79 protein-coding genes and 5 pseudogenes (2 of these 84 cut by a window edge) are annotated in these 115,343 nt (G+C 65.4%); 43 read left to right on the forward strand and 41 right to left on the reverse strand.

Annotated elements, in window-relative coordinates:
- Both H7K34_RS26840 and H7K34_RS00255 read right to left on the reverse strand, forming a co-directional pair.
- Positions 1 to 750 (reverse strand): annotated as a pseudogene (locus H7K34_RS26840) (PE family protein) (it extends 1,571 nt beyond the left edge of the window).
- A 431-nt stretch (positions 751 to 1,181) separates the two neighbouring features.
- Positions 1,182 to 1,715, reverse strand: coding sequence for a cysteine hydrolase family protein (locus H7K34_RS00255; RefSeq protein WP_264058570.1), 534 nt, complete (start codon positions 1,713 to 1,715; stop codon positions 1,182 to 1,184).
- A gap of 58 nt (positions 1,716 to 1,773) precedes the next feature.
- Between H7K34_RS00255 and H7K34_RS00260 the strand changes: the two genes are divergently transcribed.
- Entirely contained in the window at positions 1,774 to 3,816 is a 2,043-nt protein-coding gene (locus tag H7K34_RS00260; RefSeq protein WP_264058572.1) for an NAD(+) synthase, read from the forward strand.
- Positions 3,817 to 3,862: 46 nt separating this feature from the next.
- Here H7K34_RS00260 and H7K34_RS00265 read toward each other — a convergent pair whose 3' ends face one another.
- A complete protein-coding gene (locus H7K34_RS00265; RefSeq protein WP_264058574.1) occupies positions 3,863 to 4,270 on the reverse strand; it encodes a hypothetical protein in 408 nt (135 codons plus the stop codon).
- A gap of 273 nt (positions 4,271 to 4,543) precedes the next feature.
- Here H7K34_RS00265 and H7K34_RS00270 point away from each other — a divergent pair, with 273 nt between their 5' ends.
- Complete coding sequence (locus tag H7K34_RS00270) at positions 4,544 to 5,362, forward strand: isocitrate lyase/PEP mutase family protein (protein WP_264058575.1); 819 nt, start codon at positions 4,544 to 4,546, stop codon at positions 5,360 to 5,362.
- Positions 5,363 to 5,473: 111 nt separating this feature from the next.
- On the opposite strand, the gene H7K34_RS00275 is transcribed toward H7K34_RS00270, so the two are convergent.
- A complete protein-coding gene (locus tag H7K34_RS00275; protein ID WP_264058577.1) occupies positions 5,474 to 6,082 on the reverse strand; it encodes a methyltransferase family protein in 609 nt (202 codons plus the stop codon).
- Positions 6,079 to 6,957 (reverse strand): ribokinase, encoded by an 879-nt coding sequence (locus tag H7K34_RS00280; protein ID WP_264058578.1) that lies wholly within the window; start codon positions 6,955 to 6,957, stop codon positions 6,079 to 6,081. The genes H7K34_RS00275 and H7K34_RS00280 overlap by 4 nt, the downstream gene beginning before the upstream one ends.
- Before the next feature lie 132 nt (positions 6,958 to 7,089).
- On the opposite strand from H7K34_RS00280, the pseudogene H7K34_RS00285 reads away from it, so the two are divergent.
- From H7K34_RS00285 to H7K34_RS00330, 10 genes and pseudogenes are all read left to right on the forward strand, one after another.
- Positions 7,090 to 9,286, forward strand: a pseudogene (locus H7K34_RS00285) (adenylate/guanylate cyclase domain-containing protein).
- Positions 9,286 to 10,695: a mechanosensitive ion channel domain-containing protein gene (locus tag H7K34_RS00290; RefSeq protein ID WP_264058579.1), complete on the forward strand. Its 1,410-nt coding sequence runs from the start codon at positions 9,286 to 9,288 to the stop codon at positions 10,693 to 10,695. Before H7K34_RS00285 ends, H7K34_RS00290 begins: the two are co-directional and overlap by 1 nt.
- A 58-nt stretch (positions 10,696 to 10,753) precedes the next feature.
- On the forward strand, positions 10,754 to 12,001 hold the full coding sequence (locus H7K34_RS00295) for a glutamate-5-semialdehyde dehydrogenase (RefSeq protein WP_108925484.1): 1,248 nt from the start codon (positions 10,754 to 10,756) through the stop codon (positions 11,999 to 12,001).
- Positions 12,002 to 12,037: 36 nt separating this feature from the next.
- The gene (locus H7K34_RS00300) at positions 12,038 to 12,913 is read left to right on the forward strand and encodes an AAA family ATPase (RefSeq protein ID WP_108925482.1); all 876 of its coding nucleotides are present in this window, start codon (positions 12,038 to 12,040) and stop codon (positions 12,911 to 12,913) included.
- Positions 12,914 to 12,930: 17 nt separating this feature from the next.
- Positions 12,931 to 14,379, forward strand: a complete 1,449-nt coding sequence (locus H7K34_RS00305) for a vWA domain-containing protein (protein WP_264058582.1) — start codon at positions 12,931 to 12,933, stop codon at positions 14,377 to 14,379.
- 79 nt (positions 14,380 to 14,458) lie between these two features.
- Positions 14,459 to 15,139 carry a nicotinate-nucleotide adenylyltransferase gene (gene nadD, locus H7K34_RS00310; protein WP_264058584.1) on the forward strand — a complete coding sequence of 227 codons (681 nt, stop codon included), beginning with the start codon at positions 14,459 to 14,461 and terminating at the stop codon, positions 15,137 to 15,139.
- Positions 15,136 to 15,525 carry a ribosome silencing factor gene (gene rsfS, locus H7K34_RS00315; protein WP_264058586.1) on the forward strand — a complete coding sequence of 130 codons (390 nt, stop codon included), beginning with the start codon at positions 15,136 to 15,138 and terminating at the stop codon, positions 15,523 to 15,525. Before nadD ends, rsfS begins: the two co-directional genes overlap by 4 nt.
- On the forward strand, positions 15,522 to 16,196 hold the full coding sequence (gene gpgP / locus H7K34_RS00320; RefSeq protein WP_264058592.1) for a glucosyl-3-phosphoglycerate phosphatase: 675 nt from the start codon (positions 15,522 to 15,524) through the stop codon (positions 16,194 to 16,196). Before rsfS ends, gpgP begins: the two co-directional genes overlap by 4 nt.
- The gene (gene octT, locus H7K34_RS00325) at positions 16,186 to 16,923 is read left to right on the forward strand and encodes a diglucosylglycerate octanoyltransferase (protein WP_264058594.1); all 738 of its coding nucleotides are present in this window, start codon (positions 16,186 to 16,188) and stop codon (positions 16,921 to 16,923) included. Before gpgP ends, octT begins: the two co-directional genes overlap by 11 nt.
- A gap of 4 nt (positions 16,924 to 16,927) precedes the next feature.
- Entirely contained in the window at positions 16,928 to 17,764 is an 837-nt protein-coding gene (locus H7K34_RS00330; protein WP_264058595.1) for a DegV family protein, read from the forward strand.
- Here H7K34_RS00330 and H7K34_RS00335 read toward each other — a convergent pair.
- From H7K34_RS00335 to H7K34_RS00365, 7 genes are all read right to left on the reverse strand, one after another.
- Positions 17,747 to 20,683 carry an MMPL/RND family transporter gene (locus H7K34_RS00335; protein ID WP_264058600.1) on the reverse strand — a complete coding sequence of 979 codons (2,937 nt, stop codon included), beginning with the start codon at positions 20,681 to 20,683 and terminating at the stop codon, positions 17,747 to 17,749. The genes H7K34_RS00330 and H7K34_RS00335 overlap by 18 nt on opposite strands.
- The gene (locus H7K34_RS00340; protein ID WP_372510646.1) at positions 20,680 to 21,174 is read right to left on the reverse strand and encodes an MmpS family transport accessory protein; all 495 of its coding nucleotides are present in this window, start codon (positions 21,172 to 21,174) and stop codon (positions 20,680 to 20,682) included. The genes H7K34_RS00335 and H7K34_RS00340 overlap by 4 nt, the downstream gene beginning before the upstream one ends.
- A gap of 133 nt (positions 21,175 to 21,307) precedes the next feature.
- Complete coding sequence (locus H7K34_RS00345; protein WP_264058601.1) at positions 21,308 to 22,366, reverse strand: NAD(P)H-dependent amine dehydrogenase family protein; 1,059 nt, start codon at positions 22,364 to 22,366, stop codon at positions 21,308 to 21,310.
- A 66-nt stretch (positions 22,367 to 22,432) separates the two neighbouring features.
- Entirely contained in the window at positions 22,433 to 24,172 is a 1,740-nt protein-coding gene (locus H7K34_RS00350; RefSeq protein ID WP_264058603.1) for an AMP-binding protein, read from the reverse strand.
- An 11-nt stretch (positions 24,173 to 24,183) separates the two neighbouring features.
- Positions 24,184 to 25,299 carry an acyltransferase PE gene (gene pe, locus H7K34_RS00355; RefSeq protein ID WP_108925459.1) on the reverse strand — a complete coding sequence of 372 codons (1,116 nt, stop codon included), beginning with the start codon at positions 25,297 to 25,299 and terminating at the stop codon, positions 24,184 to 24,186.
- A 57-nt stretch (positions 25,300 to 25,356) separates the two neighbouring features.
- Positions 25,357 to 28,356, reverse strand: a complete 3,000-nt coding sequence (locus H7K34_RS00360; protein ID WP_264058611.1) for an MMPL/RND family transporter — start codon at positions 28,354 to 28,356, stop codon at positions 25,357 to 25,359.
- Positions 28,357 to 28,443: 87 nt separating this feature from the next.
- Positions 28,444 to 29,865 (reverse strand): condensation domain-containing protein, encoded by a 1,422-nt coding sequence (locus tag H7K34_RS00365; protein ID WP_264058775.1) that lies wholly within the window; start codon positions 29,863 to 29,865, stop codon positions 28,444 to 28,446.
- Positions 29,866 to 30,171: 306 nt separating this feature from the next.
- On the opposite strand from H7K34_RS00365, the gene H7K34_RS00370 reads away from it, so the two are divergent.
- Entirely contained in the window at positions 30,172 to 41,232 is an 11,061-nt protein-coding gene (locus H7K34_RS00370) for a type I polyketide synthase (protein ID WP_264058613.1), read from the forward strand.
- Positions 41,233 to 41,315: 83 nt separating this feature from the next.
- Here the strand turns inward: H7K34_RS00370 and H7K34_RS00375 are convergent, their stop codons facing one another.
- Positions 41,316 to 42,422, reverse strand: coding sequence for an acyl-CoA dehydrogenase family protein (locus H7K34_RS00375; protein WP_264058618.1), 1,107 nt, complete (start codon positions 42,420 to 42,422; stop codon positions 41,316 to 41,318).
- Between the two features lie 7 nt (positions 42,423 to 42,429).
- Positions 42,430 to 43,590 carry an acyl-CoA dehydrogenase family protein gene (locus H7K34_RS00380; RefSeq protein WP_108925449.1) on the reverse strand — a complete coding sequence of 387 codons (1,161 nt, stop codon included), beginning with the start codon at positions 43,588 to 43,590 and terminating at the stop codon, positions 42,430 to 42,432.
- A gap of 197 nt (positions 43,591 to 43,787) precedes the next feature.
- Here H7K34_RS00380 and H7K34_RS00385 point away from each other — a divergent pair, with 197 nt between their 5' ends.
- Genes H7K34_RS00385 through holA form a run of 3 tightly spaced genes read left to right on the forward strand, consistent with a single transcriptional unit; the run spans position 43,788 to position 47,207 of the window.
- Positions 43,788 to 44,660 carry a ComEA family DNA-binding protein gene (locus H7K34_RS00385; protein ID WP_108925448.1) on the forward strand — a complete coding sequence of 291 codons (873 nt, stop codon included), beginning with the start codon at positions 43,788 to 43,790 and terminating at the stop codon, positions 44,658 to 44,660.
- A 46-nt stretch (positions 44,661 to 44,706) separates the two neighbouring features.
- Complete coding sequence (locus tag H7K34_RS00390) at positions 44,707 to 46,242, forward strand: ComEC/Rec2 family competence protein (protein ID WP_264058777.1); 1,536 nt, start codon at positions 44,707 to 44,709, stop codon at positions 46,240 to 46,242.
- Positions 46,239 to 47,207, forward strand: coding sequence for a DNA polymerase III subunit delta (gene holA / locus H7K34_RS00395; protein ID WP_264058622.1), 969 nt, complete (start codon positions 46,239 to 46,241; stop codon positions 47,205 to 47,207). Before H7K34_RS00390 ends, holA begins: the two co-directional genes overlap by 4 nt.
- Positions 47,208 to 47,219: 12 nt before the next feature.
- On the opposite strand, the gene rpsT is transcribed toward holA, so the two are convergent.
- On the reverse strand, positions 47,220 to 47,480 hold the full coding sequence (rpsT, locus tag H7K34_RS00400; protein ID WP_025736070.1) for a 30S ribosomal protein S20: 261 nt from the start codon (positions 47,478 to 47,480) through the stop codon (positions 47,220 to 47,222).
- 148 nt (positions 47,481 to 47,628) lie between these two features.
- Between rpsT and H7K34_RS00405 the strand changes: the two genes are divergently transcribed.
- From H7K34_RS00405 to H7K34_RS00415, 3 genes are read left to right on the forward strand one after another with little or no spacing between them, the layout of a single operon-like run.
- A complete protein-coding gene (locus H7K34_RS00405) occupies positions 47,629 to 49,347 on the forward strand; it encodes a circularly permuted type 2 ATP-grasp protein (protein WP_372510653.1) in 1,719 nt (572 codons plus the stop codon).
- Positions 49,347 to 50,324, forward strand: coding sequence for an alpha-E domain-containing protein (locus tag H7K34_RS00410; protein WP_108925442.1), 978 nt, complete (start codon positions 49,347 to 49,349; stop codon positions 50,322 to 50,324). The genes H7K34_RS00405 and H7K34_RS00410 overlap by 1 nt, the downstream gene beginning before the upstream one ends.
- Entirely contained in the window at positions 50,324 to 51,163 is an 840-nt protein-coding gene (locus H7K34_RS00415; RefSeq protein ID WP_264058626.1) for a transglutaminase family protein, read from the forward strand. The genes H7K34_RS00410 and H7K34_RS00415 overlap by 1 nt, the downstream gene beginning before the upstream one ends.
- A gap of 24 nt (positions 51,164 to 51,187) precedes the next feature.
- Here H7K34_RS00415 and H7K34_RS00420 read toward each other — a convergent pair whose 3' ends face one another.
- Positions 51,188 to 52,030 (reverse strand): ribonuclease Z, encoded by an 843-nt coding sequence (locus H7K34_RS00420; protein WP_108925438.1) that lies wholly within the window; start codon positions 52,028 to 52,030, stop codon positions 51,188 to 51,190.
- A gap of 199 nt (positions 52,031 to 52,229) precedes the next feature.
- Here H7K34_RS00420 and H7K34_RS00425 point away from each other — a divergent pair, with 199 nt between their 5' ends.
- Positions 52,230 to 52,658, forward strand: coding sequence for a CBS domain-containing protein (locus tag H7K34_RS00425; RefSeq protein WP_108925436.1), 429 nt, complete (start codon positions 52,230 to 52,232; stop codon positions 52,656 to 52,658).
- Between the two features lie 31 nt (positions 52,659 to 52,689).
- Here the strand turns inward: H7K34_RS00425 and H7K34_RS00430 are convergent, their stop codons facing one another.
- Positions 52,690 to 53,292 (reverse strand): type II toxin-antitoxin system PemK/MazF family toxin, encoded by a 603-nt coding sequence (locus H7K34_RS00430; protein ID WP_264058629.1) that lies wholly within the window; start codon positions 53,290 to 53,292, stop codon positions 52,690 to 52,692.
- A gap of 63 nt (positions 53,293 to 53,355) precedes the next feature.
- On the opposite strand from H7K34_RS00430, the gene lepA reads away from it, so the two are divergent.
- Positions 53,356 to 55,266, forward strand: a complete 1,911-nt coding sequence (gene lepA / locus H7K34_RS00435) for a translation elongation factor 4 (RefSeq protein ID WP_108925431.1) — start codon at positions 53,356 to 53,358, stop codon at positions 55,264 to 55,266.
- A 280-nt stretch (positions 55,267 to 55,546) separates the two neighbouring features.
- Positions 55,547 to 56,011: a sensor domain-containing protein gene (locus H7K34_RS00440; RefSeq protein ID WP_264058644.1), complete on the forward strand. Its 465-nt coding sequence runs from the start codon at positions 55,547 to 55,549 to the stop codon at positions 56,009 to 56,011.
- Positions 56,012 to 56,123: 112 nt separating this feature from the next.
- Here the strand turns inward: H7K34_RS00440 and H7K34_RS00445 are convergent, their stop codons facing one another.
- Positions 56,124 to 58,163, reverse strand: coding sequence for a glycoside hydrolase family 15 protein (locus tag H7K34_RS00445; protein ID WP_264058647.1), 2,040 nt, complete (start codon positions 58,161 to 58,163; stop codon positions 56,124 to 56,126).
- Positions 58,164 to 58,231: 68 nt separating this feature from the next.
- On the reverse strand, positions 58,232 to 59,506 hold the full coding sequence (locus H7K34_RS00450; protein WP_372510647.1) for an FAD-dependent oxidoreductase: 1,275 nt from the start codon (positions 59,504 to 59,506) through the stop codon (positions 58,232 to 58,234).
- Positions 59,507 to 59,534: 28 nt separating this feature from the next.
- Between H7K34_RS00450 and H7K34_RS00455 the strand changes: the two genes are divergently transcribed.
- From H7K34_RS00455 to H7K34_RS00475, 5 genes are all read left to right on the forward strand, one after another.
- Positions 59,535 to 59,738, forward strand: a complete 204-nt coding sequence (locus H7K34_RS00455) for a hypothetical protein (RefSeq protein WP_372510648.1) — start codon at positions 59,535 to 59,537, stop codon at positions 59,736 to 59,738.
- Between the two features lie 322 nt (positions 59,739 to 60,060).
- On the forward strand, positions 60,061 to 61,098 hold the full coding sequence (locus tag H7K34_RS00460; protein ID WP_264058650.1) for a sulfate ABC transporter substrate-binding protein: 1,038 nt from the start codon (positions 60,061 to 60,063) through the stop codon (positions 61,096 to 61,098).
- The gene (gene cysT, locus H7K34_RS00465) at positions 61,095 to 61,964 is read left to right on the forward strand and encodes a sulfate ABC transporter permease subunit CysT (protein ID WP_264058652.1); all 870 of its coding nucleotides are present in this window, start codon (positions 61,095 to 61,097) and stop codon (positions 61,962 to 61,964) included. The genes H7K34_RS00460 and cysT overlap by 4 nt, the downstream gene beginning before the upstream one ends.
- The gene (cysW, locus tag H7K34_RS00470) at positions 61,961 to 62,779 is read left to right on the forward strand and encodes a sulfate ABC transporter permease subunit CysW (protein ID WP_264058653.1); all 819 of its coding nucleotides are present in this window, start codon (positions 61,961 to 61,963) and stop codon (positions 62,777 to 62,779) included. The genes cysT and cysW overlap by 4 nt, the downstream gene beginning before the upstream one ends.
- Before the next feature lie 15 nt (positions 62,780 to 62,794).
- Entirely contained in the window at positions 62,795 to 63,856 is a 1,062-nt protein-coding gene (locus H7K34_RS00475) for a sulfate/molybdate ABC transporter ATP-binding protein (protein ID WP_108925420.1), read from the forward strand.
- A gap of 7 nt (positions 63,857 to 63,863) precedes the next feature.
- Here the strand turns inward: H7K34_RS00475 and H7K34_RS00480 are convergent, their stop codons facing one another.
- From H7K34_RS00480 to H7K34_RS26845, 5 genes are all read right to left on the reverse strand, one after another.
- Positions 63,864 to 64,193, reverse strand: a complete 330-nt coding sequence (locus H7K34_RS00480; protein ID WP_264058660.1) for a hypothetical protein — start codon at positions 64,191 to 64,193, stop codon at positions 63,864 to 63,866.
- A gap of 57 nt (positions 64,194 to 64,250) precedes the next feature.
- Positions 64,251 to 64,982, reverse strand: coding sequence for a sirohydrochlorin chelatase (locus H7K34_RS00485; protein ID WP_372510649.1), 732 nt, complete (start codon positions 64,980 to 64,982; stop codon positions 64,251 to 64,253).
- Entirely contained in the window at positions 64,961 to 65,707 is a 747-nt protein-coding gene (locus H7K34_RS00490; RefSeq protein WP_264058668.1) for a phosphoadenylyl-sulfate reductase, read from the reverse strand. Before H7K34_RS00490 ends, H7K34_RS00485 begins: the two co-directional genes overlap by 22 nt.
- Positions 65,704 to 67,374: a nitrite/sulfite reductase gene (locus H7K34_RS00495; RefSeq protein WP_264058670.1), complete on the reverse strand. Its 1,671-nt coding sequence runs from the start codon at positions 67,372 to 67,374 to the stop codon at positions 65,704 to 65,706. Before H7K34_RS00495 ends, H7K34_RS00490 begins: the two co-directional genes overlap by 4 nt.
- A gap of 113 nt (positions 67,375 to 67,487) precedes the next feature.
- Positions 67,488 to 67,580, reverse strand: a complete 93-nt coding sequence (locus tag H7K34_RS26845) for an Ms4527A family Cys-rich leader peptide (RefSeq protein WP_372510650.1) — start codon at positions 67,578 to 67,580, stop codon at positions 67,488 to 67,490.
- Positions 67,581 to 67,884: 304 nt separating this feature from the next.
- On the opposite strand from H7K34_RS26845, the gene hemW reads away from it, so the two are divergent.
- Positions 67,885 to 69,057: a radical SAM family heme chaperone HemW gene (hemW, locus tag H7K34_RS00500; protein ID WP_264058672.1), complete on the forward strand. Its 1,173-nt coding sequence runs from the start codon at positions 67,885 to 67,887 to the stop codon at positions 69,055 to 69,057.
- 4 nt (positions 69,058 to 69,061) lie between these two features.
- Here hemW and H7K34_RS00505 read toward each other — a convergent pair whose 3' ends face one another.
- Together H7K34_RS00505 and H7K34_RS00510 are read right to left on the reverse strand one after the other, a co-directional pair.
- Positions 69,062 to 70,303 (reverse strand): sodium-dependent bicarbonate transport family permease, encoded by a 1,242-nt coding sequence (locus H7K34_RS00505; RefSeq protein ID WP_264058675.1) that lies wholly within the window; start codon positions 70,301 to 70,303, stop codon positions 69,062 to 69,064.
- Positions 70,304 to 70,570: 267 nt separating this feature from the next.
- Complete coding sequence (locus H7K34_RS00510) at positions 70,571 to 70,792, reverse strand: hypothetical protein (RefSeq protein WP_264058678.1); 222 nt, start codon at positions 70,790 to 70,792, stop codon at positions 70,571 to 70,573.
- Between the two features lie 528 nt (positions 70,793 to 71,320).
- Between H7K34_RS00510 and H7K34_RS00515 the strand changes: the two genes are divergently transcribed.
- On the forward strand, positions 71,321 to 72,673 hold the full coding sequence (locus tag H7K34_RS00515; protein WP_264058679.1) for a salicylate synthase: 1,353 nt from the start codon (positions 71,321 to 71,323) through the stop codon (positions 72,671 to 72,673).
- A gap of 67 nt (positions 72,674 to 72,740) precedes the next feature.
- Here H7K34_RS00515 and H7K34_RS00520 read toward each other — a convergent pair.
- From H7K34_RS00520 to H7K34_RS00555, 8 genes and pseudogenes are all read right to left on the reverse strand, one after another.
- Positions 72,741 to 73,634 (reverse strand): annotated as a pseudogene (locus H7K34_RS00520) (MerR family transcriptional regulator); the annotation flags it as partial.
- A gap of 7 nt (positions 73,635 to 73,641) precedes the next feature.
- Positions 73,642 to 75,144, reverse strand: a complete 1,503-nt coding sequence (locus tag H7K34_RS00525; protein WP_264058783.1) for a flavin-containing monooxygenase — start codon at positions 75,142 to 75,144, stop codon at positions 73,642 to 73,644.
- The gene (locus tag H7K34_RS00530; protein ID WP_264058681.1) at positions 75,141 to 76,061 is read right to left on the reverse strand and encodes a ferritin-like domain-containing protein; all 921 of its coding nucleotides are present in this window, start codon (positions 76,059 to 76,061) and stop codon (positions 75,141 to 75,143) included. Before H7K34_RS00530 ends, H7K34_RS00525 begins: the two co-directional genes overlap by 4 nt.
- Positions 76,062 to 76,086: 25 nt before the next feature.
- Positions 76,087 to 76,947 (reverse strand): annotated as a pseudogene (locus tag H7K34_RS00535) (SDR family NAD(P)-dependent oxidoreductase).
- Positions 76,948 to 76,949: 2 nt separating this feature from the next.
- Entirely contained in the window at positions 76,950 to 77,963 is a 1,014-nt protein-coding gene (locus tag H7K34_RS00540) for an alpha/beta hydrolase (protein ID WP_264058683.1), read from the reverse strand.
- 94 nt (positions 77,964 to 78,057) lie between these two features.
- Positions 78,058 to 78,573 carry an SCO family protein gene (locus H7K34_RS00545; protein WP_264058685.1) on the reverse strand — a complete coding sequence of 172 codons (516 nt, stop codon included), beginning with the start codon at positions 78,571 to 78,573 and terminating at the stop codon, positions 78,058 to 78,060.
- Complete coding sequence (locus H7K34_RS00550; RefSeq protein ID WP_264058687.1) at positions 78,566 to 80,086, reverse strand: linalool dehydratase/isomerase domain-containing protein; 1,521 nt, start codon at positions 80,084 to 80,086, stop codon at positions 78,566 to 78,568. The genes H7K34_RS00545 and H7K34_RS00550 overlap by 8 nt, the downstream gene beginning before the upstream one ends.
- Positions 80,087 to 80,158: 72 nt before the next feature.
- On the reverse strand, positions 80,159 to 80,611 hold the full coding sequence (locus H7K34_RS00555) for a nitroreductase family deazaflavin-dependent oxidoreductase (protein ID WP_264058689.1): 453 nt from the start codon (positions 80,609 to 80,611) through the stop codon (positions 80,159 to 80,161).
- Positions 80,612 to 80,809: 198 nt separating this feature from the next.
- Here H7K34_RS00555 and H7K34_RS00560 point away from each other — a divergent pair, with 198 nt between their 5' ends.
- On the forward strand, positions 80,810 to 81,940 hold the full coding sequence (locus tag H7K34_RS00560) for an NADH:flavin oxidoreductase (RefSeq protein WP_264058691.1): 1,131 nt from the start codon (positions 80,810 to 80,812) through the stop codon (positions 81,938 to 81,940).
- 6 nt (positions 81,941 to 81,946) lie between these two features.
- On the opposite strand, the gene H7K34_RS00565 is transcribed toward H7K34_RS00560, so the two are convergent.
- The 3 genes from H7K34_RS00565 to H7K34_RS00575 form a co-directional block, all read right to left on the reverse strand.
- Positions 81,947 to 84,721: an MMPL/RND family transporter gene (locus H7K34_RS00565; protein ID WP_264058693.1), complete on the reverse strand. Its 2,775-nt coding sequence runs from the start codon at positions 84,719 to 84,721 to the stop codon at positions 81,947 to 81,949.
- 47 nt (positions 84,722 to 84,768) lie between these two features.
- Positions 84,769 to 85,212 (reverse strand): MmpS family protein, encoded by a 444-nt coding sequence (locus H7K34_RS00570; RefSeq protein WP_264058701.1) that lies wholly within the window; start codon positions 85,210 to 85,212, stop codon positions 84,769 to 84,771.
- A gap of 306 nt (positions 85,213 to 85,518) precedes the next feature.
- Positions 85,519 to 85,944, reverse strand: a complete 426-nt coding sequence (locus H7K34_RS00575; protein ID WP_264058706.1) for a hypothetical protein — start codon at positions 85,942 to 85,944, stop codon at positions 85,519 to 85,521.
- Between the two features lie 207 nt (positions 85,945 to 86,151).
- Here H7K34_RS00575 and H7K34_RS00580 point away from each other — a divergent pair, with 207 nt between their 5' ends.
- Entirely contained in the window at positions 86,152 to 87,600 is a 1,449-nt protein-coding gene (locus H7K34_RS00580) for an FAD-binding oxidoreductase (protein ID WP_264058709.1), read from the forward strand.
- Between the two features lie 75 nt (positions 87,601 to 87,675).
- On the opposite strand, the gene H7K34_RS00585 is transcribed toward H7K34_RS00580, so the two are convergent.
- Positions 87,676 to 89,310 carry a (2,3-dihydroxybenzoyl)adenylate synthase gene (locus tag H7K34_RS00585; protein WP_264058711.1) on the reverse strand — a complete coding sequence of 545 codons (1,635 nt, stop codon included), beginning with the start codon at positions 89,308 to 89,310 and terminating at the stop codon, positions 87,676 to 87,678.
- A gap of 97 nt (positions 89,311 to 89,407) precedes the next feature.
- On the opposite strand from H7K34_RS00585, the gene H7K34_RS00590 reads away from it, so the two are divergent.
- The 10 genes and pseudogenes from H7K34_RS00590 (at position 89,408) to H7K34_RS00635 (ending at position 111,862) form a co-directional block, all read left to right on the forward strand.
- A complete protein-coding gene (locus tag H7K34_RS00590) occupies positions 89,408 to 92,953 on the forward strand; it encodes a non-ribosomal peptide synthetase (RefSeq protein WP_264058713.1) in 3,546 nt (1,181 codons plus the stop codon).
- 20 nt (positions 92,954 to 92,973) lie between these two features.
- The gene (locus H7K34_RS00595) at positions 92,974 to 93,714 is read left to right on the forward strand and encodes a thioesterase II family protein (RefSeq protein ID WP_264058715.1); all 741 of its coding nucleotides are present in this window, start codon (positions 92,974 to 92,976) and stop codon (positions 93,712 to 93,714) included.
- Complete coding sequence (locus H7K34_RS00600; RefSeq protein WP_264058717.1) at positions 93,707 to 95,026, forward strand: beta-ketoacyl [acyl carrier protein] synthase domain-containing protein; 1,320 nt, start codon at positions 93,707 to 93,709, stop codon at positions 95,024 to 95,026. Before H7K34_RS00595 ends, H7K34_RS00600 begins: the two co-directional genes overlap by 8 nt.
- Positions 95,026 to 98,088, forward strand: a complete 3,063-nt coding sequence (gene mbtD / locus H7K34_RS00605) for a mycobactin polyketide synthase MbtD (protein ID WP_264058718.1) — start codon at positions 95,026 to 95,028, stop codon at positions 98,086 to 98,088. The genes H7K34_RS00600 and mbtD overlap by 1 nt, the downstream gene beginning before the upstream one ends.
- 1 nt (position 98,089) lies before the next feature.
- Positions 98,090 to 104,677 carry a non-ribosomal peptide synthetase gene (locus tag H7K34_RS00610; RefSeq protein ID WP_264058720.1) on the forward strand — a complete coding sequence of 2,196 codons (6,588 nt, stop codon included), beginning with the start codon at positions 98,090 to 98,092 and terminating at the stop codon, positions 104,675 to 104,677.
- A complete protein-coding gene (locus tag H7K34_RS00615) occupies positions 104,674 to 109,104 on the forward strand; it encodes an amino acid adenylation domain-containing protein (protein ID WP_264058722.1) in 4,431 nt (1,476 codons plus the stop codon). The genes H7K34_RS00610 and H7K34_RS00615 overlap by 4 nt, the downstream gene beginning before the upstream one ends.
- Positions 109,101 to 110,403, forward strand: a pseudogene (gene mbtG, locus H7K34_RS00620) (NADPH-dependent L-lysine N(6)-monooxygenase MbtG). The gene H7K34_RS00615 and the pseudogene mbtG overlap by 4 nt, the downstream one beginning before the upstream one ends.
- Entirely contained in the window at positions 110,378 to 110,605 is a 228-nt protein-coding gene (locus H7K34_RS00625; RefSeq protein ID WP_264058725.1) for an MbtH family protein, read from the forward strand. Before mbtG ends, H7K34_RS00625 begins: the two are co-directional and overlap by 26 nt.
- 159 nt (positions 110,606 to 110,764) lie before the next feature.
- Positions 110,765 to 111,289 (forward strand): hypothetical protein, encoded by a 525-nt coding sequence (locus H7K34_RS00630; protein WP_264058726.1) that lies wholly within the window; start codon positions 110,765 to 110,767, stop codon positions 111,287 to 111,289.
- Positions 111,290 to 111,358: 69 nt separating this feature from the next.
- Entirely contained in the window at positions 111,359 to 111,862 is a 504-nt protein-coding gene (locus H7K34_RS00635; RefSeq protein WP_264058785.1) for a hypothetical protein, read from the forward strand.
- On the opposite strand, the gene H7K34_RS00640 is transcribed toward H7K34_RS00635, so the two are convergent.
- The 3 genes from H7K34_RS00640 to H7K34_RS00650 form a co-directional block, all read right to left on the reverse strand.
- Positions 111,859 to 112,737: a sigma-70 family RNA polymerase sigma factor gene (locus tag H7K34_RS00640; RefSeq protein WP_264058728.1), complete on the reverse strand. Its 879-nt coding sequence runs from the start codon at positions 112,735 to 112,737 to the stop codon at positions 111,859 to 111,861. The genes H7K34_RS00635 and H7K34_RS00640 overlap by 4 nt on opposite strands.
- The gene (locus tag H7K34_RS00645) at positions 112,734 to 113,336 is read right to left on the reverse strand and encodes a carboxymuconolactone decarboxylase family protein (protein ID WP_264058730.1); all 603 of its coding nucleotides are present in this window, start codon (positions 113,334 to 113,336) and stop codon (positions 112,734 to 112,736) included. The genes H7K34_RS00640 and H7K34_RS00645 overlap by 4 nt, the downstream gene beginning before the upstream one ends.
- Positions 113,337 to 113,418: 82 nt before the next feature.
- Positions 113,419 to 113,760: a type II toxin-antitoxin system VapB family antitoxin gene (locus tag H7K34_RS00650; protein ID WP_108925364.1), complete on the reverse strand. Its 342-nt coding sequence runs from the start codon at positions 113,758 to 113,760 to the stop codon at positions 113,419 to 113,421.
- A gap of 154 nt (positions 113,761 to 113,914) precedes the next feature.
- Between H7K34_RS00650 and hrcA the strand changes: the two genes are divergently transcribed.
- Entirely contained in the window at positions 113,915 to 114,946 is a 1,032-nt protein-coding gene (gene hrcA, locus H7K34_RS00655) for a heat-inducible transcriptional repressor HrcA (protein WP_264058734.1), read from the forward strand.
- A 68-nt stretch (positions 114,947 to 115,014) separates the two neighbouring features.
- A protein-coding gene (gene dnaJ / locus H7K34_RS00660) for a molecular chaperone DnaJ (RefSeq protein ID WP_264058735.1) crosses the window boundary here: on the forward strand, positions 115,015 to 115,343 show its start. 817 nt of this gene lie beyond the right edge of the window; only the first 329 of its 1,146 coding nucleotides appear in the window; it begins with the start codon at positions 115,015 to 115,017; its stop codon lies beyond the right edge, outside the window.

The raw sequence follows: 115,343 nt of genomic DNA on the forward strand, positions 1-115,343 counted from the left end.
ATCGCCATTGACGCCCCACACACCGGCATTACCACCAGCCCCACCAGCCCCGCCGGCGCCGCCAGCAGACCCGGGAGTCGCAATCCCCGACACTCCACTGCCGGCTACCCCTGCGGCCGCCGCGCTGCCGGCGCCGCCAGCACCCCCGACACCCCCGGTACCGAAGACCGCCGCCCCGCCGGCCCCGCCGGCCCCGCCAGCACCGGCAATCGTCGTCGCGGTACCCGCAACCCCGGCCCCGCCAACGCCACCAGCGCCGCCAGCACCGAACCACCCCGCTTCCCCGCCAGCACCACCGGCTTGACCCGGTCCACCCGGGGCGCCCTTGCCGCCGTTACCCCACAGAATCCCGGCATCCCCGCCACGACCCCCCGGTGTCGTGGCATCCGCGCCGTCACCGAACCACGGACGCTCCGACGACGACTGGGGCCCCACACTGAAGTCGCTGGCCAATCCCTCTAATTCCGCATTAGCCGCTTCGGCATCGGTATACGCCAGCGCCGAGGACTGCATCGATTCCGCCCACCGCTGCTGCTGGGCCCTGGCCAGTGCATGCAGCTCCTGATACGCCTGACCATGGGCGTTGAACCGCTCCGCGAGCAGCGCCGACACGCCATCGCTGCCGGCACCTACTACCCCCGTGGTCGCTACTGCCGCACTGGCACCCGCAGTGCCAAACCCCGACTCGACCCGAGCCAAATCCTGTGCCGCTCCCAACACCAATTCCGGATCCACCGACACAAACGACACAAGCCCAACCCTTCTTGTATAGAACACCGTCACTACCGGCGATTAACGAGACCGTAACAGGGGAAGGGCGCGTAGTTCCTTAGAAAACTAGAAGAATTTCCAGGAGTTTCAAACGTCTTTAGCTCGCGGCCCGCGCAGGGCTCCTCGTTGCCGCGAAGCCGGTGTAATTGGCCTTTTCCAGGATGAGGGCGGATGGTGGTTGGCGCCTCGGTGTGCCAGGACTCAGAAAATTATCGAGTTGTTGAAAGACATGAGTCAGCAACCCGATCGGGGTGGCTATTACGTCGATACGTCCACGTCGGCCAGGACGCGGGTAGTCTCGCTCACGAGATGATTAGGCGCCATCAATGCATCTGGGTTGCCCCGGGTTGCGCAAGCCTACCTTTGACGAATTCCTCTGGTGCACGGAAAGATTCGTGCGCAGACCTTCCTTAATCGAGGCAGTCTGCCGCTGTGGTCAGCTTGGCTGACATATTCTGTTCCATCATCTTGCACGCCGCCGCGCCCAGTTCTTCGTCGATGTGGGCGACGGCATCGGTCGGAACCACGACCTGCAGATGGCGCACGTAGGCGTCGAGCGCGCTGTAGAGGATGCACTGCTCGGTGACGGTCAGGATCAACCGTTCGGTGCTGAGCCGATTGAGTAGGTACTCCAGCGGGGTCGAATAGAACGCGCTGTGACGGACTTTGGTCAGCAGTCGGCTGCCCTTGACCGGCACGATCGGCTCCACAAGGTCGGGATGCGCGCCGTGGCATGCGGATTCGACCAGGTCGGTGAACTGTGCCGTGAAGTCGCCGTAGTTGTCGTTCACATAAATCAGGTCTACGTTGTCGCATTCACGCGCGCGGCGGACCAGATCGGACAGCGGACCGAGGATTTTGCCGACATTGGGTACCAGTACTTCAGCATCGTCATGCCGGTAGCTGTTCATCATGTCGACGACCAAGACTGCGGTATCACTCATGCCGAAGTGATACCCGGCGCATGCTCATGAACACATAACAGGCGACAATGGAAGGGCGATGGACTTTTACAACAGCTACAGCCAGGGTTTTGTCCGAGTCGCCGCGTGCACGCACCACACGACGCTCGGCGATCCGGCGGCCAATGCTGCGTCGGTGTTGCGGTTGGCCGGCGAGTGCCACGACGAGGGTGTCGCGCTGGCCGTCTTCCCTGAGTTGACGCTGTCCGGCTACTCGATCGAGGACATCGTTCTGCAAGACCTATTGCTCGACGACGTCGAAACGGCGCTGCTGGATGTTGTCGCCGCATCCGCCGACCTGCTGCCCGTCTTGGTGGTCGGCGCCCCGCTGCGTTACCGGCAGCGGATCTACAACACCGCCGTCGTCATCCACCGCGGCGTGGTGCTCGGGGTGGCGCCTAAGTCGTATCTGCCCACTTATCGGGAGTTCTACGAGCACCGCCAGATCGCGCCCGGCGACGACGAACACGGCATCATCCGCATCGGCGACATCGAGGCGCCTTTCGGCCCCGATCTGCTCTTCGAAGCGGCTGACCTTCCCGATTTCGTGCTGCACGTCGAAATCTGCGAGGACATGTTCGTGCCGATTCCGCCCAGCGCGGAAGCGGCGTTGGCCGGTGCGACGGTGCTGGCCAACATGTCCGGCAGCCCGATCACGATCGGGCGCGCCGAGGATCGCCGGCTGCTGGCGCGCTCCGCGTCGTCGCGATGCCTGGCCGCCTACATCTACGCCGCCGCGGGGGAGGGCGAGTCGACCACCGACTTGGCCTGGGACGGCCAGACCATGATCTTCGAAAACGGCGTGCTGCTGGCCGAATCCGAGCGTTTCCCCAAGGGAGAGCGACGTTCGGTCGCCGACGTCGACACCGGGCTGCTGCGCTCGGAGCGGCTGCGGATGGGTACGTTCGACGACAACCGGCGCCATCACCGGCCATTGACGGACTCGTTCCGGCGCATCGAGTTTCAACTCGACCCGCCCGCCGGTGACATCGGATTACGACGCGAGGTCGAGCGCTTCCCGTTCGTGCCGGCCGATCCGCAACGGCTGGAACAAGACTGCTACGAGGCTTACAACATCCAGGTCTCGGGGCTCGAGCAGCGGCTGCGTGCGCTGAACTTCCCGAAGGTCGTCATCGGGGTATCCGGCGGACTGGACTCGACGCACGCGCTGATTGTCGCCGCACACGCAATGGACCGCGAAAACCGGCCGCGCAGCGACATTCTAGCGTTCACACTCCCGGGCTTCGCCACGGGGGAACGCACCAAACGCAACGCGATCGAGCTATGCCGGGCGCTCGGCGTGACCTTCCACGAGATCGACATCCGCGACACCGCGACGCTGATGCTCAAGGAGATGGATCACCCGTTCTCCCGCGGCGAGAAGCTCTACGACGTCACCTTCGAAAACGTCCAGGCCGGCCTGCGCACCGACTACCTATTCCGGCTGGCCAATCAGCGCGGCGGGATCGTGCTGGGCACCGGCGATCTCTCCGAGCTGGGCTTGGGTTGGTCGACCTACGGAGTCGGCGACCAGATGTCGCACTACAACGTCAACGCCGGGGTGCCCAAGACGCTGATCCAGCACCTGATCCGCTGGGTCATCTCGTCGGGGCAGTTCGAGTCCGACGTCGACGCGGTGCTGCAGTCGGTGCTCGACACCGAGATCACTCCCGAGCTGATCCCGACCGGTGAGGAAGAAGAGCTGCAGAGCAGCGAGGCGAAGGTCGGACCGTATGCGCTGCAAGATTTTTCGCTGTTTTACGTGCTCCGCTACGGGTACCGCCCATCGAAGATCGCCTTCCTCGCCCGGCACGCATGGAGTGATCCCGAGCAGGGCAACTGGCCGGCCGGATTCCCCGACGACAAGCGACCGTCCTATCAGCTCAAGGAGATCCGGCACTGGCTGCAGATCTTCGTGCAGCGGTTCTACTCGTTCAGTCAGTTCAAACGTTCGGCATTGCCCAACGGCCCCAAGGTTTCCCACGGCGGCGCACTGTCGCCCCGCGGAGACTGGCGCGCCCCGTCGGACATGTCCGCGCGCATCTGGCTCGACGAGATCGAGCGCGAGGTGCCCGAAGACTAGCTCGAAGCCCGCCCGGAATTACCGAGCGGGCTCGAGCATTGGCGGCTTATGTCCGCGCGCGGCGCCAGCCCTGGTACTGCAGCTCCGCGAAGAGCAGCGTGTAGATGCCGGAGCCCAGGGTAAGGACCACGCCGGTGGCGGTCAACGGGAAGACATCGGCGAGCACCAGAACGACGGCGGCCACGGTGTAGAGCAGGTTGCCGAGCACGACGGCCATGCCGGCGCGGCGCACCGACGGGAGAGCCGCCAGCCCGAATACGAGGACGCCGTAACTGATCAAGAACGCGGCCATGCCGTACTCGAACGCCTTCGTGGTTCCGGATACGTTGGCCAGGTAGCCGGCCAGCGGAATTCCGGCCAGGCCGACTAGGCCGCTGATAATGGCGTCGGCGCGCATCGCGAGGCGTAGAAATCCGTCGCGAGTACCTGTGCGGTCAAGAGTGGTGGCGGACATAACGTTCCTTTCTGGTGGCGTTACCGATACCGTCGACGTTGCTTAAAAGGCACTGCCAGATCGACGCCTTGCGCTGCCAACTACTGCCAACCGCAGGTCAGACCGCTCTTTACTGATCGGCCGATAACTCGACTTCGCGCAGCTGGCGCAGGGCGCCGGCGAGTTCAGCGAGCGTTGGTGTGCCGAGTGCAAGTCGTCCGGTTGTCTTTCCCGAAGAAAACCGGGAAGTGATGCGAAAGCTGGTGCTGCGGTGCGTATGAAAAGGAGACCCTCATGACGCAAACCGAACACTACGAACAGTTCTTGGCGCTGCACCAACAGCCGGACGCGTTTGTGATGCCCAACGTGTGGGATGGGTTGTCGGCGCTGATCTTCAAGAGCGCCGGATTCGCCGCGTTGGCGACTTCGTCGGCGGCGCTGGCCGCATCGCTGGGCCGCCGCGACGGGCGCCACACCGTGAGCGCCCCAGAGCATCTGGCGCACGCGAGGTTGCTCATCGAAGTCAGCGGATTGCCGGTGAACGGCGACCTCGAGGACGGTTACGGCGAGACCCCCGAGGAGGTGGCCGCAACGGTGCGCGCCGCAATCGACACGGGATTGGCGGGGCTCGGGGTGGAGGACACGTCCGGCGACCCCGCCCAGCCGATACGGGGCTTCGACGAAGCCGTCGCACGCGTGCGCGCCGCCGCGCAGGCGGCCCGCGGTCGCATCGTGCTCACCGGGCGGACCGACAATTTCATCCAGGGCCGCAACGACCTTGACGACACGATTCGCCGGCTCACCGCATTCGCCGAGGTGGGCGCCGATGTCCTTTACGCCCCGTACCCACCGGATATGGCCGCAGTCGAAGCGATCGTAAAAGCGGTCGCCCCGAAGCCGGTCAACATTGTGGTAGGTACCAAATCGGAGCGGCCCACGGTGGCACAGCTGTCGGCGGCCGGGGTCAAGCGCATCAGCACCGGTTCGGCGTTGTACAACCACGCCGCCGCGGCGCTGCAAGCCGCGGCGACGGCCCTGAGCAAGGGCGATCTGGCGACCTCTACTACGGGGACGCCGTTGCCGGAGGTGCAGGCACTGCTTCCGAGTCCCTAGCGCTTGTGGGTGCCGGTCAGTGCGCCGCGGATCAGCACATGCCCGGCCATCGCGGCCAGCAGCGCCTTGGCTCGACACCGCGATCGCCCACGACGTGCGCTCAGACCCGCGCTAACGAATCAATCCGATGCCCGGGACGAAGCGGCCGACGGTCGCCGCATAGGCCCGATACGCATCGCCATGAGTTCGCGTCAAGTGCGGCTCCTCGACAAAGCGGACCTGCAGTTCGATCGTCACGACAAGCAGGATAAAGCCCGCGCAGGCAACGAGATTCGGTGTTACCAGTGCTATCCCGAAGCCGAACGTGAACATGGCGGTGTAGATGGGGTTGCGCACCCGCCCGAAAACGCCGGTGTGCACCAGCGCGGTGGTCTCCCGTTGGTCGACCCCGATCCGCCAGGAATCGCCCATCTCGAGTTGGGCGTATACCGTTGCCACAATGCCCAGCAGCGCGATCACGACCCCGGCGAGCTGGATCCAGGCGGCGCCCAACGCGTGCAACGGCGCAATAACGTGGCACAGCTGCAGGATTGGAGCGCTCACCGACACCATCAGTGCGACAGCAAAGCCGGCACCGGCGGTCCATTCGGTAATTCCACCGCGGATCCGGCGATAGCCGGTGGATCCGGTGCGCCGATACTGCAGCCAACTGCGCCAACCGAATCCGAACGCCCCGAAAGCCGCAAACAGCACCAGGGCAATGACAGCGGCGCTCTTCATATCGGCCCCGGCAGTGCCGCGTCGATCGCTTCAGCGTCCGGTGCGCAGTCACCGGCACCGGCTACCAGTGTCGAAAGTGCGGCCGCGGTGCAGGCGCGCTGGAGGGCGGCCAGTCGCTGCGCCCGCGAACCCGGCTCGCGTGGCCAGTGCGCTGCCAGCACCCCAGCGAAGACGTCACCGGCGCCGGTGGTGTCCACCGCGCTGACCGTTGGCGCAGGTATCCAGAGCTCGTCGTCGGGACTGACATAGCGGGCGCCGCGGGCGCCGAGTGTGGTCACCAAATGGTTTGGCCGCCAGGGCAATTCCTCGGCTTCTACTTCATTGGCGACTACTACGTCCGCGAGCTCCGCCAGTTCGGCCAGCGCGCTGCGTTCCTGGCCGCATGGTGACACGTTGACAATGACGACCGCTCCGGATGCTTTGGCTTCGCGTGCCGCGACCACCGCGGTGCAGATGGGAATCTCCAACTGAGTCAACAACACATCGCAGCCGGCGACGACTGCGCGGGTGGCCGCAGCGGTCAGGGTCAGCCGGCCGTTGGCGCCCGGCGCCACCACGATGGTGTTGTCGGCCCCGGCATCGACCACGATGATCGCCGTACCGCTAGGGCCGGCCACGGCAACGGTCGCGTCCAGCCCAACGCCGTTGGCCGACAGATGCGCCCGCAACGGTTCGGCTGCGGCGTCGTCGCCGACCGCACCGACGAATTGCACGTGCGCCCCCGCACGTGCCGCGGCGACGGCTTGGTTGCCGCCCTTGCCGCCGGGTGCGTAGCTCAACGAGGAAGCCAACACCGTCTCGCCCGGGCGTGGCAGGGCGCCGACGTCGCAGGTGATGTCCATGTTGACGCTGCCAACGACGCAGACCTGAGTCATCTCGGCAACGTTAGTCCGATCAGGCCCGCGTTTTGGGGGTCAGTCGCATGGCGCAAACGCCAATTTTGTGATGTCCGCGCGCTAGTCTGCTGCGTTAGCGACGTTGGATCCTCTCACGGAAAGGGCAAGCGATTGACGTCGAGCAAGCAGACCGACGCCGAATCCGCCCCGGCAGACGAGGCAACGACGCTGGGCGTTGAGGAGCAGAAGCAGAAGCGCCGCCGCCGCCGGGTCTTCCGGATCGGCATCCAGTCCAAGCTGTTGATGACGCTGTTGATCTGCAGCATCCTGTCGGTGGCTGTGGTTGGTCTGATCGGAGCCCTGTCCGGTCGCACCGCCCTGCGTCAAGTGGAGGCCGAGCGGCTGACCGAGTTGCGGGAGTCGCAGAAGCGGCAGTTGCTGGCACTTTTCAAGGAAGTGACGAACTCGCTGATCGTCTATAGCGGCGGGTTCAGCATCGTCGACGCCGAGCGGGCGTTCACCGGGGGCTTCGACCAATTGGGCAACGCGCCGATCACGCCTGCCCAGGAGCAGGCGCTGGTCAACTACTACGACAACGACATGATCAAGCCGATCACGCGAATCACCGGCGAAACCATTGCTCTCAATGCAGTTCTGCCGGCTTCTCCTGCGCAGAAGTACCTTCAGGCGTACTACACCGCGGCGCCGCGGCCGGCCGACTCGATGCCCCCCGCGGACGCCGGCGACGGCAGCGCCTGGTCGGCAGCCAACGCCCGCTTCGACTTCTACATGCGTGGCATCGTGACCCGCTTCGAATATCGGGATGCGCTGTTGCTGGATACCCGGGGCAACGTCGTCTACTCCGTGCAAAAAGGGCCGGACCTCGGCACCAATATCCTCACCGGCCCATATCGCGAAACCAATCTGCGTGAGGCTTACCAAAAAGCGCTGCGCTCCAACGACCTGGACTTCGTCTGGATCACCGACTTCCAGCCCTATCAGCCCACCACCGATGTACCCACCGCGTGGGTGGTATCGCCGGTCGGCATGAACGGCAAGGCGGAGGGCGTTATGGCGCTGCCACTGCCGATCTCGAAGATAAACAGGATCATGACCGCCAACAAACAGTGGGAAGCCGCCGGAATGGGGCCGTCCACCGAGTCGTATCTTGTGGGTCCCGACGGTTTGATGCGTTCTGATTCCCGGCTTTTCCTGCAAGACCCGCAGCAATACCGGCGCGAAGCGATCGCCGCCGGCACCCCGCCCGACGTCGTGGAGCGCGCGCTCCGGCTGGGTACCACGACGCTGGTGCAGCCGGCGCCGACCGCGGGTTCTCGCGATGCGCAGCGCGGCCAATCGGGAACGCTCACCGCGACTGATTACACGGGCAGTAGCGAAATGGAAGCCTACACACCGCTGAATGTGCCGGACTCCGATCTGCATTGGTCGCTTCTGGTGACATCGCGACGACTCCGATGCTTTTGCGCGGCTGGGCAAATTCAGCCAAACCCTGGTGGTCGGTGTCGCGACGATGATCTTCGTGGTGTGTGTGGCGTCGATGCTGCTTGCTCAGGTGATGTTGCGGCCGGTCCGCCGGCTGCAGGCCGGTACGCAGAAGATCAGTTCCGGCGACTACCAATTCAGCATCCCGGTGCAATCCCGCGACGAAATCGGTGATCTCACACAGGCTTTCAACGAGATGAGCCGCAATCTGGCGATCAAGGACGAGCTGCTTACCGAGCAACGCAAAGAAAACGACCGCCTGTTGCTGGCCCTGATGCCGGAATCGGTGGTGCAACGGTATCGCGAGGGCCAGGAGACCATCTCGCAAAAACATCAGGACGTTGCCATCATTTTCGCCGATATCGTTGGCCTGGACGAGATTTCCATCGACCTCCCCGGCGATGAACTGGTGGGAATCGTCGACGAGCTCTTCCGGCAGTTCGACGCGGCGGCCGAGGCTCTGGGCGTCGAACGGATTCGCACCTTCCACAACGGCTATCTGGCCAGCTGCGGGGTCGTGACGCCGCGGCTGGACAGCATTTACCGCAGCATTGAATTCGCTCTGGAAATGCGCCAGATCATCGACCGATTCAACAGCCAAACCTCACACGAGCTACGGCTTCGGGTCGGCGTCAACACCGGAAACGTGGTCAGCGGACTGGTGGGCCGATCAAGCCTCGTCTACGACATGTGGGGCGGCGCCGTCAGTATGGCATTCCAAATGCACAGTGGTGCACCGCAACCCGGCATCTATGTCACCTCGAGTGTGTACGAGGCGCTGCGGGACGTCCGGCAGTTCACGCCGGCCGGCTCGATTTCCGTCGGCGGTAAAGATCAGGCGATCTACCGGCTGTCGGAGCGCTGATGAACGCATTCCACTCGTCGTGGTTCTATTGGGCAATTGGTGTCGCGCTGGGTTTTCCGGTCGTGCTGATCCTGCTCACCGAGCTGCACCACGCGCTCGTGCGCCGGGGCAATCGTCTGGCCCGTCAAGTTAGCCTGTTACGCAACCTATTGCTGCCGCTGGGCGCGTTGTTGCTGCTGATGGTGAACGCCGCGCAGGTCCCGGCCGGAGACGGCCTGGTGCGTATCTTGTCGACGCTGTTCGGTTTCCTGGTGCTGGTGCTGGTGCTGCTGCTGTCCGGGCTCAACGCCACCGTCTTCGAAGGCGCGCCCCAAGACAGCTGGCGCAAACGGCTGCCCACAATCTTCCTCGACGTCGCCCGATTCGCGCTGATCGGCGTCGGCCTGGCCGTCATCTTGTCCGTGATCTGGGGTGTCCGGGTCGGTGGCGTATTCACCGCGCTGGGCGTGACGTCGGTCGTCCTCGGATTGATGCTGCAGAACTCCGTCGGCCAGATCGTGTCGGGCCTGTTCATGTTGTTCGAGCAGCCCTTCCGCATCGACGACTGGCTCGATGCGTCCAACGAGCGCGGACGAGTTGTCGAGGTGAACTGGCGGGCCGTACATATCCAGACCGGCAGCGGAATTCGGATCATGCCCAACTCGATGCTGGCCAGTACGTCCTTCACGAATCTGAGCCGCCCGCCCGGCACCCACAAGCTGACGATGAAGACCACTTTCTCGCTCGCCGATCCGCCCGATCGAGTCTGCGCGATGCTGACACGAGTGGCCCAGGAGCTGCCCCAACTCAAGGTCGGCAGCGCCCCCCGTTCAGTGTCCGTCGGCGGCGGCGAATACGCCACGAGCATCGGGCTGAGCTCGCCCGCCGACGATGGCGGCGCGCGATCGACGTTTCTGCGCTGGATCTGGTACGCCGCCCGGCGCGCAGAGCTGCACCTCGACGACGCCGACGACGACTACTCGACACGGCAACGGGTGGAGGACGCACTGCGGTCCGTGGTGGCGCCGGCGCTGCGGCTCAGCGTGGCCGATCAGCAGTCGCTGCAATCTTCGGCCCGAATCGTCCTTTACGGTGCCGGCGAAATTGTCGAGTACGCCGGTGAAGTGCCCGCAGGGATGACGTTCCTGGTCGCCGGACGGGTGCGGATGATGGCCACGGCAGAGGACGGTTCGGTGGTGCCGATCAGCACCCTGGAGGAGGGCTCGTTCTTGGGCCTGACCGCACTGACCCGGCAACCGAACCTGGCCAGCGCGTACGCGATCGATGAGGTCACCGCGTTGGAGGTCGATCGCGAACATCTCGAGCATCTCGTGATGCGTGAACCGTTGCTATTACAGGACTTTGGTCACATCCTCGACGAGCGGCAGAGCAAAGTGCGGCAGGCGGAGCGTGGCGAGCGGGTCGGGTGAGGCCGACCGCCAACCAGGCCGCCTTACTCGGCCGGCTCAAGCCCGATACGCTGGGTCAATGAGTCTGCAAGCACCATCGCGTCCTGACTTGCGTCAGGAGGTCCACAACGCCGCCCGGCGCGCCCGCGCCGCGTCCCGCGCGCTGGCATTGCTGCCGACGGTTGCCAAGGACCAGGCGCTGCAGTCCGCGGCCGAGGCCATCACGGCCAACACCCGCCAGATCCTGGCGGCCAACGCCGAAGACCTGAAGGCGGCACGCGACGCCGGGACACCGAACGCGATGCTTGACCGGTTGGCGCTGGACCCCAACCGCGTGGACGGAATCGCCGCTGGTCTGAGCCAGGTTGCGGGGTTGCCCGACCCGGTCGGCGAGGTGCTGCGTGGTTACACCCTGCCCAACGGGCTGCAACTGCGTCAGCAGCGGGTTCCGCTCGGCGTGGTCGGCATGATCTACGAGGGTCGGCCCAATGTCACCGTTGACGCGTTCGGGTTGGCGCTGAAGTCCGGCAATGCCGTGCTGTTGCGCGGCAGTTCCTCGGCGGCGCGCTCCAACCAGGCGCTGGTCGAGGCGTTGCGCTCCTCGCTGGTCAGCGAGGACTTGCCGGCCGACGCGGTGCAGCTGCTGTCGTCCGACGACCGGTCCACGGTCACGCACCTGATCCAGGCGCGCGGGCTGGTCGACGTGGTGATCCCGCGCGGGGGCGCGAGCCTGATCGACGCGGTGGTCCGCGACGCGCAGGTGCCCACCATCGAGACCGGTGTCGGCAACTGTCACGTCTACGTGGACGCGGGCGCAGACCTGGATGTGGCAGAACGGATTCTGCTGAACTCCAAGACCCGGCGGCCCAGTGTGTGCAACGCCGCCGAGACGCTGTTGGTGGACTCCGCGATTGCCGCAAGCGCGGTGCCCCGGCTGGTCGCGGCGCTGCAAGACGCCGGTGTGACGGTGCATCTCGACCCGGACGAGGACAACCTGCGCCGCGAATACCTGTCGATGGACATCGCGGTGGCGGTGGTCGACGGCGTTGACGCCGCGATCGCGCACATCAACGAATACGGCACCGGACACACCGAGGCCATTGTGACCAGCAATGTAGCTGCAGCACAACGATTTTCGGATGGAGTCGATGCGGCCGCGGTGATGATCAACGCGTCGACCGGGTTTACCGACGGCGAGCAATTCGGCTTCGGCGCCGAGATCGGCATCTCGACCCAGAAGCTGCATGCCCGCGGTCCGATGGGCTTACCGGAACTGACCTCGACTAAATGGATCGCGTGGGGAGACGGCCACGTTCGTCCGGCCTGACCCGGTCCACCGAAAGTGCTTTAGGAGAACTTGATTGTGAGCGTGCCCGCCCGGCCCACCCCGCTGTTCGCGGACATCAACGACGTTTCGCGACGGTTGGCCGAGACCGGCTATCTGCCCGACACCGCCACCGCGACGGCAGTATTCCTGGCTGACCGGCTGGGCAAGCCGCTGCTGGTGGAGGGGCCCGCCGGGGTAGGCAAGACCGAGTTGGCCCGCGCCGTCGCGCAGGCCACCGGCGCGGGTTTGGTTCGGCTGCAGTGCTACGAGGGTGTCGACGAGGCTCGCGCGCTCTACGAGTGGAACCACGCCAAGCAGATTCTGCGCATCCAGGCCGGCTCGGGGGACTGGGATCAGACCAAAGACGACGTGTTCAGCGAGGAGTTCCTGCTGCAGCGTCCGCTGCTGACCGCGATCCGGCGCACCGAGCCGACGGTGCTGCTGATCGACGAGACCGACAAGGCCGACATCGAAATCGAGGGCCTGCTGCTCGAAGTGCTCTCCGATTTCGCGGTGACCGTCCCCGAACTGGGCACCATCACCGCCTCGCGGACGCCGCTGGTGGTGCTGACCTCGAACGCCACCCGCGAGCTGTCCGAGGCGCTCAAGCGTCGCTGCCTGTTCCTGCACATCGATTTCCCAACAGCAGATCTCGAACGGCGCATCCTGTTGTCCCGTGTCCCCGAACTGCCCGCGCATCTCGCCGAGGAGCTGGTTCGCATCATCGGGGTGCTGCGCGGGATGCAGCTGAAGAAGGTGCCGTCCATCGCCGAGACGATCGACTGGGGCCGGACGTTGCTGGCGCTGGGGCTAGACACCATTGACGACGCGGTCGTTGCCCAGACGCTCGGTGTGGTCCTCAAACACCAATCCGATCAGCAACGCGCGGCCGGGGAACTCCGGCTGAACTAAGGAAGAGGCTGACCAAAATGGCCACTCGCCGGATCCGCCCCACCAGGCCACTCGCCCCGCACGGGTTGCCGGGCCATTTGGTGGGATTCGTGGAAGCGCTTCGCGGAAGCGGGATTTCGGTGGGCCCGTCGGAGACGGTGGACGCCGGCCGGGTGATGGCCGCCCTGGGCTTGAGTGATCGTGCGGTGTTGCGCGAAGGTCTCGCGTGTGCGGTGCTGCGTCAGCCCGACCACCGCGAGACCTACGACGCGATGTTCGACTTGTGGTTCCCCGCGGCGATGGGTGCGCGTGCGGTCGTCACCGAAGATGATGGGGACCCGCGGCCCGACAGCGATGCCTTGCCCGCCGACGACGTCGACGCGATGCGGCAGATGCTGCTCGACCTGCTCTCCCAGAACGAAGACCTGGCCGACATGGACGAACGGCTCGTCGCGATGATCGCGCGGATCGTGGAGGCCTACGGCAAATACAATTCCAGCCGGGGCCCGTCATTCTCGTCGTATCAGGCGCTCAAGGCGATGGCACTGGACGAGCTGGAGGGCAAGCTGCTCGCGGGCCTGCTCGCCCCCTATGGCGACGAGCCGAGTCCTACTCAAGAGCAGATCGCCAAAGCGCTGGCCGCGCAGCGGATTACCCAACTGCGCAACTTGGTCGACGCCGAGACCAAGCGGCGCACCGCTGAGCAGCTCGGCCGCGATCATGTCCAGATGTACGGCATCCCACAGCTTTCCGAGAACGTCGAGTTTCTGCGGGCCTCCGGTGACCAGCTGCGCCAGATGCAGCGAGCCGTTGCGCCACTGGCCCGGACCTTGGCGACTCGGCTCGCGGCCCGACGGCGCCGCAGCCGCGCCGGGACGATCGATCTGCGTAAGACGCTGCGTAAGTCCATGTCCACCGGCGGAGTGCCGATCGACGTGGTGCTGGCCAAACCCCGTCCCGCGCGCCCGGAACTGGTCGTGCTGTGCGACGTGTCGGGCTCGGTCGCCGGGTTCAGCCACTTCACTCTGCTGCTGGTGCACGCGCTGCGCCAACAGTTCTCCCGCGTGCGGGTGTTCGCCTTCATCGACACCACCGACGAAGTGACCCACATGTTCTCCCCGGATTGCGATCTGGCCGTCGCGATCCAGCGGATCACCCGCGAAGCCGGCGTGTACAGCCGTGACGGCCACTCCGACTACGGCAATGCGTTCGTCTCGTTCGTCCAGGCCAATCCGAATGTGCTGTCGCCGCGCAGCTCGTTGCTGGTGCTCGGGGACGGACGCACCAACTACCGCGACCCGGCCCTCGACGTCCTGTCCGACATGGTCACCGCCGCCCGGCACGCGCACTGGCTCAACCCCGAGCCCAGGCACCTGTGGGGCAGCGGCGACTCGGCCGTGCCGCGCTACGAAGACGTGATCACCATGCACGAATGCCGATCGGCCAAGCAGCTTGCGACGGTGATCGACCAACTGCTGCCGGTGTGACCCGGGCTCCGGCTCGGCCGCGGTCTGTCCGATCAGCGCGGCGACGGGCAGCCTAAGCGGCCCGGTAAGCTGGCACATCGTGCAAAAGCGGGCTCGCAGACTGGGAGTAATGGGTGGGACATTCGATCCCATCCATTACGGGCACCTGGTTGCCGCCAGCGAGGTCGCCGACCTGTTCGACCTCGACGAAGTGGTGTTCGTGCCCAGCGGTCAGCCGTGGCAGAAGTCCCGCGATGTGTCCGCCGCCGAGGACCGGTATCTAATGACGGTGATCGCGACAGCCTCCAATCCCCGGTTCTCGGTCAGCCGGGTGGACATCGACCGCGGGGGTCCGACCTACACCAAGGACACCTTGTCCGACCTGCACGCCCTCAACCCGGATACCGAGCTGTTCTTCATCACCGGCGCCGACGCCCTGTCGTCCATCCTGTCCTGGCAGGGCTGGGAGGGGGTCTTCGAATTGGCACGTTTCATCGGTGTCAGCCGGCCCGGCTACGAGCTGCGTCACGAACACATCACCGAGGTGCTCGGTGACCTGGCCACGGATGCGCTGACCCTGGTCGAGATTCCGGCGCTGGCGATCTCGTCGACCGACTGCCGTCAGCGTGCCGCCCAGCGGCGTCCACTGTGGTACCTGATGCCCGACGGCGTCGTGCAATACGTCTCCAAGCGCCGCCTGTACCGCGGACCGGTCGAGGGAGAGGCGAACGCGACGCTCGGCCCGACGCAGTCCAGCATGCCGGCAGGGAACAACACATGAGCGCCACCCAGGAAGCCGTCGACATGGCGACGATTGCGGCACACGCGGCGGCCGCGAAGCTCGCCAACGACGTCGTCGTGATCGACGTCTCCGGGCAATTGGTCATCACCGACTGCTTCGTCATCGGCTCCGCGTCAAACGAGCGGCAAGTCAACGCGATCGTCGACGAGGTCGAGGAGAAAATGCAGAAGGCCGGCTACAAACCCGCGCGCCGGGAGGGTGCTCGGGAAGGGCGCTGGACGCTGCTGGATTATCGCGACATCGTCGTGCACATTCAGCATCAAGACGATCGTAACTTCTACGCGCTTGACCGTTTGTGGGGCGACTGCCCCGTGGTACCGGTGGACTTGGCGGCCGGTCCCGAAGACTTGGCGAGCGAGCAATGACCATCCGTCGCCTGGTGATGCTGCGGCACGGGCAAACCGATTTCAATGCCGGCAGCCGGATGCAGGGGCAACTGGACTCCGCGCTTACTGAACTGGGCCGTGCGCAGGCCGGCGCCGCCGCCGAGGTGCTGGGCAAGTTGCAGCCGTTGCTGATCGTGTCGTCGGATCTGCATCGCGCCTACGACACCGCGATCAAGCTGGGCGAGCGGACCGGGCTGCAGGTGCGGGCGGACACGCGGCTACGCGAGACACACCTGGGCGACTGGCAGGGCTTGACCCACAGCGAGGTCGACGCGCAGGCCCCGGGCGCCCGCAGCACCTGGCGCGACGACGCCACCTGGGCCCCGCACGGCGGGGAAAGCAGGCTCGACGTCGCCGACCGCAGTCTTCCGCTGGTCGCCGAGCTGGTGGCCGGCGAGCCGGAATGGGGTGACGCGGACGAGCCGGATCGGCCGGTGGTGCTGGTCGCCCATGGCGGGCTGATCGCCGCGTTATCGGCTGCGCTGCTGAAGCTTCCGGTCGCGAACTGGCCGATCCTGGGCGGCATGGGCAATGCCAGCTGGGTGCAGCTGTCTGGCCACTCGCAGGACTCTGTCGCCGATTTCGACGGCATCCGCTGGCGTTTGGATGTGTGGAACGCTTCGGCCCAGGTATCCAACGATGTCCTCTGACGTACGACCCACGCTGCTGGTCTTCGCGGACTCGCTGGCCTATTACGGCCCGACTGGGGGATTGCCTGCCGACGACCCCCGTATCTGGCCCAATATCGTTGCTTCCCAGCTAGATTGGAATCTAGAACTGATCGGCCGTATCGGCTGGACCTGTCGCGACGTGTGGTGGGCGGCAACGCAGGATCCGCGGGCCTGGGCGGCACTGCCGCGGGCCGGCGCGGTGATCTTCGCGACCGGCGGGATGGACTCCCTGCCCTCGGTGTTGCCGACGGCGGTGCGCGAGTTGATCCGCTATGTTCGCCCGCCGTGGCTGCGGCGCTGGGTCCGTGACGGCTACGGCTGGGTGCAGCCCCGGCTCTCGCCGGTGGCGCGGGCCGCGCTGCCGGCGCACTTGAGCGCCGACTATCTCGAGCAGACCCGTGGCGCAATCGATTTCAACCGGCCGGGCATTCCGATCGTGGCGTCGCTGCCGTCGGTACATATCGCCGACACCTACGGCAAAGCCCACCACGGTCGTGCCGGGACCGTGACGGCGATCACGGAATGGGCGCAGCAGCATGACATTCCCCTGGTGGATCTCAAAGCTGCTGTGGCGGAACAGGTTATGAGTGGACGCGGCAATCCTGACGGCATCCACTGGAACTTCGAAGCCCACCAGGCGGTCGCGGAGCTGATGCTCAAGGCGCTGGCTGAAGCCGGGGTATCGAACGAGAAGTCGCGCGGCTAAAGCTATGACCGTCGTGGTGGTAACCGATGGCTCGTCGCGCCTCCCGGCCGATCTGCTCGAAAAATGGGCAATACGCGTTGTCCCGCTGCACGTCTTGCTCGATGGCGGCGATCTGCGCGACGGTGTGGACGAGATCCCCGACGACGTCTACCAGCACCACGCCACGACCGCGGCGGCCACCCCGGCCGAGCTCGACGCCGCCTACCGCCAGGCGTTGAACGATTCCGGCGGGGATGGGGTTGTGGCAGTGCACATTTCGTCGGCGCTGTCGGGTACCTGTGGTGCGGGTGAACGGGTCGCGAGTGAAATCGGTTCGTCGGTGCGGGTTATCGACTCGCGGTCGGCGGCGATGGGCACCGGCTTTGTCGCGCTGGCCGCGGCTCAGACCGCGGCCACGGGCGGCGACCTGGACGACGTCGTGACCGCCGCGAACTCGGCGGTAAGCCGCAGTCACGCGTTTATCGTGGTGCACGGTTTGGACAATCTGCGGCGCAGCGGCCGGATCGGCGGCGCCAAGGCATGGTTGGGAACTGCACTGTCCCTCAAGCCGTTGCTGCGCATCGACGACGGCAAACTCGTTCTGGCCCAACGGGTACGGACCGCCAGCAAGGCGACCGCGACGATGCTCGACCGAGTCTGCGAAATTGTCGGCGACGGCTCGGCGGCCGTGGCGGTGCATCACGTCGTGAACCGGGATGGCGCGGACGAGGTGGCGGCCGCGTTGGCCCGGCGGCTCCCGGCCTGCGCGCCGGCGATCGTCACCCCGCTGGGGCCGGTGCTGGGCGTGCACGTCGGCCCCGGAGCGGTCGCCGTCTGTCTGGATTTAGCTCCTCGCGGGTGACCCGGCCGGCGCCGGCCGGGCGGGCGGCAGACCGTAGTCACCGCGCGGATGCACGACCTGTGGCCACCAGAACCACCGTCCGAGCAGCGTGGCGATCGACGGCATCAACAGCGTGCGCACAATCAGCGTGTCCAGCAGCAGACCGATACAGACCGTAGACCCGAACTGGCCCAACACCCGCAATTCACTGCCCAGCATCGACGCCATCGTGAAGGCGAACACCAGACCCGCGGCGGTCACCACCCCACCCGTGCCGGCCATCGACCGAATGATTCCGGTCTTCAGCCCGCGATGAATCTCTTCCCTGAACCGGGAGACCAGCAGCAGGTTGTAGTCAGAACCCACTGCCAACAGGATGATCACGGACAGCGCCATCACGATCCAGTGAATCTTGATGCCGAACAAGTCCTGCCAAATCAGCACGGACAGACCGAAAGACGCGGCAATGGAGCTGGCCGCTGTGCCGACAATGACCAACGCGGCCACCACACTTCGGGTGAGCAGCAGCATGATCATGAAGATCAGCGTCAGCGCAGAGACCACCGCGATCATCAGGTCGAATTTGGCACCGTCGTGCATGTCCTTGAACGTCGCGGCGGTTCCGCCCAGATACACCCTGGCGTCGGACAGCGAGGATTGCTTCAGGCCCTCCTGGGCGGCGGTCCGCTCGGCATCGACTCGTGAAATGCCTTCCGGTGTCATCGGATCGCCCTGATGGGTGATGAAGTACCGCGCTGACTTACCGTCCGGCGACAAGAACATTCGAAGACCCGTCTGGAAATCGGGGTTGTCGAATGCCTCCGGCGGCAGATAGAAGAAGTCGTCATTCTTGGACTGATCGAAGCTTTGCCCCATCACGATGGCGGTGTTGCTCATCGCCTCCATCTGGTTGATCATCGCCTTGAACGTCTGGTAGAGCGTCAGCGTGATACCCCTGGTGGTCTTCAGCGTGGTGATCAGCGTGGGAAACAGCGCGTTCAGGTCGTGGGTGGCCTGGGCGGTGTGCTTGATATCGGCCGCCAGGTAGTGGAACTGCTCGGCGAGTTGGTCGAAGCCGTCCAACGTGTCGAATAGAGATCGCAGCCCGAAACACAGGGGGATGTCGAAACAGTGCTTCTCCCAATAGAAGTAGGTGCGGACCGGTCGGAAGGTGTCGTCGAAGTCGGCGATGTGGTTGCGCAAGCTATCGGTGATTTCCGAGGTCACCGCCGTGGTATTTGCGCTGTCGTCGGCGGCGTGGGCCAGGTCCAGTGACACCTCGTACTGGCGCTGCGTGGTGTCGATTTGGGTCTGCAAGTCGTCAGCCATCTTGAGGATGTCGTTCATGCGCTCCTTGAGGAAGCCCATGTTCTGCATCGTCGTTTGGCTTTGGATGCTGTTCTGGAACGGTATCGAGCTGTGCTGAATCGGAATGCCCAGCGGCCTGGTGATGTCCTGGACCATGGCGATGCCGAGCGTGCGCATCTCGTTTTTGGCCACCCGGTCCAACACGAGCATGTCGGCCGTGTTGCGCATGTCATGGTCGGACTCGACCATCAACATGTCGGGGTTCATCCGAGCCTCGGAGAAATGCCGATTCGCGGCCTCTTGCCCTTGGTTCGATGGGGCTGACAACGGCAGGTAATGCCGGTCGTTGTAGCTCGTTTTGTAGCTCGGCAGCGCGACCATGCCGACCAGTACGACGGCGGCACTGACGGCGAGAATTGGTGCGGGCCAACGTACTACCGCGGTTCCGACCCGGCGCCAGAGCCGCCCTTGCTTAGCGGCGCTCTTGGTCTCGAAGAGGTGGAAGCGACTGCCGATGAAGATAACTGCGGGGCCCAGCGTGAGTCCGGCCGCGACGACGACCAGCATGCCGATCGCCACCGGTGCGCCCATGGTGTTGAACCAGGGCAGCCGCGAAAAACTCAGGCAGTAGGTTGCCCCGGCAATCGTCAGGCCCGACCCCAGGACAACGGGGGCAACTCCCTTAAATGTGGTGTAGTACGCGGTTTCTCGGTCCTCGCCGGCCCGCAAGGCCTCTTGATAGCGGCCGACGAGAAAGATGCCGTAGTCCGTTCCGGCGGCGATCGCCAGCATGGTGAGGATGTTGGCGGCGAATGTCGTGAGCCCGAATGCGTTGTGATACGCCAGAACCGCGACGACTCCCCGCGAGCATGCCAACGCGACAAAGGTCATGAAAAGCTGGACCAGGGTGGTGACGATGGACCGGTAGACCAGCAGCAACATGATCGCGATGGCACCCAGGGTGAACAGCGTGATGGTGGCCAGGCTGGCGTTGCCGATGAGGTGCATGTCATCGGAAAGCGCTGCGGGACCGGTGACGTAGGCCTTCACGCCGGGTGGCGCCTTGTTTTCGTCGATCACCTTGCGAACAGCGTCCACCGACTCGTTCGCCAGCGTGGTGCCTTGGTTGCCGGCGAGATTCACCTGCACATAGGCGCCCTTGGCGTCGGCGCTCTGCGCGCCCGCCGCCGTCAGCCGGTCGCCCCAGAAGTCCTGGATGTGCTGGATGTGCTTGGGATCTTGGCGCAGTTGCCGAATCAGCTTGTCGTAGTACTGGTGTGCATCGGCACCGAGAGGTTGTTGGCCCTCCAACACGATCATCACGGTGCTGTTGGAATCGAATTCGTGGAAGTTCTGGCCCAGACGCATCATCGCCTTCATCGATGGCGCGTCCAGAGGTGTCATCGGTGCCGAGTGCGCCTCGCCGACGACTTCCAGGGTGGGAACGATGACGTTCACCAGGACCGTGACAGCTACCCAGGCCAGGATGATCGGCACCGCGAAGATGCGGATGGTGTGCGGGAGGTACGGGCGGTGGCCGCGTTCCGGCTTACCGGAACTCTGGGTGCCGATCGGCCCGGTGTCAGCGGCGTCGTCGACACCCAGGTGGCTCTTGCTGTTGAGATCGCTCATGCGGACTTCACCAGGCAGAAGGTCTGGGCGTTGTGGCCATCGGAGTTCTGCTGATCGCGGACGACCCCGTCGACGGTGATCTTGCAGCCGATTCGGTTGCCATCACTTTGCGCCATGATGTTGGCACTCACCGACGGCAGCGTGGTCGAGATGGTGGCCGTCCACGGTAGCGAGGCGTTGTTGATCTGGTGTGTGTTGGCATTTTCGTCCCAGTAGTTGATGTTCGCGGTAGCACCCGGCGGTCCGGATATTTCGTAAACGACGACCTTGGGGTTGAACTGCACGATCTCGATCCCCTTGCCGGCATTCGCGTTGAGGTCCTCCGAGCCGAATACCTTGTGCAACCGCGATACGACCAACGCCGAGACTGCCAGTACCACAATCAGCAGCAGGGGTATCCACGCCCGTTTGAGCGCCTGGGATATGGCGTCCGAGTTCGGTGAACCACTCACCTTGACCGCCTTCCGCTCACCGCTGCGGGGGCCTGCCATCCTGCCTGGGAAAGCTCACCACCGTGTCGACAACCTTAATTGTCGGCGGAACCTTTGCTCGGCTAAGTACTCTAAACCTTAGAGGACGGAAACGTTCCTCCGGGGTGCTCGGGTCGTGGCCAACGCCATATGGCTAGCGCGCCAGGCGGCCGGTGACCGGGGGCAAGTCGGCAAGGGTGACAATCCCGGGTATGGCGGCCACCACTCCGGGGACCGCGTTGGTGACCGGCATCGCGGTGTAGATCATGCCGAGTCCCATGAACCCGGGTTCCGTCCAATCCTTCGGTGGCAGGCAATGCAGGACGGTCCGCATGTTGGGCATTCCGAAGACCTGAATGACGTGGCCATGCTCGAGGGGCTTGGGTGGGACGACGTGGTTACCCATGGTCCAGTTGAATCCGACGCTGACGACGTTGCGGTCGCCTTCCCAGCCGCGGTGGAAGCCGTACACGCCGCCAACGGTGCCCGCGGGGATCTTCATAAAGCCCAGATCGGAGTCGCCGGTGGCCGCGGTGAACGTGACGTCGAAGGTCATCTTGTCCAGCTTGGCGCCGATCGCGTCGGCCATCATCGCCGCGGACTCGGCGAAGACTTCGCTTTCCCGCCGCACATTGTCCGCGAGTCCCGGTGTGTCCGGGTCTTGCGAGAACCCCATCGCCGTCTGGGTTTCCGCGGATTCGTAGGTCGAGCAATCCACCGACTCGGTGATCCGGATCTCGTCGACGCGCTCGCAGGAGGCGGACAGCACCATGCCGACCATGTTCGTCATGCCGGGATGCGCGCCACTGCCGAAGATCGTCGAATTGCCTCTCTGGCAGGCGTCCTCGATGCGTTTGCGGTCCTGCGGCGTTTGTTTGCCGCCGGTGATCCAGGCCGCGCTGGTGCACACGTTGACGCCTGACTCCAGCAGCCGCACCAATTCGTCGATGTTGGGCCACAACGGGTTATAGCAACAGGCGTCGGCGCCCAGCGCGACTAGTACGTCGATGTCGTTGGTGGCCTGCACGCCGGTCGGCTCGGGCCAGCCGGAAAGCTCTGCGGCATCGAGCCCGACCTTGTCCGCCCCGTGTGCGTAGACCCCCACCAGCTCCATGTCGGGTCTGCCGATGATCGCGTGCAGCGACCGCCGCCCGATGTTCCCGGTTGTCCACTGGATAACGCGTAGCGGACGATCTGTGCTGGCTGTGCTCATCGTGGCTCCTTTGCCGGTGCAATTGGAACCATTATGCGAAGGGCGCTATTCGTGCGTGTGCGAGGCCTAGGCGTCCAACCGGACGAATTGGTGCTGCCGGTACTGCTCGACACAGGCGGCGCGTCGAATCTTGCCGCTCGTGGTGGTCGGTATCGACCCGGGAGCTACCAGAACGAGATCCCCGACATTCAGGCCGTGCGCATTGGAGATCGCGGAGGTGACGTCGCTCTTGACCTTAGCCAGCCAGCGCCTTGCCTCCTCGTCGGAATCGCCGCGCGTCTTGAGCTCGATGATGGTGACCAGCTGCTCGGTACCGTTCGCCGCAACCGAAATGGCCGCGACCCGGCCACGCGCGATCTCTTGGACCGTCGCCTCGATGTCCTCGGGATAGTAATTGCGCCCGCGAATGATCAGCACATCCTTGATGCGGCCGACGATGAACAACTCACCGGAGTGGATGAAACCGAGGTCGCCGGTGCGCAACCACGGCCCGTCAGGCGTGCCGGGCGACGGGTCGACAAGTGTTGCGCCGAAGCATCGCTGCTCGGATGGCGGTTTGCGCCAATAGCCGTCGGCGACATTCTCGCCATGCACCCAGATTTCACCGATCGAGTTCGGTGGGCATTCGCGATTCGTCTCACTGTCGACGATCCGCAGCGTGGGGGATTGCGGCACTTGGTATTTGACCAGTGCCGTGCCTTTCCCGGTTGCGCAAGGCTCGACGCGGCCTGCGCCGAGCGCTTCGGCATCGAAGTGGCCCGCCGGCGACGATTCACTCCAGGTGCCGGTCGCCACGAAGACCGTGGCCTCCGCCATGCCGTAGGACGGGCGCATCATGCGGTCCCGAAAATTGAAGTGCGCAAACCGATCCACGAAGCGATTCAAGGTGGCCGGCTCGACACGTTCGGCGCCGCTGATGATTCCCAGCACACCGCCGAGGTCAAGTCCGGCCAAGTCTTTGTCGGTGGTCTTGCGGGCGGCCAAGTCAAAGGCGAAGTTGGGTGCGGACGACCATGTGTGGGGATTTTCCGCCAGCGCACGCACCCACCTGGCCGGCCGCGCCAAGAACCCGACCGGACTGGTCAGCGCGGCACGATGGCCACTTAAGATTGGGGCGCAGACTCCCAGCACCAAACCCATGTCGTGGTAAAAGGGCAACCATGACACGATCGTGGCTTCGGACGGGATGTTGGTTCCCGAGTTCGCGAAGAAGCTGCGCATCAGTTGCTCGAAATTCACTTCGAGATTTCGGTGCGAGAGCATCACGCCGGTCGGCGTTCGGGTCGAGCCTGAGCTGTATTGCAAATACGCGATGTTGGGTAAATCACCCGTCGGAACGCTTGTTTGGCGATCGACGTCCAGATTCATCGAATCGATTTCGATGATCTTTGGAACATCGTTCATGCGGGCTTGATCGACATACTCGGCGACATCCTGGGCGACCGCGGACGTAGTGAGAACAACCGACGGCGACGTATCGGCGAGGACCGCACCCACCCGCTCATTGTTCGAGCCGGGATGCGGCAGCGGAAGCGGAACGGCGATGAGGCCAGCTTGCATGGATCCCAGGAACGCCGCAATGTAGTCAAGGCCTTGCGGCGCGAGGATTGCCGCCCTGTCGCCGACTGACCCGTGCGGGCCGAGTTCGGTTGCCGCATTGAGTGTTCGGCGGGATATCTGCGACCAGGTGAGGCTCTCGGAGACGCCGTCGGCGTCGTCCTCGTAATTGGTAAATGTGTACGCGACGTCGTGCGGTCGCAGGCTGGCGCGCCCGTGCAGTATGGAGAGAATCGATGACGAAGACATATGCGTGCGGTCTAGCCGGTGCCATGGGACAACACGGACGTGGCACCGCTGAGGATTTGTGAAAGCGGGTCGGCGCCGCCGCCGAACGTCGCCTGGTTGGCCGGCGCGGTGACTTCCGCTGGGTCGAAGCCGTGCACCGGGTCCACCTGAATGGGAGCGGTCGACGGGTCGTCGTTTCGCGCGTAGCCCGCGTTCACCCGGGGAATCAGGATTGCGTCCAGCTTATTCAGCGTGTCTTCGTCAATCCCGACGTATTTCAGCGGCATGACCAGCGGAAGGTGCTGCTCCGGGACCATGATCGTGGTGTCTTTCGCGCCCCGGGAGTTGATGGTCGTCCTGATGTTCTGTGGCGGCACCATGCTCGGGTTCGTGAAGGCCACCGCGGTGTGACCCGTGGCCAGACCTAGGAGCGTGTTGGCGAGGGCGAACATGTTGTCCGGTCGGTCGGGGAAGTCCGCGATCGAGTCGTACGCGGCCACGAATCTGTTTGTGTCGTACTGGCTCTCGTACGGCGGTGGCATGGTGTAGTCGAGTGCCGGAACCACGCTGCCGACCGGGAACATGGCGGTCAGGAAGCTCTGCCCAAAGGCGTGACGCCCAATCGGGTCGCCGAATGTGGCGAAGTTCAGCTTGTCTGGCGGGGGAGCGGTCGGGTCATTCGCCAGCCGAGCCTGCTCGCCATCGACCACGAACCCGCCCTCAGACAGACCGATCGCCGTACCGGGTCGACCGGCGCGGATCGCGGCATCGAGGTTGTTGACTCCCTCGTCGACCGACTCACCCACGCTGGGGCCGTCCAGGCCCAGGCCCGGGAAGAGTTCATCGAATCGGCCGATGCCCGGGAAGAGTCGTTCCAGCACGTGGCCCTGAACCTGACCCGCCGGGTAGCGAACGATTTCCCGCTTCTGGCCGGGGAACCATTGGGCGCCCTCCTGGCGGATGTATTCGTCGTAGGGGATGCCCAGAACGTGAGCGCCCCCGAGAGCGAATGCGGTCTGGTCACCCGGTGCTCCCGGAGTCGGCGGCCCGCCGATGGGTGTGTCGTCGGCCGAGGCGGTTCCAACCCCGAAACATGCTGTGGCGCTGACGGTTACCAGTGCCGTGACTCTCGCGAATAGCTTCTTCATTCCTAATCCTGCCCGCTCGGATTCGCCTCGTAGTCTCACATACGTCATGGGTGCGCGCTAATTGGGTTGCGGCTCGGCGCGTCGGACCGGTGCGGGCCGCACGCTCATTCGGGACGGCCACCAGTTTGCCCGTCCGACCAGCGCGGCGATCGCGGGAACCGTGATGGTGCGCACCAAGAAGGTGTCCAGCAAAATTCCCACGCCGATCACGAAACCGCCCTGGACCACGGTGCCGATGCTGGAGAACAAGAGACCGCACATCGATGCAGCGAAGATCAGACCTGCCGCGGTGATCACGCCGCCTGTCGAACCCAGGGTGCGAATGATGCTGTAGCGCATGCTGTGGGGAGACTCCTCACGCATTCGCGAGACGAGCAGCATGTTGTAGTCGGCTCCCACCGCGACCAACACCACGAATGCCAGCGGGGGCACGCTCCAATGCAACTGCTGGCTCAGCATGTACTGAAATACCAGTACGCCAATACCCACCGCTGACAAATACGAAATGACTACAGAGGCAACCAGATACAGCGGCGCCACAATCGCACGCAGCAACGCGATCAAGGTCACCAGCACGACGAGCAGGGTTACCGCGATGATGAACCGGATGTCGTGTTGGTAGTAGTCGCGGGTGTCCTTGAGGCCAACGGTGTATCCCGCCATGGAGATCGAGGCGTCGGATAGCGCGGTATTCGGTTGCGCTCCCCGCGCCGCCGCACTGATCGCGTTGACCTGGTCCATCGCTTCGGTGCTGAACGGATTCAGTTTGGTCTGAACCAAATACCGCACCGAGTGGCCGTCTGGCGAAATGAATACCTTGGCTGCCTTTTGGAACTCCTCTAGATGCAGCAGCTGGGGCGGGATATTGAACCCGGCCATCGCCGGTTGTGCCGCGTCACGTTTGAGCGACAACAGAAATGCCGCTGACTCACTGAGCCCGGCGCCGAGCTGTTTGACCTGGTCGACGAGTTGAGCCACGGCATCGGCAACTTGTCGGCTTCCACCGGCGAGTCGGTTTGCGCCATCTTGCATGCTGTTCAAATTCGCCTGCAGGCCGCCGGGTTTGTCCATCCCCATTGAGTGCAGCACCTTGGTGAGCTTCCCCAAGGCAGCACGCAGGCGGTCCGTCGACGCTTTGAGCGCCTTTTTGTCCGGGTAGTCCTGCAGTTGGTGGGCCAACTCGTTGATCGCGTCGAGGTCTGCTTGATCGCGTGAACCGACCAGCTGCTCGAATGTCCCGCGGGTGGAGCTGCACGACGCATCGGCATCGCATATCGGGTTACCCTGTAGCGCCATCAGCACCGGGCCTATCCAGGCGAAGATGTTCTTGGCCGCTGAGAAGTTCCAGCCCATGGCATTGCTGAGCGCGTTGACATGGTCGACGAGCTGGGCCGCGATGTCGACCTCTTTGACCAGAGCGTCTCCGCTGTACTGGCTCTTCGCCGACGAGAAGGCATTGTCCAGTTCCTGCACGCTGGCGGCGAGCTGGGCGATCTGGCCCCGGACATCGCCGAGGCTGTTGGCCATCGTGCCGGCCCCTGCGACCAGCCGGTTGAGGTCACTGGTGTGATCGTTGATCATGGTCGACCCGCCGGCCAGCAGGGTGCCGATAGCGCCCGCCTGATAGGTGGCGCGGAATTGCTCCGGCACATTTCCGGTGGGACGCGTAATGCCGCTCACTGCAGCGATATTCGGCAGCTGGCTGACTCGGTCCGCCATCTGTTCCAGGTCTGCGAGTGCCTTCGGCGTGCGAAGGTCATGCGGCGATTGGATCAGGATGTACTCCGGAATCGATTGATTCACCGGGAAATGGCGATCTAGGGCCGTATATCCGGCGGAGCTCGGAGCAGACGACGGCAAGGCCTTGCGATCGTCGTAGTTGTACCGCACCAAGCCCGCACAGCTGGCCAGGATGATCAGCACCAGCACACTGGCAACGAGATTGGCTTTGGGCCGGCGCACGATGCGTATGCCCGAACGCCGCCAGAACCGAGCGGTCAGTTCGCGCCGAGGCTTGACCCAGCCACGTGGCCCCGCGAGCACCAGAATTGCCGGCAGCAACGTCACCGCGGCGAGGAATGCCACGCCGATCCCGATCGCGGAGGCCGCTCCGACTGTTTTGAACACTCCCATTTGGGCGAAACTTATGAGCAGAAAAGTGATTCCGACGGTGGCCGCGGATGCGCCGATTACTTTTCCGATCGAAATCATTGCGCGCTTGATCGCCTTATCGAAATCCGCGCCCGACCGCAAATAGTCGTGATAGCGGCTGATCAGAAAGACCGCGTAATCGGTTCCGGCGCCGGCCATTATGGCGCTCAGAAATACGATGGACTGATTCGAGACGCCAGAGCCGGTCAGCTGCGAGTAGCCTGCCACCACCGCCTGCGCGATCACCAGGGATATCCCGACCGTCAGCAACGGCAGCAGCATGGTGACCGCGCTGCGGTAAATCACCAGCAGGACGATGAGCACCAGAACGGCGATCGCCAGCTCAATCGGGAGTCGATCCTGATCGCCCGCGACCGTGAGGTCGGCGACGGTAGCAGCGGGACCGGTGACGTTTGCCGTCAGGGAAGTTCCGGTCACGTTGTGCTTGACGATGTCGCTGATCCGGTTGAAAGCCTCGTACGACGCTGGCGTGCCCAGCTCGCCCGCAACACCGATCGGCACCACCCACGCTTTGTGATCCTTGCTGGTCACGACGGAACGCAGGGGCGGCGTGCTGAGAAAATCCTGCACCATCAGGACATCTCGCGTGTCCTGGTGCAGCGCGTCCACGAGTTTGCGGTAGGTGGCTTCGTCGGCGGGGTTGAGGCCCTTGTCGTTGGTCAGGACCACCAGCATGAGGTCTTCTGACCCCGATTCGTGAAACGCCTCGGTCATCTTTCGGGCGGTGACGCTCGACGGTGCATCGCTGGGCAAGATGGCCAGTGGATGCTTCTGAGCCATCTCGCCCAGCGAGGGCAGTGTCAGTGGCAGCGCGACGGCAATCGCGACCCAGAGCCCGATTACTGCCCATGGCCACCGCACCACGAAATCGGCTAGCCGTCGCATATCGCCCTCGCCCTTGGTCGGCGCATTGGGGTGCGCCCGCCGGCGACGCTCGCCGACGCGCTATCAACCGCATCGGCGTACTCCACGCTACGCAACGCGTCCCCAATGTCCGCTACCAGCGACTCGTCCGCACACGGATTTCATCGCCGCCATGTAACGGCTGACTGATTTCTGTGCGACCGGGTTGTCGGGATGCATGATCGCCATGACCGTGCCCTCCCCGTACCGGAATATGTAAATGGTCAGCTGATATGAATACCGGCCGTCAGGATAAATGCCGATATTATTCGCAAGCCCCAGGTCGGCCGCGGCAAGAATCGCGTTGAGTGGGGCCGCGCCGCCATGAAAGAAGTTCGATACCGGAAAGTTTGGCCGTGGCCAGCTCAACCATGGCGCCAATTCCAACACGCGATAATAGGGCACCCTCGCCATGTCCAACGCCGAATCGAAGGAGGCCTGGGCTGCCCATGCCGCATCGCCGAAAGAGGCCGCGGCAATGGGCACCGTGATCGGAATCAACCCGGTGAACCAACCCTGAGTCATGAAATTGTCCGCGCCGGTGCGGGAATCTCTGGGCGTAAGCCCGTAATACGTAAGAGCTCCGGTGAATTCATGTTCCAGCAGGGCGAAGCAGGCGAACAGGCCGCCGACAAATCGCGCGCCGGCTGCGGTGCAGGCCGCCTCGAATCGCTCCGTCTGTGCGGCGTCCATCAGAAGTTCGGAGGCCATCTGACTGCTGCACGACTCCAACGGGTTACCCAGTGGCAGTGGGAATTCAGGGAAACCGCCATTGTTGTTCTCGGCGAATTCGATCCACCCGCGCACCTCGGGGGAATCTACGGTCAACGCCGACGTGGACTCGCGTTCGCGGGTACAGAAATCATCGAAGCTGCCGGCATCGGGAAGTACAAGGGCGTCACCGCCCCCACTCAACGCCGTATACATGCCGTTGGCCTCCATCATCGTGGTGCCGATCAACGTCGCGTCTCCGTGCACGTGATCCATGGCGGCAAAGAACGTGAAGTTGCTCTCACTTTGGATGACCCCGAAGGTGAAGCAGCCCCACTCCAGCGGACTCGGGATGGCCACGACATGAGCGTGTATCTCGTCGACCGTCATGTGGCCATGGGCGATCGGCGTGAATTCAATGTCAGCGGGATCGCTGATGGTGTGCCGGACGAACTCTGAGTCACCGGTGTGCTCGAACCAACTGCGGAACGTGTCATGCCGACGCAGGTATGCGTTGACGGCGTGGTTCATGGCGGCGACGTCGCAATTCCCAGGAAGTTCGCAGGTAGCGATGATTTGCCTGGAAAAGCTCAGCCCCGCGGCCGTCCGTTCGCAGTAGTTTCGCAGGTGCTGGCCCTGCATGTAGCTGACCGGTACGGGACTGACCGGCGCTTGTCGGGCCTTCTCGGTGGCCGCGGCCGTCGGGTGCCATGAGGTGACCGAACTTGGGGTTAGCGACCAATCATCGAGAGCGCCGACCGTGATCTTCCCGATGTGCAAAACGACTTCCCCCTTGGTTTGAAGGCTCCGATCCGCCCACCCCGGCGGCGCCACCAAGATAACCCTCCCGGCGATCGCCGCCGCAGGCATGCGCGAACCACCGTATACACTCGCGGACGGATCCGGCAGGCCGTTGTGGTGATCGAACGGCCGGACGGGGGACGAGGGGCGGCAGTCGCACTGGCTGTCGTTGCGTGCGCGGGCTCCGCAATTGCGGTGCCAGCCTTCAGAAGATGATTCTGAAAGCGCAACTGGGCCGCCCGAGGAGATCGATTCTTGATCGGCCAAGGCAGGGAGGACAAACGCATGGCATCCGCCGAAGATCTGAGGGAGCCGGCATCGGGTTTTGCGATAGTCGGTTACGCGGCGCGTTTTCCCGGAGCGGCGGATGCTGACGAGTTCTGGGATGTGCTGAGCCAGGGCCGGGATGCGATATCGGAGGTGCCGCAGGACCGGTGGGATGTCGACGAATTCTTCGATCCTGAACCGGGTGCGCCCGGCAAGGTCGTGACCCGGCGTGCGGGTTTCGTCGACGACGTGACCGGGTTCGACGCACCGTTCTTCGGCATGTCGACGCGCGAGGTCAGGTTGATGGACCCGCAGCATCGGATCTTGCTGGAGACGGCATGGCGCGCGGTGGAGCATTCGGGCACCGCACCAACGGCTCTGGCTAACACCAACACTGGTGTCTTCGTCGGTTTGGCCACCCATGACTACCTGGGAATGGCCTCTGACGAGCTGACTTACCCCGAGATCGAGGCCTACATGGCCATCGGGACATCGAATGCCGCGGCGGCGGGCCGGATCAGCTATCGATTGGGGCTGCAGGGTCCGTCGGTGGCCGTCGACACGGCGTGCAGTTCGTCGCTGGTGGCAATCCATCAGGCGTGCCAAGCGCTGCGGCTGGGCGAATGTGACCTCGCGCTGGCTGGTGGTGCGAATGTCCTGCTCACCCCAGCGACCATGATCACGTTCTCGAGCGCGCACATGCTCGCGCCCGACGGCCGGTGCAAGACATTCGACGCCGCTGCGGACGGCTATGTGCGCGGCGAGGGATGCGGCGTCATCGTGGTCAAGCGTCTCGAGGACGCGATTCGCGACGGCGACCGGATTCGGGCCGTGATCCGCGGCAGCGCGATCAATCAGGACGGTGCATCGGGTGGCTTGACGGTGCCGAACGGCGTTGCCCAGCAAAGGGTCATCGCGGACGCGCTGAAGCGCGCCGACCTCGAACCCCACGACGTCGGGTACCTGGAAGCGCATGGCACCGGGACATCGCTGGGCGACCCCATCGAGGCCCAGGCCGCGGGGGCGGTGCTCGGCACCGGACGCGAACCCAGCGAGCCGCTGCTGATGGGCTCGGTGAAAACGAACATCGGACACCTCGAAGCAGCCGCGGGTATCGCGGGCGTGATCAAAGTCATACTGTCGCTCGAGAACGAGCTACTGCCCCAGCACCTTCACTTTGAGAATCCGTCGCCTCATATTCCCTGGGATCGGCTTGCGGTACAGGTTGTCAAGGAGGCCACCGCCTGGGAACGCAACGGGCGGCGGCGTATTGCGGGAATCAGCTCGTTTGGGTTCGCCGGGACAAACGCACACGTCATTCTCGAAGAAGCCCCCGAGCAAGCCGAACAACCCGCCGCTGCGCCGGCTGCGGTAGGACAGCCCGGCGACCGACGGTTCAGCATTCTTCCGCTCTCGGCGCGGACGCCGGCCGCGTTGGTGCGGCTCGCAGACGAGTACCGCAGCTGGTTGAGCGCGCATCCGGAGGCCACCCTGGCCGACGTGTGCTTCACCGCCGGGTCGGGGCGAGCGCACTTGGCGCACCGCGCCGCGCTGGTGGTCAATTCGAGAGAATCCGCCATGGAGCTACTTGGCGCACTGGCGGACGATCGCCCGGCACCCGGCTTGTTTCGCGGAGAATCTCACGACACACCGAAGACGGCGTGGCTGTTCACCGGTCAAGGCAGCCAGTACCCCGGCATGGCCCGTGAGTTGTACGACACCGAGCCGGTGTTCGCCGAGACACTGAATCGTTGCGCAGCCGCGGTCGCTGCCATTCTCGAAAAGCCATTGTTGGATCTGATTTTCGATGCGGACAGCCCGGACTGCGAAGCGGCTCTGCGGCAGACCTCCTACGCGCAGCCAGCCTTGTTCGCGGTGGAGATGGGCCTGGCCCGCCTCTGGCAGTCGTGGGGCTTCGAGCCTGACGTGGTGTTGGGTCACAGTGTCGGCCAGTATTCGGCGGCCTGCGTAGCGGGCGTGTTCGGTCTCGAGGACGGCGCACTGCTGATCGCCGAACGCGGTCGTCTCTTCGGTAACCTGCCTGCAGGTGGGCGGATGGCCGCGGTGTTCACCGCCGCCGAGCGAGTTGAGCGCCTGGCCGACGAGTTCCCGAGCCTGTCGGTCGCCGCCTACAACGGCGCCAACACCGTATTGTCCGGGCCCGCAGGGGATCTGGAGAAGGCGATAGCTGGACTGACCGCCGACGGTGTCCGGTGCGAGTGGCTGGACACCAGCCACGCGTTCCACTCGGCCTTGCTGGATCCGATTCTGGACGAATTCGAGTCATATGCGGAACGATTCAATTTCCGTACACCACAACGAATTTTGGTGGACAACCGTACCGGCGCCGCGCTCGGCCGGAGCGTGAAGCTGGATGGCGCCTATTGGCGCCGTCACGCGCGTCAACCGGTTGAGTTTGCCAAGAGCGTGCAAACTCTTGCCGATCTGAATTGCAAGGTGTTGCTCGAGATCGGCCCACGGCCGGTGCTCACTGCCGCGGCCCTTAGCGCCTGGCCTGACCCCGCCACCGCGCCGCGGGCGATAACGTCGCTGCGCCGAAACACCGCCGACCACCGGCAGATCACCGAAGCCGTAGCCGACGCATATGTCTTGGGCCACCTACCCGAGTTCGCCGCCCTCCGGCACGCGCACGCGCGCAAACTCGACCTGCCCACCTATCCGTTCGAGCGCCGTCAGTACTGGTTCCGAGACAATCAGGATCCCGCCAACCAGCAGCAGCAACTTGGCGGCCCACGTACCGAAGCCGTCCGCCTTCTCGAGGACGGTCGGATCGAGGAGCTCGCGGCCCTGCTCGACGGCGTGAGCGGCGATCATCAAACCCTGCGGGTGCTGACCAAGCTTGCGGCACAACACAACCGGCAACGGACGACCCAGTCGATCACGGACGACCGCTACGAAGTCTGCTGGGAGAAAGCCCCCACTGGGCGCACCAGTGGGGAAGTCGCCGAGGCAGATGCGTGGATCCTCATCGGTGAGGATTCGCCGGCGGTTCGGCCGTTGGCCGACGCGCTCACCACACGTGGACAGCAGCACCGGTTCATCGGGTTACCGGCGTCCGACGGCGACGAGGAACAGCTCGCGGATGCGTTGCGCACCGCGGCAGCAGAGCATTCGTCGCTACGTATCGTGCACGTCGCGGCGGTCGACTCCGAGTCGGCGCCGTCAATGCAGTCGCTGTTGCGGATGCAACACCAAATCATGGGCGGAACGCGGCGGCTCTTCCGCGCGGCGGTCAGCGCCGGCGTGCGCGCCCCCATCTGGCTGGTAACCCGTGGCGCACAGCGAGTCACCGACGTGGACTCGGTGGCGCCGGATCAGAGCTCCTTGTGGGGCTTCGGACGCGCCGCGTCGCTGGAGCATCCGCAGCTGTGGGGTGGACTGGCAGATCTGGCGGAGGGCACGGCCGAAGAGTGGGCCGCGCTCATCGGTCGAATCACGACTTCGCACGAGTCGGCCTCGCGCGAAGACCAAATGGCGCTGCGTGATCAATCGGTCTATGTGCCCAGACTGATTCGACGGGCCGGGCAGCCGACCGGTACGCCGCTGGAACTGCGCAGCGACGCAACGTATCTGGTCACCGGCGGGCTGGGTTCGATCGGACTCGAGATCGCCGGATGCCTGGCCGCGCACGGCGCTGGCAATCTGGTCCTGACCAGTCGGCGTGCACCCGGCGAAGCCGTAAAGCAGCGCATCGACGCACTGGCCGCACTGCATGGCTGCGACATCCGAATCGTCACTGCCGATGTCGCCGACGCACACGCCGTCGCGCGCCTGTTGGCCAGCGTGCAGGCCGAGCTGCCGCCGTTGGCCGGGATTGTCCACGCAGCGGGCGAGATCGGCACCACTGCACTGAGCAACCTGGACTTCGAATCTCATGAAGCCGAAGTAGACCGCGTCTTCGCGGGGAAGGTTTGGGGTGCTTGGCATTTGAGTGAGGCTGCCGCCGATCTGAAGCTCGACTTCTTCATCAGCACCTCCTCGATCGCCTCGATATGGGGCGGCTTCGGTCAAACCGCCTACGCTTCAGCCAACGCTTTCCTGGACGGGCTGGCCTGGCGTCTGCGCGAGCGCGGGGTCTCCGGGACCAGCGTCAACTTCGGTCCCTGGTCGGCGGGGATGGCCGACGCTCAGGCGCGTGCGCGACTCGAGCAGCGCGGGATCCGGACGTTGTCGCCTGCCGACGCGCTAGCGGGGCTGGCCGACGTGGCGATGTCGTCGTCAGCGCAGGGTGTCGTCGCCCGGATCGACTGGGACCGCTTCCTGCCGCTCTACGAGCAGGCCGGCCGGCGGGCATTCCTGACGGAGTTGGAGCGCGAGGTGCCCGACGCGGTGCCGGTCATGACGCCGTCCGGGAAAACCCAGCTGGTCGAGCGACTCACGAACGCCCCACTGCAGCAGCGTAAGAAGCTGCTGACGGATCACCTGCGTGACGCCGTAGCAGAGGTGACGCGGGTCGATGTCACGGAAATCCGCGAGGATGCGGGGTTCTTCGACCTCGGCATGGACTCGCTGATGGCCGTCGAGCTGCGGCGCCGCATCGAACACGGCGTGGGCCGCGAGATTCCCATCACCTTGGTGATGGATCACCCCCGTCTGTCCGACGTGGCCGACTACCTGCTTGGCGAGGTGCTCGAGCTCAGCGAGCAGGCATCCACGTCTCGGCCGGCACCGGTGATCACGACGCGTACCGACGAACCGATCGCGATCGTCGCGGTGTCGTGCCGTTTCCCCGGTGCGCCCGACCCAGAAGCATTCTGGGAGGTGCTCTCCGGCGGCGTCGATGCGATCCGGGAGGTTCCGGAGGACCGATTCGACATCGACGAATTCTATGACCCGGACCCTGATGCCCCGGGCAAGACCTACACGCGCTACGGCGGATTCATCGACGAAATCGACGGGTTCGACCCCGAATTCTTCGGCATCTCTCCGCGCGAGGCGGTGTGGATCGAGCCGCAGCAGCGACTGATGCTCGAAACGGTTTGGGAGGGACTGGAACGCGCCGGTTACTCGCCAGCTGCGCTGCGCGGCAGCCGAACCGGCGTCTTCGCGGGGGTGGCCGCCAACGAGTATGCGCATCTGCTGTCCGCCGAACCGATCGACAAGATCGAGCCATACTTCATCACCGGCAATGCGCTCAATGCCATTTCCGGTCGGGTTGCCTTTGCGCTGGGGCTCGAAGGCCCGGCAGTGGCCGTCGACACCGCATGCAGTTCGGCGTTGGTGGCGGTCCATCAGGCCTGCCAGGCGTTGCACTCCGGTGACTGCGACTTAGCGCTGGCCGGCGGCGTGAACGTTTTGCTGAGTCCGGTAACCGTCGTTGCGGCATCTCGCGCCAGGATGCTTTCTCCTGTGGGGCGATGCAAGACCTTCGACGCCTCTGCCGACGGCTACGTGCGCAGTGAAGGCTGCGGAATCCTGGTGCTCAAGCGACTCAGCGACGCGCAGCGTGATGGCGACCGGGTCTGCGCGGTCATTCCCGGCAGCGCGGTGAACCAGGATGGCGCTTCCAGTGGGCTGACCGTCCCCAACGGTGGTGCCCAGCAACGGCTTATCGGGACGGCACTGGCCCGCGCCGGTTTGGCGGGCGGCGACGTCGACTACCTCGAGGCACATGGGACGGGTACTCCGCTGGGTGACCCGATCGAGGTCCAGGCGGCCGCAGCCGCTTATGGCGGTTCGCGTGACGCGACCCGGCCCCTGCTGATGGGCTCAGTGAAGACCAACATCGGTCACACCGAATCAGCCTCTGGGGCAGCGGGTCTGATCAAGGTTGTGTTGTCACTGCAGCACGAGGTGTTGCCGCAAAGCCTGCACTTCGACAACCCGTCGCCGCACATCCCGTGGGACTCGCTTCCGGTGCGCGTGGTTGACAAAGCGACGCCCTGGCAGGCCAACGGCAGGCCGCGGCGTGCAGGCGTGAGTTCCTTCGGTTTCACCGGAACGAACGCGCACGTGCTGATCGAGGAGGCGCCGGCAGAATCGCCGCGCGCCGACGAGCACGTCACCTCCGACGTCGCGACGGAGTCGGCCGCCGAAGCCCGGCCTGAACAGGTAAGCGTGCTAACGCTTTCCGCGCGGTCACCCGAAGCGCTGGTGGCGTTGGCGCAGCGGTATGAGACCTGGTTGGGCGCCCACCCAGATGCGGACCTGGCCGACGTATGCGTCACCGCCGGAACGGGACGTTCGCATTTCGAGCATCGCGCCGCGCTGGTCGTGGACTCGGTCGAAAGCGCGCGCCAGGGACTGGCCGAGCTGGCCGAGAATCGCCTGCGGCCAGGTGTGGTGCGTGGCGAGCACGCCCACCACCCGACGACGGCTTGGCTGTTCACCGGCCAGGGTAGCCAGTATCCGGGGATGGCACGTGAATTGTTCGACACCGAACCGGTTTTCGCCGAAACCGTGACGCGTTGCGCTGAGGCGGTCGATGACATGCTGTCACGTCCGCTGCTGGAGGTGCTGTTCGCCACCGATCGTGAAACCGATGGAGATGTCGGAAAGGTGTTGCGGCACACGTCATTTGCACAGCCAGCGTTATTCGCTATCGAGATGGGTCTAGCCCGGCTGTGGCAGTCGTGGGGCATCCAGCCCGATGTGGTGCTGGGGCACAGTGTCGGCCAGTACGCGGCGGCATGCGTCGCCGGAGTCTTCAGCCTCGAGGACGGCGCACGGCTGATGGCCGAGCGCGGCCGGATGTTCGGCAGCCTGCCCGAAGGCGGGCGAATGGTGGCGGTGTTCACCGACGCTAAGCACGTCGAGGAGATCGCTGGTGAATTTCCGCGAGTGTCAGTCGGTGCCTACAACGGACCCAACACCGTGCTCTCGGGTCCGGGTGAGGATCTAGAACAGATAGTCACCAAGTTCACCGACGAGGGGATTCGCTGCACCTGGCTGGAGACGAGCCATGCCTTCCACTCGGAACTGCTGGATCCGGTGCTCGATGAATTCGAATCGTACGCAGCGCAGTTGGAGTTCGCGGCGCCGACGTTACCGTTGGTATGCAACCGCACCGGCGCCGTGCTCACGGCGCAGACGCCGCTCGACGCGGGTTATTGGCGGCGGCATTCCCGCCAGCCGGTGCAGTTCGCCGAGAGTGTGCGCACCGTGGCGGCACTGGGATGCTCGGTAGTGATGGAGATCGGCCCGCAACCGGTGTTGACCGGCGCGGCGGTCCAGGTCTGGCCGGAGCACCTGGCCGCGCCGCGCGCGATCATCTCGCTACGCAAGGGTGTTGGCGACCGGCGTCAGATCGCCGATGCCCTCGCCGCGGCCTACGTTGGTGGCCACCGACCCGATTTCGCCGCACAGCATCGTGCGCCCGGCCGCCGACTCGAATTGCCCACCTATCCGTTCCAGCGCCGCCGCTTCTGGCCGAAGACGTCCGGCATCACCGTCGACGGCCCCGCGGTGTCCGGAATCCTAGGTAGCGCAAAAGACCTCGCCTCCGGCGACTCCGTCTACACCAGCAGATTGTCCGTCAAATCCCAGCCATGGCTCTGCGACCACGTCATCTACGGAACCGTCGTCGTCCCCGGGGCGACATATGCGGCGATGGCGTTGGCCGCGGCCGGTACGCCGGCGCGGGTGAAAGATGTCTTCTTCTACGAGCCGATCATCTTGCCCGAGAAGGCTTCCCGCGAGGTGCAGCTGACATTGCATCCGCTGGACGGTGACGGGGAGTCGAGCTTCCAGGTGCACAGCCGCCCGTACGGCGACCGCGGCGCCGAATGGTCGTTGAATGCCGAGGGCACGGTCGTCGCCGGAATCGATGACGAGTCGGTGTCCGACGACGACCCGGTCGACGAAGCGGTCGAGCGGCTGAACCGGATGCGTCCGCAGGAGTTGTTCGAGACCTTCGCCGACTTGGAGCTGGCCTGGGGGCCGACCTGGTCGGGCTCCCTGAAGTCGTTGTGGCTCGGCGAGGGTGAGGCGATCGGCGACATCCTCGTCGGTGAGGAGCTCGCAGAACAGCTCGGAAGCGAGCCGATGCACCCGGTGCTGATGGACCTGTGCACCGGCGTCGCCTTCCCGGCCTTCCCGGCCCTCCTCGCGGCCGAACAAGGCGTCAATGATCTATTCCTGCCGTTGCGGTACGGCCAGGTGACGCTGCGGGAGAAGATGCCACGGCGGTTCTATTGCCGGGCGCGTTGGCACAGCAGCGAACTCAACAGCGAAACCCAGGTGTTCGACCTCGATTTCATCGACCGGGATGGCCGCCAGCTCGGGGGAATTCGCGAGTTCACGGTCAAACGTGCACCCCGCGAGGCGTTGCTACGCGGCCTCGGCGGCGACGCCACCCGGTTGCTCTACACCCTTGGCTGGCACGAGGTGCCGCCACCGGCTGACAGCCCCGAAGCCGTCGCGGGGACCTGGCTGATCGCCGGGTTCGATGAGCTGGCCGCCACCGTGCCGGGCTGCATCCCGTTCGATCGGGCAGCCGATTCGGAGCCGTTGGGGCAGCTGCTGGCTCAGGCTCACGGGCGTGGGCTGCCATTCTCGGGCGTTGTGTGGCGCAGCTGCGCCCCCAGCGCTGGGGAGTCGAGCGCAGACATCGCCGCGAGGGTCGAGACCGAGATCGCCAACCTGCTCAGCGCAGTGCACACTGTGCAACGCGGTGAGGTGAAATTGCCTGGCGGGCTGTGGATCGTCACCGAGCGGGCGGTGGCCACCGAATCCGGCGAGCAGGTCGATCCGGGGCAAGCGGCGATGTGGGGGTTCGGGCGCACCACGATCAACGAGGAACCGGCGTTGCACTGCAGACTGGTGGACTGCGACGGATCGCCGGAGGCGGTACAGGCGCTGGCCAGCCTGTTGGCCACACCCGTCGACGAACCGGAAATTGCTCTGCGACAAGGGAAGCTGCTGGCCTCACGGCTGTTGCCGTGGGCGCGTAGCGGTCATCTCACCGTGCCACGCGCAGGCGATTACGTGCTGGCGCCCACCGAGCGCGGCGCGATCGACAACCTGCGGTTGAGTGAGGCGGAGGTGTCGCCGCCGGACGTGGGCTACGTGCAGGTCCGGGTTGAAGCAGCAGGCCTCAACTTCCGGGATGTGCTCAACGTCCTCGGCCTTTACCCGGGCGACCCCGGGCCGATCGGCGGCGACTTCGCCGGTGTCGTCACCCAATTGGGCAGTGGTGTATCTGGACTCGAGGTCGGACAGCGCGTCTACGGCTTCATGCAGGGCGCATTCTCCAGCCGGTTCAACGTGCCTGCCCAGCTGGTGGCGCCGATTCCATCGCGGGTGAGTGCGGTCGAGGCGGCGACAATCCCCGCCGCGGCGCTGACGGTGCGGCTCGCGTTCGACTGGGCGCAGCTGCGGCCCGGTGAGCGGGTGCTCATCCATGCCGCCAGTGGTGGTGTCGGACTGGCCGCGATCCAGATGGCTCAGCAGTGCGGTGCCACGGTCTTCGCCACCGCCAGCACCTTCAAACGTGCAACGCTGCGGAACTTGGGCGTGAAGTACGTCTACGATTCGCGCACTACGGATTTCGCCGACCAGATACTGTCCGACACCAATGGCGCCGGCGTCGACGTCGTGCTCAATAGCCTGACCAGTGAGGGATTCCTCGAAGCGACCGTGCGGGCCACCGCCCGCAATGGCCGGTTCGCCGAGATCGCCAAGCGTGACATCTGGACACCAGAGCAGATGGCGCAGGCACGGCCCGACATCGCGTACGAGATCGTGGCGCTGGACACAGTGACCTTCCAAGAGCCCGAACGTATTCGGGGTTTGCTGACTGAGGTGTCGGCGGGACTGGACGCAGGGGAGTGGGCGCCACTTCCCGCCGAGATCTATCCGTTGACCGAGGCCAGGGCCGCGTTCCGCCGCATGCAGCAAGCGCGCCACATCGGAAAGATCGTGGTGCAGATACCGAGTCCGTTGCAGCCGCAAGCCGATCGGAGCTATCTGATCACCGGCGGGCTCGGTGCGATCGGCCTGCACACGGCGTCGTATCTGGCACAACTCGGTGCCGGTGACATCGTCTTGACCAGCCGGCGTGCGCCCGATGCGGACGCGCAACGGTCGATCGAGGAGATCACCGAGCGCTACAAGTGCCGGATCCACGTTTTCGCCGCCGATGTCGGCGACGAGGATGCGGTTGCGAATCTGTTGGCGCGGATCCGCGCGGAGTTGCCGCCGCTGGCCGGAGTGGCGCATTTGGCCGGGGTGCTCGACGATGCGTTGCTGTCTGCGCAGACCCTGGAGCGATTCCGAACAACCTTGGTTCCCAAGGCATTTGGTGCCTGCCACTTGGACAAGTTGACCAAGGACGACGACCTGGACTTCTTCATCGTTTCCTCCTCGGTGTCCAGCTTGTTCGGGTCGCCCGGTCAGTCCAACTACGCGACTGCCAATGCGTTGCTCGACGGTCTGGTCGCGCAGAGACGGGCGCAGGGCTTGCCTGCCACCGGTGTGAACTTCGGTCCCTGGGCCCAAGGCGGCATGGCCTCTTCGGACGCCGCGACCGCCAACATCAGTGCGCAGGGCCTGATTCCGCTGGAACCCTCGGCGGCGCTGAGTGCGCTGGCCGAGATCGTCGCCAACGGAACCGGCCAGGCAACCGTCATCAAAGCCAACTGGCAACGTGCCGCAAAGGTGCTGGGCAGTTCGCGTCCCCCGATTCTCGACCTGGTGTTGCCCAGTGCCGCCGGCGAGGTGACCGGTGACAGCGAGTTGCTCAAGCAGCTGATGGAGATACCGGTGCCGCAGCGCGCCGGTTTCGTGACCGAGTTCCTTCAGCGCGAGGTGCAGAACTTCCTGCGACTCGCGCAACCGCCGGCCGCAACCAGCCGGTTCCTGGATCTGGGCACGGATTCATTGATGGCGATCGAACTACGCAACCGGCTGCACAGTCAGTTCGGCGGCAAGTTCACCATCAACGCGACCGCGGTCTTCGACTACCCGACTATCGGAGGGCTCGCCGAATATCTGGTAGATCAACTGCCCGACGCGGAATCGACGCAAGAGGAAGCGGAATCGGTTGCAGCGCCGGAGGATGCGGAATCGGTTGCAGCGCCGGAGGGGCTGGATTCGGTTGCAGCGTCAGAGTCGAGTTGATGCAGCAGGATACTCGCCTGCTGCGTCGGCTCGATGCCGCGTTTGCCACCGATGTCCCGGCCGCGGCCGGGCTGGTGTTCTAACTAGAGCCGGGCCAGGTCGTAGTCGCCGAGGTGGTCGATCAGGTTGTGCAGGTGCTCGCTCGAGGTGCCCAGGGTGTGCTCGATCGCGGTGAGCCGGGCCGCGTAGTGGCTGACCGGATACTCCGCGGTCACACCGATTCCGCCGTGCATCTGGATCGACTCCTGCGCGATGTGCCGGCCCGAGCGGCCGACCTGCACCTTGGCGCGTGACGCGATCAGCGGGTCGAGGTTGCCGTCGGCGATCGACATCGCGGCATAGAAGCTCATGCTGCGCGCCAGTTCCAGCGACACGTACATGTCGGCCGCCCGCTGGGTGAGCGCCTGGAAGGTGTTGAGCGTGACGCCGAACTGCTTGCGAGTCTTGAGGTAGTCGGTGGTCAGGCGTAGCGCCTCCTCCATCACCCCGATGGCTTCGGCGCACAACCCCGACTGGATGCGGACGATGGCGCCGCTGATCGCCCGCGACGCGTCGACCGCTTCGCCCACCGGCTCGGCGGGTGCGTTGTCCAAGTCCACTTGCGCGCCGCGTTGTCCGTCGAAGGTCCGATAAGGATGCCTCGTGACCGCGCCCGCATCGACCAGGAACAGGCCGGTGCCACCGCCCGGCAAGGCGGCGCTGACCACCAACGTGTCGGCGCAGTCTCCGGCGAGCACCGGGTTCTTGCGCCCGGTCAACGTCCACGAATCACCTTGTCGCGCAGCCGCAGTAGTGACTGTCGTGGTCGGCTTTCGATGGCCCGGCTCCAGATGGGCGAACGCCAGTAGCCGTTGGCCGGCCGCGACGTCGTCCAGCTGTTCTTTCTGCGTGTCGGTGCCCAGCTCCGCGATCAGCGCACCCGGAGCAAGCGCCGCATGCAGGATCGGTTCGGGAGCCAGCCGGCGCCCGGCCTCGGTCAGCACGACCATGATCTCGAGCTGGCCCGCCTCGTCCGTGTCGAAGCCCAGGCCCAGGATCCCGGTGTCGGCGAGCTGACTCCAAACCTCGCGGCTCCAACCGAGGTCGGAGCCGATGACCTTGATGCGGCTTTCCGGGTCATAGGTGCGCGACAACAGGTCGCGGGTCGTGTCGCGCAGCAGACCCTGCTCGTCGGTCAGTTGAAAGTCCATGGCTGCCTCACAATCCCAGAATGGTGGACGCGATGATGTTGCGCTGCACCTCGCTGCTGCCGCCGTAGATCGACGTCTTGCGGTAGTTGAGGTAGTGCGGCGCACTGTGTTGTGCCCAGTCCGGAGACGCAATCCCTTTTGCGTCCGCGGGCAGCGCGTCCGGGCCTGCCACCTCGACGAGTAGCTCGGTGGCTATCTGCTGCAGCTGGCTGCCGCGCAGCTTGAGCACCGACGATGCCGGGTTGGGTTGCCCGTCAGCGGAGTCCGTTACCACCCGCGACTGCGTGAGTTCCAGTGCCAGCAGCTCGTTTTCGGCCTCCGCCAGCCGGGCCGCGAACAGAGGGTCGTCGAGCACGCCGGTTTGCGCCGCAACCTTCTTCACCTCGGCGAGGCGCACTTTGGTGCGGCCCACCCCGGCGATGCCACTGCGTTCGTTGCCCAGCAGGAACTTCGCGTACGTCCAGCCTTGGTTCTCTTCTCCGACAAGCTGGTTGGCGGGTACCCGAACGTCTTCGAAAAAGACCTCGTTGACCTCGTGGCCGCCGTCGATCGTCTGGATGGGCCGCAGCGTGATGCCCGGCGTCTTCATGTCGAACAGCAGAAACGAGATGCCGGCTTGCCGCTTGGGAGCCTGCGGGTCGGTGCGCACCAGGCAGAAGATCCAGTCTGCGTACTGGCCGAGCGTGGTCCAGGTCTTCTGGCCGTTGACGACATAGCTGTCACCGTCGCGGACCGCGGTGGTGCGCAGCGATGCCAGGTCCGAACCGGCCTCGGGCTCGGAGAAGCCTTGGCACCACCAGATGTCGAGGCTGGCCGTCGGCGGCAGGAAACGTTGTTTGATCTCTTCGGAACCGAATTCGGCGATCACCGGGCCGACCATCTTGGTGTTGAAGTTCAGCGGCTCGGGGACGCACGCCAATTGCATCTCGTCGGCCCAGATCTGGTGCTGGGTGGGCGTCCAGTCCTTACCGCCCCACTCGACCGGCCAGCTTGGTACCGCCAGACCGTGCTCGTGCAGGATCTTGTGGCTGGTGACGATGTCGTCGTGGTTCGCCTCCGCCGAGCCCTGGCGCACCCGGTCGCGCATCTCCTGCGGAATCTTGGTGGTGTAGATGGTGCGGAGTTCGTCGCGGAACGCGGCTTCCTCCGGTGTGAGCGCGAGTTGCATGCAGACTCCTTTGGCTGGGGTTGAGCGCGGCGACCGCATTTGCGGCGGTGGGCGTCGGTGTCTGGTCGCGTGCTCCACGCTCCATCTTGACCCATCCCCTGCTGTGCTTGTGCACAGCCTCCGGTTAATCCACAGCAGCCGGGTGCGACGCGGTTGGTTGGGGTCGTCGTGGCGGTCGGTGCACCTACCGTCGGCGCATGCGAACAGAACTTCCCGCCGAGCGACTGCATCGACGGCTCGGTGCCGATCCGGATATCGATTCGCACGCCGAGGAGCCCGACTCGGAGCCGGATCGCAACGCTGCGGATGAGGATCAGAATTCGCTGCTGCCGCGCTGGCTTCCCGACGCCTCCGGCAGCGGGGGCTGGGTGGCCCGGCTGCGCACCGATCCGGGCCGTGCCGGTGCGATCGCGTTGGCGGTGGTGGCCGCGCTGGCCGTACTGATCACGATCTTCACTCTGATGCGCGACCGGCCCGCACCCGTGATGTCGGCAAAGCTGCCGCCGGTGGAGATGGCGGCCACGGCGCGCCCACGGCCCTCGGCAGGCCCGGGCGCTGGTCAGCCGGCTGGTCCGGACCGTCCGGTGGTGGTCAGCGTGGTGGGCCTGGTGCATAAGCCCGGCCTGGTCACGCTGACGCCCGGCGCGCGGATCGCCGACGCACTGCAGGCGGCCGGGGGTGCGATGGACGGCGCCGACACCATCGGGCTGAACATGGCGCGCCAGCTCGGCGACGGCGAGCAGATCGTGGTTGGGGTGGCGCCGGTCTCGGGGCAGCCGCCCGCGCTGGGCAGCTCCGTGACCACCGGCTCTACTCCGGGGCCCAAGACGCCGGCACCGGTGGGATCAGTCAAGGGACCCGTCCGACCGAAGGCGGGCGAGGCTGTCGACCTCAACACCGCGACCACCGAGCAGCTGGACGCCCTGCCCGGAGTCGGGCCGGTCACTGCCGAGGCGATCGTGGCGTGGCGGCAGGCCAACGGCAAGTTCACCAGCGTCGACCAGCTCGCCGATGTCGACGGCATCGGGCCGGCGCGGCTGGACAAGCTGCGCGCCCTGGTCCGTGTCTGACACGGCCGCGCCACCGGCTGTCCTGTCGGCGCTCGCCCACCTCGATATACGTCTGCTGCCCGCCGCACTCACCAGTTGGATCGTCACCGCGTCCGGCATTGTGTGGCCGGTCGGACAAATGTTGGCCTCGTGCTGCGTCGTGCTCCTCGCCGCCGGTGCGCTGACGTGCTATGCAGTGCGCCCGGGTGGCCATCAGTCGCGGCTTCCGACCATCGGCGCCGGGCTGGTGGCAGTCGGTGTGGTGGGCGCGGGATTCGGGTTCGCGATCGCGCTGCGAGCCGACGCGGTGGCGCGTCACCCGATCACCGCGGCGTTCGGGACGGTGGCCCCGGTGACGGTGACACCCAGCGAGAGTGCGCTGTCGCTGGGCTCCGGCCGGTTGGTGTTTCGCGCCACCCTGCAGCGGCTGCGTGACGACGAAATAGCGGGCCGGGTAACCGTTTTCGCGCGGGCATCGGACTTCGACGTGATGGTGGGCCGGCCGATGCGGTTTTCCGCGCGAATCAACCGCCCCACTCGCCACGACCTGACGGTCGCGGTGCTCAACGCGGCGGGCCGGCCCGTCATGGGCCGGGCGGGGGCGGTGCAGCGTGCCGCGCACGTGGTGCGCGGCCGGTTCGCCGCCACCGCGCACGAAGTGCTGCCCGCCCCGCAGGCCGCGCTGTTGCCGGCGCTGGTTCTCGGCGACACCTCGGCGGTGGCCGCCGACACCGGCCGCGAATTCCGCTCGGCCGGAATGACACACCTGATGGCCGTGTCGGGGGCCAACGTCACGATCGTGTGTGCGGCGGTGCTGTTCTCGGCCCGGCTGCTCGCCGGCATGGCGCTAGCGGCATTCGTGATCGTCGTGCAGCCGACGGCAAGTGTGTTGCGGGCGGCCGTGATGGGCGCCATTGCGCTAGCAGGAATGCTGACTTCGCGTCGGCGGCAAGCGATTCCGGCGCTGTCGGCTGCGGTGCTGATATTGCTCGCGGTCGCTCCGCAGCTGGCCGTCGACGCCGGCTTCGCGCTGTCGGTGTTGGCGACGGGCGGGCTGGTCGTCATCGCGCCGATCTGGTCACGGCGCCTGGTCGCCAAGGGTTGCCCGAAACCACTGGCCGATGGGCTCGCGGTGGCGTTGGCCGCTCAATTGGTGACTGCGCCACTGGTTGCCGGCATCTCGGGTCGGGTCAGCCTGGTGTCGGTGGCGGCGAATCTAGCCGCAGCGCCCGTGATCGCACCGATCACCGTGCTGGGCAGTGCGGCGGCCGTGATGTGCCTGCTGTGGCCGCCCGGTGCGCAGCTGCTGATGCGTTTCACCGGCCCGGAACTGTGGTGGGTGTCCAAGTCGGCGCACGTCGCGGCCGGTGTGCCCGCGGCAACCGTGCCCGTCCCGGACGGTCTGGCCGGCGTGTTGCTGGTCGGTTGTGCCACGGCGCTGCTGTTGGTGCTGGGCATGCTGCTGTGGCGCGGGTCCTGGTTTCGCGTCTCGATCCGCGCGGCCGCGGTGGTCGCGGTGGTGTGTGTGCTGGCCTGGTCGGCATCCGAGCTGCTGGATCCCAGAGCTGATTGGTCGGCCCAACGTGGCACCATCATGGGGTGACTGAGGCCTCCCCGTTGCACCTGGTCCTGGGAGACGAGGACCTGCTGGTCGAACGAGCTGTGGCGGACATCCTGCGAGCGGCGCGCAAGCGTGCCGGCACCGACGACGTCCCGGTGAATCGCATGCGGGCCGGCGACGTTGGCAGCTACGAGCTCGCCGAGCTGCTCAGCCCGTCGCTGTTCGCCGACGAACGCATCGTCGTACTGGAGGCCGCGGCCGAAGCGGGCAAGGATGCGGTCGCGATGATCGCGGCGGCTGCCGCCGACATGCCGCCGGCCACCGTGCTGGTGGTGGTGCACTCAGGCGGCGGGCGAGCCAAGGCGCTGGCCGACCAGCTGAAGTCGCTGGGCGCCGAGGTTCATCCCTGCGCGCGGATCACCAAGGTGAGCGAACGCACCGACTTCGTCCGCAAGGAATTTCGTGCGCTGCGGATCAGGGTCGACGAAGACACGGTGACCTCCCTGCTGGACGCCGTCGGCTCCGACGTGCGCGAGCTGGCTTCGGCCTGTTCACAGCTGGTGGCCGACACCGGCGGTGAGGTCGACGAGGCCGCGGTGCGCCGCTATCACAGCGGCAAAGCCGAGGTGAAGGGCTTCGATATCGCGGACAAAGCCGTGGCCGGCGACGTCGCGGGAGCGGCCGAGGCGCTGCGGTGGGCGATGATGCGCGGCGAGCCGCTGGTGGTGCTGGCCGACGCGCTGGCCGAAGCGATCCACACAATCGGACGAGTCGGTCCGCTCTCCGGAGACCCGTACCGTCTGGCCGGGCAGCTGGGGATGCCGCCGTGGCGGGTGCAAAAAGCTCAGAAGCAGGCCAGACGCTGGTCGCGGGGCAGCGTGGCGACCGCGATGAAAGTGGTGGCGGAACTCAACGCCAATGTGAAGGGGGCCGCCGCGGACGCCGACTACGCGCTGGAATCCGCGGTCAGAAAGGTGGCCGAGCTGGTCGCCGACCGGGGGCGATGACTTGGCCGGGGCTCAGATCTTGTTGAGGGACCGCGCCAGCGCCGACTTCTTGTTGGCGGCCTGGTTCTTGTGGATGACGCCTTTGGTGGCCGCCTTGTCCAGCTTGCGGTTGGTCGACACCAGCAACTCTGCGGCCTTGTCCTTGTCGCCGGCCTCAGCGGCCTCACGGAACGCGCGCACGGCAGTGCGCAGCGAGGACTTCACCGACTTGTTGCGCAGTCGGGCGCGCTCGTTGGTCTTGATCCGCTTCTGCTGCGACTTGATGTTGGCCACGCGAAATTTTCCTTCGTCGATTCGGTCTTTGCGGTCTGCGTTTCGGGGGGCGCCCCACACCCGATTGCGACTGCTCAGGTTAGCAGTCGGTTACGTTTTCTCCCAAAACGGGAACTCGTGGCCTGCCCTAACGTCAATTTAAGGCAGCATCCTAAAAGTGAGTTTTCCGAACCAGGTTGAAACGGCCAGGCGAGGGTCGCGCGGCGCTGCGCGGGCGCTTGCGCGTTCCGAGCGCATCTTCGGCGGATACAACACGTCGGACGTATATGCGCAGGCCTTCGATGAAATGTTCGACGCGCAGGGCAACGTCCGTGGCCTATATAAGGGTATTTACGCCGAGCTTGCGCCGTCGGACGCCTCCGACCTGCGGGCCCGCGCCGAAGCCCTGGCCCGTGCGTTCATCGACCAGGGCATCACGTTCTCCTTGTCCGGCCAGGAACGGCCGTTCCCGCTGGACCTGGTGCCGCGGGTGATCTCGGCGGCCGAATGGAACCGGCTCGAGCGGGGCATCGTTCAACGTGTCAAAGCCCTGGAGCTGTATCTCGATGACATCTACGGCGATCAGGAGATTCTGAACGACGGCGTCATCCCGCGTCGGCTGGTCACCTCCTGTGAGCACTTTCACCGTCAGGCCGTGGGCATCGTCCCGCCCAACGGCGTGCGCATCCACGTCGCCGGGATCGACCTGATCCGCGACGAGAAGGGCACCTGGCGGGTTCTCGAGGACAACCTGCGCTCGCCGTCGGGCGTGTCGTACGTCATGGAAAACCGGCGCACGATGGCGCGGGTCTTCCCGAACCTGTTCGCCACCCACCGGGTGCGCGCCGTCGACGACTACTCCTCGCACCTGCTGCGGGCGCTGCGCAATTCCGCGGCGACGAACGAGGCCGACCCGACCGTGGTGGTGCTGACCCCGGGCGTCTACAACTCGGCGTACTTCGAGCATTCGCTGCTCGCGCGTCAGATGGGCGTCGAACTGGTCGAGGGCCGTGACCTGTTCTGCCGCGACAACCAGGTGTACATGCGCACCACCGAAGGGGAGCGTCAGGTCGACGTCATCTACCGACGCATCGACGACGTCTTCCTCGACCCGCTGCAGTTTCGCGCCGACTCCGTGCTCGGGGTGGCCGGTCTGGTCAACGCCGCGCGCGCCGGCAACGTGGTGATCTCCAGTGCGATCGGCAACGGGGTCGGCGACGACAAGCTGGTCTACACCTACGTGCCGACCATGATCGAGTACTACCTGGGCGAGAAGCCGCTCCTGGCTAACGTGGATACCTTCCGGTGCTGGTTGGACGACGAGCGCGAGGAGGTGCTCGACCGGGTCGACGAATTGGTCATCAAGCCGGTCGAGGGATCCGGCGGCTACGGCATCGTGTTCGGTCCGGAGGCATCCGAGAAAGAACTGGCGACCGTTAGCAAGAAGATTCGCGACGACCCCCGGGCCTGGATCGCGCAGCCGATGATGGAGTTGTCGACCGTGCCGACCCAGATCGGCAACACACTGGCGCCTCGCTATGTCGACCTGCGGCCGTTCGCGGTCAACGACGGCGACGACGTGTGGGTGCTGCCGGGCGGTTTGAGCCGGGTGGCCTTGGTCGAGGGTTCGCGGGTGGTCAACTCCAGCCAGGGCGGTGGTTCCAAGGACACCTGGGTGCTGGCGCCACGCGCATCGGCCGCCGACCGTGAACTGGGCGCTGCCGAGGTGGTGCGGTCGTTGCCGGAATCGATGGCGGACCCCGAGGCCGACGACTCGCCGGGCCCGCCGCACCAACAGCCTTTGCAGGCCGAGCAAACGAAGAACGACAGACCCCTGAAGAAGCAGAAGCAAAAGCAGCAACAACAACAGCAGAGGACGGTCCGCTGATGTTGGCTCGAAACGCCGAGGCGCTGTACTGGATTGGCCGCTATGTCGAACGGGCCGATGACACCGCGCGCATTCTGGATGTGGCGCTGCACCAATTGCTCGAGGATTCCAGCGTGGACCCCGACCAGGCATCCCGGGTGCTGTTACGGGTGCTGGGCATCGAGCTCCCCGATCACAGTTTGGATGTTTGGTCATTGACCGACCTGGTGGCCTACAACACCGGCAACAAGGGCGGCTGCTCGATCGTCGACGCGATCACAGCGGCGCGCGAAAATGCCAAGTCGGCCCGCGAGGTGACGTCCATCGAAATCTGGGAATGCCTCAACACCACTTACAATGCCCTGCCCGAACGGGAACGTTCCGCCAAACGCCTTGGGCCACACGAGTTTCTGTCCTTCATCGAGGGCAGGGCCGCGATGTTCGCCGGCCTGGCCGACTCGACGCTGTCACGCGACGACGGATACCGGTTCATGTTGTTGGGCCGTGCGATCGAGCGCGTCGATATGACGGTGCGGCTCTTGCTATCCCGGGTGGGCGACAGCGCGTCCTCGCCTGCCTGGGTGACGCTGCTGCGTTCGGCGGGCGCTCACGACACCTATCTGCGCACCTATCGCGGGGTGCTGGATGCGGGCCGGGTGGTCGAGTTCATGATGCTCGATCGGCTGTTCCCTCGATCGGTTTTCTACTCACTGAAGCTCGCCGAGGAAAGCATCGACGAGTTGGTGCGTAACCCGACAAGCCGGGTGGGAGCCACCGTCGAAGCACAGCGACTGCTGGGCCAGGCTCGCAGCGAACTGGAATTCCTGCCGCCGGGGGTATTGCTCGACACGCTGGAGACCCGGTTGGCGGGCTTGCAGACGACCTGCCGAGATGTTGGAGATGCGTTGTCGCAGCAGTACTTCCATGTCACACCGTGGGTGGCCTGGTCGGATGCGGGTCACGGTATCGGTTTGGTTACTCGGAATGGGGACGCCTGATGTGGCGGCTGCGGGTAGTGCACACAACCGGGTTTGCCTACCAATCCGCGGTGACCGCCTCCTACAACGAGGCCCGGCTGACGCCGAGTTCCGACACCCGGCAAAACGTCATCCTCAACCGTGTCGAGACCATTCCGGCAACCCGGTCCTACCGGTACATCGACTATTGGGGCACCGCCGTCACGGCGTTCGACTTGCACGCGCCGCACAGCGATCTGACGGTGACGTCCTCTTCGGTCGTCGAGACCGAGCAGCCCGAACCGCCCGCGAAGGACGTCACCTGGAGCGACCTGCAGTCCGCGGCGGTGATCGATCGGTTCGACGAATTGCTGCAGCCCACCGAGTACGCCCCGGCGGGCAGGCGGCTGAGGTCGGTCGGCAGGAAGGTCGCCAAAAGCTATGAGCCGCAAGAAGCCGTGATCGCCGCGGCCAACTGGGCGCACGGCGAGCTGGAGTACCTGCCGGGGACGACCGGGGTGAATTCGTCCGGGCTGGACGCCCTGAAGGTGGGCAAGGGTGCCTGTCAGGATTTTGTGCACCTGTCGCTGATGCTGTTGCGCGACATGGGTATTCCGGCCCGATACGTTTCGGGCTACCTACATCCGGTGCGCGACGCCGTCGTCGGGGAGACGGTGGAAGGCCGAAGTCACGCGTGGATTCAGGCCTGGACGGGTGGATGGTGGAATTACGACCCCACCAACGACACCGAGATCACCGAGCAATACGTCAGCGTGGGCGTCGGCCGCGACTACGCCGACGTATCCCCGCTGAAGGGCATTTACTCGGGACAGGGCGCGACCGATCTCGACGTGGTTGTGGAGGTCACCCGACTGGCCTAGCGGCACCGGGCGGCGGCCGAAAGGCTATGGCTGCGGCTGGACTTCGACCCGGTGCAGGTCGTCGCCGAGCTCGATGCGCCCACCGAATTCGGCGGCGGCCAGTGTCCGCCATTGCTCTTCTTGCCCCGGCACCAGCGCCGGCACATAGTGCGTCATGACGAACGTGCCAACCCCCGCGCGGGCCGCGGTTGCCGCGGCTTCTTCGACCGACGAGTGGTAGTCGCAGATGTCCTGCAGCCGCTGCTGGGGAATCTGCGTGACGATGTCCTTGCGAATCACGGTGTGCACCAGGGCATCGGCGCCGGCGGCCAGGTCGTCCAGCCCCTTGCAGGGCACCGTGTCCCCGGCCAGCACCACCGAGGTCCCGTCGAAGTCGATCCGGAACCCGATGGTCGGTGCCACCGGCCGGTGGTCGGTGGGCGCCACCCGAATCGAGACGCCGTCGCTGTCCCATACCGGACCGTCGGTGTATTCGTGAACCTCGATCGGTGGTGGCGTGTTCAGATCGTCGTGATGGGCTATCCGGTAGCTGATGTCGTGGCCGAACGCCTTCAGCGTGGCCTCGACCGTCTCAGCGGTGCCCGGCGGCCCGATGATTGCGAACGGCGCGGGATCGGGCGTGAACGTGGTGATCCAGCGCGTGATGATCAGGTCACCGAGATCGCCGATATGGTCGCTGTGCAAATGCGTGAGCAGCAGGGCTGACAACCCGGCGGCGCCTACGCCGACGGCCGCCGCGCGCTGCAGGACGCCACGCCCGCAGTCCACCAGGAACACCTGGCCGCCGGCCCGCACCAGCGTCGCTGGTCCCGCGCGGTTCGGATCGGGGATGGGACTGCCGGTTCCCAGCAAGGTGATCTCGATCATGGCCCTAATCCTTCAAGACGCGTCGGCGCGTTGTGGCCCATTCGGCTGATCCGTGCGATCGGCCGTTGTCAGCCTCGCTTTTCACCCGCCGACCCGTGGTATCTGTTGGCGATCGGTTGCCGGTTTCCGCGTTGCCTTTCCCGCCGCGCGAGTTAGCCGTAGCCTGGTGTGAAGCAAATCACAACCAGCTGGAGGCTTGATGCGGATAGCGGACGTTTTGCGCAACAAAGGTGCGGCGGTGACGACGATCAACCCCGAGGCCACGGTCCGGGAACTGCTCGCCGGCCTCGCCGAGCAAAACATCGGCGCCATGGTGGTGGTCGGCGACGAGGGAGTGGTCGGCATCGTGTCCGAGCGCGACGTCGTGCGCCAAATGCACGCGCATGGCCCCAGTGTGCTCACCCGCCCGATCTCCAAGATCATGACCGCGGCGGTTGCCACCTGCACGAAGTCCGACACCGTCGACGCCATCAGTGTGCTGATGACCAAGAACCGGGTGCGCCACGTGCCGGTGCTCGACGGCAAAAAGCTGATCGGCATCGTCAGCATTGGTGACGTGGTCAAGACGCGAATGGAAGAGCTCGAGGCCGAACAGCAGCAGCTGCAGTCCTACATCACCCAAGGCTGATCCGCCTTCGCGCCGCCCGGCGATGGACTGACTAGCGCCAGGCGTACTCGGTGCGCAGGCGTGCGGCCACCACGTCGAAGATCTCGCGTTCCAGGATCGCGCCCTCGCGACGGATGCCCTCCTCCGGCACGTCGAGCACCCGGTCCAGGCGCACCCAGCTCTCCCGGCCCTCGTAATCCCAGTCACCGGCGCCAATCCCGACCCAGTCCGCATCGCCGGCGTAATGCTCCTTGCTGGACAACATGAGCCCGAGCAGCACGCTGTGATCGCGGCCCACGACGAGCACCGGGCGGTCCTTGCCGCGGGTGGGATCGTCCTCATAGACCACCCACGTCCAGACGATCTCCCCGGGATCGGCCCTCCCGTCCAGGTCCGGCGCGTAAACCACCCTGCGGGCCCGCTGCGCGGTGGGGAAGCTGGCGTTGGTCACCGGCCGGCCCTCGGTGATCGACGCCGACTGCGCCTCGTCGCCGGAGCCCCTGGCGTTCGCGGTGGTTTTCACGACTTGCTCGATTTCGCGCATCACGGCCTGCGCGGTCTGCACGCTCTGGATGAATCGCGGAACCCCGTAGACGACCACGTTCTGGGCAAACCGCTGGAATGTTTTCCACTGCGATTTCCGGGCAGGGGCCATAGTCGCAGCATAGACGTCAGCGGGTGGGCGCGACTGTGTCCGAGTAGGTCCCGACCAGCCCTCATGGATACCCTGGACGTACCCGCGAACCGCCGGTCAAGCAGCATCAACAGCACCCGCCAGGAGATCCCCATCAGCAGTTTCGCCGACAAGACCTTCACTGCGCCGGCGCAGATCAGGAACTTCTGCATCATCGCTCACATCGACCACGGCAAGTCCACGCTGGCCGACCGGATGCTTCAGCTCACCGGCGTCGTCGACGAGCGGTCCATGCGTGCGCAATACCTGGACCGGATGGACATCGAGCGGGAGCGCGGCATCACGATCAAGGCGCAGAACGTCCGGCTGCCCTGGAAAGTCGGTGACGACGAGTACGTGCTGCACCTGATCGACACCCCGGGTCACGTCGACTTCACCTACGAGGTGTCCCGCGCGCTGGAGGCTTGCGAGGGGGCGGTGTTGCTGGTCGACGCCGCGCAGGGCATCGAGGCGCAGACGCTGGCCAACCTGTACCTGGCGCTCGACCGCGACCTGCACATCATCCCGGTGCTCAACAAGATCGACCTGCCCGCCGCCGACCCGGATCGCTACGCGGGTGAGATCGCGCACATCATCGGCTGCGAACCCGGCGACGTGCTTCGCGTGTCCGGCAAGACCGGGGCGGGCGTGGCCGACTTGCTCGATCACGTGGTGCGCGAAGTGCCGCCGCCGCAAGGCGATGCCGACGCGCCCGCCCGCGCGATGATCTTCGACTCCGTCTACGACATCTACCGCGGTGTGGTCACTTACGTCCGCGTGGTGGACGGCAAGATCACGCCACGCGAGCGCATCGCGATGATGTCCACCGGTGCCACACACGAGCTGCTCGAGGTCGGCATCGTCTCACCCGAACCCAAGGCCAGCGTGGGGCTGGGGGTGGGGGAGGTGGGCTACCTGATCACCGGGGTCAAGGATGTCCGCCAGTCCAAGGTCGGTGACACCGTGACGACCGCCCGCCGCGGCGCTTCCGAAGCGCTCACCGGCTACCGCGAACCCAAGCCGATGGTCTATTCCGGGCTGTATCCCGTGGACGGTTCGGATTACCCGAATCTGCGCGACGCCCTGGAAAAGCTGCAACTCAACGACGCGGCACTGACCTACGAGCCGGAGACTTCGGTGGCGTTGGGCTTCGGATTCCGGTGTGGCTTCCTGGGGCTGCTGCACATGGAGATCACTCGCGAGCGGCTGGAGCGTGAATTCGACCTGGACCTGATCTCGACGTCGCCCAACGTTGTGTACCGGGTGATCAAAGAGGACAACAGCGAGATCGTGGTGACCAATCCGTCGGACTGGCCCGAGGGCAAGGTCCGCGAGGTTTACGAGCCGGTGGTCAAGACCACCGTCATCGCGCCCAGCGAGTTCATCGGCACCATCATGGAGCTGTGCCAGTCGCGCCGCGGCGAGCTCGGCGGCATGGACTACCTGTCACCCGAACGCGTCGAGCTGCGCTACTCGATGCCGCTCGGCGAGATCATCTTCGACTTCTTCGATTCCCTGAAGTCGCGCACCCGCGGCTACGCCAGCCTGGACTACGAAGAGTCAGGTGAGCAGGAAGCGGATCTGGTCAAGGTCGACATCCTGCTGCAAGGCGAGGCCGTCGACGCGTTCAGTGCGATCGTGCACAAGGACGGCGCTTCCGCCTACGGCAACAAGATGACCACTAAACTCAAAGAGCTGATCCCGCGACAGCAGTTCGAGGTGCCGATCCAGGCTGCTATCGGGTCGAAAATCATTGCGCGCGAGAATATCCGCGCGATCCGCAAAGACGTCCTCTCTAAGTGCTACGGCGGTGACATCACCCGCAAGCGCAAGCTTCTGGAAAAGCAGAAAGAAGGCAAGAAGCGGATGAAAACCATTGGACGCGTTGATGTTCCGCAAGAAGCCTTCGTGGCGGCATTGTCCACCGATGCCGCGGGGGACAAAGCCAAGAAATGAGACGCCGGTGGCGCACTGCCGTGCCGCTGCTGGCTGTATTGCTAGCAACCGGGTGCACCGCCGCGATCGGTGGCAGGGCGGTTCCGGCGCCGAATCAGTTGCCGCATCCGGTGATTGGTGAAACGGTCAAACAGGTACCGCTCGATGCCGCGGCGTTGTCGAAACTTCTCGACCGATCGTTTCAGGCGGTCTCACAATTCCGCCCTCCTTCGGTGGCGGCGAGATGTTGATTGATGCCTATCCGTTGGCTTTGCCGGCCGAGTGTGTGGGGGTCGTCTATATGACGCACAAAAGCGCTTACCAGTCGGCCAACGTCGAGAACATCGCTCAAGCACTTTGGCAGCAGGAAGGATCCTCGGCCAGCGCGACCGACGTCGCCGAAGGCGTCGTTGCGTTGCCCACGATCGCGGCTGCCAACGCCCTGTTCGCAACGTTCTCCGCGCAGTGGCAGCAATGCGATGGTAGAACGCTGACCGTGCCGTCCAGTAGTTTCGTCCAGAACGCCATCAGCGACGTCCGCATTGCGGATTCGGTTGTCGTGGCCAGTGTTTCGCGAGAATCCGGTGAGCATTCGGTTCTGGCGGCCGTTCCGGAAGTTCGTGCGCTTGGGGTGCGGGGGAATTGCCTGGTCGAAGTCGAGGTTGCGTTGGTCGGCAGCACCGACCTGACGGACCAGCCGTCTGCGAAGTTCGACGCCCTCGCAATCGCGCACGCCATGATGGACAGGGTCAGCGCGCTGAGCTGATCGTCACGCACGCCAAAGCCAGCGCTTTTGTTGCTGTTTTCATCGCCCCGCTCATCGCTTCGAATGAATTACTTTGCCGGGTAGGGGTTTTTGCTCGCGTGCGTCGATGATCTCACATGGGTGCGTTGGCCGGCTGGAACATCCCGGAGCCGTCGGATTCCTCCTCCGCGCGAATCACGTGTACCACCGCGTTGATCAGCGCCAGATGGGTGAACGCCTGCGGGAAGTTGCCCAGGTGCCGGCCGGTGCGCGGCTCGATCTCCTCGGCGTAAAGGTGCAACGGGCTGGCGTAGGACAGCAGGCGCTCGCAAAGCCGCTTGGCCCGCGCCACCTCACCGATCTCGACCAGCGCTGACACCAGCCAGAACGAGCAAATGGTGAACGTGCCTTCCTCGCCGGACAGCCCGTCGTCGGTCTGCTCGACCCGGTAGCGCAGCACCAGGCCTTCCTCGGTGAGTTCGTTGGCGATCGCCAGCACCGTGTTGCGGACCCGCGGGTCGTCGGGCGGCAGGAAACGCGTCAACACCACCAGCAGCAAAGAGGCGTCCAGCGCGTCGCTACCGTAGCGCTGGGTGAACACGCCGCGGGAGTCCACGCCGTTCTTGAGGATGTCGGCCTTGATCTCTTCGGCGACTGCTCGCCACTGCTGGGCGTAGCTCTTCTCGCCCTGGCGTTCGGCCAGTTTGGACCCGCGGTCCAGCGCCACCCAGCACATCACCTTCGACGACGTGAAGTGCTGTGGCTCCCCGCGCACCTCCCAGATTCCGCGGTCGGGTTCGCGCCAGTGCGCGATCGCCTCTTCCACCTGTTTCTTCAGCACCGGCCACAGCGTCTCGGGAACCTGCTCGCGTGACTTGGCATGCAGATAGAAGGAATCCAGGATCGAGCCCCAAATGTCGTGCTGGATCTGGTCGTAGGCACCGTTGCCGATGCGCACCGGGCGGGCATGGTCGTAGCCGGAAAGATGGTTCAGTTCCTCTTCGACCAGGCTGCGCTCGCCGCCGACTCCGTACATCACCTGCAGTGGATGGCGCTCGTTGCTGTTGGCGCCGGACACGTCGGCGATGAACGCGAAGAAGTCGTCGGCCTCCCGATCCAGGCCCAGCGTGTAAAGGCCCCACAACGCGAACGTCGAGTCCCGGATCCAGGCGTAGCGGTAGTCCCAGTTGCGCTCGCCCCGCGGTGTCTCCGGCAGCGACGTGGTGCTGGCGGCCAGCAGCGCACCGGTGGGTGAATACGTCAGGCCCTTCAGGGTTAGCGCGCTGCGCTGCAGGTATGCCCGCCACGGATGGTCCGGGAAATTGCCGATGTTGATCCACTGCCGCCAGCACTCGGTGGTTTGCCACATCTTGTCGGCGGCTTCTTGGTAGGTCTGCGGGGGCGGGTGCTTGGTCCAGCTGAGCGCGACGAACATGTCGTCGCCCTCCTTCATCCGGGTGCGCGCCCGCGCTTCGCGCCCCTCCAGCCCGATGTTCAGGTTGCTGGTCAGGCGTAGCTGCGGATGGTCATCCGGTTGCTTGCCCGCCCGAGCAATCGCCTCGCCGTACGCGTTCGCCGAGTACTCCCAGCACACCCCGGTCCGGTGGTAGTCGAATGCCGGCTCGCAGCTCATCATCAGCTCGACGGTGCCGCTGACACAGCGCACCGTGCGCAGCAGGATGTGTTCGGCATCCCAGTCCATCGGCGTGCGGCGGTGGGTTTTGGATCGGCGTTCGATATCATGCCAGGGGCCCATCACCAGCGCGTCGCGCACGATCAGCCACCCGGTGTGGGTCTGCCAGGTGGTTTCCATGATCAGGCTGCCGGGCAGGTAGCGGCGGGCCGAGGGCACCGAGACGCCGTACGGGCCCAGCCGGAAGTGGCCGGCGCTGCGATCCAGGATCGCACCGAACACGCTCGGCGAGTCCGGCCGGGGCACACACATCCACTCCACCGAACCGGCGGGGGAGATCAGGCACGTCGTTTCCCAGTCGGACAGAAATGCGTAGTCGGCGATCGGCGGGAACGGGTTGCGCAACGCCGAGCTAGAGGTAACCGGCGCCGGCGCGCTGAAGTCGAGCGGCGAGACGAGCGGTGACTGGTTGGCCGACCCAAGCGCCCGCTCGGCGGCGGTATCGGCGGGCTGGTCGGCGGGTTCGGCGTGCATGACCATCTCGACATCATCATCTGTCGACCCGCCCGGCGTCCATGCTTTTGCCGAGGTGGCGCGGCGGTGGCGGCCTACGGATTACCCGGGTCTCTGGCGAACTTGGGCGCGTGCTCGGGTAGCGGACCGATCGCAATCATGTAGCCGATTAGCCGCTGAAATGCCGGCACTCGACCGATCAGCCGGACCACCTTTGCGACGCGGTGGTCGCCCCCTTGGCTATCCGGCTGATCGGGCGATTGCACCGCGACCGCGATCACCCGGGCGTGGACCGTGCGTTGCACCGACTGCAGCAGTGCGGTCGGCATCCAGCGGCGCAGCTGCACCCGGGCCAACTGCCGGGTGGATACTCGTCCGCGCTGCAGCGGGCCCGCCAGTAACCGCCCCGCTGCGACCGCGTCGGCCACCGCCAGGTTGATGCCGACGCCACCGACCGGCGACATCGCATGTGCCGCGTCGCCGATGCACAGCACGCCGTCGGCGTACCAGCGGGGAAGCCGATTAAGTTGCACGTCAAGCAGTTTCACGTCTTCGAAGGAAGACAACGCATCGATCCGGTCGGCGAGCCAGGGCGCCAGGCTCAGTAAAACGCGGTGGAAAGCCTCGATGCCTTCCGCGCGCAGCTGTGCGTCGGCGCCCTTGGGAATGATGTAGGCGATCTGGTAGTAGTCGCCGCGGTCGATCATGATCGACCCGTGTCCGGCTTGGAAGGTGCCGGCGAGCCCGGCCGGGTCATCGGGTTGGCGAGGCAACCGGAACCACCACACGTCCATTGGCGCACCGAAGCTGCGGGGTGTCAGCCCGACCGCCGAGCGCACGGTCGAGCTACGACCGTCGCAGGCCACCGTCAGCTCGGCCCGCATCTGCTTGGTCTCGCCGCTTGGATCGCGGTAGGTGACGCCGACGACGCGGTCGCCGTCGCGAACCACTCCGGTCACCTCGGTGCTGCGCAGCAATTGGAAGGTGGGTTCGGCAGCGGCGGCGCTGGCCAGCAGTTCCAGCAGGTCCCATTGCGGCACCAGGGCGATGTGCTGATGCTTGCCGGGCAGATGGGTCAGATCGAAACTGACCGGTTGACCATCCAGCTGCATCCGCATGGTGTCGATCAGACGATGCGGGATCTGGGCGAAGCGAGCTGCGAGACCGAGTTCGTCCAGCAGGCGCAAGGTACTCGCGTGCACGGTGTCACCCCGGAAGTCACGCAGGAAGTCGGCGTGTTTTTCCATCACCGTGACGTTTACGCCGCCGCGCGCTAAGAGCAGGCCAAGCACCATGCCGGCCGGACCGCCGCCGGCGATCACACAGGTGGTCTCCCCGGCTGCGGTAGGCACCCGCCGATCTTGACACATTGGTGTTTCGGGTGCCCGGACGAATAGTGTGAGCCCGGTGAACGGGTTCCTGAACTGGTGGGACGGAAATGAGCTGTGGATTTCCGGACTTCCCTTTGTGCTGCAGGCCATGGTGGTGATGCCCGTCGTGCTGGCGGTGGCCTACATCGCGGCGGTGGCGCTGGACGCCGTGCTCAATAAGGGCATCGAATTGATGCGCCGCGGCCAGCAGATCGATGGGACGCCCCGGTAACCCCCATGCCTCGGTCTCACGTGACGCTGGTTCTCGTCACGCTCGTGGTGTTGGTGATCGTCGCGTGGTGGGTGACGCACTGAGGCGGGCGTGCCGACTTGCGCCGAGACCCGTCCCGCTGGCGGGCCAGCGAAATCCTGTTAGGCTTCGCGCCATGCACCTGACATCCGAAGCCCCGGAATGTGATGTCTTCGTGCACTGTTGTCGCTAACTACCACCCGCGCGCGGTTTGGTAGGGAGTTCGCGAATTCTCCTTGAGGCGTATACGCCATTCCGCAGCTACGGGAACAAGATCCGTAAGTCCCGCACTGGAAGGCCGCGAATGCTAAACGACATCGGCAGCGCACGGTGCTGGCGACCATTCGCTGCGCTCGCATTGATTTCGATTGTCGTCGCGGCATGCAGCCCCGGCCCCAGCGACGCCGTGGGCGGTGGCGGTTTGGCCAATGCCCACACGACCATCACCCTGGTCGCTTATTCGGTCCCAGAACCCGGATGGAGCAAGGTGATTCCCGCTTTCAACGCTTCCGAAGAGGGCAAGAGCGTGCAGGTGATCACCTCGTACGGGGCTTCCGGCGACCAGTCCCGCGGGGTGGCCGACGGTAAGCCGGCCGACCTGGTCAACTTCTCGGTGGAGCCCGACATCACGCGATTAGTCAAGGCGGGCAAGGTTTCCAAGGACTGGAATACCGATGCCACCAAGGGCGTCCCGTTCGGGTCGGTGGTGTCGTTGGTGGTGCGCAAGGGCAACCCGAAGAACGTCAAGGATTGGGATGACTTGCTGCGGCCCGACGTGGAGGTCATCACCCCCAGCCCGTTGAGTTCGGGCTCGGCGAAGTGGAACCTGCTGGCGCCGTACGCAGCTAAAAGCGATGGCGGGAAGAATAACCAAGCCGGCATCGACTTCATCGGCAAGCTGGTGCGCGAACACGTCAAACTGCGCCCCGGGTCGGGACGAGAAGCCACCGATGTTTTCGTTCAGGGCAGCGGCGACGTTCTGATCAGCTACGAGAACGAAGCTATAGTCGCGGAGCGCGCGGGCAAACCGGTCGAACATGTCATCCCAACACAGACCTTCAAAATCGAGAATCCAGTGGCGGTGGTGACAACCAGCCCGCACCTTGATGCCGCGACCGCCTTCAAGAACTTCCAATACACGGCCGCGGCGCAAAAGGTATGGGGCCAGGCCGGTTTCCGGCCCGTGGATCCAGCCGTCGCTGCCGAATTCCGCGACCAATTCCCACTTCCGTCGAAACTCTGGACGATCGCCGACCTGGGTGGCTGGGCCACGGTGGATCCGCAGCTGTTCGACAAGAGCAACGGCAGCATCACCAAGATCTATACCAAGGCCACCGGATGACGGCGGCGATCCGGCCCGAACTCGGCGGACCCGAAGGTGAGGGTCTGCACCCGCAGCTAAGCGGGGGGTCTTCGGTCCGCCCGCGCGCCACCTCACTGCGGGTCGGTGTGGCGACGGTATGGCTCTCGGTGATCGTTCTGCTCCCGTTGGCAGCGATCGCGTGGCAGGCCGCCGGCGGTGGCTGGCACGCGTTTTGGCTGGCGGTCACCTCGCATGCGGCAGTGGATTCGTTCCGGGTGACTTTGACCATCAGCCTCGGGGTCACGGCGGTCAACGTCGTGTTCGGTCTGCTGATCGCCTGGATTTTGGTGCGCGACGACTTCATCGGTAGAAGGCTGGTGGACACGGTCATCGACCTGCCGTTCGCGCTTCCGACGATTGTCGCCAGCCTGGTGATGTTGGCCCTGTACGGAAACAACAGCCCGGTGGGCCTGCACCTGCAGCACACCGCGTGGGGCGTGGCGGTAGCACTCGCGTTCGTCACGTTGCCGTTTGTGGTGCGCGCGGTTCAGCCGGTGCTGCTGGAAATCGATCGCGAGACCGAAGAGGCGGCGGCATCGCTGGGCGCGAGCGGCACGAAGATCTTCACCTCCGTCATCCTGCCTTCGCTGCTGCCGTCGTTGTTATCTGGTGCGGGACTTGCGTTTTCACGGGCCATCGGCGAGTTCGGCTCGGTGGTATTGATCGGTGGGGCGGTGCCCGGCAAGACCGAAGTCTCGTCGCAATGGATCCGGACATTGATCGAAAACGACGACCGCACCGGTGCTGCGGCAATATCCATCGTGTTGTTGCTTATTTCATTCGTGCTGCTGTTCATTTTGCGGATTGTTGGCGTCCGGGCTGCGCGACGGGAGCAGACCTCGTGACGTCGTCACGCTGGGTTCGTTACCTCACTCGCTATCTCGGACTTGCGTATGTCTTTGTGCTGTTGATCGTTCCGGTCTCGCTAATCCTGTGGCGGACCTTCGAGCCGGGGTTGGGCCAGTTCTACGACTGGATCAGTACCCCGGCAGCGCAATCAGCGCTGGACTTATCGCTATTGGTGGTGGCCATCGTGGTGCCACTCAACGTGGTCTTCGGCATACCCACGGCATTGGTGCTGGCGCGCAACAAATTCCGCGGCAAGGGCGTGTTGCAGGCGGTCATCGACCTGCCGTTCGCGGTCTCACCGGTAATCGTGGGCGTTGCCCTGATCCTGCTGTGGGGATCGGCGGGCGCGTTCGGATTTGTCGAAAAAGACCTCGGGTTGAAGGTCATCTTCGGCTTACCCGGCATAGTCCTCGCCAGTATCTTCGTCACGCTGCCCTTCGTGGTCCGCGAAGTCGAGCCGGTGCTATACGAGTTGGGGACGGACCAAGAACAGGCGGCCGCGACACTGGGTTCCAGTTGGTGGCAGACGTTTTGGCGCATCACGCTGCCTTCCATTCGGTGGGGCCTGACCTACGGCATCATGCTGACGATCGCGCGCACTCTCGGTGAATACGGAGCGGTCATCATCGTGTCGTCCAATCTTCCCGGGACATCGCAGACACTCACGCTGTTGGTCTCGGATCGCTACAACAGGGGCGCCGAGTACGGCGCCTACGCGCTTGCCACGCTGCTGATGGGAGTCGCCGTGGCGGTTCTGATCGTCCAGGTGATCCTCGACATTCGCCGGGCGCGGGCGAACAAGGCTGCTTGACAAGGAGACACGGAAATGACCGCCATAACGACAGAGAACGCGATCATCGTGCGCGACGCCAACAAACGCTACAACGATTTCGTGGCGTTGGATCATGTGGACTTCGTCGTGCCGACGGGGTCGTTGACGGCGTTGCTGGGACCCAGCGGCTCGGGTAAATCGACCTTGTTGCGTACCATCGCCGGTCTCGACCACCCGGACACCGGGAGTGTGACGATCAACGGACTTGACGTCACCCGGGTGCCGCCGCAGCGCCGCGGCATCGGATTCGTGTTCCAGCATTACGCCGCGTTCAAGCACATGACGGTCCGCGACAATGTCGCCTACGGATTGAAGATCCGAAAGCGACCGAAGGCCGAGGTCAAGGAGAAGGTCGACAACCTACTGGAAGTCGTGGGCCTCAGCGGATTTCAGGGTCGCTACCCCAACCAGCTCTCCGGTGGTCAACGACAGCGCATGGCGCTGGCGCGCGCGCTGGCCGTCGACCCGCAGGTGCTGCTGCTCGATGAGCCGTTCGGCGCGCTGGACGCCAAGGTGCGCGAGGACCTGCGGGCCTGGTTACGGCGTCTGCACGACGAGGTCCACGTCACCACGGTGCTGGTCACCCACGATCAGGCCGAGGCATTGGACGTCGCCGATCGGATCGCGGTGCTCAACAAGGGCCGTATCGAGCAGGTCGGTTCTCCGACCGAGGTTTACGACGCTCCGGCCAACGCGTTCGTGATGTCGTTCCTGGGGGCGGTCTCTACACTGAACGGCAGTTTGGTTCGCCCGCATGACATTCGGGTCGGCCGCAATCCCGAGATGGCGATCTCCGGCGGTGACGGCACCGCCGAGTCCATCGGGGTGGTGCGCGCTACCGTCGAGCGGGTGGTGGCACTGGGTTTCGAGGTGCGTGTCGAGTTGACCAGCGCCGCCACCGGCGGCGCGTTCACCGCCCAGATCACCCGAGGCGACGCCGAGGCGCTGGCGCTGAAGGACGGGGACACCGTCTATGTGCGGGCCACCCGCGTGCCTCCGATCATCGCGGACACTCTGTCGGCCGGCGAAGATCACAGCACGCTGACCTCGGCATGATCCGTGGTCAGGGCCGCGCCGACCAATAGGGCGGCCGTTGTGTCACCCGCTCGAGGTAGTCGGCCACCTGCTCCTCGTCGGACTCCGTGGTGTCATCGCCGTGGGCGAGTGGGCACCATCGCGGGTCGACCTCGATAATCCAGACCGCCTCGAGTTCCACCTCGGGCATCGGGGCGCCCGGCGCCGGCGATATCAGGTCTGCGGCGAATCCTTCGGCGCCCGGCGAGGTCAGGCCGTCGCTGTAAATGAGCTCGTTGTTCTGATTTGCGGCGACGACGTGAACGTGGGGCAGGCCGGCCAGGTGTTCGGCGAGCCGGCGCGCGTCGCGATCGCCCATTGCGCCATGTTAGTGCCGCAGCGCTTGACGTTGGGCCTGTTAGGCCTGTTAGGCCTGTTAGGCCGCGACCTGACGGGCGGCCGCCGCGGCGAAGCGATCCAGCACCGTCTCGGCCACCAAACGATGGGCACCCAGCGGGGCCGCCATCTCGATGCCTGCCTTGTCGGCAAACTCTTGCACCTGGTCGGGGAGGCGTCCCTGCGCCAGGAACCACGGTGCGATGACCACGCGATGCGCGCCCTGGCGGCGCAACCTGCCCAGCCCTTCGGCCAGCGAACGTTGCTGTTGGGTGGCAAACGCGGTGGTTGCCCCCGCCCAGGAGGTGCCCGCCAACAGCTTTGGTGCGACCCGGCCCGTGCGCGCGTTCACCGCCAGGTCGGACGTGCCGATCGCCACGACGAGTACACCAAGGCTGTCATCGAGGCGAGATACGCCCAACTCCATCACGCGCCGGCGCAGCACCGACACCAGCCGGTCGTCCTCGCCGAGCACGGGTGCTTGCCACATGTCTTGGGCGGTAACGCAACTGGCGATCTGCGCGGGGATGTCGACTCGGGCGTGGTACGCGTTCGCCAACAACAATGGGGTGACGACGGCCGGGCCGTCCAGTGCTGTAAGCACGTCGGTCAGACTCGGCGAGTCGTGGTCCAGGAATGCCAGCCGCACGTCAAGATCCAGCCGTAGGCGCGCCACTTGGCCGGCGACGGCGCGTGCGTTGGCCGCCGACCGTGCGTCCTTACTTCCGTGTGCGGTCAGCACGAGGGTGGTCACGACGCGTGCAACCCGCATTCGGTCTTGGAGAGCCCCTGCCAACGCCCGCTGCGCGGATCGGCGCCCTCTGCGGGCTTGGCCGTGCAGGGAGCGCAGCCGATCGACGGATAGCCTTCGTAGACAAGCGGATTGACGAGGACGTCGTGCTCATCGATGTAGCTCTGCAGCGTCTCGTCGCTCCACGCGGCCAGCGGGTTGATCTTCACCAGCTTGAACGCCTCGTCAAAACTGATCACCGGCGCGTTGGCGCGGGTCGGTGCCTCGACCCGGCGTAGCCCGGTCACCCAGGCGGAGTAACCACTGAGCGACTTACCCAGCGGCAGCACCTTGCGTAACCGGCAGCATTCGCCCGCATCCCGGGCGAACAGATCCTTGCCTAGCAGTTTGTCTTGCTCGGCGACCGTACTTTCCGGCGTGATGTTGAGAACCCTTACGTCGTAGACGGATTCGATCGCATCGCGGGTGCCGATGGTTTCGACGAAGTGATAGCCGGTGTCCAGGAAGAGCACCGGTACGCCGGGGCGCACCTTGGACGCCAGGTCCACCAACACGGCGTCTTGCATATTGGAGGCGACGACGTAGTTGCATGTCGCCCAGCCGCGCGGCCCGTTGACCCCGCCGAAGTTCTCTTCGGTCCAGCGCAACAGCTCGTCGGCGCTGGCGCCTTCGAGTTCGGCCGCGCCGCGGGTGGCTATCTCGCGCAGTTCGTCCTCGGTGCGCTTGGTCGCCGTTTCGCTGCTCATCGGAGGTCCGCTTCGTCGGCGCGAACTGCCCACTGCGCGAACCGCTCACCGCTATCGCGGTGTTTGAGGAAGTTGCGCGCCACCCGGTCGATATAGTCGCCCAGCTCGTCGCTGGTGACCTTGTGCTGGCGCAGTTTTCGGCCGAAGCCACTGTCCAGCCCAAGACTGCCGCCCAGGTGTACCTGGAAACCCTCGACCGAATTGCCGTTGCCGTCGTCGACCATCTGCCCCTTGAAGCCGATGTCGGCGACCTGAATTCGCGCGCACGAGTTCGGGCAGCCGTTGATGTTAACGGTGATCGGCACGTCCAGGCGCGAGTTGATGTCCTCCAGCCGAGTTTCCAGCTCGGGCACCAAAGTCTGTGCCCTGACCCGTGTTTCGGCGAAGGATAGTTTGCAGAACTCGATCCCGGTGCAGGCCATCAGGTTTCGGCGCCAGTGCGAAGGTTGTGATTGCAGGCCAAGCGCATCGAGGCGGGCGATCACGTCGTCGAGCTTGTCGTCGGGGATGTCGAGGATGACCATCTTCTGGTAGGGCGTGAACCGGATCCGGTCCGAGCCCGCCTGCTCGGCGAGGTCGGCCACCGCAGTGAGGATGGTGCCGGACACCCGGCCCGCGACGGCGGCGACACCGACGGCGTTGAGCCCGTTCTTGAGTCGTTGTACCCCGACATGGTCGATCGGGTGCGGGACGGGCTGCGGGGCCGGGCCGTCGATCAGCGGACGCTTGAGGTACTCGGTTTCCAGAACTTCCCGGAATTTCTCGATACCCCAGTCCTTGATCAGGAACTTCAGCCGAGCCTTGGCCCGCAACCGGCGGTAGCCGTAGTCGCGGAAGATCGAGGTCACCGCGTGCCACACCTCGGGTACCTCTTCGAGAGGAACCCAGGCGCCGACCCGCTGGCCCAGCATCGGAACGGTGGACAGCCCGCCGCCGACCCACAGGTCCAGGCCGGGTCCGTGCTCGGGGTGGTTGACGCCGATGAACGCGATGTCGTTGACCTCGTGCACCACATCCTGAAGACCGGAGATCGCGGTCTTGTACTTGCGCGGCAGGTCGGCGAACTCGGGCTGGCCGATGTAGTTGCGCACGATTTCGTCGATCGCCCAGGTCGGGTCGAGTACCTCGTCGAGCGACTCGCCGGCCAGCGGAGAGCCCAGGATCACGCGCGGGCAGTCGCCGCACGCCTCCGCGGTCTGCAGTCCGACTTCGGCCAGCCGCCGCCAGATTTCGGGAACGTCTTCCACCCGTATCCAGTGGTATTGCACGTTCTCCCGGTCGGAGATGTCGGCGGTGTCGCGGGCGAACTCGGTCGAGATCTGGCCCAGCGTGCGCAGCGCGGTCGCCGTCAGTGCGCCGCCGTCGCAGCGCACCCGCATCATGAAGTACTTGGCTTCGAGCTTGTCCATGTTGTCGTCGCCGGTCCAGCTGCCGTCGTATCCCTGCTCACGCTGGGTGTACAGGCCCCACCAGCGCATCCGGCCGCGCAGATCGTTCTTCTCGATGCTGTCGAAGCCCTCTTTGGAATAGGTGTCCAAGATGCGGTCACGCACCTCGAGCGGGGGGCCGGCCTGCTTGAACTCCTCGTTGGGGTTCAGCGGCTCGCGATCTCCCAGCGCCCACTGGCCCTCACTTCGAGGGGCCTTGGCGGGACGGGCTGTGGTCATTTCGAAGGTCTCCTTCGCGGGCTGTACAAGCGTGGACGCGCGACTCACCGGTCTATCTACGGCGGGCGCAGATCCGGCGCCTGCTGGACGTACAGGTGGGCGGGTCTACGGAATCAAGCCGGACAGCTACAGCTGCAGACGCGCTTGAGGTCGATATGCCGACGCGCCACCAACGCAATGCGCAGGCTGGGCTGGGCGACGGTCACGCGCCCATTCTGCCACGGAAAGGGATGTGCCGCGCCACCAGGTCGAATTTCTTCTCACGATGAGCAAAACTACCCGATAATCCTGGGTAATCGGATAGACAAACCCGAGAAAACCCTGAGAGGCCGGTGCTACCAGCGTTTGACGTGGCCAATCGGCCGGCCGCCCGCGCGGCAGTGCCGATCTCGTCCGCCCAGCATTGCCGCGGTATGGCTCGTACAATTGCGCGCCGGGCGGGGTGAATTTGCTCGCCGGCGGCTGGATCGAGCGGTCGGCTCGACCTGTTCAACCGTGCAATCATTTGGCATGGCCCTTCGCACGGCACCGGTTGAGCTACCCGGGCTACAGCGGAGTCCCCGACATTCGTTCGGGGTGTACGTGCATGTCCCGTTCTGCATAACTCGTTGCGGATATTGCGATTTCAACACCTACACGCCCGCGGAGTTGGGTGGCGTCAACCCGGACGCCTGGCTGTTGGCGCTGCGCACCGAGCTGGCGCTGGCCGCCGCACGGCTGGACGCACCGACGGTGAACACGGTGTTCGTCGGCGGTGGGACGCCGTCGCTGCTGGGCGGTGCGCGGCTGGCCACCCTGCTGGACATGGTGCGCGAAAACTTCACGCTGGCGCCGAACGCCGAGATCACCACCGAGGCGAACCCCGAGTCGACCTGGCCGGAGTTCTTCGATGCCATCCGGGCGGCCGGCTACACCCGGGTGTCACTCGGCATGCAGTCGGCGGCGCCGCGGGTGCTGGGCACCCTCGACCGGGTGCACTCGCCCGGGCGCCCGGCCGCCGCCGCCCGTGAGGCCATGGCCGCCGGTTTCGAACACGTCAACCTGGACCTGATCTATGGCACCCCGGGCGAATCCGACGACGATCTGCTGCGTTCAGTCGAAGTGGCCGTCGAGACCGGGGTCGATCACGTCTCCGCGTACTCCCTGCTCGTCGAGCCGGGCACCGCCCTGGCCTGCCGGGTCCGCGGCGGCGAGCTGGCCGCCCCGGACGACGATGTGCTGGCGCACCGTTACGAATTGGTCGACGCGACACTGTCCGCAGCCGGGTTGACCTGGTACGAGGTGTCCAACTGGTCGCGGTCGGGCGGGGAGTGTCGGCACAACCTTGGCTACTGGGACGGCGGTCAGTGGTGGGGTGCCGGGCCAGGTGCACACGGATACGTGGGCGCAACGCGGTGGTGGAATGTCAAGCATCCCAATGCCTATGCCGAGATGCTGACAGATTCCAGGTTGCCGGTGGCGGGTTTCGAGCAGCTCGACGCCGAGGCGTTGCACACCGAGGACGTGTTACTGAAAACCAGGATGCGCCAGGGGCTCCCGCTTGACGGGCTAAGCGCCGCCGAACACGAACGCGCCAAAGCCGTTGTCGCTGACGGCTTGCTGGTGGCCGATGGCGACAATCTGGTCCTCACGCCGCGCGGCCGGTTGCTGGCCGACGCGGTCGTGCGGACCATCTTGGAGTGACGGCTCAGACGCCGAACCATCGTTCGATGACGCGGGCAATCTCGATGTAGAGCGGGATTCCGATCGTGACGTTGTAGGAGAATGTCAGACCCAGCGACGCGGCCAGCGGCAGTGTCGGGCTGGCTTCCGGGATCGCCAATCGTTGGACCGCGGGAACCGCGATGTAGGACGCCGCGCCGCACAAGACCGCGAACAACACATAGGTGCCCGTCTTGAAGTCGGTGTGGGTCAGGCTGGCGTAACCGCAGGCGACGAAGATCCCCAGCGTCGCAAAGACATTCGGAGCCAGCAGCGCAAAGAAAATGAAGCCGGGGCCCGCGGTTCTGAGGTCTTTCAACTTGCGGGAGGCCGTCATGCCCATCTCGAGCAGGAACAGACACAGCACGCCCTGGAATGCCAAGACGAAGAACTTGTCATCGTCTTGCACGACCTTTTGACCCTGAAGGCCACTGACGAGGCCGATCGCAATGCCGCCGATCAGCAGCACCAGCCCGGGGTTGAGAAAGACCTCCTGGAAAAGCTCACGGGAGAAGATGGATGGCTTCTTGGCGGTCTTCGCGGCCGGACTCACATCGAGTTCCTCGGTGCGCCCACCCTTTTCCAGCGAAAGCTCGAGTTCCTCCTCGACCGCCAGTGCACGTTCGGACTCCAAGCTCTGGCCGTGTCCAGGCCGTGCCGCGGTGCCGGGCCCGACCCCGACCCCGACCTTTACCGTTGTGTAGTCCGGCTCGTCGGCCATGTTGCCTGCCGCGTCCATTCCCCGGTGCCGCAGCCCGGCCACCAGGTATAGCGCCACCAGACAGCCGGGAATCTCCATGACGGCCAACATCACCGGCATGTAGGCGTTGAAGGCGATGTTCACCGCTGCCAGCACAGCCACGCAGGTGGCAAACGTCCCGGCCGAGTCCGAACCGTAATAGCCGGCAATGGTTGCCCGGTCGATTCTGCGCAATTTCGTCAGCCAACCGAGCAGGAAATAGGCGATAACGCCGATGACGAAGTTGAGCACGAAGCCCAACACCATGAATCCGACGATCGCCCCGACGCTGGAGGCGCTGACCTCAGCGAGTTCCTCACCCCCGTGCCAGCCGATAGCCAGCAGCAGGTACATGGTGAGGCCTTGATAAATCACATAGGGGAACTCAAATCGGACTTTCAAGATCGGAATGAGGAATCCGAAGTAGAAGAAAAGCAGAAGTGGTTTGAACAGGTTATGCGTGAAGTTTTGCCAGAACTCTTGCAGCATGGGGGCCTCTCATCATCTGTCCGGTGGCCCGGGGTAAGCACTGTCCGCAAGCGGCGGCGACCACGAACATCCCGACGACCGTGGAAAATTTAGCCCCGTAGCTGTGAAACCGCCACTCGAATTGGTCCCGAAATGTGCATATCGCACCAAGCCGCGCTGGAATGGCCGCGAAAGGTAAAACCCGTGGTCACAGCGGTGCTGGTGGGAGCCGGTAAGCTGAGATTAGCGTGAATCTGGTGTGAGTTGCCTGTGCATTCGCTGTCAGAATTAGCGCGTCGTCGTTCCGCCGGAAATTAGCGAGGGCCGGACCCCGGCGCCTCGTTTGCGGTGCGTCACCGACAGCCACGCCGACGGTGAGTAATGCGTCGTAATCTCCTCGAATCCATCGACCCGGGAAACGGTCAGGACGCCTGTCTCTTGGTTAATTTCGAGCTCGTCGCCGTCGGACGCCTGGACTTCCTCGCCGTTCGCGAGCCTGATCACGAACATATTGTTCCTCTCGATCCGTGGAGGGATAGCTGGCGATCGGGCGTTAGCTGGGCAATTGGTAACCCGGTCGGATTAAAGTCTGGCTACGCCTTTCTGTCATAAGTCCTATGCGGCATCTGGCGCGATCCCCGCAGCCCCAATGCGCCGGAGTATGTGACGGAAGTTCGTTGTGCCCTCGCTGAGCTTGGCGAGTCGCTGCGCAAACCAGTTTTGTGGGGAGAACTCAGGTTATGGTAGCCCGTCGTGCAGGGACCAGTAGGTAAACGATCTGGAAACGTTTGGCCGACGCGGCGCCGCGCCCAGCGCGCTCATTGCTGCCACACAACCTCTTGTTTTCTAGTCTCTAGCTGCGGAAACGGTGTCAGGGGAGACAGTCGTCGGCTACCACCGCAACGCGCTGACGGGGGTGCCGTGACAACGGCCGATGCTTTAACTCCACGCGATGCTTACCGAGCGCGCAGCTAAGGAGACCGAGCACACACAACCTCTGCTTGGGGAGTTTCATAGGTTAGGCTATATTTACTAGCTGTGACCGAGGCCAGCGTCGAGACAACACCCATTGGCATCACGTCGGTGCCGATTCCCCTTCCCGCGCAAATCGACCCGGCCGACCTGGCAGCTCAGCTCGCCACGGTCCTGCCCGAGCGACTCGGCGAGGAGTACTTGCTCTACGAGAACTCCGGTCAATGGGTGTTGGCCAGCGGCGTCTACGCGATGATTGAGCTGGACAGCGACGAGCTGCGGGTCATCCGTGACGGCGTGACGCAGCACCAACAGTGGTCCGGGCGACCGGGATCGGTCTTGGGCGAAGCCATTGATTGTCTGTTGCTGGAAACCGATCAGCTTTTCGGCTGGATCGCATTCGAATTCGGTGTCTACCGCTATGGACTACAGCAGCGGTTGCCACCCGGTACGCCGCTGGCGCGATTGTTCTGGCCCAGTTCCCGCATCGTGGTGAGCCAGGACGGAGTATCCCTTACCGATGCGGCGGAGAACCACCGCGACGCGGTGCTCCAAATGCTGCGTGACGGCGTGCCTAACCCTCGCGAAACCCGCGAGATCGACATCACCGCCGACGGGTCGAACTATCGCGATCGCGTGACCACGGCCGTGAGCGAGATCGTCGCCGGCAAATACAACAAGGTGATCCTTTCCCGTTCGGTGGAAGTGCCTTTCGCACTGGACTTCCCGTCGACCTATCGACTGGGCCGTCGGCACAACACACCAGTGAGGTCGTTCTTGCTGCAGCTGGGTGGAATTCGTGCGCTGGGCTACAGCCCCGAACTCGTCACGGCTGTTCGTCGGGACGGCGAAGTGATCACCGAGCCGCTGGCCGGTACCCGCGCGCTCGGTCGCGGCCCTGTGCACGACCGCGAAGCTCGTGACGACCTGGAATCGAATTCGAAAGAAATTGTCGAGCATGCTATTTCGGTGCGCAGCTCGTTGCAGGAGATGAGCGAGATCGCCGAACCCGGAACGGCGGTGGTGACCGATTTCATGACCGTGCGGGAACGGGGCAGTGTGCAACACCTGGGCTCTACGGTCAGCGGGCGGCTGGATCCGTCCAGCGACCGGATGGACGCTTTGGAAGCACTTTTCCCGGCGGTTACCGCGTCGGGCATCCCGAAGGGCGCCGGTGTCGAGGCGATCCTGCGTCTCGACGAAGGGCCGCGCGGGCTGTATTCCGGTGCGGTGGTGACTGTTTCAGCTGATGGCGCACTGGATGCCGCGTTGACGCTGCGGGCGGCCTACGAATACGACGGCACGACTTGGCTGCGGGCCGGTGCGGGAATCATCGAAGAGTCGCTTGCCGAGCGCGAATTCGAGGAAACCTGCGAGAAGCTGTCCACCCTGGCGCCGTATCTGATTGCGCGCCAGTAGTTCTCAGTTGGCCTTCTGTCGGCGTGCCGACAATTCGTCGGGAACCGGATCGGGCCCGGCTTCGGGTGGCTTCGGGTGAGCGTTCGAGATAGTCGGCGAGGATGCGGCTGGCCAATGACTCGATGTTCGACTCGATCGAGGACGCAAGCGTTGCCGTGACGGTCGCCACCGCCTGAGTACGGAACCGGACCAGCATCGTGATCAGTTCGGCGATCTCGGCATCCGCGGGCAGCGCCTGGCCCGGTTTGATCTTGTCGATGACGTGTTCGGCGCCGGCACGCACCAGCAAGTCGCTGATCTTGTCGATCTCGGGCACGATCTGCTCGTGCAGGTCGACGAGCTTCTCCAATTCGACGCCGTAGCCCCGAATTTCGTTGAAAGCTTCGATCAGTTTGGGTCGGGTCACGGTGGCACGCTCGCCGTCTACCCGGATAACCTGCAGCGCGACCAGCCGCTTGAATGCGGTCGGGTCGTCGACGAGCGCCTCGGCGTCGGCGAGTGCCATGGTTTCCGGCTTCTCGGTGGTCCAGCTACCCACTATGGCCGTCTCCAGGCCCAACACGTCGCCGAGGTTCTTGCCTTCCTCCCACGCGCTGAGCATCTCCCGCACGTGCGAGATGTTGTAGCCGCGTTCGAGCATCGAGGTGATCAGTCGCAGCCGGGTCAGATGCGTGTCGTTGAACAGCGCGATGCGGCCGACCCGCAGTGGTCCGGGAAGCAGTCCGCGGTCGCGATAGACGCGGATGTTGCGGGTGGTGGTGCCGGCCAGCCGGGCCAGGTCGTCGATCCGGTATTCCCCGGACGCCGCGACGCCGTGCGGCTGGCGTGCGGCCGCGTCGAAAAGCTGTGAGACCGCGTTCTCGATAAAGTCTCGCGATTGGCGCCGAACACGTTTGGGTGCCCGCCGCACGTTGTACAGGACGCTGGCGATGGTGCCGGGTTCCGGTCGGTTCTGCGCCATCTGCGCCTCAGGCCGAGGAGGTGACGCGCGCCGTGGCCCGGCGTGCCACCGCTTGGTAGTCCGCGTAGCGGAAATCACTCATCTGGCGAAGATACTGCGTCGCGAAGCCCGGGTACATGGACCCATTGAACCCGTCCTTGGTGAGATACCAACTGCGGCAACCTGACATCCAGGTCGTCTTGGTGAGCCGGCGCTGGATGTTCTCGTTGTGGCGCAGTTGGACGTCTTCGCGCACATCGAGATAGCGCAGGTCGTCGTCGAGGATGGTGCGGATGCCGCGCACCGCGTAGTCGAGCTGGCCTTCGATGTAGACCAGCAGCGAGTTGTGACCCGGCCCCGAATTGGGGCCGGTCATGAAGAACAGGTTCGGATAGCCGTGCGCATTGATGCTCTTGTAAGCCTGTGCGCCGGCCGCCCATTCGTCGGCCAGCGATCGGCCGTGCAGACCGGTGACGGCGAACGGTGGGCCGGTGAGGTGGACGTCGTAGCCCGTTGCGAACACGATGCAGTCGAGGTGGTGTTCGATGCCGTCGCTGGTGCGGATACCTGCGGGGCTCAGCGTCGCGATCGGCCAGCAGACCAGCTTGCAGTTGTCGCGCTGCAGCGCGGGGTAGTAGTCGCTGGAGACCAGCATGCGCTTGCATCCGGGAGCGAAGTCGGGCGTCAGCTGCCGGCGTAACCACGGGTCTTTGACCTGAGCGCGCAGATTGACCCGGCCCAGTCGCGCCACCAGCGAGGTGAGCGGGGTGTCCCACACTAGCGCGGTGGCACTGGCTTCATGGCCCCAGAACAGCGCCTGGCGGGCAAGTTGCTGGATGGCAGGAACTTTGGCGAACAGCGCTTGCACCGCTGGCGGCGTCGCCACGTCCAGGCGCGGCAGCACCCAGCCGGGGGTGCGCTGGAACACCTTGACGAACCCGGCCTGCTTGACCAGTTCGGGAATGATCTGGATGGCGCTGGCGCCGGTGCCGATGACGGCGACGCGCTTGTCGGTGAAGTCGTAGTCGTGATCCCAGCGGGCACTGTGGATCTTGTGTCCCCGGTAGGTGTCCAGGCCGCGGATTTTGGGGAAGCTGACGTCCGACAGCGGGCCGGATGCCAAGACGACGGTGCGAGCCCGAAAGCGCTTGCGGTTCCTGGTCTTGGCCGTCCACACGCCGGCAGCCTCATCGAAGGTCAAGTCACTGACCTCGTGTTTGAACCGGATGTGACGGCGGATGTCGAATTTGGTCGCCATGTCCTCGAGGTGGCGACAGATTTCCGGGGCGGGTGAGTACGTCCGCGACCACGTCGGGTTCTTCACGAACGAGTACGAGTAGAGCAAGGACGGGACGTCGCAGCTGGCCCCCGGATAGGTGGTGTCGCGCCAGGTTCCGCCCACCCGGTCGGCGCGCTCCAGGATGACGATGTCGCTAATACCGGCCTCGGCCAACCGGATTGCGGTCCCGAGTCCGGTGAAGCCGGCACCGATGATCAGTGTCGCGTAGGTGTGATCGTTTGCCATGGTCAGGCCGCCGGCTCGTGGGTGAGTTCCCTGGACCAGCTGGGCATCGGCCGCAGCAGTGGCTTGGGATAGAAATCCGACAGCCACACCATCGAATTGGCCAGGAGTTGATAGGGGTGGCGCGGGTTGACCACCCACATGCCGTGCCGCTTGAGCAACTTGTAGGTAGGCACCCGCCGGGTACGTTCACCCCGATCGCCTAGTTGCTTGAAACGGTTGACCGCGTTGAACAATCGCTCCGAATCCATGCCCATGCCGGCCATCTCGTTGCGGACGCGGTTGAGCAGCGGTACGTACATGACCATCCCGAGAATCAGCCCCGGTGATGCGAAGCGGCCGACGAAGTCGATGGCCAGCCGGCGGGCCTTTGCGTTGCCGATCATCTCGAGCACCTCGAAATCAACCGCGATATGCCGTGATTCGTCATTGTTGATTTTCTCGAAAACCTGGTGGCAGACCGGGTCCTGCACGGATTCCAGCAGGAATTTCAGCAACGCACCGTCGAGCGCCACCTCCAGCATCGGGATCACGGTGCCCAGCACCGACAGCGGCATGTCGTCGGCGAACGTGTCCAGCCACTCGATGGCCAACCGGATGTTGACGTTGGGCGTGGGAATCTCGCCGTCCTCGAGCATGCCCCAGCGCTTCATCAGCGCCAGTTCCGCATTGGCGTGACGCTGCTCCTCGGCGTGGAAATACCGGTAGATTTCCGCGATTGTCGCGTTGGGCGCCTTCTTGGCGAGCGCCGCGAAGCCCCGGGCTCCGATGTTCTCGATCCAACACAGGTCAGCCATGAAGGCCTTGAGCATGGGCCGGAACTCGGGCCGAATGGTGTCGGCGCCCGGTGCGTCCCAGTCGATGTCGGCGAGCGCCCACTGCCGATCCTTGATTTTGGCGAGCATGGCTTCCATATCCATGGCCATAACAGTTTCCTTCCCCTCCGGTTTATCAGTGCATGTTCGCGCGGGATAGCAACCCAACCGCGCGGGTATATGACTGTGGGGCAATGCGTTTGATGTTCCAGCCGATCTTGGCATCGAGTTGTGGCATGCAGTAGAGCTCGCCGCGGTCATGTGCGTCCAGACAGGTTCGTGCCACTTTCTGCGCCGACAGGCCGGTCCAGCGCATCAGCTTGGCGGCGAGCTCGCCGGATTCCTGGGTGATCCGTCCCGCTTCGACGATGTTGGTTTTGACGAACGTTGGGCACAGCACGGTGACCCGGACCGCGGTGCCGGACAATTCGGCGGCCAGCGTTTCGGAAAGCGAAAGCACACCGGCCTTGCTGACGTTATAGGCGGCCATGCCGGGTGCCGCGCCGAACGCGGCGGCCGAGGCGACGTTGATGATGCCGCGTGGGGCAACCGATGGCCCTGCCTCGCGCAGGATCGGGGTGAACACATGGCAGCCGTGTATCGGTCCTCACAAGTTGATGCCCAGGGCCCATGCCCAATCATCCAGGGGCACATCGCCGATCGCCGAACCGCCGGCGCCGACGCCGGCATTGTTGACGACCAGGGTTGGGGCGGCCCCGAAGAAGGACTGCGCTTGGTCGGCCAGCGTGCTCACGTCCTCGAATCGCGAGACGTCGCATCCGATCGCCACCGCTTTCGCGCCGTGCTCGGCGATCGCGTCGACGGTCTGCTGCGCGGCGACTTCGTCGATGTCGCTGCAGACCACCGTGCCGCCGCGGCGCGCGAGCTCGACGGCGAACGCGGCGCCGATGCCGCTGCCTGCCCCGGTCACCACCGCCAGCGCGTCGCGGCTGGTGCTTGTCGAATTGCCGAGCAGCTTGTCCAGTGGACCCAACATGGTCAGCCCACCTCGTCGGCGCGGGCATGCGCATCCTGCAGCGCGTGGGCGATGAACCGTGCCACATAGGCCATGGCCTTGGCGGCTTCCGGCGCCATTCGCGGAAGTGCCTGGAACACATGGACTTGGTGCGGCCACACCTGCAGCTCGCAGCGCCCGCCGGCCGCCAAGATATCGGCGGCCAGCTGTCGCGCGTCGTCCTGCAGCATTTCGGCGCCACCGGCCTGAACCAGGGTCGGGGGCAGCATCGCTCCGCCGGCGACGTCGAGCGTCAGACGGGGGTGGGTGAGATCGATGCCCGGGTGATAGAGCGCGACCAGCCGCGCCGCGTCGCGCACCCGGATGGCGGGATCACGGCGTATCCGCTCGCGCGCGAGTGACAGCGCGAAGGTCATATCGATCAGCGGTGAGAACAACACCAGCGCGGCCGGCGAGTTCGCGGCGACGTCGGGCTGCAACAGCATGTCGACCGTCAGGTGACCGCCCGCCGAATCACCGGCTACCACAATCTGTTTCGCGGGCACGCCGCAGGTGTCGACCAGCCAGTCCCAGCCCGCACGGACGTCGTCGGCAGCGGTGGGGAAGCGATGGCGCGGCGCCAGCCGGTAGTCGACGCTGAAGACCGGCAAGCCGGTCAGCGACGACAGCCAGGATGTCAACCGCCGGTGGGTCTTTGGCGAACACACGGCGTAGCCGCTGCCGTGCACGTAGTAGATCGCACCCGCGTTTGTCGACGAGCGCGCAGCTTCGCTCGTCGGAGTGCGTGGCCCGTACACCCATTCGCCCTTGACCCGGCGGCCGTCGGGCAACCTGGTGTCGACCTGCTCGACGCGGGTGCCCGCCAGCGACGGGCCGAAGGTGGCCATGACCCGCGAGATCATCCGGCGGGACAGCCAAATTCCCCACCCGCGCTCGGGCGGCACCAGCCCGCTGAACGGCCGCAATGTGTAGGTGCTTACCGCTGCCGCGCCGCGAGACCGCAGTGACCCCCGGGCCGGGACGACAATGTCCGCCATGCAACGGAGTCAACCGTAAATGGTGACATTCGTCAATGGCAGCTTCAGGAAACGCGCAGCGCCGCGGTCAGCGGGTCAGCCCAATGCGCGGCGCTCACTCAACAATCGACAACAAGGCCGTGGTCAGCTCGTCCTCCTCGACCGCATCGGTGAAGTGCGTCAGGTAGCAGCCGTTGGGTCCAAGGACGTAGGTGAACGCCGAATGCGGCATCCGGTACCCGTCGGGTTCCCCCTGGTCGGAGACCTCGGTGGAAAACACCCGAAACGATCTCTTGGCCCACTCGATCTGCTGCGTCGAGCCGGTGAGACCGGTGAAGCGCGGATACGACGACGCGAGAAACTCTTTCATCACCGCAGGGGTGTCGCGTCGCGGGTCCACCGTGACGTAAAGCGGCTGTATGCGCTCGGCACGCGGACCCAGGCGATCGAGCACCACCGACAGTCGGGACAGAGCCCGCGGGCATATCGCTTTGCAGTGAGTGAAGCCGAAAAAGATGATGGCGTACTTACCCCGGTAGGTCCGTCCGTTGACTTCGTGCCCGTTGTGGTCGATGAGATCGAATGTTCCGCGAACCGGGGGCGCGGCAAGCGTGGGGGAGGGCTCATTCATCGTTGGACCTACTTGTCGCCGGTATCTGAAGCTCGAAAGCCCTTGGCGGGCCTGGGGATATCTCGACTCGGATGCCCGCCTCGGTTCTACTGATTTGAATATCCGCCGCACCGCCGGTGACGTCGGCTCCGTTTTCGCGCAGCGACCAAGGGGCTTGGTCGGCGACGTTACCGAGGACGACAAAGCCATCACCGCGTCGTTCGCCGTGTCGTTGGATGCGGAACTTCAGAATCCCGGAAGCCGGCGTGAACCGTGCCTGGCTTACCGAGATGTCCCCGGCGACAACGGTCAGCGCCGGCTCGGCGAAATGCGCTGTGCCCCAAGGCTGGTTGTATAACTTCCAGATGCCGTCCGACACATTGAGTCGTGCGTATCCGAGCAGGACGTTGCCGGTGAGTGGCTCCATCAGGGTGCGGTTGCCGTGCGCGTCGCAGTCGGCGTCGTTTCTCGGGTAGTACAAGCCGCCGTCGCGCCAAGTGGGAGACATGTATCGGTTGGCGTGCGAAAGCAGCCCGTCTAACGTCGCAGCATCACCCATCTCGGATGCCCACGTCGCGACCCAGCCGAAATTGCACGAATCGGTGATCAGTTGTTGCCCCATAACCTCGACTTTTGGCTCGGGGTGTACGAACTTCGTCTGGTCGGGCCCGTCAACCAGCAAGTCCTTGACTTGACGGGGATAGTTGGCGCGCACGAAGTCTCGGTTCCACATGTTCATCAGCGTCCCGCACCATGCGTCGACCCATGCCGACATCGGCCTGTTGGGGACCGTGGTGCGGGAGTCCTGGGCGAGGTACATGTTGTAGTGCCCAGTGGAGTCGAGTCGGCCGAACGTCGACCACGCCCGCTCGTAGCTGCGCGTTACCTCTGCCGCCACGCTTTCGCCGGTCACCAGATCGTGCAAGCGAAAGCCAAGGATCGCCGGCTGGTTGCATATTTGAAAGGCGCAATTCGGCTCGCAGGCGACGCCGAGATAACCGCTCTGGACCATCTGCCAGTAGATGTGCTCGTTGAGTGAGTTCTGGTCGTAGGTAAAACGTTTGGGCTCTCCACCCCAGAAGTAGGTCCAATGCTCGAACGTGATGGCATCGGGCTCCGCATAACGGGCATCGCCGGACAGGTAGTTGTACATCAATGTCATGGATTGGACATAGGCGCTGTACATGATGTTGTCACGGGCGACCGGATCCCACTCCTCGTGGTAACTCTCGGACAGGTGGGCGTTGAACACGGCACCGCCGCGGCTGACATCACGCCAATACAACCACACTTCAGGCAGGGTGATCTTTTCAATGAGGCGTTCAAAGATCGGCTTGAATGCTCCCGGTGCGTTTGGCAGTCGGTGCATATGGGTCAACGCCAACGCGTACGCCATGTAAGCCAATTGGAATCGCAGGCCACCGAAATCGAACTGGCCAAGTCCTTTGCCCAACATCAAAGACCAGTCGTTGGGCAGTTGTCGCGAAAGGTTGTCGAAATGCCGAATGTGCCCGAGTTGTTCTACCGAAAGCACCGGAGCATCGCTGTCGGAGCTCGGTTTAAGCGCGGGGCGTGAAGTGTTGTCGACTGACATGGCCGCCCGAAGTCAATTCCGACGCTGCAGCGTGAACACCGGGATGGTGCGCGTGGTCTTGTTCTGGTACACCGCGAAATTCGGGGAGATGGACACCACCGCGTCGAACAGCGAATTGCGCTCTGCGCCGAGGGCTTCGCGAGCGGTGGCCTTGAACGTTTCGGTACCCACCTCCAGGCGAACTTGCGCAGTGGCGCGCAAGTTGTGCACCCATGCCGGATCCTTCGGTGCGCCCCCACGAGAACCGATGACCACCATTGAGCCATCGATGGTGAAGTACGCCAGAACCGTTAGGCGCGACAGACCAGACTTGGCGCCGGTCGTGGTCAGCAACAACATGCCGATGTTTTCGAAGACGCCACCGACTTTGCCGTCGTTTTCCCGAAACTCGCGAATGATCTGCTCGTTGAAAGTATTCAGCGCGGCCGTATCGGTGCGGAATCGTTCGGGGTCAAACTCTTGCATCCTCGTCAGGCTAGAGCGCCTCGCACCGTGCATGGGCTCAGCAACCGACTAAAAACCAACGTTGTCAGCTACTGGGAATCGATAGGCTTTCAGACAATGCGGCTCTGGGGCCCTGACCTTTGCAGTTGCCGGCCGGGAACATTGTCGATGCCCGAAATGTTCTGGGTTGGCGCCAGCACGAAGGAAGAAGGCCGTCAAATGACGATGCAAGCTCAGGAATCGTATGAGCCGCTGTTCACGCCCGCGGTGGTCGGGCGAGTGGATCTGAAGAACCGTGTCGCCGTGGCTCCGATGACCCGGATAAGCGCCACCGCCGAGGGTCTGGTCACTGAACGGAATGAGTCTTATTACGGTGTCTACGCCGACGGCGGCTTCGGGCTTCTACTCACCGAAGGTCTCTACCTCGACGAGCAGGCCAGCCAGGGCTACTTCTTCCAGCCTGGCATTGCCACGGCCGCTCACGCGCAAGCATGGCAACCGGTGGTTGAGCGCGTCCACGGGGCAGGCGCCAAGATCTTCGCCCAGTTGATGCACGCCGGCAGTCAATCGCAGGGCAATCCCCACACCGCCACGACTCTGGCCCCGTCTGCGGTGCGTCCCAGGGGCGAACAGCTGGCGATGTACCGCGGGTCAGGACCCTACCTGATCCCTGAAGAAATGACCCTTGAGCAAATCCGCGAGGTGCGCCGGGCGTTCGTGACCGCCGCGACGCTGGCCCGAGATGCCGGCTTCGACGGTGTCGAAATCCATGGCGCCAATGGATATTTAATCGACGAGTTCCTCACCGACTACCTGAATGTCCGCACCGACCAATACGGCGGCGGTGTCGCGAACCGCGTTCGACTGGCCGCCGAGATCAGCCGCGACGTCGCGGCCGCAGTGGGCTCGGAGATCACCACCGGAATCCGCATCTCCCAAGGCAAAGTGTCCGACAATCGCCACCGCTGGGCTGGTGCGCAAGACGATGCTGCCGTCATTTTCTCCGCGTTGGCAGACACCGGCATCGACTACATCCACACCACCGAATATCGGGCTCTGGCACCGGCGTTCGATAGCGGGCCGGAGACCTTGGCCGAACTCGCCAAACAACACAGCGGCCTGACCGTCATTGCCAACGGGCATCTCGACGATCCCCGCGACGCCGCTGCCATCATCGGATCCGGATCTGCTGACGTGGTCGCCCTGGCTAAACCTGCTCTGGCTAACCGTAATTGGCCGCACCTGGTGCGTACCGGACAAAAGCTTGCCGGAGATCTGCCCGCCGACCTGTTCGGCCCCGTGGCCTCCATCAAGGACTGGGAACTGGTCAGCCCGGACAACAGGCTTTGACGATGCCTAGTGCTGCGGCAGTGGGCGACTACGCACCAGCGTCGGCCACCAGAACCACGGCCCGAGGATTCGCAGGATGCACGGCACGACGAACGAACGCACGATCAAAGTGTCGAGCAGCAAACCAATACAGACGGTGGAACCCACCTGACCGATTGTTCGCAGATCGCTTGTCAGCATTGCCAGCATCGTGAACGCGAACACCAACCCCGCAGACGTCACCACGCCACCGGTGCTGCCCAGCGCGCGGATGAGACCGGTGTGGATTCCGGCGTGCAGCTCCTCCTTGACACGAAGGATCAGCAGTAGGTTGTAGTCCGATCCCACCGCCACCAAGATGATGAACGTGAGCGGCAATATCAACCAATGCAGGGGCAAGCCAATCAGGTGCTGCCAGACCAGTATTGAGAGCCCGAACGCTCCGGCGTAGGAGAAGGCCACCGTGCTGGGAATGACCAAGGCGGCCATCAGACTTCGGGTGAGGAACAACATAATTAAGAAGATCAGCACGAAGGCGGCGATCGCCACGATCAGCAGATCGGACGCGGCGTATTGCTTGATGTCCTTGTTGGTTGCTCCGGAACCGCCGATATAAACTTTCGAGCCGGCCAGCGAGGTCTCTTTGAGCGCCACGGTTATTGCGTTGGGGAACTGTTGCACATGCTGTACGCCTTCGGGTCCAATGGCGTCCCCCTCGTGGGTGACGATGATCCGGGCGGCCTGGCCGTCCGGCGACATCAGCAGCTGCATACCGGTCTTGACGTCCTCGTTGTCGAAACCCTCGTGCGGGATGTAGAAGAAGTCGTCGCTGCGGGATTGGTCGAAGTCGAGCCCCACGTTGATCTGGTCGTCGAAGGTCTGCGAGGTCTGGGTGGACTGTAGCGATGACTGGCCGTAGGTGCTGACCAACAACGAGGCCAAAGCCTCCGAGTCGTCAGCCGTGAGCTTTAGCTGCGTGATGATTTGCGGCAAGGTCTGGTCGATGACCTCGAGCGAGGTTACGGCGTCCTTGATGTCGTCGGCCATCTTGTCCAGGCCGTCGATCGACTCGAACAGCGACCTGAATGCGTAGCAGACCGGAATGTCGAAACAGTGCCTCTCCCAATAGAAATAGCTGCGCATCGGCCGGAAGAAATCTTCGAGGTTGGCGAGGTTCGACCGCAACTCGTCGGTGACCTGCTGCATGTCCTCCATCGTGAGCACCGTTTTGTGCATCTCATCCGACATCGTCTGGAAGAAGCCGATTTCCTTGCGCAACACCGCGACCGTGTGCTGCGTGATCTGCGCCTGCTGGTCGGTATTGGCGTTTTGCTGCTGGTTGAACGGGAGCTGTTGGCCACTCCCGCTGCCTTGTGTGGTGAACAAGTAGGGAATGGTGGCGTGTTCCAAAGCTCGGCCCATGGGTCTGGTGATGCTTTGCACCATCGCAACACCGGGAAGACGTTCGAGGGCCTTGGCCGCGCGGTCCAATGAGATGAAGTCACCCGAGTTCCGCATGTCGTGATCCGTTTCGATCATCAGCATCTCGGAGAACAGCTTGCTCTTCGGGAAGTGCCGATCGGCCGCCTGGAAACCCAGATTGGCGGGCGCGTTGTGCGGCTGGTACTGACGGTCGTCGTAGTTCTGCCGGTACGTCGGCACGAAGATCGCTCCGAGCAGCACGGCAGCGGTACTGGCGAACAGGACCGGCACCGGCCACCGGACCACGCTTGTCCCGATCCGCCGATACAGGTGTGCCTTGGCCTTGCTTTTCGGGTCGAAAAGCCCGAAAAGGCTGCCCACGGTCAAGAAGGCCGGGCCGAGCGTCAGCGCCGCCGCGATAGTGAACAGCATGCTGATCGCAACAGCCGGCCCCATGGTGTGGAAGTAGTTGAGTCGCGCGAACGTCAGGCAGTAACACGCCCCCGCTATCGTCAGCCCCGAGCCAAGGATGACGGGCGTGACGCTCTTGTATGCGGTGTAAAACGCCTCCTCCCGGCCTTCGCCGTCGTGCCGCGCCTCGTGATAGCGGCCGATCAGGAAGATGCCGTAATCGGTCCCCGCTCCCAGGGTGAGCGCGACGACGATGTTCACGGCGAACGACGAGAGCTCGATGTACCCGAGGTGCCCCAGAGTTGAGATAACCCCCTTCGCGATCAGCATCTCGAACAGCACTCCGGCCAACGGCACGAACAGGGTGACGATGGAGCGGTACACCAGCAGCAGCATTCCGATGATGAGGAAGATCGTCACGATCGTGATGTCGTTCAGGCTTGAATTCGCAATAGCCACCGTGTCGGAGGCAAGTGGCGCCGCGCCGCTGACGTAGACCTTGAGCCCGGGCGGCGGCGTGTCCTTCGCGACGGTATCCCGAACGGCGGCAACGGATTCGTTGGCTTGCATCTGGCCGATATCGCCGGCGAGACGCAACAGTACGTATGCGCACTTGCCGTCGAGGCTCTGCGCCCCGGCCGCGGTGATCGGCTTGCCCCACAGATCCATCGCGTACTGCACGTGCTTGGGGTCTTGCTTGAACCGCCGCATCAAATCGTCGTAGTAGTGGTGATCCGCGTCGCCCAACGGCCGGTTGGCTTCCAGCACGATCATGGCCAAGCTGGTCGAGTTGGACTCGCGGAACTTCGCACCGATGGACAGCAACGCCCGTTGCGACGGCGCGTAGTGCGGGACCACCGGCCCCGCGAGTTCTTCTGCGACCCGCTCTACCTGGGGCATGAAGGTATTCGTCGACACCGCGAGGAGGGCCCAAAAGGCGATGATCGGTATCGCTAGGGCGCGAACCATTCTTGGCACCACGGGTCGTTTTACCCGAGGCTCCGCCTGGTGCTCGCTCACGCGGATTTCACCAGGCAAAAGACGTGTGCATCCTGATTGATATCGGACTGTTCAGCACGGATGACGCCATTCACCCGCAGCCGGCAGCCGACTTGACCACCTTGAACCTGCGCCGAGATGCTGCCCGACACCACCGTGAGTGTGGTCGCCTCCGTGTGCGACCACGGCAAGGTCGTCAGATCAACCCGATGCGGATGCCCGCTGACGTCGACCCAAACGAGCATCCCGCCTTGCCCGACGGATCCGAACAACTCGTAGGTGAGCCGCTTGATGCTGAACTCCGGCGGTGCTGCCGGCTGATTGACGGTGATGACGGGTTCGGGATTGGAGGACTCGTGCACCTTCCACATGCAGACAGCCCCCACGGCGACCGCTACGACGGTTACCAACGGCATCCAGACTCGCGCCAACACAGTTCTGCCGACCGAACGAGGGCTCATTCGATCACCTTCTCGATCTCCGGTTCAGACCTTGCGCTCGCATCCGACTCCGCCCTCGCGCCGCCCAGATAGTAGACGGTCATGTGCCCAATTCCATGGACTGATCGTCAAGAGTAGCGGCTTTGCGCCAAAACGAGAACACGATGACCACGGACGTTGCCACCCGCCGGAGCTCACGGCAAGACGGGCGCGCTCCGTCGGGCCGACGGCATCACCAATTGACGCGACAATCCGTTTTGCTGATGGCGCTGCCGGCGGCGTGAAAAGGCGCGTTAGATCACGTGACGACGACGCACATACCGTTGCTCAGGGCAATTCCCGGAGGCGCCGTTTCAGCCGCACGTGGCGGAGAATCTGCGTCGTGAAATTGATGGAGGCCAGCATCGGGAACACCCCGAGGAAGGTCCGTTCGGAGGGCGTCGCTCCGTGCAAGTGGTAAAGGCTGCCAAACACGTAAAAGCATCCCACCATGAATAAAGCGCCGGGGATGCAGAACGTCATCAGGGAACTACGGTCGGCAACGATTTGCTTCGCATAATTCAGCTCGTCCTCCGACATCGGTTCGCGTTTACGCACCTTTTTGGTAATCGCTTTGGCGATTCCAATCTCGTTGCTGATCGGAGTGGCAGGCCGGTCGCCCAGGCGTTTCACGTGGACGGCAGCAACGGCGGCGAACACCAGCGCCAGCGCCAAGGTGAGGACGGTCATCAGTCCATACAAACCCTGCGCCATGCTGTCGCTCCTTTGCTCCGCGGTGTTGTGGACGCGAGCGATCACTAGCTTAGGCCCGGGGCCGGTGCCGTGGGAATCGCTGCCAGCGTTGGGTCAGGCGACGGTAACGGTTCGGGCTCGTTTCGGTTATGCCTGCGCACGTCGGGCGCTGCCGCCGATCCCGCGGTTGAACAATTCGGGACATGACGCAATCGCGGAAGTCCGACGATGGCGCGTGAGATCTCGCGGCAGACGTTTCTGCGTGGTGCGGCCGGAGCGTTAGCGGCCGGTGCTGTTTTCGGCACCGGCCGGCTCGGCTCGGCCCCCGCTGCCGCCGCGCCGAATGCCACGGGCTGGGACGGACTTTCGACCGCTCTCGGCGGGAAAGTGCTGCTCCCGGACAGCCCGCAATTCGGGGCGGCCAAGCAGGTGTTCAACACCAACTACAACGGCTTCACTCCGGCGGCGATCGTCACCCCCACATCGGCGGCGGATGTGCAGAAGGCGATGGCCTTCGCGACCGCCAACCACCTCAAGGTCGCTCCGCGCAGTGGTGGGCACTCCTACATCGGCGCGTCGACGGCGAACGGCGCCATGGTGTTTGACCTGCGCCAGCTACCCGGCGGAATCAACTACGACGCCGCCACCGGCCAGATCACGGTGACGCCGGCGACGAGTCTGTACGCGATGCACGAGGCGCTCGCAGGCGCCGGCCGTGGCCTGCCCACGGGTACCTGCCCGTCGGTCGGTGCGGCCGGACACGCCCTGGGCGGCGGGATGGGCGCCGATTCCCGGCATGCCGGCCTGCTCTGTGACCAGTTGACGTCGGCCACGGTGGTGGTGCCCGGCGGCCAGGCGGTTACCGCGTCCGCCAACAGCAACCCCGACCTGTTCTGGGCGCTGCGCGGCGGCGGTGGCGGCAACTTCGGGGTGACCACCTCGATGACCTTCAACACGTTCGCCACCCACGACGTCGACGCCGTGAACCTCAACTTTCCGGCGCAGTCGTTCGCGCAGGTTCTCGTCGGTTGGGCCAACTGGCTGCGTACCGCCGACCCCAACAGTTGGGCATTGGCGGACAGCACCACCGACGGGATGGGCACGCAGTGTCGCATTCTCGCCACCTGCCCGGCTGGGTCGGGCCCCAGCGTGGCGAAGGCGATCGTCGCCGCGGTCGGGTTGCAACCGAGCGGGACCGACAACCACACGTTCAATCGCATGGATTTGGTGAGGTATCTGGCCGTCAACAACCTCAACCCGGCCCCGCTCGGGTATGTCGGCGGATCGGACGTCTTTCCGAGTCTCACCCCGGCCGCCGCGCAGGGAATCGCCGCCGCGGTCAACGCATTTCCGCGCGGCGCGGGCCGGATGCTGGCCATCATGCACGCCCTCGACGGAGCGTTGGCCACCGTGGCGCCGGGAGCCACCGCGTTTCCCTGGCGCCGCCAGGCCGCGCTGGTGCAGTGGTATGTCGAGACCGGTGACCCGGCGGCGGCGGCCAATTGGCTCAGCACGGCTGACCAAGCGGTGCAAGCGTATTCGGCTGGCGGCTATGTAAACTACATCGAGCCGAACCAGCCGCCCGCGCGCTACTTCGGCCAGAACCTCTCCCGGCTGTCGGCGGTACGACAGAAGGTCGACCCCGGCCGGGTCATGTTCTCCGGCCTGAACTACTAGCCGCCCGGGGCGCTCCGCCGTCGTTGAGTGTGCACTGACGGCGCCGAGTGTGCACTCGATGTCCCCAGAGCTCGACTACGCGGCGCCGACCTGACGGACGATCGCCTTCTTGTCGATCTTCCCGATCGGTGTGGTGGGCAGCGCCGGCATCGCAACCAACATGTCGGGCCGCGAATGCGCGGCGACCCCACGCTGATCGAGATATGCGTTCAGCTCGGCCAGGCCGATCGGCTTACCGGTGAAAACAACTGCGGCGCAGATTTTTTCACCGAGATAGGGATCCGGCAGCGGCACCGCGGCGGCCGAGAAGATCGTCGGGTGACTTAGCATCTGCTCTTCGAGGTCCCCGGCGGCGATCGTTTCACCCGCGCGGGTGATGACGTCCTTAACCCGGCCGGTCACCACCAGGTAGCCGTCTTGTCGCCGACGGACCAGGTCGCCGCTGCGATAGAAGCCGTTGGGGTCGAAGCTGCGTTGATTGTCGCGCTCGGCGCGGAAGTAGCCGTTAAGGGTGTAAGGGCCGCGCACCAGCAGCTCACCCTCTTCGCCCGGCGGCACCGGCTCACCCGCGCCGTCCACGATCCGAAGTTCGTCGGCTGCGCACAGTGGGCGGCCGACAGTGTTGTCAACCACGTCCGCCGGGTCGTCGAGGCGGGTGTAGTTCAGCAGCCCCTCGGCCATCCCGAACACCTGTTGCAGCCCGGGAGTCAGCGTCTCGCGGATCCGGCGGGCGTCGTCGGGTTCCAGCCGCGCTCCGCCGACCTGCAAGAGCCGCAATGTCTTTGGTGTCACCGGCTCCCAGTCGCAGGCTTGCGCCCACAGCTTGGCCAAGGCGGGGACCAGGGCGGTGACCGTGACGCCATGACGCGCGATCGTGTCGAAGGCGGCTTCGGGGCTGGGATCGGTGCCGAACACCGTGCAAGCGCCGACCGTCATCGCGCCGAGCAGGCCCGGACAGGCCAGCGGGAAGTTGTGGCCCGCCGACAACAGCACCAGATAGACGTCGTCGGAGCGCAGGCCGCACAGCTCGGCGCTGGCGGACGCGTTGAACACATAGTCGTCGTGCGTGCGGGGGATCAGCTTGGGCAGGCCGGTGGTGCCGCCGGAAACCAGCAGCAGCGCAGGCGATTCCGTGTCCGCCGGCGGCAGGGCCTCGGTGCGGGTGGCCGACTCGCACAGCTGCGTCCACGAGACGAACGACTGGGGATCACCGTCGACGATGACGTGCCGCAGGTGCGGGTGTGCCCGGACAAGCTTGCGCGCCATCTCCCGGTAGTCGAAACCGTTGGCGGTATCGGCGATCAGTAAACTGGTGGCCTCGCTGACCGAGGCGAAGTGACTCAACTCCGCCGCGCGATGGCCCGGCAGACACATGACCGGGGTTGCCCCGGCCCGCAACAGCCCGAACAGCGCCACCGCGAACTGCGAGCCGTTGGGCAGCTGCAGCAATACCCGGTCGCCCGGCGCGATGCCCACAGCGCGCAGCCCCACCGCGGCGCGGTGAGCCCGCTCGTCGAGTTCGGCGAACGTCATCTCTTGTTCGCCGGAGGCTTCGACTACCGCGAGTTTGCTCGGCCAGCGCGCAGCCGCCTCGGTCAGGACGGAGTCCAGGGGTCGGCTCGCCCAATAACCGGCCGCGCGGTAGGCGTCGGCGCGGTCGGCCGGGAAGGGCACAAAACCGTCGATCGGTTGCGCTGTGTTCGGGATCACCGGGGCTCCTTAGAGGGGCTTGGTAGCAAAGGCGCCGGGATAGAGGATAGGGTAGCCAAACAAAATTAGGGCAGCCTGTGCTAATTCAGGAGGATTCGTGGTGCGTGCCCCCGCGGGCTCGGAGGACATCCGTGCGGAGGTAGCCGAACTGCTCGGCGTCGATGTTGCCGCTGTTCAGCCAGCTGACAATCTGATCAGCCAAGGTCTGGACTCGATTCGGATGATGTCGCTGGCCGGTCGTTGGCGCCGCCAGGGCATCGACGTCGACTTCGCCACACTGTCTGCCACGCCGACCATCGAGGCCTGGTCGGAGCTTGTAGTAGCCGCAGGCTCACAAGCGTCCGAAGCCGATGAGACCCCCGATGCGCATACCCGGGAGGCCGACGGCACCGACGCGTCCGGTGAGCCGTTCCCGCTCGCCCCGATGCAGCACGCGATGTGGGTGGGCCGCCACGACCACCAACAGTTCGGCGGCGTCGCCGGACACCTCTACGTCGAATTCGACGGCGGCTCGATCGATCCGGAGCGACTGCGCGCCGCGGCGACCCGGCTGTCGCTTCGTCACCCCATGTTGCGGGTGCGGTTCGGGCCCGACGGCACGCAGCGCATTGCCGCGACGGACGAATGCGGCGAGTTCCCCCTGGTCATCGAGGATCTGCGGCACCTGGACGCGGGTCGGGTGGCTGACTGGCTCGACGAGATCCGGGAGGACAAATCGCATCAGCAGCTCGACGGCGCGGTGTTCGAACTCGCGCTGACACTGCTGCCCGCTGAGCGCTCGCGGCTGCACGTCGATCTGGACATGCAAGCCGCCGACGCGATGAGCTACCGCACGCTGATGTCCGACCTTGCGGCCCTCTACGTCGGTCGTGACCTACCTGAATTGGCTTACACCTACCGGGAATACCGTCAGGCCATGGTGCGCGATGAGGAGCGCCCCCAGCCGGCTCGCGACGCCGCCCGCGAGTGGTGGGCGCAACGCATCCCGCAGCTGCCCGACCCGCCGATGCCGCCCACGCTCGGAGGCCGGGACTCGCAGCGCGGAACACGTCGCTGGCACTGGCTGGACGGGGCAACCCGCGACGCCCTGTTCTCCCGCGCGAGGGCCCGCGGGATCACCCCGGCGATGGCGTTGGCCGGATCGTTCGCGACCGCCCTGGCCCGCTGGTCGGCCACATCCCGTTTTTTGCTGAACGTCCCGCTGTTCGGGCGTCAGGCATTGCACGCCGACGTCGACTTGCTGGTGGGCGACTTCACTTCGTCGCTGTTACTCGACGTCGATCTGACGGGCTCAGCAACGCCCGCGGCACGCGCGCGGGCGGTGCAGGACGCCATGCAAACCGCCGCGGCACACTCCGCCTATTCCGGGCTGTCGGTGCTGCGCGATCTGAGCCGTCACCGCGGCACCCAAGTGCTCGCGCCGGTCGTCTTCACCAGCGCGCTGGGGCTTGGTGAACTGTTCGGTGCCGACGTCACAGAGCAATTCGGCACACCCGAATGGATCATCTCCCAGGGCCCGCAGGTGCTGCTCGACGCTCAGGTCACCGAGTTCGACGGCGGAGTGCTGGTGAATTGGGATGTGCGCGACGGCGTTTTCGCGCCGGGCGTCATCGACGCGATGTTCTCTGACCAGATCGATGAGCTAATTCGATTGGCGTCCGGCGACGAACCCTGGGAACTCGCGGGCCCGTCGGCGTTGCCCGCCGACCAGCGCGTGGTGCGGGACGCGGTTAACAGCCGCACGGCCGAGCCCAGCGGAGAGGCGTTGCACGACGGGTTCTTCCGGCAGGCCGAGCAGCGGCCCGACGCTCCCGCGGTGTTTTCCAGTTCCGGTGACCTGACTTATGCGCAGCTGCGTGATCAGGTGCTGGCGGTGGTGGCTGCGCTGCGCGCGGCCGGGGTCGAGGCCGCGGACACCGTCGCGGTCGTCGGCCCGAAGACGGCCGAGCAGGTGCCCGCGGTGCTGGGCATCCTGGCGGCCGGCGCCGCCTATCTGCCGATCGGCGTCGACCAGCCCCGCGAGCGCGCGGAGCGCATCCTGGAAACCGGAGGCGTGCGGCTGGCCCTGGTGTGCGGCGGACAGCAGCCGTCGTTGCCGGTGCCCACACTGACGCTTGCCGACATCCTCGACGACGTGACGGCCGATGCCGAGATTCATTTCGCCAGAGTTGATCCTTGCGACCTCGCCTACGTCTTGTTTACTTCGGGCTCGACCGGTGAACCCAAGGGCGTCGAGGTGACGCACGACGCCGTTATGAACACGGTGGAATTCATCGGCCATCACTTCGAGATCGGTGCAGCAGATCGATGCCTGGCCCTGTCGACGCTGGAAGGCGACATTTCGGTGATGGACCTTTTCGTCACCTTGCGGACGGGCGGATCGATCGTCGTGGTCGACGAAGCGCAACGCCGTGATCCCGACGCGTGGGCCCGGCTCATCGACCTACACAAAGTCACCGTGCTGCACTTCATGCCGGGTTGGCTCGAGATGCTGATCGAGGTCGGCCGTGGGCGGCTGTCGTCGGTGCGGGTGATTCCCACCGGCGGCGACTGGGTGCGGCCCGAGGTGGCTCGCCGCTTTGCAGCCGAGGCCCCCAACGTGCGATTCGCCGGCCTGGGTGGAGCGACCGAAACCCCGGTCCACAACACAATTTTCGAGGTGCTCGACGCCGCCGAGTTGCCGGCGGACTGGACCACCCTGCCGTTCGGCACGCCGCTTGTCAACAATGCGTGCCGCGTCGTCAGCGACACCGGCGACGACTGCCCCGACTGGGTGCCCGGTGAGTTCTGGGTGACGGGCCGCGGCATCGCGCGCGGCTATCGCGGTCGTGCCGATCTCACCGCGGAGCGCTTCGTCGAGCACGACGGCCGACGGTGGTATCGCACTGGTGATTTAGCCAGGTATTGGCCGGACGGCACGTTGGAGTTCGTCGGCCGCGCCGACCACCGGATCAAGATCAGCGGGTACCGCGTCGAACTCGGCGAGGTCGAAGCCGCGATACGGCGGCTGCCAGGAGTGCGAATTGCGGTGGCGGCCTTGCTTTCCGGGTCTGGTGGATCTGAGGTGCTGGCCGCGGCGGTCTGCACGGAGGCAACCCCCGGTGGCCCCGAGCTCACTGCTGAGCAGATTCGCGACGCTCTCGTCGATGTTCTTCCCGCGCACATGATTCCGCGTCACGTACTACTGGTCGACAACATCCCGTTCACCGACGCCGGCAAGATCGACCGTCGCGTAGTGGCCGGGCAACTCGCCGCCGCGGTCTGTGGCTCGGACACCGACAAACCCGATTACCGGGCGCCGTCGACGGCGCTGGAATCCGCGCTTGCCGGCATCATTGCGGAGTTGCTCAGCCTGGATAGGGTCGGTCTCGACGACGACTTCTTCGCCCTCGGTGGTGATTCGGTGCTGGCCACCCAGGCGGTGGCGCGAATTCGCTCCTGGCTGGACAGCCCGGATGTGATGGTCGCCGACATCTTCGCCAACAGAACCGTTTCGGCGCTTGCGGGCTTGCTGGGCCGCCGCGAGCGCGACCCTGGCCGACTCGACCAGGTCGCCGAGTTGTATCTGGAGGTTATCGGCATGGACGCTGAGTCGGTCCTGGACGCATCTGGGCAACCCGCGAACCATGAAGCAGCACAATGACATTCCGTGACCTGATTAGCATGCCGTCCACATTTCCGTCCTGGATCAAGCTGGTGCCGGGGCGCAACGAGATACCGGCCACGGGCGCCACTGTGGTGTTCCCGCACGCCGGGGCCGCCGCCGCAAGCTACCGGGTGCTGGCCGCCGCACTGGCCGGCGGCGGCGATACCTACATCGTGCAGTACCCGCAGCGGGCCGACCGGCTCACCGAACCTGCCCACGAAACTGTGCACGACCTTGCCCTCGGGCTCTTTGCGGCCGGGCCATGGCGGGGCGTGGCACCGCTGCGGTTGTTCGGCCACAGCATGGGCGCCGTGGTGGCATTCGAATTCGCCCGGGTGGCCGAAGAGAACGACGTCGCCGTGCAGATGCTGTGGGCATCCGCGGGTCCGCCGCCGTGCGTCGTGGCCGACATGCCCGAGCTGCCGACCAGCGATGATGGAGTGCTTGCCGACATCGCCGACCTTGGCGGTACCGACCCCGAACTGCTTGCCGACGAGGAGTTCTCCGAACTGCTCACCACCGCGATGCGCGCCGACTACCAGGCCTTCAATCGCTATGACCCCAGTCCCGGCATCCGCATTGGTGCCGACATTCATGTCCTCGGCGGCCGTGACGATCACCGCATCGGTCTCGATGTGCTGCGGCAGTGGGAAAGACACACCGCCGGGACGTTTTCGCTCTCGCTCTACGACGGCGGACACTTCTACGTTTATGACCACGTCGATGCGATCGCTGCGCAGGTGAACGAGGATGTCTGACAACGGATTGGATTCTGAAGGCGTCGACCCGGTGGTGATCGTCGGGATGGCCGTCGAAGCGCCCGGCGGCATTGACACCGCCGACCGCTACTGGGACCTGTTGGCGAACGGCCGTGAGGCGCTGGGTCCGTTCCCGGCCGACCGCGGTTGGCCGGTTGCAGAACTGCTTGCCGGATCACGTCGCAGTGGCTTCAAGCAGATCCATGACCGCGGTGGATTCCTGCGCGAGGCAGCCACATTCGACCCGGAATTCTTCGGGATCTCGCCGCGCGAGGCGGTCTCGATGGACCCGCAGCAGCGGGTGACACTGCGGGTTTCGTGGCGCGCGCTGGAGAACAGCGGCATCAATCCCGACGACCTTGCCGGACATGACGTGGGTTGTTATGTCGGCGCATCCATGACCGGGTATGGCCCTGAGATGGCCGAGTTCTCTCGGCACAGCGGCCATCTGCTTGCCGGGACGGCGCTGAGTGTGATCTCCGGACGGGTGGCGTACACGCTGGGATTGACCGGCCCGGCGCTCACCCTCGACTCGTCATGCGCGTCCGCGCTGGTGGCCTTTCACGTTGCCGTGCGTGCTCTGAGGGACGGCGACTGCGACCTGGCGTTGGCCGGCGGAGTCAATGTGCTGGGCTCACCCGGCTTCTTCGTCGAATTCTCCAAGCAACATGCCCTCTCCGACGACGGCTGCTGCCGTCCGTACAGCACCCAGGCCAGTGGAACGGTGTGGGCCGAAGGGTCGGCAATGTTTGTGCTGCAACGCAAATCGGCCGCGCTGCGGGCTGGCCGGCAGATCATGGCCGAGGTCCGCGCTACCGGGGTCAATCAGGACGGCCGCAGCGCCGGCCTGTCCGCCCCCAGCGAGGACGCGCAAGCCCGGCTGTTCCGCCGGGCGATCACCCGGGCCGGAATCAAGCCCGAGGAAGTGGGAATGATCGAGGGGCATGGCACCGGTACCCGGCTCGGCGACCGCACCGAACTGCGCTCGTTGGCAGCGACTTACGGCGATACCGAGCCCGGCGCCGGAGCTCTGCTGGGTTCGGTGAAATCCAATGTAGGCCACTCGCTGGCAGCTGCCGGCGCACTCGGCTTGGCCAAAGTCCTCGTCTCGGCCGAACACGGCGCCGTCCCGGCCACCCTGCACGCCGCCGAAGCGAGCCCCGAAATCGACTGGGAGAGCCAAGGGTTGCGGCTCGCACAGAGCTTGACGCCGTGGCCGGCGATCGCCGGACAGCGCACTGCTGCGGCGTCGGCCTTCGGGATCGCGGGCACCAACGCACATCTGATCGTCTCAGTGCCAGAGGTCGCATAGTGCTCGATCACGCGTTGCCCGATGGTCGTGTCCCGGTGTTGCTCACCTCGCACGACAAAGAACTTATCCACCAGGATGCGGCGGCCATCCTGGACTACCTCGATCGCACCGGGTCCACTGCACCGGATGTGGCGGCGGCGGTCGCGTCGACCCTGCTGCGGCTGCGGCGGGTACGCCGGCACCGCGTCGTGCTGCGGGCCGCCGATGGTACCGAGCTCGTCGACGGGTTGTCCGCGCTTGCCCGTGCCGAGGAGCACCCCCTGATCAGCTGGTCGGCGAAGAGCTCGGCGCCGCGTATCGCATTCGTGTTTCCGGGCCAAGGCAATCAATGGCAGGCGATGGGAGCCGACGCCTACCGGCGCCTGCCGGCCTACCGAAAGTCCGCGGACGAGTGCGTGCAGGCGTTCGCCGCCGCCGGGTTGCCGTCTCCGCTGCCTTATCTGGTGGGCGAGGTGGAGCAGAGCTGGTCGCGGACCGAGATTCAGGGTGCTCAGTTCACGCATGCGGTCTCGCTGGCCGCGGCGTGGCGAGACTGCGGTGTGGTTCCCGAAGTCACCATCGGACACAGCCTTGGCGAGGTAGCGGCAGCTTTCGTGGCCGCAACGATCACGCTGCCGGACGCGGTCACCCTGGTGGGTGCCCGCGCGACGGTCGTCGACCGGCTGACGGGCCGATACGCGATGGCGGTGCTGGGAGTCGGGGTCGAGGAGGCGGAGTCCGTGCTGGCCGATGCGCCCGGCTGGCTGGAAGTTTCGGCGGTGAACGGGCCGTCGTCGACGGTGGTGTCTGGTGATCACGACGCCGTGGCCGCCGCAGTGCAGCTGGCGGGGCGGCGAGGCATCTTCAATCATCAACTATCCGTGGACTATCCGGGCCACACCAGTGCGCTACGGCCGTTGCGTACCCCGCTGATCGAGCTGATCCCCGAGTCGGCGTTCCGGCGCGGCGAGGCGCGCTTCATTGGGTCCACGTTCGGCGCCGAGGTGGACGTCGATGCCGACTTCTCCGAGTACTGGTATGAGAACCTCTGCGGCACGGTGCGGTTCGACCGAGCCGTGCGACATGCCCAAAAGGGCGGAATCGACACGTTTGTCGAGCTGTCCGCGCATCCGTCGCTGCTGTATCCGCTCACCGACATCGTCGATGACGAGTCGGCCGTGATCGTCGGATCGGGGCACCGCGAAAAACCCATCACCGACTCGCTGTCGGCGAGCATCGCCGCCGTCGCGACCGCTCACCCCGCCAGCCCGTGGGCCAACGCCATACCGGGCGATATCGAGGCGCCACTGCGCAGATTCCCGAATGCGCCGATGCGGGCGGTGCATCTGTGGGCCACACCCGAACCGCTGACCGACACGGTGCCGGTTGCGGCGTTGACCGCCGCAGTCGAGGAATGGCAGCAGCTGACCTCACCCAGCCCGGCCAACGCAACGGTTTGCGGCATCGGATTTTTCGGCGAGGCCGCCGCGGGCGCATTGACCCAGCAGCTGATCGACGCCGTTGCCGCGCACGGCGGTTGCCAGGCAGTGCCGCTGGGCGAGGCGGAGATCGTCGCGGTGATCGCCCCAGAGCTCGACCAGCTGGATGCGCTTGCCGCAATTGAGCAGATCGAGGGTCGCGCCGATGCGGGCCTGCCCGACTACGCCGCGGTCATCGGCCCACGATGCCGTGCAGTCTGGCTGCTCACTGTCGGTGCCGAACAGGTCGAGTCCGACGAGCCGAACGTCTCACCGGCGCAGGCGGCGCTGGCCGCGATGCATCGCAGCTTCGGCTTCGAATTCCCCGACCAGACCTTCGGCCACCTGGATCTGCTCAGCCGCGCCGTCAACCCCGAGACCGCGCTCGCGATCGTCGACGTGCTGCTTCGCGACGGCGCCGAGATTGCGTTGCGGGGCACCGAATCACCGCGACGTTATGTCCGGACCTTCGGGGAGTGCGGCGAATCGGCAACCAACCGGCCCTTGGATGCCGCAGCACTGGACAACGTGGTGATCACCGGTGGCAGCGGCGCGATCGGTCTGCAGTACGCCCGGTACTGCATCGAGCACGGGGCGCGCACGGTCACCCTGTTGAGCCGCAACGGTGTCGCTCCTGACGCGCTGGCACGGCTCTCCGAGAACCATGACGCGGTGGTTCAGGCACCGCTGTGCGATATCACCGACCGTGCCGCGTTGTCCGCTGTGGCCGCCGAGTATGCCGGTGCCGGTGCATCATTGCTGATCCACACCGCCGGGATCGCTAAAGCCGTTGCGCGCGCTGACCTCAACGGAACGGATGTAGCGGAGGTCTGTGACGCGAAGGTCCGCGGGCTGGCGCTGCTGGCCGAGGTGTGGCCGGCGCAGCCTGACAGCCGAATACTGGCCTGCTCGTCCGTGTTTGGCGTATGGGGCGGCTACAACCACGCGGCGTATGCGGCATCCAACCGGATGCTCGACGTGCTGGCCGCGCAGTTGCGTGCCAGCGGCCGGGACTGCATGGCCGTTCGATGGGGACTGTGGCAGGCCGCCGGGGTAGTGGCGGCCAACGAGATCACTCGCACCGAGCGTTCCGGTCTGATTGCCATGGACCCCGAACTGGCGATAGAAGCTAGCCTCTACCGCTACGACGGCGATCCTTTGATTTTCGAAGCAGACTTCGAGCGGCTCGCGGTCTTCTTCGAAAGTCAGGGAATGCCAATGCCGTTCAGCGGGCCAGGCAGCAGCGGCAGCTCCGAGAGCGACAACGGGTCGGCGGCGAAACCGCTCGCCGACGTGGTCCGCGCCGAGCTGGCCGCAACATTGCACTTGGGTGATTCGTCATCGATTGACCCGGGTTCGTCACTCATCGACCTCGGTGTGGACTCGCTGCTCGCGCTCGATCTGCGCAAGCGGTTACGCCGAACGGTGGGCAGCTCGGTTCCGGTGGCCCGGATGCTCGGCGGGATCACCGTGCACGAATTGATCGATGCGTTGGGCGTTGGCTCAACCGGCGGGCCGACGGCTCCGCCGAGGTTGGAAACCACCGCCGCCCCGATCGGGGCGCAACATTCGACGCTCGCGATGCTAGAAAGGTTGGACTCCTAGCGTGACTGAAACCTCCGGTGCCAGCGCCCGGCTCGACGAAAAGCGGCTGGAACTATTGCGCCGCAAGATCGCTGAGCGTGGCCTCGACAGGCCCCCGGCGCAGGGGCCCGTGGCGACTTACGACGAGCCACGCATGTCGGACGGTCAGCACCGGATGTGGTTCGTGCAATCGGTCGATCCCGACAGCGCGCTGCTCAACATCTGCGTCTCTTATCGCATCACCGGCACCGTCGATGTTGCCCGGCTGCGCGCAGCGATCGAGGCCGTGGCCGAGCGCCATCCGGTGCTGCACACCACCTACGAGACCGACACCGACGGCTTCCCGTATCCGGTGATCCGCGATGATCTGCGACCGGACTGGGCCGAACACGACCTGTCCGTCCTGACCGATCAGTCCCGGCGGTTGCGGCTCGATGTGCTGGCTCAGCGGGAGTTCTGCCGGCCCTTCGACCTGGCCAAGGATTCGCCCCTGCGGGTCACGGTGGCGCGGTTGTCGACCGACGAACTGATGCTGCTGATCACCGCCCACCACATCGCCTGGGACGACGGCTCATGGTCGCCCTTCTTCGCCGATCTGACCCGGGCGTATACCGACCCGGATGGTTTCGCCGCCGCGCCGGCGGCCAGTGCCCCCGCGGTCGAGCCGGCTTTCGCCGACGCCCCGAGTCATGACGAGGATGCGGACTACTGGCGGCCACTCATCACGAATCTGCCGGAGCCGCTGGAGCTTCCGGGCGCCAACGGTTCCGTGGTGCCGAGCAGCTGGCGTGCGCAGCGCGCCACCGCGCAGTTGCCGCCGGCCCTTATCGACCGGGCGGCGGCGCTGGCTCGGGAAAGCGGCGCCACGCCCTACATGGTGTTGATGTCCGCGTTCGCCGCGTTGGTCCAGCGCTACACACAGTCGAGCGACTTCCTGGTCGCCGTCCCCGTGCTCAATCGCGGCGTCGGGACCGAGGACGCCATTGGCTATTACGGCAACACCGTGGTGATTCGGCTGCAACCGCACTCCCACCAGACATTCCGCGAACTGCTGACCCAAACTCGGGACAGCGCCGTGGGCGCCTTTGCGCATTCACGTGCCGACCTGGACTGGCTGGTGCGCGAATCCAACCCCGATCGCCGACACGGCGCGGACCGGATGACGCGGGTGAGCTTCGGACAGCGAGATGCCGATGGTGCCGGCTTCTGCCCGCCGGGCATCAACTGCGAGCGCGGTGAGTTGCGTGGTCACTTCAACCAGCTGCCACTGAGTTTCATGGTGGAGCTGGCGCGCTCGAAGGACGGCGGCGGATTAGTTGAGGCTGAGTATCTGGTCGAGGTGCTGGATCGTCCGCTGGTCGAACAGCTGCTGCGGCACTATGTCGTCTTGCTCGACAATGCGCTGAGCAACCCCGACGCGCCGCTGTTCGCATGCGCGCTGATGAGCGGCGAAGACGCGGAGTGGCTCCGCCAGGTATCGACGGGCGAAGAGTTCACCACCCCGGCTGCCACGTTGCCGGAGTTGGTCAGCCGCCGCGCGGCCCAGGCGCCCGATGCCGTCGCCGTCGGCTACGAAGGCCGCGACTACACCTACCGCGAGATCGACGAAGAGTCGAACCGGGTGGCGCACTGGCTAATCGAGCAGGGCATCGGCACCGAGGACCGGGTCGCGCTATTGCTGGACAAGTCGCCCGAACTCGTCATCACCGCGCTGGGCATCCTCAAAGCGGGCGCGGTATACATGCCAGTGGACCCCACTTACCCGCAGGATCGAATCTCCTTCATCCTGGGCGATGCGGACGCCAAACTGGTTCTGCACGAACCAGTTACCAGCCTGTCGAACTACCCGGCGAGCGCACCCGAGCTGATTCGCCCACTGACCCCGTACAACACCGCCTACCTGATCTACACCTCGGGTTCGACCGGGCTGCCCAAGGGCGTCCCGGTGCCGCATGCGCCGATCGCCGAGTACTTCGTCTGGTTCGGCGACGAATACCAGATCGCCGCAACCGAATCGCTGCTTCAGGTCGCTTCACCCAGCTTCGACGTGTCGATGGGGGAGATCTTCGGAACGCTGATCATGGGTGCGCGGTTGGTGATTCCGCGGCCCGACGGGCTGCGCGATATCGGCTACCTGACCGACCTGCTCGGCCGCGAAGGCATCACCTCGATGCACTTCGTGCCGTCGCTGCTGGGGCTCTTCCTGTCGCTGCCCGGCGTCAACCAGTGGCGCAGCCTGCGCCGGGTCCCGATCGGCGGGGAGGCGCTGCCCGGCGAGATCGCCGACAAATTCCACGCCACCTTCGACGCGCTGCTGTACAACTTCTATGGACCGACCGAGACCGTCGTCAACTGCACCAGCTATCCGGTGCAGGGCACCCAGGGCACCCGGATCGTGCCTATCGGTAAGCCCAAGATCAACACGCAAGTGTATCTGCTCGACGATACGCTGCAGCCGGTACCGGTGGGTGTGATCGGCGAGATCTACATCGCCGGAACGCATGTCGCGCAGGGGTATCACCGTCGGCCGGGACTGACGGCCGAACGTTTCGTCGCCGATCCGTTCACCGCGGGCGGCCGGATGTACCGTTCGGGCGACCTGGCCCGCCGTAACGGTGACGGAGACATCGAGTTCGTCGGCCGCGCCGACGAACAGGTGAAGATCCGCGGCTTCCGCATCGAGCTCGGTGAGATCGCCGCCGCCATCTCGGTCGACCCCAGCGTCGGACAAGCGGTGGTGCTTGCGGTGGACCTGCCCCGGCTGGGCAAGAGCCTGGTCGGGTACGTGACTCCCGCCCCGGACTGCGGCACCGAAACCGTTGACGTTGAACGTATCCGAGCCCGGGTGGCCGCGGCGCTGCCGGACTACATGACTCCGGCCGGCTACGTCGTGCTCGACGAGATCCCGATGACCGCGCACCAAAAGATCGATCGTGCCGCGTTGCCGCAACCGGAGATCGCCGCCGGGGCCGAATACCGCGACCCGACGACCGCCACGGAACGCCGTATCGCCGCACTGTTTTCCACACTGCTGGGCCACGACCGGGTGGGTGTCGACGACTCGTTCTTCGATTTAGGCGGTCACTCTCTGGTGGCCACCAAACTTGTCACCGCGATCCGCTCGGATTGCGGTGTGGAGCTCGGCATCCGCGACGTGTTCGAGCTGGGCACGGTGGGCCTGCTGGCCGAGCGGGTAGACGAGCTGGGCTCCGGCACATTCGACCAGGCGCGGCCCAAGCTGATCGCGACCGCCCACGACGAGCCGCTGCCACTGTCGGCGTCGCAACTGCGCAGCTGGTTCGCGTACCGCATCGACGGGCCCAGCTGGGTCAACAACGTCCCGTTCGCTGCGAAGCTGACCGGGCCGTGGGACATCGATGCGTTGATCGCCGGCATCGGCGACGTCGTGGCTCGTCACGAAATTCTGCGCACCAGCTATGTCGAAATAGACGGTGTCCCTTACCAAGTAGTCAATCCAGCCGGTGATCTGCCGATTCGCCTGGCGGCCTTTGACGGCGCCGCCACTGATAGCGACGGCTGGCTGCAGGAACAGCTTGACGCCGAACGCCAGCACTGCTTCGAATTGGACGAGGAGCGACCGATTCGGATCGCGTTGCTGCGCACCGGCGTCGACGCAGGCGAACACGTGATGTCCTTCGTGGTCCACCACATCGCTTCCGACCATTGGTCAGCAGGCGTGCTGTTCTCCGATGTGCTCACCGCCTATCGGGCCCGGCGTTCGGGAGAGGTGCCGTCCTGGGCGCCACTTCGCGTGCAGTACGCCGATTACGCGGCCTGGCAAAGCGAGTTCCTGGGTGACTCCAGTGGTCAGGAATCAGCGATCGCCGCCGAGCAGCGGGAGTACTGGACCCGGCAGCTGGCCGGGATGTCGGAGGACACCGGGCTGCGGCCGGACTTCCCTCGTCAACCGGTACCCAGCGGCGCGGGTGAGTCGGTCGACTTCCGCATCGACGCGGCCACCCGCGGCAAGCTCGCCGAATTGTGCCGCGAGTTGGGCATCACCGAATTCATGCTGCTGCAAACCGCCGTCGCCGTGGTCCTGCACAAGGCCGGCAGCGGCGTGGACATTCCGCTGGGCACGCCGGTTGCCGGACGCACCGAAGCCGAATTGGACCAACTGATCGGCTTTTTCGTCAACATTCTGGTGCTGCGCAACGATCTGGACGGTAATCCGACGCTGCGAGAAGCGCTGCGTCGGGCCCGGGAGACGGCCTTGGCTGCCTACGCTCACCAGGATCTGCCGTTCGACCGGGTTGTCGACAGCGTCAGCCCGGTGCGCTCGCTATCACGCAACCCGCTGTTCCAGGTCGTGGTGCACGTCCGCGACCACCTGCCCGCCACCCGGGTGATCGATTCGACGTCCGACGGCCGCGGTGGCGAGGACACGGTGTGCACCTCGTTGGATCCGATCTTCGACATGGCGCACGCCGACCTGAGCGTCAACTTCCTGGGCGCCGACGACACGGACGGCGCCGGGTACAACTGCAACGTGATTTTCCGTACCGAGCTGTATAGCCGGTCCACCATCGAGCGGCTGGCCGGCTGGCTGGCCCGGATCATCACCGCGTTCGCCAACGACGTCGATCAGACGTTGCGCGACGTTGCGGTGATCGACGACGACGAGCAGCACCGCATCCTGCAGGAGTGGAGCCGCGGCGTGCAAGCGCCACAGGACCGACCGCGTACCATTCCGGAATTGCTTGCGCCCAGCCGGAATTGGGGTCCGGACCGGATCGCGGTGCGCTGCGGCAGCGAGCAGATCGATTACCCATCGCTGCACCGGCGTTCGGACAATCTCGCGGTGCTGCTCGCCGAACACGGTGTGCAGCCGGGGTCGCTGGTCGGACTCTCGACGCGGCGCGGCATCGACATGGTGGTGGCGCTGGTGGCCATCATGAAAGCCGGCGGCGGCTACTTCCCGATCGATCCCGGTTATCCGCTGGCGCGCAAGCAGTTCATGCTCGACGACGTCGCGCCGCCGGTGGTCTTGGCGACGGCCGACGCCGTGGACAGCACGCCGAAAGTGCCTGGGGTTACGGTGATTTCCCTGGACGACCCGCAGGTTGGTGCCGCGATGGAGAACAGCGACGCGGCACGCACGGAGTTGCCCGCGCCGCACCCCGACGACCCGATGTATTTGGTGTTCACGTCCGGTTCCACCGGCAAGCCCAAGGGTGCGGTGGGCACGCATCGGTCCATGTCGGCCAGGTTGGATTGGCAGTTGCGGCATTACCCGCCCTGCGCCAATGACATTCGATTGGCGCAGGCTTCGATCACCTTCCTCGAGGGCGGTATGGAGATGCTGGCCGGCCTGGCGGCCGGTGCCACGATGATCCTCGCCGACGACGCCGAGCACCGCGACGCCGAAGCGCTCGGGGACTTGATGGACCGGCATTCAGTGGCGCAGGTTACCGCGGTGCCCAGCCTGGTCTCCGCGCTGGTGGACACCCGGCCCGATGTGGTGCGATCCCTGTCGAGGCTGGTCTGTGGTGGGGAGCCGGTGAGCGCGTCACTGCTGGAGCGGCTCGTGGCCGCATGTGCCGATGATGCGGACACCCAGCTGCTGAACAATATCGGCTCCACCGAAACCTCTGGCGCGGTGTCGCGCGGGCGGCTCGGTCTGCCGAATCCGCTTGTCGGCAAGCCGGTGCCGGGGGCGGATGCCTACCTGCTCGATGACAGCCTGCGCCCCGTGCCGGTCGGCGTGGTGGGCGAACTGTATTACGCCGGTGACCAGTTGGCCCGGGGCTACTGGAAGCGGTCCGCGTTGACCGCAACGCGGTTCGTGGCCAATCCGTATGCGCTGGAACCGGGGTCGCGGCTGTACCGCAGTGGCGACCTGGCCCGGTGGACCGAGGACGGCCAGCTGGAGTTCACCGGCCGTGCTGACCACCAGGTACAGGTGCGCGGATTCCGGGTCGAGCTGGCGGAGGTCGAGGCCGCGCTTTCGGCGGCTGACGGCGTCGCGGCGGCGGCCGCGCGTACCTGGGAGGTGCGCGGCGGTACATCGCTGGCCGGATATGTTGTGCCGCAACGAGCAATCGTCGATGACGCGGAGAAAGCAACCTTCGCGGGCGCGGTGCGTGCCGCAATCGCGACGACGCTGCCCGGATACATGATGCCCTCGTCGCTGACGGTTCTCGACGCGCTGCCCAAGACCGATTCGGGCAAGCTGAACCGGCCCGGGCTACCGAAGCCGGCCGTCAGCACCAGCGGCCAGATCGAACCATCGCGCACCGACACCGAACGGGCGCTGGCTAAGGTGTTCGCCGAGCTGCTGTCGACGCCCGAGGTCGGCCGATTCGATGACTTCTTCGCGCTCGGCGGCGACAGCATCCTTTCGGTGCAGCTGGCATCGCGGGCCCGCGCGGCGGGCCTGGCGGTCAGTCCGCGGATGGTCTTCGAGCACCCGACGCCTGCGCAGTTGGCCGGCGTCCTGGACGCCCTCGGCGACGGACAGACCGACACCGAGCAGGCCGACGAGCCGGCGGATGCCCGCTTCGAGCCGATGGCCGCGTCCGGACTGTCAGCCGACGATCTGGCTGCGGTGACACAGCTTTGGTCATCCTCACGTGACGGTACGCCATGACCGCGACCAAAGCCGATGTCGTACCGGACATCGAGGACGTGATGGCGTTGAGCCCGCTGCAAGAGGGCTTGTATTCGTTGAGCACGCTTACCGAATTCGTCGAAGGCGAAGCGGCCGACGATCCGTACATGATCGGCATGGCCGCGGACATCTCCGGCGCGCTTGACGCCGAGCTGCTGCACGACTGCGCGACGAACATGTTGGTACGGCATCCAAACCTGCGGGCCAGCTTCTTCAGCCGGGGAATCCCGCGTCCGGTGCAGATCGTGCCGTCCCGCGTCGAGCTGCCCTGGCGAGTCGTCACGGCCTCGCCCGAAGAGGTGCAGGCGTTGGAGGTCGGTGAGCGACGCCGACCGTTCAATCTGGAACGTGGGCCGGTTATTCGCTTCCTGCTGATCGAATTGCCCGGCGCGCAATGGCGGTTGGTGATCACCGCCCACCACATCGTGATCGACGGCTGGTCGTTGCCGGTGTTCGTCAACGAGCTGATGATCTTGTACGGCGCCGGGGGAGACATTGCGGCGCTGCCCGTTGCCCCGCGCCCCTACCGCGACTACATCGGGTGGTTGGCAAGCCGCGATCCTGAAGCCAGTCAACAGGTTTGGCGTCAGCATCTGGCCGGCTTGCCCGGTCCGACCATGCTGTCGGCCGCGTTCGGCTCGGCGGAAGCGGCCGACGGGCGGCAGACCGGATTGCCGCGCACCACCGAACTGCGGCTGCCACCCGAGGCCGCAGAGCGGCTGGTCGAAGGCACTCGTTCGCGCGGCATCACCGTCAACACCCTGATACAAATGGCGTGGGCGCTGGTGTTGTCGCGGCTGACCGACACCCATGACGTGGTATTCGGGGTCACCGTCTCCGGCCGGCCGCCCGAACTTGCGGGCGTCGAGACGATGATCGGCCTCTTCATCAACACCGTCCCGATGCGGGTGCAGCTCGACCCGATCGCGAGCGTCGGTGACCAGTGTCGTGCGGTGCAGCGCAATGCCGCACTGCTACGTGAGCACGGTTTCCTCGGGCATTCGCAACTGCGGACCCTCGGTGGGGTCGGGGAGATGTTCGACACCTTGCTGGTCTATGAGAACTTTCCCCTGGACGGATTGGCCGCCTCCGGCGAATTCAACGCTGCCGGTGCGACATTCCGCCCGTCCGCGCTGCAGACCCTGTCCCACTTCCCGGTCGCGATCGCTGCCCACATGGCCGGCGGCGAGCTGGTGGTGCTAATCGAAGTGCTGGACGGCGCGCTGGGTACCACTAGCGCCGAGCGGCTGGGCCGTCGAGTGCTGACCGCTGCCGAGCGGCTGCTGCGGGACTGGGAGCGACCCTTGCGTGAGGTCAGCGTCCTGTTCGAGGACGAGGGTGTCCCGGACGTTGCGGACGCAGCGGCCCCGCAGGCGCTTGGCATCCACACTCGCTTCGCCGAGGTCGCCGTCAAGACGCCCGACACCGTCGCGATCAGCTGGACGGGCGGCTCGCTGAGTTACCGCGAGCTCGACGATCGTGCCAACGCACTGGCCGCCCGGCTCGCGGCTCGCGGGGTAAAGACCGAAACCCCGGTGGCCATCCGGCTTTTCCGCGGGCCGGAGTACATCGTCGCGATGCTCGCGGTACTCAAGACCGGCGGCATGTGTGTGCCGATGGAGCCGGGGCTGCCCCCCGAACGGGTGGAGTCGATTCTGCGTCAGACCGGTGCGTCAATCATCGTCGACGAGGAGCTGCTGGAAGCCCGCGGCGAGGCCGGCGCCGATTTCCGCCCGGTCCAGGTGTGGCCCGAGCAGGCCGCTTATGTGGTCTTCACATCGGGGACGACGGGAGAACCCAAGGGCGTCATAGGAACTCACGCGGCAGTCGGCGCCTACGCCGACGATCATCTGGACAGCGTGTTGCGACCCGCGGCGGCGCGGCTGGGTCGCCCGCTGCGCATCGCGCACGCGTGGTCGTTCGCGTTCGACGCTGCCTGGCAGCCTTTGGTTGCGTTACTGGACGGCCATGGTGTGCACGTCGTCGACGAGCTGACCCAGACCGACGCCGAGGCACTCGTCGGTGCGATCGCCGAATACGGCGTCGACATGATCGACACCACGCCGTCGATGTTCGCCCAACTCACCGCATGTGGATTGCTCACCACGGTGCCGTTGGCGGTGCTGGCGTTGGGCGGTGAAGCGCTCGGCAGCTCCGCGTGGGCCCTGATCCGTGGCGAATGTGTGCGAACCGGATTGTGCGCCTACAACTGTTACGGCCCAACCGAAACCACCGTCGAAGCCGTGGTGGGAGCCATTACCGAGTACGACGATCCGTCGATCGGGCGCCCGACCCGGCACTCCCGCGGTTACGTGCTCGACTCGGCGATGCGTCCGGTGCCCATCGGGGCGACCGGCGAGCTCTACCTGGCCGGATCCCAACTGGCCCGCGGCTATCTCGGCCGCCCGGGGGAGACGAGCCATCGATTCGTCGCCGATCCGTTCGCCGCCGGTGAGCGGATGTACCGCACCGGCGATCTGGTGCGCCGGGGGCCGGATGGCTCATTGCAATACGTGGGGCGCGCCGATGCGCAGGTCAAGATTCGCGGCTACCGGGTGGAACCGGGCGAGATCGCCGCAGCGCTCGAATCACACCCCGCCGTGCAGCACGCCGGCGTTCTGGTGCGTCAGCAGGACACCGGAGCGCGGCTCACCGCCTACGTGGTGATTTCCGACACGGCGGCGCACAAACCACCGGCAGCCGAACTGCGCGCCATGCTAGGTACCCGGTTGCCGCGCTACATGATTCCGCAGCGGATCGTCAGGCTCGACGAGATTCCACTGACCGCCAACGGTAAGCTGGACGAAGCCGCGCTGCGCGCGTTCGATGCGGCCGCGACTGCGGACTGCGCCGGTTCTGAGCCCGAAACGCCCACCGAAGTCGCACTGGCCGAAGTACTTTCGGAACTTCTGCGCCTGCCCTGCGTCGACGTGGCCGCGGACTTCCTGCAGCTGGGCCTGGACAGCATCATGGCGTTGTCGGTGGTGCAGGCCGCGCGGGCGCGGGGTCTGGCGTTGCGCGCCAGGCTGATCCTCGAGTGCGCCAACGTCCGGGAATTGGCAGAGGCAATCGACTCCGAAACCGCTACTGCTACAACTGATGTCGAAGACGGCGCGGAGCCCATGCCGGTGTTGCCCAATGGCCGCTGGCTCTATGAATACGGCGTGGCTCGACGGCTGGCCCAGACCGAAGCCATCCGGCTGCCCGACGACATCACCCGCGAGCAACTAGACGCCGCGCTGGCGAGCATCGTCGCCGGGCACGAAGTGCTCCGCGCGCGACTGGACCGCGCCACGATGACCCTGGTTCCGGCGCCGGCCACCGAAACCCTCGGTGAACTCGTCAACGAGGTTGCGGTCTCCGACGACCTGCAAGCGGTGGTTCCCGAATACGTCACAGAAGCTGTCGACCGTCTCGACCCCGAGCGGGGAGCGCTGCTGGCCGCCGTGTGGCTTCGGCCGCCGACCGGACGAAGCGTGCTGCTGCTGGCCGCCCACGTGCTGGCGATGGATCCGGCATCCTGGCGGGTGGTTCTCGGCGAGCTGGATGCTGCCCTGCAGGCGTTGACTACCGGCCACTCGCCCGCACCGGTGCGGGAGCACACCAGTTACCGGCGCTGGGCCGCGGCCCTCGCCGACCGCGCCGACCGGTTGGACACCGTGCAGTTCTGGGCAGCCCAGCTCGAAGGCGATGATCCCAACCTTGGCGCCCGGCGGGTTGATTCGGGCCGCGACCGGGCCGGCGATCTGATCGTCCGCATGGTCGTCGCCGACGCGGACACCACCCACCGGCTGTTGGATTCCGGCCTGCCATTGCCCCACTTGCTGGTCGCCGCCACCGCGGCGACGGTGACGCGCTGGCGGCAGCGACGAAACCAGGCCACGCCGCCGCCGCTGCTGGCGCTGGAAACCCACGGCCGCGCAGACAGTCTGGTCGACGAGCCCGGCTCGCACACCATCGACACCGGCGACACGATCGGACTGCTGAGCTCCATCTATCCGGTGCGGGTGGACTCGACCGACCCGCAAGACGTCGGCGAGTGGTTAGCGGCCATCCCGGGTGACGGACTCGATTACGGCTTGCTGCGCTATCTGCGGACCGATACCGCCGGGCGTCTGGCCTCGTTGCCTGGCCCGCAGGTACTGCTGAACTACCTGGGCGCAGCACACACCGGCGGCGGGTCCGTGCTGACGATGGAGCGCGGGCTGCTCGCGGGGGTATCTCCGCAACCGGAACCGGATCTGGCGGTGCGCCACGAACTCACGATCATGGCCACCGTGCTGCCGTTCGAAGGGCAGCGCGTCTTGGCCGCGCAGTGGCGTGCACTGCCAGACATTCTCGATGACGCGGATATCGCTGCTTTGCAACAACTTTGGATTGAATCACTGCGGGAGGTGGTGACGTGAGCACGTTAGCGATCCTCGGCGCCGGCGCGAAGGCGGTGGCTGTAGCCGCCAAGGCGAAGGCGCTGCGCGACATGGGCGTCGAGGTCCCCGACGTGGTCGCCGTGGAACGCACCGGGGTCGGGGCGAACTGGCAGGCGAGCGGCGGCTGGACCGATGGTGCGCACCGGTTGGGTACCAGCCCGGAAAAAGATGTCGGCTTCCCCTACCGATCGGCGCTGGTGCCACGCCGCAACGGCGAGGTCGACGAGCTGATGACCCGCTACAGCTGGCACTCCTATCTGATCGCGACCGCATCCTTCGCCGAGTGGATCGACCGGGGCAGGCCGGCCCCGCCGCATCGCAAGTGGAGCAAGTACCTGGGCTGGGTCGCCGATCAGGTCGAGATGTTAGTGATGCGCGGCGAGGTCGACGGGCTGGGTGTCGCCGGTGACCGCTGGGCGCTGCGCACCCACGAGACCACCGTGCACGCGGACGCGTTGATGATCACCGGGCCGGGCCAGGCGGAGAAATCTCTGCTGCCCGGCAACCCGCGCATGATGTCGATCGCCCAGTTCTGGGATCGCGCCGCTGGCCACGACCGCATCAGTGCCGAGCGGGTCGCGGTGATCGGCGGCGGTGAAACGGCCGCCTCGATGCTGAATGAGCTTTTCCGGCACCGGGTTTCGACGATCACCGTCATCTCACCGCAGGTGACGTTGTTTACCCGTGGCGAGAGTTTCTTCGAGAACTCGCTGTTCTCGGACCCCACCGACTGGACCGCGTTGACGTTGGCCGAACGTCGCGACGCGCTGGCCCGCACGGATCGTGGCGTCTTCTCGGCAAACGTGCAAGAGGCGCTGCTGGCCGACGACCGCATCCGCCACCTGCGCGGCCGGGTGGCGCACGCGGTAGGTCGCGACGGGCAGATCCGGCTGACGCTCTCCACCAACCGGTTCAGCGAGAACCTGGAGACGGTGCACGGATTCGACCTCGTGATCGACGGGTCGGGCGCCGATGCGCTGTGGTTTACCTCGCTGTTCAGTCAGGATGCCCTCGACCTGCTCGAGCTGGGTTTGGGCGGACCGCTGGCCTCCGAGCGCCTGCAGGAGGCGATCGGCTACGACCTGTCCGTCAGCGACGTCACGCCTAGGCTGTTCCTGCCCAACCTGTCCGGCCTCACCCAGGGGCCCGGATTTCCCAACCTGAGCTGCCTGGGGCTGCTGTCGGACCGAGTGCTGGGGTCCTGGGTCGGTCCCGCGGGTTCGTCCAGATACCAAACGATGGTGGAGAAGCGATGAGTACCAACCCTTTCGACGATGACAACGGCACCTTTTTCGTGCTGGTCAATGACGAGGAGCAGCACAGTCTGTGGCCTGTCTTCAGCGACGTTCCGGCGGGCTGGCGCGTGGTGCACGGCGAAGCGACCCGGGCGGCGTGCCTGGACTATGTCGAGCAAAACTGGCCCGATATCCGGACGAAGAGCCTGCGTGATTCCGTCGCCGGGAACCGGTCAGCTGGTTAGCCAGCAAAGCCGAAACTCTGGGCTGCTACACAGGTTGCGCACAGATTAGTCAGTGCGATCCCGCGTAGCATCTGTCCCAAGGTGCACAACCACACCATCTACACCAGGTGCTGGTGTGGGTGACATTCCGTCACGACGCTGCACTTCGAAGGGGGAATCATGAAATCCGTGAAAGCTATTGCCACCGGTGTGGCAGCGCTGGGCGCTCTCGGCGCTGCAGCTATCGGCGTCACCTCAATCGCGTCCATCCCGGCCGGCAGTGCCGCCCAGGTGCAGCTGGCCGCGGTTGGCGCACCGTTGCCGCAGGATCCGGCGCCGCCCGCCCCGGCTCTCGATGCCGGCGTTCCGACGGCGGACCAGCTGACCGGGCTGCTCAACAGCCTCGCCGACCCCAACGTGTCGTTCACCAGCAAGGGCAATTTGGTCGAAGGCGGGATCAGCGGGACCGCGGCACACATCGCGGACCACAAGTTGCAGAAGGCGGCCAAGAACGGCGACCTGCCGTTGTCGTTCAACATCACCAATATCCAGCCAAGCGCCGCAGGTTCGGTAACGGCGGACGTCGCGGTGTCGGGCCCGAAGCTGCCGAACCCGGTCACGCAGAATGTCACGTTCGTCAACCAGGGCAGCTGGATGTTGTCGCGCGCCTCGGCGATGGAGCTGCTGCAAGCGGCTGGACAGTAAGTAACATCCGTCACGTTGGCAGGTTGGCCTCAACGGGCCTCTGAAGGGGGAATCGTGAAATCCGTAGCTATGAGCGTGGCGGCGCTGGCCGTCATCGGCGGCGCGGCCGCCGGCATCGCATCCGTCGCGCCGCCGGGGTCTGCGGTGCAGCTGACCACGGTCGGCGCGCCGTTGCCGCAGGATCCGCCGCCGCCTCCCGCGCCTGCGCCGGTGGGGCCGGGCCTGCCGACGGCGGAACAGTTGAGCAACCTGTGCATCCAGGCCACCGACCCAGGCGTGGGCTACTCCACCAAGGTCGGCCTGGTCGAAAACGGCATCAATCCCGACGAGGGCCACGTTGCCGACCACGACCTGCGTAAGGCCTACCGGAACGGCAACTTCCCGGAGACCTTCACGGTGACGAACATCGTGCCGAACGGGCCGAATGTGGCCGCCGCCCAGGTGGCCATCGCGGGTCCGAAGTTCGCCGGGCCGGTCAACAAGCAACTGGTGTTCGTCCAACAGGGCGGCAACTGGGTGCTGCAACACGACGCCGCGCTGGCGTTGCTGCAGGCAGCGTCCGCGACGAACTAGCCGGACACGGCTCTTAGGTCGAGCTTGGCGATTCGCTCCGGGTCGGCCAGGACGTCGATCGCGGCGACTCGGCCGTCGCGCACCACGAACGCCATGATCGAGACGGGTTGGCCGGCGACGAACACAACCGCGCCCGCCGCGCCGTTGACGATCGCGGCGCGGACTTCACGCTCGGGGTCTGCGTAGCCGCGGGCCAGCTTGGCCACCGATGGCGCACCCTCGGCGCGGAATAGCCCTGCGCCGGAGCCGAAGTCGCCGCGCAACACCACGCCGGGATGCAACACCGACACCAGCCGGTCGAAGTCACCGGAGCGTCCGGCGGCGAAGAACGCGTCGACGGCCTCGCGCTGCGCGGCGATGTCGGCATCGGGCAGCGGGTCCGCCTGCTGGATGCGTCGGCGCGCGCGGCTGGCCAGCTTGCGGGTCGCTTCGGGGCTCCGTTCGACGATGGGCGCGATCTGGTCGAACGGGACGGTGAACACGTCGTGCAGGACGAATGCCAGCCGCTCCGCCGGCGGCAAGGTGTCCAGCACCACGAACAGCGCCAGCCCTACCGCGTCGGCGAGCATCGCGCGGTGTTCGGGGTCGAACTCGCCGAGGGTGTCCACGATCGGATCGGGCAGCTGGGCGACCGGTTCCTCGCGATGACGGGCGTGGCGGTCGCGCAAGGTGTTCAGGCAGGTGCGGGCCACCACCGTGGTCAGCCAGGCGTCGAGGTTGACGATGCCCTCGCCGGAGTTGCGGTTCAGCCGCAGCCAGGCTTCCTGCACGGCGTCCTGCGCGTCGTCAATCGAGCCCAGCATGCGATAGGCGATGGCGCCCAGCTGTGGCCGGGCCGCCTCGAACCGGGTCGTCAAAGACGCCTGCACTGTCACGCGCGGCCGGTGTCGGGGAGGGCGCACACCCGGTCACCGGAGAAGCCGGACGACCCGATGCCGAGCGCGAGGTTGAATCGGGCGCGCATGTTGCCCAGGTTGATGACGTGGGTGAGGGCGACCAGCTGCGGCGTGTCGAAGTGGGCGCGCAGCGCGTCGAACAGCTGGTCGGTCACCTCGACCGGGGTGCGGCTGATCGCGGTGGCGTACTCCAGGATCAGCTTGTCGACGTCGGAAAAGCACGGGGCATTGCAGTAGTCGGGTCCAGACATGGCCAGCAGTTCTTCGTCGGTGATTCCCCATTGCCGCGCGATCTGCGAGCCGAGATCGATGCAGTACTCGCAGCGCACCGTCGTCGCCGCCTTCAGCTCGGCCAGCGCGCGGTGCCGCGGGCGCAGCATGTCCAGTTTCGATTCGGCCTGCTCGAGCCTGCCGTAGGCGCTGAGCAACTTGGGGACGTGGGCATACATCCGCAGCGGTTCGAGCATCCCGGCCGTTTCGAGGCCGGCCATCTGTGCGAGCTTGCGTTTGGTGAAGAAGAACGCGATCCTGGCGCCCAGGCTGGCGTCGTGGTCAGAGACTCCCTGAAGCCGGGACATGGCGAACCTCCCGAATAGTCGCGGTGCGGACCCTTGTTGGCCCTCACTACGTCGACACCCCGCAACGCGCAAACGTGACCGGCTAATGCCCGAAAGTCGAACCGGATCCCTGGGTCTGCTGGCTCAGCGGTATATCCATGTCGTAAACCCGGGCATGGAACACGGTGCGATTTCGCAGCGCGGCGCGCACCGCGCGGTGCAGGCCGTCCTCGAGGTAGATGATGCCCCGCCATCGGACCGCGTGCGGGAAAAGATCGCCGTAGAAGGTGGAGTCTTCCGAGAGCAGCCGGTCCAGGGCCAGCACCGTGGTCGTGGTGACCAACTCATCGAGCCGGATCTGCTGCGGCGGTATCTGGGACCAGTCCCGGTAGGACAGCCCATGTTCCGGATAGGGCTTGCCGTCTCGTACGCCCTTGAAAATCATTGGCGGATCGTCTCCGATGCGTCGTCGAGGCCCGACGGATACATGCTGGACAGGCTAGCCGCAAACTTATCGGCAGCGCGCGGCGGACGCTCGCGCACGGAGGTCAGCGCGCCGTGAGACCGTAAAATGAACGCAGTCAAGGAGGTGGCAACCGATGGGCAGTGCCGACGACCGTCGCTTCGAGGTGCTGCGCGCCATCGTCGCCGACTTCGTCTCCAGTAAGGAGCCCATCGGTTCGAAGTCGCTCGTCGAGCGGCACAACCTCGGGGTGTCCAGCGCCACCATCCGCAACGACATGGCGGTACTGGAGGCCGAGGGCTACATCACCCAGCCGCACACCAGCTCCGGGCGAGTACCCACCGAGAAGGGCTACCGCGAGTTCGTGGACCGGATCGACGACGTCAAGCCGCTGTCGTCGGCCGAGCGACGGGCGATCCAAAGCTTCCTGGAATCCGGCGTGGACCTCGACGACGTGTTGCGGCGGGCGGTGCGGCTGCTGGCTCAGCTGACCCGTCAGGTGGCAGTGGTGCAGTACCCGACGTTGTCGACGTCGACGGTTCGCCACCTGGAAGTGATCGCGCTGACGCCGGCGCGGCTGCTGATGGTGATCATCACGTCGTCCGGGCGGGTGGATCAGCGCATCGTCGAGCTCGGCGACGTCGTCGACGATCATCAGCTCTCCCAGCTGCGGGAGATCCTCGGCCAGGCCCTGGAAGGCAAGAAGCTTTCGGCGGCCTCGGTCGCGGTGGCCGAGCTGGCTCAGCAGCTGGGCGGCACCGGCGGGCTGGGCGACGCGGTCGGCCGTTCGGCCACGGTGCTGCTGGAGTCGCTGGTCGAACACACCGAGGAGCGGCTGGTGATGGGCGGTACCGCGAACCTGACCCGCAATGCGGCGGACTTCGGCGGTTCGCTGCGCTCCATCCTGGAGGCGCTCGAGGAGCAGGTGGTGGTGCTGCGATTGCTGGCGCATCAGCAGGAATCCGGCAAGGTGACGGTGCGCATCGGCCATGAGACGGAGGCCGAGCAAATGGCGGGCACCTCGATGGTGTCTACCGTGTACGGCACGATGGACACCGTGTACGGCGGTATGGGTGTGTTGGGACCCACCCGCATGGACTATCCGGGAACTATCGCCAGCGTGGCCGCGGTTGCTCTTTATATTGGCGAAGTCCTGGGTGCTCGATGAACGTGCACCCTTAGGGTTTGTGGACACACGTAGTAACGCGGCCTTAAAAGGGCCCAGAAAGGTCAGGCGTGGCACGCGATTATTACGGGCTGCTTGGCGTGAGCAGAAACGCCGGCGATGCGGAGATCAAGCGCGCGTACCGGAAGCTAGCGCGCGAACTGCACCCCGACATCAACCCCGATGAGGCCGCGCAGGCGAAGTTCAAGGAGATCAGCGCGGCCTACGAGGTGCTGAGCGATCCCGAGAAACGCCGGATCGTCGACCTGGGTGGCGACCCACTGGAAAACGCGGCCGCCGGGGCCGGCGGATTCGGCGGGTTCGGCGGTCTCGGTGATGTGTTCGAGGCCTTCTTCGGCGGCGGCTTCAGCGGTGGCGGGACATCCCGCGGTCCGATCGG

This window comes from Mycobacterium montefiorense (genome assembly GCF_025823255.1).
Classification (GTDB): domain Bacteria; phylum Actinomycetota; class Actinomycetes; order Mycobacteriales; family Mycobacteriaceae; genus Mycobacterium; species Mycobacterium montefiorense.

Bases quoted from the DNA above. Each gene is read 5' to 3' on its own strand.
- H7K34_RS00255 (WP_264058570.1), bottom strand. From the start codon at position 1,715: ATGAGTGATACCGCAGTCTTGGTCGTCGACATGATGAACAGCTACCGG.
- H7K34_RS00260 (WP_264058572.1), top strand. From the start codon at position 1,774: ATGGACTTTTACAACAGCTACAGCCAGGGTTTTGTCCGAGTCGCCGCG.
- H7K34_RS00265 (WP_264058574.1), bottom strand. From the start codon at position 4,270: ATGTCCGCCACCACTCTTGACCGCACAGGTACTCGCGACGGATTTCTA.
- H7K34_RS00270 (WP_264058575.1), top strand. From the start codon at position 4,544: ATGACGCAAACCGAACACTACGAACAGTTCTTGGCGCTGCACCAACAG.
- H7K34_RS00275 (WP_264058577.1), bottom strand. From the start codon at position 6,082: ATGAAGAGCGCCGCTGTCATTGCCCTGGTGCTGTTTGCGGCTTTCGGG.
- H7K34_RS00280 (WP_264058578.1), bottom strand. From the start codon at position 6,957: ATGACTCAGGTCTGCGTCGTTGGCAGCGTCAACATGGACATCACCTGC.
- H7K34_RS00290 (WP_264058579.1), top strand. From the start codon at position 9,286: ATGAACGCATTCCACTCGTCGTGGTTCTATTGGGCAATTGGTGTCGCG.
- H7K34_RS00295 (WP_108925484.1), top strand. From the start codon at position 10,754: ATGAGTCTGCAAGCACCATCGCGTCCTGACTTGCGTCAGGAGGTCCAC.
- H7K34_RS00305 (WP_264058582.1), top strand. From the start codon at position 12,931: ATGGCCACTCGCCGGATCCGCCCCACCAGGCCACTCGCCCCGCACGGG.
- rsfS (WP_264058586.1), top strand. From the start codon at position 15,136: ATGAGCGCCACCCAGGAAGCCGTCGACATGGCGACGATTGCGGCACAC.
- gpgP (WP_264058592.1), top strand. From the start codon at position 15,522: ATGACCATCCGTCGCCTGGTGATGCTGCGGCACGGGCAAACCGATTTC.
- octT (WP_264058594.1), top strand. From the start codon at position 16,186: ATGTCCTCTGACGTACGACCCACGCTGCTGGTCTTCGCGGACTCGCTG.
- H7K34_RS00330 (WP_264058595.1), top strand. From the start codon at position 16,928: ATGACCGTCGTGGTGGTAACCGATGGCTCGTCGCGCCTCCCGGCCGAT.
- H7K34_RS00335 (WP_264058600.1), bottom strand. From the start codon at position 20,683: ATGAGCGATCTCAACAGCAAGAGCCACCTGGGTGTCGACGACGCCGCT.
- H7K34_RS00340 (WP_372510646.1), bottom strand. From the start codon at position 21,174: ATGGCAGGCCCCCGCAGCGGTGAGCGGAAGGCGGTCAAGGTGAGTGGT.
- H7K34_RS00345 (WP_264058601.1), bottom strand. From the start codon at position 22,366: ATGAGCACAGCCAGCACAGATCGTCCGCTACGCGTTATCCAGTGGACA.
- H7K34_RS00350 (WP_264058603.1), bottom strand. From the start codon at position 24,172: ATGTCTTCGTCATCGATTCTCTCCATACTGCACGGGCGCGCCAGCCTG.
- pe (WP_108925459.1), bottom strand. From the start codon at position 25,299: ATGAAGAAGCTATTCGCGAGAGTCACGGCACTGGTAACCGTCAGCGCC.
- H7K34_RS00360 (WP_264058611.1), bottom strand. From the start codon at position 28,356: ATGCGACGGCTAGCCGATTTCGTGGTGCGGTGGCCATGGGCAGTAATC.
- H7K34_RS00370 (WP_264058613.1), top strand. From the start codon at position 30,172: ATGGCATCCGCCGAAGATCTGAGGGAGCCGGCATCGGGTTTTGCGATA.
- H7K34_RS00375 (WP_264058618.1), bottom strand. From the start codon at position 42,422: ATGGACTTTCAACTGACCGACGAGCAGGGTCTGCTGCGCGACACGACC.
- H7K34_RS00380 (WP_108925449.1), bottom strand. From the start codon at position 43,590: ATGCAACTCGCGCTCACACCGGAGGAAGCCGCGTTCCGCGACGAACTC.
- H7K34_RS00385 (WP_108925448.1), top strand. From the start codon at position 43,788: ATGCGAACAGAACTTCCCGCCGAGCGACTGCATCGACGGCTCGGTGCC.
- H7K34_RS00410 (WP_108925442.1), top strand. From the start codon at position 49,347: ATGTTGGCTCGAAACGCCGAGGCGCTGTACTGGATTGGCCGCTATGTC.
- H7K34_RS00415 (WP_264058626.1), top strand. From the start codon at position 50,324: ATGTGGCGGCTGCGGGTAGTGCACACAACCGGGTTTGCCTACCAATCC.
- H7K34_RS00420 (WP_108925438.1), bottom strand. From the start codon at position 52,030: ATGATCGAGATCACCTTGCTGGGAACCGGCAGTCCCATCCCCGATCCG.
- H7K34_RS00425 (WP_108925436.1), top strand. From the start codon at position 52,230: ATGCGGATAGCGGACGTTTTGCGCAACAAAGGTGCGGCGGTGACGACG.
- H7K34_RS00430 (WP_264058629.1), bottom strand. From the start codon at position 53,292: ATGGCCCCTGCCCGGAAATCGCAGTGGAAAACATTCCAGCGGTTTGCC.
- lepA (WP_108925431.1), top strand. From the start codon at position 53,356: ATGGATACCCTGGACGTACCCGCGAACCGCCGGTCAAGCAGCATCAAC.
- H7K34_RS00440 (WP_264058644.1), top strand. From the start codon at position 55,547: ATGACGCACAAAAGCGCTTACCAGTCGGCCAACGTCGAGAACATCGCT.
- H7K34_RS00445 (WP_264058647.1), bottom strand. From the start codon at position 58,163: ATGGTCATGCACGCCGAACCCGCCGACCAGCCCGCCGATACCGCCGCC.
- H7K34_RS00450 (WP_372510647.1), bottom strand. From the start codon at position 59,506: ATGTGTCAAGATCGGCGGGTGCCTACCGCAGCCGGGGAGACCACCTGT.
- H7K34_RS00460 (WP_264058650.1), top strand. From the start codon at position 60,061: ATGCTAAACGACATCGGCAGCGCACGGTGCTGGCGACCATTCGCTGCG.
- cysT (WP_264058652.1), top strand. From the start codon at position 61,095: ATGACGGCGGCGATCCGGCCCGAACTCGGCGGACCCGAAGGTGAGGGT.
- H7K34_RS00475 (WP_108925420.1), top strand. From the start codon at position 62,795: ATGACCGCCATAACGACAGAGAACGCGATCATCGTGCGCGACGCCAAC.
- H7K34_RS00480 (WP_264058660.1), bottom strand. From the start codon at position 64,193: ATGGGCGATCGCGACGCGCGCCGGCTCGCCGAACACCTGGCCGGCCTG.
- H7K34_RS00485 (WP_372510649.1), bottom strand. From the start codon at position 64,982: ATGCGGGTTGCACGCGTCGTGACCACCCTCGTGCTGACCGCACACGGA.
- H7K34_RS00490 (WP_264058668.1), bottom strand. From the start codon at position 65,707: ATGAGCAGCGAAACGGCGACCAAGCGCACCGAGGACGAACTGCGCGAG.
- H7K34_RS00495 (WP_264058670.1), bottom strand. From the start codon at position 67,374: ATGACCACAGCCCGTCCCGCCAAGGCCCCTCGAAGTGAGGGCCAGTGG.
- hemW (WP_264058672.1), top strand. From the start codon at position 67,885: ATGGCCCTTCGCACGGCACCGGTTGAGCTACCCGGGCTACAGCGGAGT.
- H7K34_RS00505 (WP_264058675.1), bottom strand. From the start codon at position 70,303: ATGCTGCAAGAGTTCTGGCAAAACTTCACGCATAACCTGTTCAAACCA.
- H7K34_RS00510 (WP_264058678.1), bottom strand. From the start codon at position 70,792: ATGTTCGTGATCAGGCTCGCGAACGGCGAGGAAGTCCAGGCGTCCGAC.
- H7K34_RS00530 (WP_264058681.1), bottom strand. From the start codon at position 76,061: ATGGCCATGGATATGGAAGCCATGCTCGCCAAAATCAAGGATCGGCAG.
- H7K34_RS00540 (WP_264058683.1), bottom strand. From the start codon at position 77,963: ATGGCGGACATTGTCGTCCCGGCCCGGGGGTCACTGCGGTCTCGCGGC.
- H7K34_RS00545 (WP_264058685.1), bottom strand. From the start codon at position 78,573: ATGAATGAGCCCTCCCCCACGCTTGCCGCGCCCCCGGTTCGCGGAACA.
- H7K34_RS00555 (WP_264058689.1), bottom strand. From the start codon at position 80,611: ATGCAAGAGTTTGACCCCGAACGATTCCGCACCGATACGGCCGCGCTG.
- H7K34_RS00560 (WP_264058691.1), top strand. From the start codon at position 80,810: ATGACGATGCAAGCTCAGGAATCGTATGAGCCGCTGTTCACGCCCGCG.
- H7K34_RS00565 (WP_264058693.1), bottom strand. From the start codon at position 84,721: ATGGTTCGCGCCCTAGCGATACCGATCATCGCCTTTTGGGCCCTCCTC.
- H7K34_RS00570 (WP_264058701.1), bottom strand. From the start codon at position 85,212: ATGAGCCCTCGTTCGGTCGGCAGAACTGTGTTGGCGCGAGTCTGGATG.
- H7K34_RS00575 (WP_264058706.1), bottom strand. From the start codon at position 85,944: ATGGCGCAGGGTTTGTATGGACTGATGACCGTCCTCACCTTGGCGCTG.
- H7K34_RS00580 (WP_264058709.1), top strand. From the start codon at position 86,152: ATGGCGCGTGAGATCTCGCGGCAGACGTTTCTGCGTGGTGCGGCCGGA.
- H7K34_RS00595 (WP_264058715.1), top strand. From the start codon at position 92,974: ATGCCGTCCACATTTCCGTCCTGGATCAAGCTGGTGCCGGGGCGCAAC.
- H7K34_RS00600 (WP_264058717.1), top strand. From the start codon at position 93,707: ATGTCTGACAACGGATTGGATTCTGAAGGCGTCGACCCGGTGGTGATC.
- H7K34_RS00615 (WP_264058722.1), top strand. From the start codon at position 104,674: ATGACCGCGACCAAAGCCGATGTCGTACCGGACATCGAGGACGTGATG.
- H7K34_RS00625 (WP_264058725.1), top strand. From the start codon at position 110,378: ATGAGTACCAACCCTTTCGACGATGACAACGGCACCTTTTTCGTGCTG.
- H7K34_RS00630 (WP_264058726.1), top strand. From the start codon at position 110,765: ATGAAATCCGTGAAAGCTATTGCCACCGGTGTGGCAGCGCTGGGCGCT.
- H7K34_RS00635 (WP_264058785.1), top strand. From the start codon at position 111,359: ATGAGCGTGGCGGCGCTGGCCGTCATCGGCGGCGCGGCCGCCGGCATC.
- H7K34_RS00645 (WP_264058730.1), bottom strand. From the start codon at position 113,336: ATGTCCCGGCTTCAGGGAGTCTCTGACCACGACGCCAGCCTGGGCGCC.
- H7K34_RS00650 (WP_108925364.1), bottom strand. From the start codon at position 113,760: ATGATTTTCAAGGGCGTACGAGACGGCAAGCCCTATCCGGAACATGGG.
- hrcA (WP_264058734.1), top strand. From the start codon at position 113,915: ATGGGCAGTGCCGACGACCGTCGCTTCGAGGTGCTGCGCGCCATCGTC.